This window comes from Moraxella nonliquefaciens (assembly GCF_001679005.1).
GTDB lineage: Bacteria > Pseudomonadota > Gammaproteobacteria > Pseudomonadales > Moraxellaceae > Moraxella > Moraxella nonliquefaciens.
This window is the reverse complement of the sequence record NZ_LXTW01000003.1, coordinates 120,601-235,943: the sequence shown is the minus strand read 5'-3', so window position 1 is coordinate 235,943 and position 115,343 is coordinate 120,601. Positions and strand designations below refer to the sequence as shown.

Here is a 115,343-nt window from a genome sequence, read left to right as displayed (position 1 = left end):
CAGCTTGGCAAACATATTGATAAAAAATTTCATGTGGTAGCCTATGATTTTGGCACAAAAACCAACATTCTACGCATGCTGGTGGATAGGGGTTGTCATGTGACGGTTGTCCCTGCCCAAACACCGATTAGCGAGGTTTTGGCAAAAAATCCTGATGGCATTTTTCTCTCCAACGGCCCTGCTGACCCTGCCGCCTGCACCTATGCCATTGACAATATCAGACACATCATTGAGCAAACGGACATTCCAACGTTTGGTATCTGCTTGGGGCATCAATTATTGGGTCTGGCCAGTGGGGCAAAAACCATCAAAATGAAATCAGGGCATCATGGGGCAAACCACCCTGTGCAAAATTTGGCAGATGGCACGGTGATGATTACATCACAAAATCATGGCTTTGCCATTGATGAAGCGACCTTACCTGCCAATGTTAAAGCCACGCATCGCTCACTGTTTGATGGCACAAATCAAGGCATTGAGTTGACCGATAAACCTGCATTTGGCTTTCAAGGACACCCAGAAGCCAGCCCCGGCCCGCATGATTGTTCAGCTTTGTTTGACAGATTTATTATGGAAATGCAAAAGGCGAAAGTGTGAATTTGGGCAGTGACATTTTGGACGGTAAATTGGGTGAATTTGCTTTATGAAACGCACCATCTAAAACAACTTGCTCTTTTGGAAAACTGTTATGAATTTTAATAATCGTGAATACCGTGATAAATGCCGTGCTTTAACATTAAAGCTGATGAGTGATAATAAAGTTCGTAAACGCCAAGAGATTTATCAAGGCGTCATTCAATTGGGGGAATTTTCTGATGAAATTTTAACTTTGCGTTTTGACAGTGGTCAGCCAAAAGTAGAAAACGCCATCGCTTGGTCAATCAGTTCTCTAACCAAAGCAGGTATCTTAAATCGCATCAGTAAAGCCACCTATCAAATCACACCCATTGGTTTAAAAATGGCACAGCTTTGGCAAGATAAAACAGAAATTAGCGAAAGACTGTATGATGAAGCTGATTTACCTGATTGGAAAAGTTATTTAAAAAGTAGAGCAGAGATTAAACATAAAGAAAAATCATCAGGCAAATCCGCCATTAAAACTGATGATAATGATGACATGGATTTTGAAACCCAAGCTAAAAATGCCATTAAAAATCTTGAAACAGAAATTTCGGTTGAACTGTTAAATAAATTGCAACAAGGCACGCCTTTATTTTTTGAAAAATCGGTATTAAAGTTATTGCTTGCCATGGGATATGGCGGTAAAGAAAACTTGTTTGAACATACTGGCAAATCACACGATGGTGGCATTGATGGGGTCATCAAACAAGACCCATTAGGCATTCAAAATATCTACATTCAAGCCAAAAGATATGCCAGTGATAACATGATTGGTTCAAAAGAATTACAATCCTTTTCAGGGGCATTACAGGGCAATGGCGTGGAACGGGGTGTATTTATCACCACATCATCATTTACCAAATCCGCCCAAGGATTTTCTCAAAAATTATTGGGCAGAATTGTCCTGATTGATGGGCAAGAGCTGGTTGGTTTGATGATTAAATATAAAGTGGGCATTCAAGTCAAAGAAGTGCTTGAAATTTGTGAAATTGATGAAGATTTTTTTGAATGAATATGCCCATCATGTTTGCTGATAAATTCAACCTAACCCTTGAACAAAATCGGTTTTTGGCGAAAAAAAACATCGTTGAAGTCATTCACAGCATGTCACGCTTGGAAAATGTCAATACCACTTTTCCCCAAACCAAAACCATTATTGATGGCATGAGTGTGAGCGGCATTTCAACCCATGACATGCAAGTGCTGTTAAATCTAAAAAATGCGTGGCAATTTATTTTATCATCGGACAGTCAATTTGACCTGGCATTTGCATGCAAAGTCAATGGCTTTGTGGCATACAATGAAAGTTTGGCGTGGGGTGAGCTAAGAACTGGCAATGTTGGCATTAGTGGCGTGAGTTTTGTGCCAGACATTCCGCTTAAAAATAAGGTTGAACAAGCGTTAAATGAATTAAATCACTTACCCATATCAAACACGCATCGTATTTTAAAAACCATGTATTATATGATGCGACATCAATTATTTTGGGACGGTAATAAACGCACGGCAATGATTTGTGCCAATTACGAACTTATCATGGTAGGTTGTGGCGTGTTAAATATCAATGAAAATCAGCTTGAAACATGGCACACATTATTATCAGCATTTTATGAAAGCAATGATGATAACAAGATTATGGCGTGGACTTATGAGAATTGTTTATATGGCATGACGGTCTAATTTAATTATATTTCGGAAAAAACATCAATGACAATGATTTTAAGCATTTTAATCCTATTTTTTATCATCAGACTGTTATTTTTAGCCGTCTCCATTAAACATGAAAAAGCCTTAATTGCCAAAGGGGCGACACAATACGGAAAAACCAATTCTACGGTGCTTGCGGTGGTTCATACGCTTTATTATTTGGCGTGTTTTATCTCGGTATGGATTTTTGACACTGCTTTTAATGGCGTATCCTTGGTTGGTACGCTGATGGTAAGTGCTTCATTTGTAATATTGGCGTTGATTATCAAGCAGTTGGGGGAGATTTGGACGGTTAAAATCTATATTTTACCAGAACATCAAATTAATCGTTCGTGGTTATTTAAAACATTTCGCCACCCCAATTATTTTTTAAACATCATACCTGAATTAATTGGCATCGCCTTATTGTGTCAAGCGTGGTATGTTTTATTGATTGGCTTGCCCATTTATTTGCTGGTCTTATTTAAGCGTATCCGCCAAGAAGAACAAGCGATGGCAACACTTTTTTAACCCATTTTATCAATCAAAAAAAATTTATCAATAATTTATCAACAAAGAGAGCCACCATGCCAAAGCGTACCGACATTAAATCCATTCTTATCATCGGGGCAGGTCTGTGCCAATTTAGGGGTGTATTTTATATGACAAAACCACCATCTGATCGCCAAAACCATTCATTAAGGCGATGATGTGGAACGAGAAAACCACCTAATACTGAAAGTTGATAATGAATAAACCATTTTTCTTTGTGGGTGACAAGGTGATTGAAATTGGGGTTAGTGAGTTTTATTTGCCACAACTGTTGGAGGATGTGATGCGATTGGTTGATGATATAAATAATTTTGATGATAAAATATCTGATGAAAATACGGCAGTAATTTTAGGAGACAGTTTAAAAATTTTAAAGCAACTACCAAGTAATAGTATTAGTTTAATTTTCGCTGACCCACCATATGGAATTGGTAAAGATTTTGGCAATAATAAAGATAGTTTTGCAAGTGCTGATGAATATTTGATATGGTGTAAACATTGGATTGATGAATGTATGCGTATTTTAAGCAGTAATGGCACAATGTATATCATGAGTTCTACACAGTATATGCCGATTCTTGATAGATATATAGATGATGAATACTTTATCATTAATCGTTTAATTTGGAGCTATGATTCATCTGGAACACAGCCAAAAAATAAGTTTAGCTCTTCTTATGAACCCATCTTGATGTTTACACATAATAAAAAAACAAATTATGTTTTTAACAAAGAAGATATTTTGATTGAAGCAAAAACAGGTAGCCAACGTAAATTAATTGATTACCGTAAAGTACCACCACAGCCATATAATACAAAAAAAATTCCAAGTAATGTGTGGGAATTTAATCGTGTTCGTTACAAAATGGCAGAATATGAAAACCACCCTACACAGAAACCTGAAAAGCTCTTAGAACGTATTATTTTGGCATCTAGCAATAAAAATGATATTGTGTTAGACCCATTTAGTGGATCTTTTACAACGTCAGCAGTTGCTGTTAGACTGGGTAGGAAGGCTATTGGAATTGAAATTAATCCTGAATTTTTTAAAATAGGCATTAGACGAACAGGTCTTGGTTGTGCTTATCAAGGAGAAATTTTAGTGCAAGATAAATCACGCAAAACCAATCATAAATCTAAAAAAGACCATATAAATCAAATGGGCTTAGGATTGTGATATGAAAGAATTTATCAAAGAAATTTTAATTGAAAATTTCAACGATGATTATGAAGCCATTTATCATCATAGCCCACTTTTGCAATATTTAGATGGTAAAATGGGGGCAATTTATGGCAACTCTAAAAGTAGAAGAAACTTAGCCAATATCTATGCAATTTATGCCATCTTATATTTTTATTGTGAAAATGACTATGGTAATAAAATTGATGAATATAAGAATTTTGAAGGTTTTGATTATATGTCATTATTTTCTTTTTATAGAAAATTATATGGCGGTCAAAAATTGCAAAACCATGCCCTAAATTCTCGAGTTAATGGTGAATTTAAAAATAAATATCAAGATGACCTGATTGTTATCAGTAATGGTAAATATGCCATTCATATCAATTATTTGTTAGTAAAAATTTCTAATGAATCTTATATAGATATAGCGAAAATTTGCATAAATATTATTGAAAAATATATTGAATTATTAAAACTAAAAGACAATCAGCTGATTAATGATATTGAAAATTTAATTTTAGCAGATTCTTTAAAATTAAAGAAAGAGAGGATTGAAGTTTTACTGGATGAAAAATCCGAAGCTAGAATTTTTGAAATCATTTCCTATGCAATTTTAAAAAATCACTATAAAAATATTGCAGTTTATATCGGTTTTTCATTAGAAGACATTCAAAAGCAATATTTAACACTATACAAGACAGGCAGAACCAATGCAAATGATGGTGGTATTGACTTTGTTATGCGTCCATTAGGTAGATTTTTTCAAGTTAGTGAAGTTAATCATTATGATAAATATCTATTGGACATAGATAAAGTATTACATTTTCCCATTACTTTTGTAATTAAGTCTAATAAATCAAAATTGGAGATAGAGCAAGAGCTAAATGATCATATTTTACAAAAATCAGGTGGTATGAAAACCATTATTGATAAATATCGTTTTGCCATCGAAGAAGTGATTACCATCAATGAGTTAAAAACCTATCTAAAAGATTTAACGCAACAAGATATAAATGAACTGTTAAGAGACATTGACATATATTATCGCCTAGAATTAAATCTTTTAGCTGATGACTGACTATTTTAAGTGAACCGTAAAGAGAGCCACCATGCCAAAGCGTACCGACATTAAATCCATTCTTATCATCGGGGCAGGCCCCATTGTCATCGGACAAGCCTGTGAATTTGACTATTCAGGCGCCCAAGCCTGCAAAGCCTTAAAAGAAGAAGGCTATCGGGTGATTTTGGTAAACTCAAATCCTGCCACCATCATGACCGACCCGTCCATGGCTGATGCCACTTATATTGAACCGATTACCTGGCAGACGGTAGAGCAAATCATTGCCAAAGAGCGTCCTGATGCCATTTTGCCAACCATGGGCGGACAGACGGCACTTAACTGTGCGCTTGACCTTGACAAACATGGCGTGCTTGCCAAATATGGCTGTGAGCTGATTGGGGCAACCAAAGAAGCCATTGAAAAAGCCGAAGACCGTGAACTGTTTGATAAAGCCATGAAAAAAATCGGTCTGGAATGCCCCAAAGCAGAAATTGCACAGAGCATGGACGATGCTTTTGCCATTCAAGCTAAGGTTGGTTTTCCATGCATTATCCGCCCATCATTCACCATGGGGGGTTCTGGAGGTGGCATTGCTTATAACCGTGAGGAGTTTATTGAGATTTGTGAGCGTGGGTTTGACTTATCACCCACCCATCAGCTGCTCATTGACGAGAGTTTAATCGGTTGGAAAGAGTATGAAATGGAGGTGGTGCGTGATAAAAACGACAACTGCATCATCGTCTGTTCCATTGAAAACTTTGACCCCATGGGCGTACATACAGGCGATTCCATCACCGTCGCCCCTGCCCAAACCTTAACCGACAAAGAATACCAAATCATGCGTAATGCGTCCATCGCTGTGTTGCGTGAGATTGGTGTGGAGACAGGTGGTTCAAATGTCCAATTTGGCATCAATCCAAAAACAGGGCGTATGGTGGTGATTGAGATGAACCCACGAGTGAGCCGTTCATCAGCATTGGCATCTAAGGCGACAGGCTTTCCCATTGCCAAAATCGCTGCCAAACTTGCCGTCGGCTATACCCTAGATGAGCTAAAAAATGACATCACAGGGGGCAAAACCCCAGCGAGTTTTGAGCCTGCCATTGACTATGTGGTTACCAAAATGCCACGCTTTAACTTTGAAAAATTCCCCCAAGCTGAGAGTGTGCTAACCACTCAAATGAAATCAGTTGGCGAGGTGATGGCAATTGGTCGTAATTTTCAAGAATCCATGCAAAAGGCACTACGTGGTCTGGAAATAGGGGCGACAGGCTTTGATGAGCAATTAGACTTTGAACAAAATGATGACAGCATCATCAGCACCTTAAAACTCAAACTCAAAACCCCCACCCCAGAACGCATTTTTTATATCGCTGATGCACTGCGTTTTGGCTTATCGGTTGATGATGTTTTTGCTGACACCAACATTGACCCATGGTTTTTGGTGCAAATTGAGGACATTGTTCATACAGAAAATCAGCTAAAAACCCTTGGCATGGGCGACTTAACCCCCAATTTGCTACGCCGTCTTAAACGAAAAGGTCTCTCCGATGCACGCATTGCCAAATTGATGGGCGTGTCTGAAAAACAATTTCGCAAAACCCGTTGGAACATGGGCATTTATCCTGTATACAAACGGGTGGATACTTGTGCCGCTGAATTTGAAACATCAACCGCTTATATGTACTCAACATATGATGAAGAGTGCGAGGCCAACCCATCAAATAAAGACAAAATCATGGTCATCGGTGGCGGCCCTAACCGTATCGGACAAGGCATTGAGTTTGATTACTGCTGTGTCCACGCCGCCCTTGCCATGCGTGAAGATGGCTATGAGACCATCATGGTTAACTGTAACCCTGAGACCGTTTCAACCGACTATGACACATCAGACCGTTTGTATTTTGAGCCAATTACCCTAGAAGATGTGCTTGAAATCGTACGCACCGAACAGCCTAAGGGCGTGATTGTGCAATATGGCGGACAAACGCCACTAAAACTTGCTCGTAGCCTAGAACAAGCAGGCGTTCCCATCATTGGCACAAGTCCTGATGCCATTGACCGAGCCGAAGACCGTGAACGCTTTTTACACATGATACAAAAATTGGGCTTGACACAACCCAATAACAGCATCGTTAAATCCTTTGAAGAGGGTATATCAGAAGCCACCAAAGTAGGCTACCCCTTAGTTGTCCGCCCATCGTATGTTTTGGGCGGTCGTGCCATGGAGATTGTCTATAACGAAGATGAACTTAAACGCTACTTGCGTGATGCGGTGCAAGCGTCTCATGAAGCGCCTGTCTTGCTTGACCATTTCTTAGATGATGCCATTGAGGTGGATGTGGACTGTGTATCGGACGGTAAAGAGGTGGTGATTGGTGGCATCATGCAACACATTGAACAAGCAGGCGTGCACTCGGGCGATTCTGCTTGCTCCATTCCGCCTTACTCATTAAGTGATGACATTCAAGATGACATGCGTCGCCAAACCGTCGCCATGGCAAAAGAGCTTGGTGTGGTCGGCTTGATGAATGTGCAATTTGCCATCAAAGGTGAAACAGTCTATGTCTTAGAGGTTAACCCAAGAGCGTCTCGCACCGTGCCATTTGTCTCCAAATGTATCGGCGTGTCTTTGGCAAAAGTCGCCGCCCGCTGTATGGCAGGACAGACTTTGGCAGAGCAAAACTTCACCCAAGAGATTGTGCCAAGTCATTATTCAGTCAAAGAAGCGGTGTTTCCTTTTGCCAAATTTCCAGGCGTTGACCCCATTCTTGGCCCTGAGATGAAATCCACAGGCGAGGTGATGGGTGTGGGGCAGACCTTTGGTGAGGCGTATTATAAGGCAATACTGGGCAGTGGCGATAGATTGACAGGTTTACCGCAAGAGGGTGAAACCAAAACGGTCTTTATCTCGGTGCGTGATAGCGACAAAGCGGGCGTGGTAGACGTGGCAAAACGCTTGGCAGGATTTGGCTTTAACATCGTTGCCACAGGAGGTACACATGATATACTGGCAGATGCTGGTGTGGCGTGTAAGCGTGTTAATAAAGTCAGCGAAGGTCGCCCTCACATCGTGGATATGATGAAAAATGGTCAGATTCACCTTGCCATTAACACCACCGAGGGCAAGCAGGCGTTAAAAGACTCGTTCCCAATTCGCCGTGAAGCCTTGCAAAATAAGGTACTGATTGCAACCACGCTCAACGCAGGGCGTGCGGTGTGTGAAGCCTATGAGACGACTTTACCGTTTAATGTCTACAAGTTACAAGATTTGCAATAAAACAATGAGATGATTAGCGTGCCTACCGTTGATGTTTGCTAAAAATAATTGTGTCATAAACAGTAGGTACGCTTTACCATCAAGACAAATAAGGTTTGTTAAAAACAATCCCATGCCCCAAATTTTCCAATATGACCAATCACACACCGATTACTTAGCCAGTCGTTGCCCCAATATGGCAATGGCGATTGATAAAATCGGACACATTAGCCGCCAAATAAATCCCGATACATTTAGCGAGCTAATACGTGCAATCATCGCTCAGCAAATATCTGGTATCGCCGCTCAAACCATTTGGCAACGCTTGACGGATTTGACCAGCATCACACCTACCGCCCTTACCCAGTTATCAGCTGATGATTTACAAGGCATTGGCGTATCATATCGCAAAGCGGGTTATATTCAAGCGATTGCTTGGGATATTTTGGATAATCAGCTGGATTTGGATGAGCTACACACCATGGGCGATGATGAGATAAAGCAGATACTTACCGCTTTTAAAGGCGTGGGCGAATGGACGGCACAAATGTTGATGATTTTTAGCCTAAATCGCATGAATGTACTAAGTCATCATGATTTAGCCATTCTGCGTGGGCTTAGAATGCTGTATCGTCATCGCAAAATCAGCCCCCAACTCTTCGCCAAATACCAAAGACGCTTCGCCCCATATAATTCAGTGGCAAGCCTGTATCTGTGGGAGATTGCAGGTGGGGCATTGGATTTGACCGACCCCAAACCTAAATCCAAATCCACGCCCAAACCTTTAAAAGCACAATAATCACAATACGTTAAAACAATATCAGCCCCATCTTAACCTAAAATATTAAATTGTCAAAATGGGGGTCTTTGCTTAATTTTATTTATGTGGCACAATCAACGTTTGATTAATTTTAAGCTGTGCATTTGTACTCAAATCATTCATCTTAGCAAGATCCGCCACACTGATGCCAAATTTTTTCGCCACAGAATTTAGACTATCGCCTGACTTGACTTTATAATTATCTGTCAATTTTGGTACTTTTAATGTCTGCCCACGTTGTAATTGAGCGTTGGCAGACAGCTTGTTGGTTGTCGCCAAATCCCTGACCGAAACGCCATATTTGCTTGCAAGCACTGTTAAATTATCGCCCGCTTTTACCGTATAGTTTTCGGTAGATTTGATGGTATTACCACGAGTGGCATTTGAGCTGTCATTACGACTGCTTTGGGCGGTATTTTTGCTTGTTTGGGCGGTATTTGCACTGCTCGTATTTACCGTACCTGATGCAGGAATGGTGATGGTTTTACCACGAATCAGCCCTGCTGTTCTTGATAAATTATTGGCAGTGGCAAGCTCATCAATACTGATGCCATATTTATTTGCAACCGATGTCAAACTATCACCTGATTGAACGGTGTATTTTACCGACTGATTGTTTAGTTTACGTTCTACCTGAGTGTCTGTGGCGGGCACTTTTATGGTCTGTCCTGCGATGAGTCTTGAATTGGCATTAAAGCGATTTAGGTTGGCAATGTCAGCACTGCTTATGCCCAGTTTTTTGGCAATGTCAATCAATGTATCACCTGATTGGACTTTATAAGTACTGGCAATGGCACTGTTTGATGAATCTGTACTACTGCCAGATTTGGCTGGTGTGCCTGATACTTTTAGTTTTTGATTAATCAAAATACCATCTGTAACAGACAGACCGTTTAATGCCGCCAAATCCTGAATGCTCATATTATAGCGTTTTGCCACAGATGTCAGACTCTCACCTGCCTGAACCGTGTGTGTACCAATCTTTGCAGTCGCTTTGGCGGTATCTTTGGCAACGGTACTGACCTTGCCGGGGATAAGCCACAAGCGTTGCCCTATTTTTACCATGGTATTATCAGGGATGCCATTATAGCTTGCCAACTGACTCACACTTAACCCGTGAGCCGTCGCAATGTCTGTCAAGGTATCCCCTGCCACAACTTTATAACGCTCTGCTCTGACAGTCGTTGGTGCTGGATTAATGGGTGTTGGTGCTGGATTAATGGGTGTTTGTGTACCAATAGATGGCGAGTATGTTGTATTTGGTAACAATGCCATCGCAGGCGTACCTGCACCTGTTGGGGCATTATAACTTAGGCTTTTTGTTTCGCCACGAGATTCAAGTACGGACTGCTGCGTTTGTACCACATTAAGTTCAATGTTGCCATCACGAGCAATCGGCTGAACATTTTCTGTTGTATTTGCTTGAATTTGAGCGGCGATAAAGTCACGCTCTTCTTGGGTCAGTGGTGGCTCTTGAATGATGCTGTTATTAGGCGTAATATCCGCCCCTGTGGCTGGTAGGACATTGGCAGAAGCCAGCTCTTGACGTGAATTGGGATTTTGTACGCTCATGTTTGGCTGTACATAACTGCTTGCTACATAGGTAGAGGCACCATAGCCCACACCTTGCAAGGTTTTAATTTGACTGTCAGCACTGTTTGGCACGCTATTGGGGATGATGATACGCCCAGGTCCGCTGGCATCTACACTAAAATTAATCAGCGAGGGATTAAGCAATCTTAACTCATCCACTGACACACCTGTCACGTTTGATACATCATACAAACTTACCCCGAAGTTGGCAGGCACCGCCCTAAAATGGCTGTGATTGGCGATGGCAGGCAGATACACGCCATGGTCTTGGGGGTTTTTGATGATTTGGGCAACCGCCATGAAACGTGGTACATAGTTCATGGTCTCAGTTGGCAGACGTAATGACCAATAATCGGTTGGCAAACCTGCATTACGATTGGCGTTGATGGCTTTTTGGATGCGTCCAGGGCCTGCATTATAAGCTGCCAGTGCAAGCTCCCACGAACCGAATTGGTTATATAGGCTGGTCAAAAAATCATATGCCGCTCGGGTAGATTCAATGATATCACGGCGTCCATCATAAGTGGTGCTTTGGTTTAGGCCATAAATACGCCCTGTGCTAGGAATGAACTGCCACAGACCTGCCGCCGCTGCATTGGATGTTGCTGATGGGTCATAAGAACTCTCAATAATGGGCAACAAGGCAAGTTCGGTGGGAATACCACGACGTTCTGCTTCGGTTACGGTATGATGTAGATAACGTGATGTGCGGGCAGTCAGACGATTGATGTAATCTTGACGACTACGAAACCATGATTTTTGAACTTCAATGCGTCCATTATTTATCTCATTCATGCGGTAGCCACGACGCACTCTGTTCCACAAATCACCATAACGCCGGACGGTCAGAGCATCACCTTCTACCATAGTCATGTCCGTGGCTTGAAGCAAATCTTCTAACTCATCTAAGGTTGCCTGATCAAGCACACCTGCATGGTCATTATCAGATACATTTGGTGCATGAGAGATGGTGGGGGTAGAGGTGGAGGTGCTGGGCGTGGTAGGCGTGCTTACAATTGGTGCGTTGCTTGTGTTGGTAACAACTGGGTGATTATTGGAGGCACAGGCAAATAACAAGGTGGATGATACAGCAATGGTCAAAGGCTTTAATAATCCAATATGACTTGCTAATCCTACTCTTTGAGAATATGACATGGAATAACTCAACAGTGATAAAATTTATCTGTATTATAATATATCAAGGCAATTGTATCAAACCCAAATATGTTAATGCCAAAAAGCATGTGCTTACCATGTCCGTCAAATCAGCTTTTTATGCCTTATTATTAATCACTGTTATTAATCACTCAACCGTCACATGAGATACTGCACGCAGCAACATGGCGTTGCCCCCCACATAAGACAACGTCGCACGAGACCGCGCTTTAAACGTAATGCGACGACCGTCTTTCATCCAGCTTTCAGTGGTGATGACATTGGCTCGAGCTTGGTTGCCTGTAATGACGATGTCTGTTATGTGAATGTCATAACGGTAATCACTCGCCCCTGCCCATGATTTTTGTAACAGTTGTAAATAACCATTTTTATCCAACGTGATGGTACTGCCCTTGCGAGTTAAACTAATGACAGCATTATCATCAATAACCCGTGAGACCATGCCAATATTTTGGGCGTTGGCGGCACTGTTTAAATGACTGGCAAAACGCTGCACCGCTGATTCACTCATGGCATACGCAGGAGCAGTCATGACCGTTGTGCCTAGCAACACCGAACCCACGATAAAACGCCATTTATGACCATAAGAAGCATGCTTTGTGGATATGGTAATATCGCTTTGTGGTCTGTCATGTCTTTTTTTGGTTCGCAAGATCATCGTCAATCCAGCAGCGGCGACAATTTTAAGAATTTTTTTCATAAAATAACGTTAAAAAGTAAATCTGACACAAGATAACAGCTCTGCCCTAAGCAAACATGGCTACTTTGTAATATTTTGTTGCAATTTTGGCAAAAGTTGTGGTCAATATCATGTTATTTTACCAAGCATCAAGTCCACGTTTTAAATCATTGATAATATCATGGACATTTTCAAGTCCAACCGATAAGCGGATGAGTCCATCATTTACGCCTGCCTGTGCTCGTTGCTCTGGTGTCATGCGAAAATGAGTGGTGCTTGCTGGATGAGTAATGGTGGATTTGGCATCACCTAGGTTATTGGTAATGCTGATGACTTGTGTGCTGTCAATAACATGCCACGCTTTATCCTTATCCGCCACTTCAAAACCGATAATCGCCCCAAAAGCCCCTGCTATCACCCCACTTTGTACATCTAAATGTGTGTGTTGCGATTTGGCAAGTTCATGGCTGGGATGAGTGGGCAGTCCTGAAAAATGCACTTTTTGAACATTAGGATGATTGTTTAAAAACTGTGCCACTTGATTGGCGTTATCACAATGGACTCTCATACGAATGGATAGGGTTTCAAGTCCTTTTAACAGCACCCACGCATTAAAAGGTGATAAGCTAATGCCTCCTGTGCGAATGACCGTAAAGGCTTTTTCCATAAGCTCATTTGAGCCAACGAGCGCCCCACCAAGCACTCGCCCCTGTCCATCAATGTACTTAGAAGCAGAGTGGATGACCACATCCGCCCCAAGCTCCAACGGCTTTTGAATGACAGGGGTAGCAAAACAGTTATCCACGATTAAAAGTGCTCCATTATCATGAGCCAAATTCGCCAAAAATTGTAAATCGGCAATTTGAGCCAATGGGTTGGAGGGGCTTTCACAGTACAACACTTTGGTATTAGCCTGTATGGCATTTTGCCATGCATCATTGTCAAAGCAGTCCACATAGCTTACTGATACACCAAATGAGCGAAAATAAGTATCAAACAACGCAATCGATGACCCAAATAACTGCTTGGCACACAATAGATGGTCGCCTGCGTTTAGATATGCCAAACACATGGTCAAAATCGCTCCCATACCACTGGCGGTAGCAACACAACGCTCACCCCCCTCTAACAGGGCAAGTCGTCGTTCAAAGGCTCGGACGGTAGGATTGGTATGGCGTGAGTACACATTACCCTTTTTTGTGCCATCAAAATGGTCAGCAGCATCCTTGGCGGATTTATAAACATAGCTGCTGGTGGTAAAAATCGCCTCACCATGTTCGCCCTCGTCTGTGCGATGGTAACCGCCACGAACCGCCAAAGTTTCTTCAAAAAATCCCAAAGCAGGGTTTAGGGCATCGGATTGCCAGTTGGGGTCTAGGGTAGTCATATGATTTTCCTACAAAATTTTAATGATAAGTACGCGCCTGCCCAACAAGCAATGGCACACCAGTTTAGTAATGTGTTGTGTAATGTGTTATTCTTTGACGTTGAAAACCTGCTTTAAATAAGCCAAATACGTATCATCATCAATCATCGTCTTACCGGGGCTGTCGGAGAGTTTGGCGACAGGCTGACCATTGCACTCTACCAGTTTTAGCACGATGTTAAGCTGGGTTAGTCCCATGTCGTTGGTAAGATTGGTGCCAATACCAAAGCCTGTTTTGATGCGAGTTTTAAAATATGTATGCAAGTCCCATGCCTTTTGAAGTGTCAAGCCGTCGCTAAACGTTAGGCTTTTGATTTTTGGGTCAATGCGTAGCTTTTCATAATGAGCAATCGCCTTATCGCCCCATTCATACGGATCGCCTGAATCATGGCGAAGTCCATCAAAGAGTTTGGCAAAGTACAAATCAAAATCACGCAAAAACGCATCCATGCCCACAACGTCCGTCAGAGCAATGCCCAAATCACCCCGATATTCACGTACCCACGCCTCTAAGGCCGCTTTTTGGCTCTCACGTAGACGGACATCCAAGGCTTGAAAGGCTTGCATGAACTCATGAGCCATGGTGCCTATCGGTGTTAGATTTAGCTCTTTTGCCAAATACACATTTGATGTGCCACGAAAAATACTGGGTGATTGCTTAGCAAGTGTTCGCACCACATGATGATGCCAATCACGGCTATAACGGCGACGAGTACCAAAATCTGCCACGGCAAAGGCAGGCGTGTGTGTGTCTAAACGTTCTAGCGTTTCATAATGCTTTAAAAGCTCTACTTTTTCATCAAGGCGTTTTTGTCCATCGGTCAAGGCATTAGGGTCATTTAGGCGTTCGTAATAGAGCTGATTGACAATGGATAGTACAAAAATCTCAAAAAACATCGCCTGAATCATCGCTCCTTCAATCTCAATATTTAAGCGTCCCTTATCATCCGTCCAAACTGTGATGAATCGGCGTTTTAATTGAAACAGTTCTAAATAATCCACAAAATCAGGCTTAATGAACCGCAAATTTCGCAAATAATCCAACTCATCTTGCTTAAATTTTAGGGTACAAAGCAGGTCAAGCTGATATTCTAACTCATCTTTAATCTCACCCAAAGCAAATGCCAATTCATCGTTATTACGACAGCGAAAACGATATACACCATGTGTTTGGGGGAACTGGTGAAGCATGGCTTGGAGCATGGTGAATTTATACAAATCATTGTCTAACAATGAGGTGATGATGGGCGCGCGTGTCATGATTTTTCCAAAAAGATATTTAGGATATGATAGCAAATTTTTGGGGGAAAGGGGAAAAATTTGTATACTTAACCAAAAATTTTGTGATTGTTATGTGGTTCTCCTAATACAACAACTACTCCCATCTTTTGCCCTCCCAAAACGCCCAATGATTGACCGCTCCATGCCCATGTCCGATATTGGGAGCGGTGCTAATGGCTTGGTCAATGAGACCTTTGGCGGTATGGATGGCCTCTGCCACACTCACCCCCTTGGCAAGCTCTGCTGTGATACATGCTGAGAATGTGCATCCTGTGCCATGCGTGTTTTTATTGTCGCTGCGAGGGCTTTGCACGTGCCAAACCTTACCCATTTCATCCATCACCCAATCGGTACATACGGCACTTTGAGAATTTTGGCTATGTCCGCCTTTGATGATGACTGTCTTTGCTCCCATCTCTTGCAAGGTGTGAAGTGCTTGTATGATGTCATCATCGCTAACCATCGTCAAGCCTGTCAGCACATGCGCCTCTGGTAGGTTGGGCGTGATGACATCGGTTAGAGGGATGAGTCGTCTTAGGCTGTTCTTTGCATTATCATCAAGCAAGGATTGCCCTCCTTTGGCAATCATCACAGGGTCAAGCACCACTTGCCCAAATGGACGATTTTGCAAAAATTGCCCCACCATATCAATGACATCAGAAGTACCCAACATGCCAATTTTACACGCCCCAATCTTAAAATCATCCCTAATGGCAACAAGCTGAGCATAGACATGGGCGGTTGGCAAATGATGAATGTCCCACACACCTTGGGTATTTTGGGCAGTTGTAGCGGTCAGTATACTTGTACCGAATACACCTCGCATGATAAACGTCTTTAAATCTGCCTGAATGCCCGCCCCACCACCAGAATCTGACCCTGCAATGGTAAGAGCTTGGGCGTGGTCATTGGTGCGTGAGTGCATGCAAACATGATTCATCTCTTTTCTCCTACAAATTTGACAGCTTATCTTCTTGGCGTTAATATTGTTCGATACATTCAAAAACTGACACTGATATGCTAATATACAAAGCACCCTAGCACGTCCGATTATAACAAAAGCCAAAAAGTAACACAAGACACTAAAATTTAGGCATACTTATATGTATTTGTTAATGTAAATTGTGTGATAAATCATGTAATAAAGCGTAGGCATATCTTGGGAAAAATGGTTTTTATTTTTGGTAAAATGGCATAAAATAACCTTTATTTAAATTTAATAAGCAAATAACCATGACTTTAAATCTTTGCCAACTAGACCTTAGCCCTTTGCAATGGGATAATTTACGCACAAGCATTCACCCCCATGCCCAATACAACGCCACTCATGATGAGATGCTTGCTCGGATTTTATCTTATATTGATGATAAAAAAAACGGACAAACCTGCCCCGATGAGTTGTGGATTGTAGAACATCAAGATGTTTATACACTGGGACAAGCAGGCAAAGAAGAGCACATTCTTTACAAAACAGACACCCCAATCATCAAAACTGACAGAGGCGGACAGGTAACATGGCATGGCATGGGACAACTTGTGGTATATTGGCTATGGGATTTAAACCGCTTAGCCATGGGGGTGCGAGACCTTGTCAGCCACGCTGAACAAGCCATAGAAGATGTGGTTGGTGAATACCTACCGTCTGATTTGACTGCTAAGGCTCGTCGTGATGCCCCTGGGGTGTATATCTACAATCAGTCAGGCGACATGCTCGGTAAAATTGCAAGTTTGGGCTTTAAAATCAAGCACGGACACAGCTACCATGGTGTTGCTATTAATCTTGTCAATGACTTGACCGCCTTTAATGCCATCAACCCTTGTGGTTATGCAGGCATGACCATGGTCAAACTCTCACAATTTGGCAGATTTGACGACAGCCAAACGCACGAATTTATTCATAAATTTGTCAACAATATTCAAAAAAGACACAAAGGTGAGATTGCACTTAGGGCGATTTAATATTACAATGGCATGCTTTTTATTTTTATCCCAATTAACCCCAATCGGAGAATTTTATGGTAGATTTTAACAAAGTCCTAGACGCAGGCGACGTGGACGCAGGCGAGATTAATGTGGTCGTGGAGATTCCTACTGGTTCAAACCACAAAATTGAATGGAATCGTAAGTTGGCATGTTTTGAGCTTGACCGTGTTGAGCCTATTACCTTTGCCAAGCCTTGTAATTATGGTTTTATCCCCCAAACCTTAGACGAGGATGGCGATGAGCTGGACGCACTCATCCTAACCGAACAGCCATTGACCACAGGCATTTTTCTAAAAGCCAAAGTCATTGGCGTGATGAAGTTTATTGATGACGGTGAGGTAGATGACAAGGTCATTGTCGTGCCTGCTGATGACCGCAACAACGGCAACGCCTATAACAGCCTTGATGACTTGCCACCACAGCTCATAAAACAATTAGAATTTCACTTCAACCACTACAAAGATTTGAAAAAAACTGGCACAACCAAAGTAGAGGGCTTTTTTGATGTTACAACTGCCAAAGAGGTGATTAAAGAGAGTCAAAAACGCTGGGCAGAGCAAGCGTGATTTAGCCAATTTATAAATCACCCTGCCATTTATCAATCATAAAAACCGCTCAAATGTCATCATGCTCTTTGGGCGGTTTTATCTTTTATGCTTTTTGCCTTTTATGGTTTTTCATCTGTTTTGAGATGTTTGGCAAACCAGTGTCAGTATGTACTGTTTTTGGTTAATTACTCTTAATCATCAAAGTTTAATTTCAAAGATTAAATCAAAACTCGGTCTCAAACTTGCCCATTTTTGCCAATTTTAAACCTTATAAAACTTTGACTTACCAAATGCAGCGACCCACCGTCCTTTATGCTCACTGCTCTCACTCACGCCTTGTCTGTCATCGGCTCTTTTTCTGCCACTTTTGCCTTTTTGGGTGCGTTGCTGACGAGTTTCACGAGCAGGTAGGGGCTTTTTGTGAATGCGAGCTTGTTTTTGTTTGGCGGATGTGCCCAGTCCTGTGCCTTGACGAGAACGCAATCCAACCGATAAGACCAGTGCATCAATGGCTTTGGCATCAAGCTCAATAAATCGCCCTGTTTTTAGTTCTTTGGGCAATGTCATGGTACCATAACGGGTGCGAATCAGACGTGAGACTTTGAGTTCTTGGGATTCAAACATACGGCGAACTTCACGCTTACGACCTTCTTTGATGCTAACATGATACCATTTGTTCACGCCCATACCCCCACCTTCTTTGATGTCATCAAAGCGTGCCATGCCATCATCAAGTTCAACGCCACAGGTTAGATTTTTGGCAATCTCTGGGGTAACCTCACCGAGCACACGCACGGCATATTCACGCACCACTTCACCAGATGGGTGCATAAGACGGTGAGCCAACTCACCATCATTGGTGAACAGCAAAAGACCAGATGAGTTAATGTCTAGCCTGCCAACCATGACCCATCTGTCACCTGTCAACTTAGGCAGACGGTCAAAAACCGTGGGGCGACCCTCAGGGTCAGACATGGAGCAAATCTCACCTTCGGGCTTGTAGTAGGCGATGATGCGGCGACGTTTCTCACGTTCGGCTCTAAGGCGTACCAATCGCCCATCAACACGAATCTCATCGCTTACATTGGCTCTATCGCCCAGTGTGGCGGTCTTTGTATTGATGGAGATTCGCCCTGCTTTGATGATTTGTTCTAACTGACGCCGTGAACCCAAACCCATGCGTGCTAGGAGCTTTTGTAGTTTTTCACCTTGGGGTTTGGTGGTGTCTGTATGAGTATCTACGGATTTGATATGTGGGGCATTCATGATGTGTTCCTGTATGGGGAGCTTAACATTTCACAATGTTGCAATTTCACAATAATTTCACAATGTTGCAAAGTGGCATAAAAGTCTATTATAACACACTCAGACCTGACATGGATGTTTTTATGTGGATTTATCATGGCAATTGCAGCTTACTAGGGCGTGCCTGCCCTTTATAACATTATTTATAATATAGAAATATTTTAGAAATAAACTAATCATTTTTGCATGAAAAATGGCTAAATTTTGTTTTTTTATCGTCAAAAACTTACCTGAAAGAATAACTATCAGCCTGCGTTTTTTCCTTGAAAAAACGTGCGATTTTTCGTGATTTTCATTGCAAATACAAAAGGCAGGCACGCCCTATATTTCATAGAAAATTTTGTGTTATCCTTGGCTGTTGTCATAAGTGGTAATGGCGTTTACAACCATAAAACGGTTATTTTGTCCATATTTTAATGATTTACTGTGGGTTTTTGCTTTTTATGATGTGATTGCCCTATATTTAGACCATTAAAGCTATCATTTTTTATCTAAATTCGCTATGATAAGCCAATTTGACTAAGATTTAGGCGATGATTAACGAATTTGATACCGCCCATTTATGGCACCCTTATACTTCTATGACGAACCCTTTGCCAGCTTTGCCTGTTGCTTGTGCCAAAGGCTGTCAAATTCATCTACAAGATGGCACGGTACTCATCGATGGCATGTCATCATGGTGGTGTGCCATTCATGGATATAACCATCCTGTTTTAAATGCCGCCATCACCGAACAGCTCACCAAAATGTCTCATATCATGTTTGGTGGACTGACACACGAACCTGCCATCAAACTTGGGCAATTATTGCTTAGCATTGTCCCAAAACCGCTTCAACACATTTTTTATGCCGATTCAGGGTCGGTTGCCGTTGAGGTGGCTTTGAAAATGGCGGTTCAATATCAGCATGCTTTGGGTGAGATCACCAAAAACAACATCATGACAACCCGCTCGGGCTATCATGGCGATACTTGGAATGCCATGAGTGTTTGCGACCCCATCACAGGCATGCACCAAATTTTTGGGGATGCTCTGCCCAGTCGCATTTTTGTGGATGCACCAACAATTAAGATTGATGACCCTTGGGGTGATGCGGCCATGGACGATATTCGCTTGGCATTTAAGAGACACCATAAAAACTTAGCGGCTTTTATCATTGAGCCCATTGTTCAGGGGGCAGGGGGCATGCGGTTTTATCACACAAATTATCTAAGGCAGCTGCGTAAATTATGTGATGAATATGGGGTGTTATTGATTTTTGATGAAATTGCCACAGGCTTTGGGCGGACAGGTCGTCTGTTTGCTTGCCAGCATGCCAAGGTAGTGCCTGACATCATGTGTTTGGGCAAGGCATTAACGGGCGGTTATATGACATTGTCAGCCGTACTCACCACAACCAAAGTGGCACACACCATCAGCCATGGTAAGGTGGGTGCGTTCATGCATGGGCCAACATTTATGGCAAATCCATTGGCATGTGCTGTGGCTTTGGCAAGTGTTCAGCTTTTATTACAAAGCCCTTGGCAATATCATGTTCGGCGTATTGCTCGGACATGTCGCATGACACTAACCCATCTTAAACAGTTGCCACATGTCGCTGATGTGCGTATTTTGGGGGCGATTGCGGTGGTTGAGATGACAGACCCCATAGATATGGCAATCATTCAACAAGAATGCGTCGCACGAGGGATATGGATTCGCCCCTTTGGACGGCTGGTTTATCTGATGCCACCATTTATCATCAGCGATGATGAGCTGACAACTTTATTGCATGAGTTCACCGATTTAATCTGCACAACCTTATCACCCAATTTTAAAAAATAGTCAATGGGCCAGCGATAAACGAAGATGAATGATGAATGACCAGTTATTAAATTTTTATGCCGAAGAGCTGTCCGCTTTAAAAGCATCGCACAATCACCGCCAATTACAACGCTTAAAACATCAAGGGCAACGAATTGGCGTCAATGACAGCAAGCCTTTGCTCAATTTAGCCAGCAATGATTATTTGGGCATTGCTAGCCAAGCATCACTTTATGAAGAATTCTTAGAGCTGCTGCATGAACAGCGTTGGCCGTTTAGTGCGTCTTCTTCTAGATTATTGACAGGGAATTTTGAAAATTTTGAGCGATTAGAGACCAAAATGGCCGCATTATTTGGTCGCCCTTGCTTATTATTTAATAGCGGTTATCATGCCAATATTGGCATCCTACCTGCCATTTGTGATGACAAAACGGTGATTTTGGCGGATAAATTGGTTCATGCCAGCATCATTGATGGGATGCAATTGGCTGCCAAACATGGCACCAAAACCATCCGCTATCAACATCAAAATCTCCCCCAGCTTGAAAGATTAATCCAAAAATATCAATCAGATAATGGCATTTGTCGTATCATTGTCGTTACCGAAAGTATTTTTAGCATGGATGGCGATATCACAAATTTATCCCATCTTAGCCATTTAAAGGCACAATACCCAAAGGTGATGCTTTATGTTGATGAAGCCCACGCCATCGGTGTTAGAGGTGGGCGTGGTTTGGGCTGTGTGGAAGAATATGGCGTCATCAATCAAGTTGATTTTATTGTCGGTGCATTTGGAAAAGCATTGGCATCGGTTGGCGGGTACTGTATTTGCCATCCCATTTTGCGTGATTATCTGATTAATAAAATGCGTCCTTTGATTTTTAGTACCGCTTTACCGCCCATTAACATTGCTTGGAGCTGTTTTATTTTAGAGCAAATACCTTTGATGAACCAAAGGCGTAAGCATCTGATGAAACTTAGTGATGATTTATCAAAAGTGGTTCGGCTGGCAAAGCTGCCATGCCCCTCTGCCAGTCAAATCATTCCCATCATATTGGGTGATAATGCTCGTACGCTAAATGCCGCCGCTGATTTGGGCAGACAAGGCTATCATGTGCTGGCTGTACGCCCACCAACCGTACCAAAAGGGCAATCACGGTTGCGAATTTGTTTAAATAGTACCATTAATGATGATACAATGACAAAGTTTACCCAAGTGCTTACTCAAATCGTCAGAGGTGAGAGTAAATGACAAAATCCGCTTTATCATCAAATCCCAATAAAATCGCCCAAAGGTTTTGCAAAGCCCATCAAAGCTATCGCACTCATGCAACCGTTCAGGCGAAGATGGCAAGACAGCTTATCGCCTCTTTAAAGATGGTTAAAGCAAAGATGGTTAAAGCTTGTAATACCAAAAATACTGACATGCAACCTTGTCAGGTCAAACAACATAAACACATATCAAGATTGCTTGAAATTGGCGTTGGCAGTGGTCTTTTAACCGATGCTTTATTTGAACATTTTAGCGTTGATACACTGTATTTAAATGATTTGTATGATAATATCCAAACCAATGCACTGCCAAAGGATATTGATGCCAATTATCTGATCGGTGATATTGGGATGATTGATTTGCCAAAAACCTTAGATGGTGTGATTTCATCTTCTGCACTGCAATGGATTTATCCGCCAGATGTGCTATTTAAGAGGGTTTTTCAGACTTTAACAGCTGGCGGATTTTTTGCTGCCAGTACTTTTGTTGAGGGTAATTTATCTGAAATACAAGCATTGACAGGGCGAGGGCTACCCTATGATACGCCAAAACAGCTGATGGTGCGTTTAAATCAAGCAGGTTTTATGATTGATGAGTTTAAGGCAGATGAGCAAGTGCTTTATTTTGACTCTCCGATGGCGGTGCTAAGACACCTAAAAGCAACAGGCGTGACAGCAGTTGGCACAGAGCAGGCATGTTGGAGCAAGCAAAGTTTGGCAAAGTTTTGTCAAAACTATCAACAATTTCATACCGATGCAGGTTATACCTTGACTTATCGGCCGCTACTTTTTGTTGCTCATAAACCAATGAAACCAATGAGTTTATCTTTATGACCACATTACCCAATCTTCACCAAATGCAAGGCAGTTATTTCATTAGCGGTATTGATACTAACATTGGTAAAACCATCGCAACAGGTCATATCGCCTGCCAGCTTTTAAAGAATGGGCGAACGGTTATCACCCAAAAACTTATCCAAACTGGCAATATCAAGCTAAGCGAAGACATTATTAAGCACCGACAGATGATGGGCGTGGGCATGTTGCCTGATGATGAGACGCACCTAACAATGCCTTTGATACTAAGCTACCCTGCATCGCCACATTTGGCAAGCAAGATGGATGGCGTATCGGTAGATGTTAGCCATCTTTTGGCATGCACCAAACAACTGGCAGAGGCTTATGAGATCGTGCTGATTGAAGGGGCGGGCGGTTTGATGGTGCCAATGACAGATGATGTTAAAGGTGGGCTGATGATTGATTATATCGCCAATCAAAATTATCCTGTGATTTTGGTAAGCTCTGGCAGGCTTGGCAGTATTAACCATACTCTGCTAAGCTTAAACGCCCTAAAAGCTTATGGCATACACCTGTACGCACTGGCGTATAATCAAGCCGATGATGGCGATGATGAAATGATTGCAAGCGATACCAAACAGTATTTGCAAGAGTATCTCAAAGCCCATCACAGTGATGCCCTTTGGTGGGAGATTCCTAAGTTAAACATATGATTTGGCTTAACGCTTGATGTTCAATCATACAAAATAACCCAAATAAACCACTAAGACCTCCCTTAGTGGTTTATGTGTCTTTATGTGTCAGAGCGGATTATTTTAACAACAATTTATTAACCCGCTTTAAATACCCTGCTGGGTCATCAGGCTGTCCGCCGTCTGCAATTAGGGCTTGGTCAAAGATAACTTGTGCCAAATCATCAAAATCGCCACCATCTTCTAAACGTGCAATCAGCGGATGCGTCGGATTAATTTCAAGCGTGGGTTTGATGTCAGGCACAGGTTGCCCCATCGCTTTTAGCATTTGAGCCATTTGTGGGGTCAGCTCACCATCACCCACAACAAGGCAGGCAGGAGAGTCCACCAGACGGCTCGTTACTCGCACGTCTTTGGCTCGCCCATCAAGCACGCCTTTTAGACGCTCTACCACAGGTTTAAAGACCTCTTCTTGCTTTTTAACCTCTTCTTTTTCAGCTTCATCAGTCAAATCCCCCAAATCCACCGCACCTTTTGCGATGTTTTGTAGTGGCGTGCCGTCAAATTTGCTCAAAAAGTTCATCGCCCATTCGTCCACTTTTGAGGTCATTAGGATAACCTCAATGCCTTTTTTGTTAAACAGTTCTAACTGTGGACTGTTTTTGGCAGAGACTAAGTTATCAGCGGTCAGATAATAAATTGCCTTTTGCCCATCTTTCATGCGTGCTTTATAATCGGCAAAACTTGTCTCAATGGCATCATTGGTACTTGTGGCATAACGGAGCAGTTTGGCAATACGCTCTTGGTTGGTCTGATCTTCGCCCAAACCCTCTTTGATGACATCGCCAAACTCTCGGTAGAAGTCGGCAAATTTGGCTTGTTTGGTCTCATCTTCACTATTAGCCAAGCTTGCCAATAAAGTCAGCACACGGCGGGCATTGCCCTCACGGATAGATTTGACATCACGAGACTCTTGCAAAATCTCACGGCTGACGTTCAGCGGTAAATCAGCACTGTCAATCACACCCTTGACAAAACGCAGGTACATGGGCAGCAGCTGCTCGGCATCATCCATGATAAACACACGCTTGACATAGAGTTTTAGTCCACGTTGTTGCTCGCGGGCATATAGGTCAAACGGAGCTTTTTTGGGGATATATAGGAGCTGAGTGTACTGCACACGCCCCTCTACTCGGTTGTGCGTCCAGGTGAGTGGTTCATCAAAATCATAACTCACTGTCTTATAAAATTCACTGTACTCATCATCATCAATCTCGCTTGGCGTGCGTGTCCATAGAGCAGATGCTTTATTGATGGTTTCCCATTCGTCCGTTACAATCATCTCGCCGTTTGGCACAGGAGCATTCTCGTCATTGTCATCTTGGTTGGCATCTTCTTGCCATACCTCTTTACGCATTTGAATGGGCAGGCTGATGTGGTCAGAATATTTACTTACCAAAGACTTGATTTTGTAGCGGTCAAGGTAGCTGTACTCGCCATCTTCACGCTCTACAAATTCATCTTTTAGGTGCAAGGTGATACAAGTGCCACGGGCAGGCTTATCAATGCTCTCGGTGGTAAAGGAGCCTGTACCATCCGATACCCAGCGTACGCCCTCACTGCTTGGCTCGCCAGCTTTACGAGTTTCTACCGTGATTTTTTCCGCCACGATAAAGCCAGAGTAAAAGCCCACGCCAAACTGTCCAATAAGATTGCCATCTTTTTTGTCAGCGTCTGATAATTTATCCAAAAAGGCTTTGGTGCCTGATTTGGCAATCGTACCCAGATGGTCAATCACCTCTGCTTCATTCATGCCAATGCCATTATCACTGATGGTCAAGGTCTTAGCATCTTTGTCAATCTCAATACGAATGGCAAGCTCGCCGTCATTTTCATACAACGCATCATCGCTTGTTGCCAAAAAGCGTAATTTATCACACGCATCAGAGGCATTGGATATCAATTCACGGATAAATATGTCAGGATTTGAGTAGAGTGAATGTGTTACAAGGTGTAGAAGCTGATTAACTTCGGTTTCAAAGGTGTGGTTTTTTACGGTCATAAAAATATCCTGTTAAGCTTAAAAAAATTAACAGGATAAAAATAGGGATGCAGACGGATTTTTCAAGGGGATTTTTTTACCCATGCATCAATCATGGCATTAATCATGTTATTAATCACATGACCAATCACACACGCCGAGCCAAATGGGTCTTGTCATGTCATTCTTGTTATATCATTTCTTGTTATATCATTATAGTTATCGCACCTGCCGATAGTTAGCTTCTGGCACATATGAATTTGCCGTCGCCTTGGGCATGACAATCCATAAGATAAAATAAATCAATACCCCTGGCACAGCAACACTAAACGTTGAGATGACGACAAATAAGATTCTTACCATCATGGGCGACCAACCCAAATATTCAGCGATGCCACCCATTACCCCTGCTATCATGCAGTGATGGCGAGAACGGTGTAATTTGTATAATTTTGCTTGTGTCATAATAAAACCTTACTTTGTAAAACCCCAGCTTGGTTAGTTTCATTTACCTTGCAAATTTGCGTATAATATACATTTGTATCATTGTATAATTTTGTATCATTGTATAATAAAGTATGATAAAAGCTCATTGGGACGTGCTTGTTTTTGGTTTTTGCAATCAAAAATATTTTATAAAAATGTCATCGGCGGTAGACATGCCCAACAAGGGTAATTAGAATAACAGCCAACGTCATGATTTTCAAGAGTTTTTACTCTATTTTACCATTTTCACCTAACATTACAAAAAGCAGACATAATGAAAACAGGCATTCTAATTGGATATTTTGAACCGCTACATTTGGGGCATTTAGCAGACATTAACCACGCCACAGGGCAGACAGATACTCTGCATGTCGTGATACTACCCAAAGATGGCGACAGTCTTTTTAAACCAACTCTACAAGACAAAGCCAGAGCTGTGCAGGTGGCATGTGGTTTTTTTGACTTTGTTAAAGTGCATACCGCTCAGAGTCTAAATTTGACCGATTTACATGGGCAAGCTTGGGCTTATGATGAACCAAATTCTGACACATCAGTCATCAGCCTTATCATCAACGCCCTACACATTTATGACAATCCCACATTATTTGTCAAACAGTCATTTGCCAATCATCTTCTCTCAAATACCCCTTTGACAATCCAAACCCAACAAATGACCCCATTGCCCAACAATGCTTATAACAGCATCGCCATTTATCAAAATCCCATCACTCATTTTCACGCCATCGCCCCATCCGCCAAACAAAACTACACCCAAACCGTCTGTATCGTCGGTGGCGAAAGTTCTGGAAAAACCACACTTGTGCATAAACTTGCCAATCATTATGGTGCACATTTTGTCCCAGAAATGGGACGGCTTTATAACCATAGTGATTTGGGTGGTACAGAAATTGGATTGCAATACAGCGATTACCCCATCATTGCCAATCAGCATTATCTGGCAATGCAAAACGCCCTAAAAAATGCCATTAGCCCCATCACCATCATTGATACTGACTTTATCACCACACAAGCCTTTTGTCAGACTTATGAAAATCGTACTCACCCTTTATTAACGGCATTTTGTGAAAACATCAAAATGGATCATACCATCATGCTAGATAACAACGTCAAATGGGTTGCAGATGGCATGCGTTCGTTAGGCTCAGATGATGAACGAAGTGCTTTTTCAAAGACGCTCATGATATTATTTGACAAACATCAAATTACCCCACATATTATTAACGATAAAGACTATCACGACAGATATTTATCGGCGGTCAGATTTATTGATGATGTTATTTTTAAAAAATGATTTAAAATCTTAGAACATGCCCACCATGTTAATTTGGCAGTAAAAATAAAAAATCGGAGAGATGCTCCGATTTTTAATGACAAATGACAGATATTTTAAAATGTTTTTAAAATTAGCATGCTTTTAAAACATTTTTAAAACAACCCTTTTATCCAATCAACCAAACTCTCCCACATACGACTGACAAAACCCGCCCTTTGTGCGTCTTCATCAGCAATGATGGGAGTGCTAGCAACCGTTCTGCCATCTAATATTGCCATCATCTGACCGATCTCTTGTCCTTTTTTGATGGGAGCGGTGATATTTTCATTAAGCCTAATGGCGGTGGTAAAATGACTCGTTTGATTTTTGGTGGTCAGTACTTTTAGGTCGCTTAGGGTGCTTGCGGTGATGGTTTTATTTTTGCCAAACTTGACAGGGATGTTGCCTGCATTTGTGCCACTGGTGGCAACCACGACATTAGTAAAATGCCCAAAGCCAAAGTTTAATAACTCACGAGCTTGGTCGGCTCTTGCCTGCATGCTTTTAGCACCAAGCACGATGGCAATCAGACGCATGCCATCCTTGTGGCTTGATGCCGCCAGTGAATACCCAGACTCAAAGGTGTGTCCTGTTTTTAGACCGTCCACGGTAGCATCTGTAAATAATAAGGCGTTACGATTGCCTTGTTTGATGTTATTATATGTGAAATCTTTTTCGCTATAAATGGAGTAATACTGTGCTGAGTTTTTGATGACAGTGCGTGCCAATATCGCCAAATCGTGGGCTGATGAATGATGCCCTTCGGCGGGCATGCCTGTGGCATTCACAAAATGAGTATTGGTCATGCCAATTTTGGCAGCTTCATCGTTCATCATCGCTGCAAAGGCAGATTCTGACCCTAAGATATGCTCTGCCACAGCGATTGAAGCGTCATTACCTGATTGTATGATGATGCCACGCAACATATCAATAGCATTGGCACTCTCGCCAAGTGGTACATACATGCACGACTGACTGCTTGACCCACGACACCATGCCGTCTCGCTCACTTTGATGGGTGTGGTCTCAGAGAGCTCACCTGAGAGCAGTTTTTGCTCCAAAATGTAACTGGTCATCATCTTGGTTAATGATGCTGGTGGTAGCGGCGTGTTGGCATTACTCTGAGCGAGAATCGTGCCTGTATCATATTCCATCAGCACATAGGCGGCGTTGTCCTGAGTGGGGGGATTGATACTGTCGTTGGCAAAGGCTATGACAGAGCCAGTCAAAAACGCCAAAGTCAGGAGGGTTTTCTTTAAAAAAATCATCATACTCATCATACCACAGATTCACTCAAATTTATGCATAAAAAAGTGCTAACTATACCAAACTTTGATAAAAATATGAAATTATTTTTGATGTTTAATACATACTTTTATAGGGCATCATTTTATCACGCCACCATTGACATGCTCGGCTAAAATGCTCGTCCTGCATTGGCAAAATCCACACAAAGCTCTCTGTTTTCGTTGACAGGAAAACTCTTTGTCCATGAACGTATGTTTTGAAGTATCACTTGATAATCTTGCTGTGTGGACAGATAAACAAGCAGCTCATCTGGGTCATTGACAGCAGGAATAAATGCCCGAAGCTGGCTGTTATAAGCATCATAAAATCTATCTTTTTGATGTCCAACTAACATATTTGGACACATCTCCGCCATCACTTGCACCAATGCCAGTTTATATTTAGTTACTCGAATATCGGTTAAGTCCTTGGTGCTTATGGTGTATGCTTTGACAGGTTTTAGCAATTTGGTTTCTTTGTGCTGGGCATTGGCAGGCAAAGCATTCATCACACAGGTACAAAAAATAATGACAAATGTCCTTAAAATCTTGGTGGTTTTGGCGGTGTTTGTTACAAAGGAGTTATCAAAACACATCAATCCATGACAGCTGATAACAATACTGGGTCTGATAAGATGGATAAGAGATACTGACATAAGCATGGTAATAACCGACTTATTGACTGGATAAATGGCACTATCATACCCACAAATATTTAAAAAAATGTCTCAAATTTACCCAAAAATGTAGAATAATTGTGTTTAAAAACCAAGTTTAGCAACGATACAGTAACAGTTGTGTGCGATGTATGGATGATTTGTGCTGTATGCTATTTTACAAACCATTGCATTTTTGCTTTTTAAAAAATAATCCACAAAATCATCACATTTTGGGCATTTTTCTTTATAATACCCTTTTGTTTTGACATCATCATCATGAATCACAATCGCCTAATAGACCCCAACACCAAAAAAGACGACAATCTTGACCGTGCCATTCGCCCCACCACTTTATCTGACTATATCGGACAGCCCAAAGTACGTGAGCAGATGGAGGTGTTCATCACCGCCGCCAGACAACGCAGCGAAGCGTTAGACCATACGCTAATTTTTGGTCCCCCTGGTTTGGGTAAGACCACGCTTGCCAACATCATCGCCCGTGAAATGGGCGGTAATCTACGTTCTACCAGCGGCCCTGTGTTGGAGCGAGCGGGAGATTTGGCGGCCATGCTCACCAATCTAGAAGAGGGGGATGTGCTGTTTATTGATGAGATTCACCGTCTATCACCTGTCATTGAGGAGATACTCTATCCTGCCATGGAGGATTTTCAGCTTGACATCATGATAGGCGAAGGTCCTGCTGCCCGCTCCATCAAACTTGACCTGCCTCCTTTTACACTCGTGGCAGCGACCACCCGAGCAGGGCTTTTAACGTCGCCACTGCGTGATAGATTTGGTATCGTCCAACGCCTTGAATTTTATGATGTGGCAGATTTGACCACCATTGTCAAACGCTCAGCAAATCTTTTGGGGATTGACATGGAGGAGATGGGAGCGATAGAAGTTGCCAGACGCTCTCGTGGCACACCTCGCATCGCCAACCGTCTTTTACGTCGTGTGCGTGATTATGCCGAGGTCAAAGGAGATGGTACAGTAACAGGACAGATGGCAAGTCTTGCCCTAGACATGCTTTTGGTAGACAAGCAGGGGCTTGACCACTTAGACAGGCGTTATCTGTCTATGCTAAAAGAGCGTTTTGATGGACGACCTGCGGGCGTGGAGGCCATTGCAGCGGCAATGGCAGAAGACCGTGGCACACTAGAAGATGTGATAGAGCCTTATCTCATTCAGCAAGGCTATATCCAACGGACACCAAAGGGGCGGATATTGCTAGATAAAGGCATGATGGTAGAAAATTAGACAAAAATTGTGTAAGTTATGTTTTATCATCATTTAAATCAAAACAGCCCGATTGCTTGGGTGTGTATCACGCATTAATCCATGATTTGATTTAATTAAAGGTGCGTATCATTGCCATCAACCGCAAATAATAGTAAAACATGGTATAATTATGAAAATTATACCATACTCTCATGAGATATAAAATATCTGAATATGCCAAATTAAAACGAGTGCAATACCGCACCGTATGGAATTGGGTAAAAGCAGGCAAAGTTAAATCAGAACGCACCGAAACAGGGGGTGCGATTATTATTGATGATGGCGATAATCTGATGCCAAAAACGCTTGTCGCTATTTACTGCCGTGTCTCATCTGGTGAAAACAAGATAAATCTCGATACCCAAGCTAAGCGACTAATAAGTTATGCCAACGCTTATGGTTACAAAGTTACCAAAGTCATTAAGGAAGTGGGTAGCGGTGTAAATGACCAACGTCCAAAATTAACCGCTTTACTTAAAGACCCCAGTTTAAACGTAATTATTGTAGAGCATAAAGACCGATTAACACGTTTTGGATTTAATTATTTAGAGACCTTACTCGCCCTACAAAACCGTAGAATTGAAGTGGTTAATAATACTGATAACCCCAAAGATGACTTAATGGCGGATTTTACCGCCATCATCACATCTTTTTGTGCAAGACTTTATGGATTAAGACAAACAAAACACAAAACTGAGCAACTGATTAAAGAACTAGAAAGACCATGTATAAAACCGCCACCATAGTCATCAAAAACACCAATCCATTATTTGCTGTGATTGATGACTATGCGTTTTTATGTAAAAACCTTAAAAACTCAGCCTTATATGTCTATCGCCAATTCTTTTTTAAAGAGAATAAGACCTTAAATAAATACAAACTCATCAAAGAGTTCACACAGGACAAACAAGCTGATTATGTCGCAATCCCTAGAAAGGTCAGCCAACAGATTATTTTTCAAGTCGCCCAAGAATTTCAATCTTTTTGGGGATTAGTTAAGTTAGGGGTTAAAGACAAGTCAAAACCACGTCCTAATATACCACGTTATTTAGACAAACAAAAAGGTCGTGCGAACATCATTTTTACCAAACAGGCTATTAGTAAAAAGGACTTACCCAAGGGCGTACTCACATTATCACCTTTTGACAAAACACGCCCCATCTCTATCCATTTAGGCAAACTTAACCAAATTATTGATTATAACAACATTCAAGAAGTTAAAATCGTTAAAGTGGCAAATGGCTATGACGTTAAAATTTGTTACAAGACACAAGATACAAAAACCGATACATCCGTAAACCCGACAAGGGTCTTATCCATTGATTTTGGCGTGAATAATCTAATGACTGTGGGTAACAATGTTAATCTAACGCCTTTAATCATTAAAGGGCAAGCCCAAAAATCCTTTAATCAATATTTTAATAAAAAGTTGGCGAAGTTAAAAAGCCGATTAGATACCGCCAAAGATTTTTTAAAGCCATCAATCCGAAAGAAACTAGATAGGCTTTACCAAAAACGCAAACATAAAGTTAATGACTTTTTACATAAAGCAAGCCATTACTTGATTAATCATGCCGTTGAAAACCACATTGATACCATTGTTATTGGTTACAATAAAGGTTGGAAACAAGAGATTGAGATTGGCAAAGTCAATAACCAAAAGTTTGTGAACATTCCTTTTGCCACGTTATTAAACATGATAACCTATAAGGCAAAAGAAAAAGGCATACAGGTCATTATCACAAATGAAAACCACACCAGTAAATGCAGTTTCCTAGATGATGAGCCAATACAAAAGCAATCCACTTACAAGGGTAAGCGGATTAAACGTGGGTTATTCAAGTCATCAAATGGTCGGCTCTAATGCCGATGTTAATGGTGCAATGAATATCTTAAAAAAAGTAATTGGGAACTTTAATTACAACCCAATACAGGTGTGTAGTACGCCAAAGATGATTAATATCTTAAAACCTTGAACAAGTGTAATTTTCTATATTTTACTGTTGTTTGGGTAACTATACATATCTTATGCATAAACCACAAAAGCAAAACCACGCCCTTTGACGTGGTTTTGGCAAATTAAGCCCTCTTGGTTTTTTTAAACCACTGCCCCACATCATCCATCAGCGTATAAACCACTGGTATCACCACAAGGCTTAAAAATGTGGACGTGATAAGTCCGCCTAACACCGCCACCGCCATCGGACGGCGAAAGGTTGAGTCCACCCCACCCCACCCAAACACCAACGGTAACATGCCCGCTCCCATTGCGATGGTTGTCATAATGATGGGGCGAACACGCTTACGACACGCATCTAGTATCGCATCTGGACGAGATTTGCCTTGTTGTGTGGCAATAATAGCATAATCCACCAGTAAGATAGAATTCTTTGTGGCAATACCCATAAGCATGATAAAGCCAATCATGGATGATATGGATAAACCAGACCCTGTTAGCACCAAACCAATCAACGCCCCACCGACAGATAAAGGTAACGCCATTAGGATGGTCAAGGGCTGTAATACTTTATGAAACAATAGCACCAGCACCCCAAAAATACAGAATACCCCCACGCCCATCGCAATGATAAAACCAGTAAATAGCTCCGCCATATTGTCTGCCTGCCCCTCATCTCTGACACTGACGCCATCTGGCAAGTTGGTCAAACTGGGCAAACCCTTGACAGCATTAACCACCTCTCCTAACTGCTGCTTGGATTGTACTGTGATTTTGATACTGCGTTCACGGTTGAGGCGACGAATCTGTGCTTCACCTGTGGTAAAGTTAATGTCTGCCACCTCAAAGATTTTGACTGCATCGCCTGTACTGCTTGGCACATACAAATCAGATAATGCCACAGAATCAGCACGCACACTGTCAGGCAGACGGACAACAATGGGAATTTGGCGTGTATCAAGATTAAGTTTTGGTAACGCCTGTTCATGGTCACCTTGTGTGGCGATACGCAAGGTATCAGCAAGCGACTGTGTGCTAACCCCTTTATCTGCCATACGCATGGGGTCGGCCATGACAGCAAGTTCAGGCTTGGGTAAGGGCTTATTACTGCTAACCGATGAGACATTGGGCAATCCACGAATCTCTGCCATGACCTTATCCGCTGTCTCTTCTAGCAGTTTAGGATTATCCGAACGCAACGAAAATCCATAACCTGTATCACCCCCTGCTGATATGCCCACTGTAAAGCGAGCAGACGGTATGTCCTTCACAATATCGGATATGGCATGTTCTATCTGTGTTTTGGTGGGACGCTCGCCACGTGAGGCAAGCACTATATTTAGTGTGGCTTTATTCTCCATTACTGCTGATGTACTGTGGTTGTCAGCCCCGCCACCTGCCGCTCCTACCGACATGAACACCGATTGCACCCCATCAATATGACGGATACGCTCAGCGGTCATATCAGCGATAACGGTTGTGTCTTTTAGAGTCGCATCAGGGCTTAGCTCCAAAGTCATCTGCGTCTGGTCGCTGTCATCTTTTGGCACAAATTCACCCGAAAGCAGTCCTGACATTAATAATGAAGCAACAAACAGCAAAATGGTCGCCCCAAGTGTGATAAAACGGTGCTTTAACGTCCATGACACCAGTTTAAGATATGTGGTCATGGTGCTACTTTGAGTGTTGGTTTTGGGTCGTTCAGGTTGTAGGATGTATGCTGCCATCATGGGTGTTACCAAACGTGCTACCAATAACGAGATAAAAACCGCAATCGCCGCCGTCCATCCAAACTGCTTAAAAAATTGCCCCACCACACCGCTCATAAAGGCAGTTGGCAAAAACACAGCGATGAGCGTGAATGTGGTTGCTACCACCGCAAGCCCAATCTCATCTGCCGCCTCCATCGCTGCTTCATACGGGGTCTTACCCATGTGCAGATGTCGCATGATATTCTCCACCTCCACAATGGCATCATCAACCAGCACACCGATGACGAGCGATAAAGCAAGCAGTGAGATGATATTTAAGCTAAAATCAAACACATACATCACCAAAAAAGTGGGGATGATAGACAAAGGTAAGGCAGCTGCCGCCACCAATGTCGCCCGCCAATTTTTCAAAAAAAGCCAAACAACCACCACCGCCAAAATACAGCCCTCAATGAGCATCTTCATGCTGGCATGATAATCTTCAAAAACTGGCTGGGCGTTGTCATAGATTTTTTGGATACGAATGTGTGGCATCTCTTGGGTAAGTTTGGCAAATTGTGCATCAATGCCTTTGACCATCTCCACCTCGCTTGCCCCACGTGAACGTGTAACATTAATCGCCACCACCGTCTGTCCGTCCAGTTTTGCCACGCCAACTCTGTCAGCATGGGCATCATCAATATTGGCAAATTGACCCAATGGCACGCCCCCTGCTGGTGTAACCACTTGCAAATGAGCCAGTTCCTGAACGCTGCGTGCCGCCCCAAGCACCCGAATGGTCTGCTTTCCCCCACCGATTGTGGCCATACCACCTGTGGCATCTGTTTGCAGTAGGCTGATTTGTTTGGATAAATCATCAATGGGCATTCTCCAACCATTGAGTTTTGTTACATCAGGGGTAATGATGATTTGGCGTTCAATACCACCCACACGACTCATCACTCCCACGCCTGCCACATTAGACAAACGCTTGTTTAATGTATCATCAACAAACCAAGACAGCTGTGCTTCGCTCATGTTATCTGCTGCCACCGAATAACCCACCACAGGAAAGCCTGCGGTAGAGACTTTGGTAATGATGGGCTCTTTGGCAGCAGCGGGCAAATCACCACCAATCTCATCTAAGGCAGAGCGTACCTCATCTACCGCCTCTGAGAGGTCTTTTTCCAAAGCAAATTCGGTATGCACTGTTGCCACACCCGTCTGTAAGGTTGAACGAATGTGTTTGACCCCTGAGATGGATGCGATTTTGTTTTCTATTTTTTTGGCAACATCTGTTTCTAACTGGGCAGGGCTTGCTCCTGAATATGCCACCGTAACAACAACAGCAGGTACGTCAATATCAGGAAACTGCTGAATTTTCATGTTGTCAAAAGCAAGTAAACCGCCAAGGCTAAACAAGGTAAATAATAAAATCGCCACTAAGGGATTTTTGATAGAATAGGCTGAAAAGTTCATGGGTGTTGTGCCTTATTCTCTGTTAAATCTTCGGTCATGGCGATATTGACCAGGTCATTTTCATTTAAAAAACTTACCCCACTTGCCACAATCAATGTACCAGATGGTAAATCGGTCGCCACTTTATCCTGCTTACGGGTCAAAATGGTGATTTTTTGGCGTTGGATTTGGTAGATGTCCGCCTTGTCAGTTTTGATAAGTTGCCACACATGGTCATAACCATCCGTACTCATCACCGCTGAGCTGGGTATGGCGTCATGGCTTTGACTGCCCAGCACGAACCGCCCACGCTGATACGTCCCTGCTTTTAGCATGGCATGGGCAGGCATGGCAACGTGAACGACGATTTCACGTCCGGTATTGGCAGTTGGCGACAAATGAGTTACTTGCCCCGCCACGATTCCATCACCTACCATGACCTGTGCTTGCTGTCCGAGATGAATACGCTTAGCATCGGTAGGTGAGAGTGTTGCTTGCCACTCTAAATGCCCATCTTTGATGATGCTAAATAGCGGTGTGCCACTGACCGCCATGCCCACTTGTGCGTTTTTGGCACTGATAATTCCTGCCACAGGGGCAGTAATTTGGGTGTTATTTAGGTTATTTTTGGCTCTGTTAAGGCGTGCCAAACTCGCTTTTTTTGTCGCTTGGGCTTGTTTTAGGGCGGTGCGATGACTGTCCACTTGCTGACGGCTTATCGCATCAATGGCAAGCAGTGGCTCAACTCGTGCCAAATCCGCCTGTGCCTGTTCATGGCTTGCCGTTGCCTGTTCATAATCCGCCTGTGCCTGTACCACATGCTCACTCATGGCATCTTTATCCAGCACAGCAAGCACCTGCCCCACCTTGACATCATCACCCACCTCGGCGAGTACCTGTTCAATGGTCGCTCCTGTGATTTTGGCACTGACCTCGGCGGTATTTTTAGCGTGCATGATACCACTTGCCATGATGTCATCATCAACCATCATGGGCTGCGGTGTGGTCGCTTGTACAGTCATAACAACCTTAGGGGCATCGCTTAGCTCATCTGGGGGTGTGTCAATGGCGTGTGTGGTCATTGATGATTTGGCGGTCAATCGCCCTACCAGCACACCAAATACCACAAGAGCGATGGCACACATCGCCCACAATAAGGGGTTTTTGGGGTTAGAAGTTGGCTTGTTCATGGTGATTTGATGAATGACAAAACAGCATTGTAACAAGGCTTGGGGGATTGTCAAGGGTATTTGTGCTACTTTGCGTCCGTGTTTTTTATCAGCTCTCTTAGCTTGTCTCGCTCCCTTATCAGCTCTATTTTTTGATTATCAAAATACTCTTGCCAATCATCAATACTGCTTACCACTTGATGGCTTTGGCTTGCCTTAATCTCATCAATGATAACTTTAAGATTATCCAGTTTTTGGGATAATTGGGTTTTGATGAGTTTTAATTTATCGTTTTGGCTGACGGTCTCCGAGCGAGCTTTAAATATCCCTTTTTGCAAATCATCAAGTATCCGCTCCACTGTTTTTAAATCGTTTTGTTCATACGCTTGTCGCAATTCATTAAACACCGCCATTGCCATGTCCTTTTGTTCATCATTGACACGGTCGGGGTGGCATATTTGACTGGCTTTGCGGTAGGCTTGTTTTAGGAGTTTTTGTTCATCGGCATTTAGTCTATAATGCGTTCTGGCTTTTTCTTTATCCAACTGCTCATTAAATGTTTGCTCGTCTTGTTTGGCTTCATCATAGGCATTTTGGTCGCCTTGCTGTTTGGCAAGCTGTTTTCGTAAAGATAAAATTTCACTGATTAAATCGCCCAAATTCATGCTGTGCTGATGATTAAAATCGGCAAGCAATTTTTCTAATTCCGCCTTTTCGCTGTCGTATAAATTAATTTCATGTTCTAATAGCCGAATTTCCAATTTTAACGCCATAATATCAGCATCAGCATAAACCGCAATCGTATGATATTTTTTGATAAAATCATCAATCAGTCCAATGGCATGGCTAAACTGCATTTTTTTAATGGCGTGATAAATCTCGCTAATGTCCTGCTCGCTGTCAAATTGTTGTAATTTTTGATTTTCACGGCTAATGTCGTCCAAATCCTCCAAGATGACATAATTTTTTAAAATCTCCATGCGTTTCATAATCTGAGCAATCGGCAATGGCTTTTCATCGCTTGGCATGGGCTTGCCAATAATCTTATAAAATTCTTGACAAAACGCCTTTGCCAACAGTTCATCTTGACTGATTGTGATGTTTTCATGATTGCTCGTTTCGGCTTTTTTGCTCCAATTAAATGACCCTGTAATCACTGTTTGATTGTCAATCACGCAGAATTTATGGTGCATTAACCGCTTATTGCCGTCCCCTATCCAGTGGGTATGGCGGTTGGCAACTGCTGACAGCTCATCATGGCGGATTGGAGCGGTGCGGTTGATACGGTCATTAGATAGGGCAAGCTGTACCGTAACGCCTGCTTTGGCTTTTTGTAATAACACTTCAAAAATATCCGTGCGTGTAAACCACGCCACCGCAATATAAATACTGTGCATGGCTTGGTTTAATTCATTGATGATATGGCTTGGGATGTTGTCAAAAAGGGCTTGGGTTTGCATTTTTTATTTCTCAAAATATAATTTTACAATTTGGAAGTTTTTGTTGTAGCCATTCTATATCTTGGGGATTGATTGGGTTTTCTGATAAATAAAGATGTTCTAATTTTATTAGGCTTGCCAAAACAGAAATATCTTGAATTTGGTTATTCCATAAAGCAAGACTGGTTAAATTGGTTAAATTCGCCAATGCCGAAATATCTTGAATTTTGTTACGATATAAATTAAGACTGGTTAAATTGGTTAAATTGGTTAAATTCGCCAATACCGAAATATCTTGAATTTGGTTATCCCATAAAACAAGACCAGTTAAATTGGTTAAATTCGCCAATGCCGAAATATCTTGAATTTTGTTATCCAATAAATAAAGCTTGGTTAAATTGGTTAAATTCGCCAATACCGAAATGTCTTTGATTTGGTTAAGATATAAATCAAGACTGGTTAAATTGGTTAAATTCGCCAATGCTGAAATGTCTTGGATTTGGGTATATTGTAAATAAAGACTGGTTAAATTGGTTAAATTCACCAAAACAGAAATATCTTGGATTTGGTTATTCCATAACTTAAGACTGGTTAAATTAGTTAAATTCACCAAAACAGAAATATCTTGGATTTGGTTATTTTGGTTATATGGTAAACCAAGACTAGTTAAATTAGTTAAATTCGCCAATGATGAAATATCTTGGATTTTGTTATCCCCTAAATTAAGACTGGTTAAATTGGTTAAATTCGCCAATACCGAAATATCTTGAATTTGGTTATCCCATAAATTAAGCTCGGTTAAATTGGTTAAATTCGCCAATACCGAAATATCTTGAATTTGGTTATCCCATAAATTAAGCTCGGTTAAATTGGTTAAATTCGCCAATACCGAAATATCTTGAATTTGGTTATGATGTAAATCAAGACTGGTTAAATTGGTTAAATTCGCCAATACCGAAATATCTTGGATTTCGTTATGATGTAAATCAAGACTGGTTAAATTGGTTAAATTTGCCAATACCGAAATGTCTTGGATTTGGTTTTCCCATAAATTAAGCTCGGTTAAATTAGTTAAATTCGCCAATACCGAAATGTCTTGGATTTGGTTTTCCAATAAATCAAGACGAGTTAAATTCTGTATTGCCTTAACATACACAAAAGTTAATTCTTTATCGAACCAATCAAAACCCACTTGATAATCAAAATTTTCATCAAAATACCAATCGTCATCTATCCATAACGCCAATTCCAGCCCTTGTCTTAAAAATAAAAACCGCCATTCATCATCAAGCGAAAGCCACCATTCCCACAGCTCATCATCGCTCATCTGGCTAATGCCTTTGATGCCTGTTTGGGCGAGCAGTTTATTGGTAATGTTTATCAGCGTGTCGGTACGGCGTAGGGTTAGCCCTGTTTGGGTAGGGATAAGTTCGTGGGTCATGGGATTGTCCTTAAAGTTAATATTGATATTTTAGCATATTTTTACAGTCATTCACCACTCACGCCCCCACAAACTCCCCACTCTCTTTAAGCCATAATCCCATCATCGCTTGTATTTGGGCGGTTTTGTTTGGCTGCCTGATGAGATGCTTGGCAAGATTTTGGGCGATGTAAAGTAGACTCTCATCTCGTACGATGTCCGCTAAATAGTAACCCATCTCCCCTGTTTGGCGTCTACCCAAAAGCTCGCCTGCCCCACGAAGCTCCAAATCCTTTTGAGCGATGACAAAACCATCTGTACTCTCTCGCAGAATGTTAAGCCGCTCTATGCCTGTGGGGGATAGGGGCAATTGGTAGAGCAGCACACAGAAGGATTTTTCTTGTCCACGTCCCACACGTCCACGCAGTTGGTGGAGCTGAGATAAGCCTAGCCGTTCGGCATTTTCTATGACCATAAGGGACGCATTTGGCACATCCACACCCACTTCTATCACAGTAGTGGCAACCAGCAGGTCAATATTGCCCTCTTTAAAGTCATTCATCACCGCTTGCTTATCACTGGCTTTCATTTTGCCATGTACCAGTCCTATCCGTATGTCCAACCGCTCGCACAACGCTTCATATAACAGCTCTGCCGACTGTGCGTCTAAAACGGTGGATTCTTCAACAAGCGGACACACCCAGTAGGCTTGTTTACCATTTTTGCAGTTGATGCGTATACGTTCAATCACCTCATCATGGCGGTCTCGGTTGATGGTAACGGTGGTGATGGGGGTGCGACCAGGTGGCAACTCATCTATCACCGACACGTCCATATCGCCGTACATGCTCATGGCAAGCGTGCGAGGAATGGGGGTGGCGGTCATGGTCAGCTGATGAGGAGTACTGTTTGCCACACCTTTATTGACGAGTTTTAGCCTCTGCTCCACACCAAAACGATGCTGTTCATCAATGATGACCAATCCCAATTTAGCAAATACCACACCATCTTGAAATAAGGCGTGCGTGCCAACCACGATTTGCACCTCGTTGTTGATGATGGCATCCAAACTGGCGTTTCGCTCTTTGGTGGTTTGTTTTCCAGCAAGCCAGCCCACGCCCACGCCCATAGGCTCAAACCATTTTTTAAAGTTCATCAAATGCTGCTCTGCCAAAATCTCAGTCGGTGCCATAATGGCTACCTGCCAACCGCTGTCAATGGCATGGCACGCCGCCAAGCCCGCCACAAGTGTCTTACCCGCCCCCACATCCCCTTGCACAAGGCGGAGCATGGGTCTACTGGTGGCAAGGTCGGCAACTATCTCGCTAACAACACGCTGTTGGGCGTTGGTCGGATGAAATGGCAAGCTCGCCACAAGCCTGCTTGCAAGTGGACTGACACGCTCACACAAAGGGGCTTTGTGGGTGTGTAGGTTTTGTTTGCGGTAGAAAAATACAAGCTGATGAGCGGTAAGCTCTTCGATGATAAGTCTTTGGCAAGCAGGATGGGTACGCTCTTTTAGCCCTGTCAAAAGAGCGGTTTGGCTAAAAATGTCCGCCTGTGGGTCGGGCAGATGTATGGCCATCAAGGCGGATAATAGGTCGCCCTGCACAGTCACGCCCACGCTGTCAAAATCATCATCAGATAGGCAGGTCAAAGGTGTTTGATGAACAGCATTGATGGCAAGGCGAACAAGCTGACGCAGTTTGTTTTGATGAAGCCCCTTGACGGTCGGATAAATGGGCAAAAGCCCACTTTCAAAGGTCTTTGTCCCTGTGATGTGGTACTCTGGATGAGCCATCTGCACGCCATAGCGACTGATTTTTATTTCACCAAATGCTGTGATATTTGCACCCACTGTCATGGTCTGCATCAAAGCTGGATAGATTTTAAAAAATTGCAAAACAACCATGCCCCCATGACTGTCATCTTCTAAATACACCGACAATCGTCCTTTGTTGTTTAGTACGTTCGTGATGACCCCTGCAATCAGACATGCCTGCCCATTTTCTACCATATTCATCGGCACGGTACGGCTATGGTCTTCATAGTCTCGTGGTAGGTGCATAAGCAAATCAAAAATACGATGAATGTCAAGTTCGGCAAGTTTTTTTGCCAATGGCTGACCCACGCCTGCAAGGGCAGTGATGGGATATTGGATGGGGGTGAGTGTGCTTGTCATGAGTGTATTGGTTGGCTGTTTTTAATCATTGTTTTTTCATCATTGTAAAACCAATGATTAAAATTGACAAGAATTTATCTTTTGATATGATAAATTTTTATCAAAACCATATTATCATCTGTGGTTATTTATCATACAATGTTTGTTTATTATTTAAATCATTTAACCAAAAAATATACCGTTTATTTTTAAATGGCATGAACGGCAGGATATGCCCACCAAACACCATGAATGTTGTGTAAGTTTTGTGATATATTATTTACAATTTGATGGCTTTTAGTGTAAAATGTCATCAGCATTGCCCTATGTTGCCCCATAACCCATAAGTTGGGCTATGTTGGGTTAATTTACAAATACAATATGGCACATTGACAATACCGTCAGCACTGACAAAGCATGAAGAGATACACATGGCAAAAGCAGCAACCGAACAATTACTTGATTTTAAATACTCTGGCACTAATAGACGTGGTCAGAATGTCAAAGGCGAACTCACTGCTAAAAGTCTTGAACTTGCTCGTGCTCAGCTTAGAAAGCAGGGCATCATCGTCCAAGATGTCAGACAAAAGCCCAAACCTCTCTTTGAGATGAAAAAATCCATCAAAGCATTAGACATTGCCATCTTTGTGCGTCAGCTTGCCACGATGATGAAAGCGGGTGTGCCACTCACCCAATCTTTTGAGATTGTCGCCGACTCCCTTGAAAATCCCAGCATGAAGGAGCTGGTCTTAAAAATCAAGGCAGACATTGAAGCGGGCAGTAACTTTGCCACAGCTTTACGTAAGCACCCCAAATATTTTGATGACCTGTTTTGTTCATTGGTTGAGTCAGGTGAACAATCAGGTGCCTTAGAGACCATGCTTGAACGTGTTGCCACCTATAAAGAAAAAAGTGAGCTATTAAAAGCAAAAATCAAAAAAGCCATGAAATATCCGATTGCGGTCATCATCGTTGCCATCATTGTAACCGCCATTTTGCTCATCAAAGTTGTGCCTGTTTTTGCTGATATGTTTGCTGGTTTTGGTGCAGAATTGCCTGCCTTTACCCAATTTGTTGTCAATATGTCCAACTGGATGGTTAAGTATTATTTGTTGTTTTTTATTGTTTTGGCGATACTTGCGGTGTCTTTTACACAAGCTAAGTTACGCAGCCAAAAATTTAGGAATTTTCTGGACAGATTGGCTCTTAAAGCGCCAATTTTTGGTGATATTGTCTACAAGTCAATCATTGCTCGTTTTTGTCGCACCCTATCCACGACCTTTGCCGCTGGCGTGCCTTTGATTGATGCCTTAGACTCTACCGCAGGGGCTACCAATAATATTGTATTTTACGAAGCCACTCAGCGTATTAAAGAAGACGTTGCCACCGGTCAGCAAATGCAATTTGCCATTCGTAGCACCAACTTATTTCCCAGCATGGTCATCCAGATGGTGGGCATTGGCGAAGAAGCAGGCAGTTTAGAGGAGATGCTAGATAAAGCCGCCACCTACTATGAAAACGAAGTGGATAATGCCGTTGATGGTCTGACCAGTCTCATGGAACCCATGATCATGGCATTTTTAGGTATCGTCATTGGGGGTTTGGTCATCGCCATGTATCTACCCATATTCCAAATGGGCTCTGTGGTAAGCTAATGAACATTTTCCAATTTTTAGCAGAAAATTTATATATAGTGCTTGCCCTGACTGGAATATTGGGGCTTTGCGTTGGTTCATTTTTAAACGTGGTCATTCATCGCACGCCACTCATCATGAACCGAGAGTGGCGTAAAGATACGGCGTGGTTTTTGGATACCCAATCTGACCTTGACCCCACTCACGTGAAGCCTATTGGCAAGGTGATTGCCAGCGATGCACCCATTAGTTTATCATTTCCGCCGTCTCGTTGCCCTAAGTGCAATCACCAAATCCGTGCTTATGAAAACATTCCCATCATCAGCTGGCTCATTCTTTTGCATGGTAAATGTTCAGATTGTGGCAACCCCATCAGTATACGCTACCCACTGGTAGAGTTAATAACCGCTCTACTGTCCATCTTGGTCATCTATATACTAGGAGCAAATTTGGCAGGCGTGTTAGGACTGATTTATCTGTGGATACTCATCGCCCTAACTGGTATTGATTTTGACACTCAATTACTTCCTGACCGTTTGGTGTTTCCGCTTGGCATGATGGGCTTAATGGCAAATACCCAAAATATTTTCACCTCACTAAGCTCTGCGGTATGGGGTGGACTGCTTGGATTTTTATCTCTTTGGTCGGTTGCCAAACTCTATGCACTCATCACCAAAAAGGACGGTATGGGAGCAGGCGATTTTAAACTACTAGGAGCGATTGGGGCGTGGCTAGGTGTGAGCATGTTGCCCTTTTTAGTCTTAACATCAGCCGTCTTGGGCTCTATTGTAGGCATGGTTTTGATGAAAATGCGTGGTGAAAGCCGTGCCTTTGCTTTTGGTCCTTATATTGCCATCGCTGGCATCATCGCCCTACTGTGGGGGCATGATATCATGAATTGGTATTTGGGTATGTATAAAATTTAAAAAAGTGCTTGCCATCTAAAATTTATCTGTTATAATAGCACCACTTTTAGGCGTATAGCTCAGTTGGTTAGAGCACCACCTTGACATGGTGGGGGTCGATGGTTCGAATCCGTTTACGCCTACCATATCCAAACCCCTTGAAATGATTATGTTTCAAGGGGTTTTGCTTATTTTGACAAAATTGCTTACAAAAATAAATGTGTTTATTTTGTGCATTTTGGACGAAAAATGCGTAAAATAACGATAAATTTACGCCAAAATTACGCCAAGTAGTTAAACTCCGATTATCATGACCCAATTTAACCTACCCACCTTACCCCCCTACTCCTGTACTGCTTATAAAACTTATCTGACCGAGCTAAATGCCAGTATTGACCACAAGATTTGCAAACAGGGCATGGATGCCACAGACACGATAGAGCTCCACATTGCTCTGCGAGTGCAGGCGGTAGATGGCATGCTCATTAGTATGTTTAAGGAATTATTTGGAGCAGACAGCGGACTTGCTTTATTTGCCATTGGGGGTTATGGACGAGGTGAGCTATTTCCAGCGTCTGATATAGACATTCTGATATTGGGTGATGATACAAGCAATCATCAAGCTAAGATAGAAGCATTCGTGGCAAGCCTATGGGATATTGGCATAGAGCCGGCCATCTCAGTGCGGACGGTGAGAGACACGATGACCGCTGTTACTGACCATACTGTGGCAACTGCCCTACTAGAGGCTCGTTTTTTGGTTGGTAATGACACACTGACAAAGATACCAATCCTTGCTGTCAAAGGAGCGTGGACCGCCAAAGCCTTTTTTGATGTCAAAATGAGTGAATCTAGGATTCGCTATCTTGCCCATAACGCCACCGAATACAACTTAGAGCCGAACATTAAGACCGCCCCTGGTGCACTTCGAGATTTACACACAGTTTTATGGTTGGGTAAATTTTATTTTGATACAATACACAGTTTTTACGATTTGGTTGAAGTTGGTTTTTTAAGCCCTGATGAATACACCACCTTAGAGTCTGCCAAACGCTTCTTATGGTGCTTACGTCATCATCTACACACACATGTTGCACGTCATGATGACCGCCTGCTCTTTGAACGTCAGCGTGCCATCGCTATTAGCATGGGGCTGGCATACGCCCATGATGACAATCACCAAATCACGCATGCCTTAGAACAACTCATGCGAATCTACTACCGCCATGCCATGACCATCGCCAGTCTTTGTGAGCTGTTGTGCGCTTATTTTAATGAAAACTATCTAAATCCTCATCTCATCACCACACCCATCAATGAGGAATTTTATGTCATCACCGAACAAGCAAATCCCATTGATTCATCGCTACACCAAGATGGGCTGGCAAGAGATGTGCTCATCAGACAAGGCAAATTGCCAACATGCGACCCCAAAATCGCTGTGTATGAGCCAGATGCCTTTGACAAAAACCCTGCTCTACTGCTTCATATTTTTTTAATCATGGGGCAACAAGGCATTAAAAAAATCAGTGCCAATACCTTGCGTGCCATCTACCTTGCCACACCACTCATTGATGACAACTATCGCCAACATCCTACTCACCAAGCCTTATTTTTGGCAAACCTACAAGAACCCAATCACCTATTTCACCGCCTACGTCTGATGAAACGCTTTGGCGTATTAGGCTCATATCTGCCTGCTTTTGGTAAAATCATGGGGCTGATGCAATACGATCTGTTTCATCGCTATACAGTAGATGCACACACCTTACTTCTCATTCGTATTTTGCACCGATTTGGTGAACTAAGCAATGACATTTACCAACAAAAATTTGATTTGGTCAGTCAGATTTATCAGCAAATTCACCGCAAAGACATACTGGTCATCGCCGCCTTGTTTCATGACATTGCCAAAGGGCGTGGGGGCAACCACAGCCAACTTGGAGCGGTAGATGTGTATGAATTTTGTAAATCACACGCCATGACCGAAAGCGACAGCCAGTTTGCATCATGGCTCGTGCGTGAACATTTGACCATGTCGCTTACCGCCCAAAAACAAGACATCTTAGACCCCAATGTCATCGCTGATTTTGCCCGTTTTGTTGGCAGTGTCAGCAGATTAAACCATCTATATGTGCTGACCGTTGCTGATATGAATGCCACCAACAGCGAGTTGTGGAATTCATGGCGTGCCAGTCTGCTAAAACAGCTTTATATCAGCACAAGACGAGTACTAAACCTTGGCATGGGTATCGTGGATAAAGACGTCTATATCACAGCTCGCAAAAGTAGAGCACAAGCCCTACTGAGCGACATTGAACCTACCACCCTGCACGCTCTTTGGAATGAACTCGGTGATGAATATTTTTTAAAACACAAAAAACTTGACATCGCGTGGCAAAGTCGTATTATCTTAGAACAAAAATCTGCCATCAAAGATGCCCGCCCCATCATCGCCATTCGCCCCCACACAGATTTGGCATTAGATGCCATTTGGCTATTTATCTGCACCCCTGACCGTGATGATTTGTTCGCCATCAGTGTGGGTGTGCTTGACCGCTTTGGCTTATCGGTGCTAGATGCCACCATTGTCAGTGCCACCATTGACGGCGTACCCTCTGCCCTAGATAGTTATGTACTCATTGACCGATTTGCCACGCGAGATGAACATGGCACACTCATGAGTGATTTTCTACATCCTAGCAACAGACGAGATGAACTGATGAGTGAACTTCATCAAGCACTCACAAATAACACCCCTTCGTGTCAGATGGTTGGTGCTAATTTTGGCTTTAACCCAACCTTAAAGCATTTTAATGTACCCACTCAAATACACATTGAACACGCCACATCCCTTGCCCATCTGGGACATCACGCCCTATCACTCATTACCAAAGACCGTCCTGCCCTACTTGCCAAAATAGGGCAAGTATTCTCAAAACTTGGTATGGTGGTGCATGGGGCAAGAATTACCACCTTGGGCGAGCGTGCCGAAGACATTTTTTATTTGTCTGATAAAGATGGCGGTTTGCTTGACGATGATACAATTCAATCACTCAAAGTGGCCTTGATTGAAATTTTACAATAAGTTAAGTAAAATACATCTGTCTTTTGCACCATTTGGAACATTCATGCATTCTTTTATGCACTATTTTTGTTTTTTTACTCCATCTACCCCTCACCCAAAGTTTGCCCTATGCCTTGTCCCATTCGTTTTTGCTATAACAGACGTCAACGCACAAAACGGCGTCGATTCAGACGTCAACGCACAAAACGGCGTCGATTCAGACGCCTACGCATCCATCAATCTCTTAGAAGATACCGACGTCTGCGAAGATAACACCAATTTGCCCACAGGTTTTAGTTATGCTAAATACACCAGCGACTGCCAATATAATGAAAATCTAACCGTCATCACCGATGGCATGGCTTTTGGTTTTGCCGATACCAGTGGCAAAGTTGTCATCGCTCCCATTTTTGATGAAGCCAATCATTTTGATGATGGGTTTGCTTTGGTCAAACAACAAGGCAAATACGGCTACATCAATCCCAAAGGCGACTTTGTCATTGCCCCCACCTTTGAAAATGCGTGGGGCTTTTGGGAGGGGCGTGCCAAAATCGCCAAAAATGGTAAATACGGCTTTATTGACAAACAAGGCAACATCGTCATCAATCCAAATTTTGACGAAATGGGTAACTGGTTTGAGTATGGTCTAGTCTCAGTTAAAATCAATGACAAATGGGGATTTATGGACAAAAATGGTCAAATCAAAATCGCCCCCATCTATGACCACGTTGAAGATTTTAGCGAACAGTTGGCATTGGTTGCCAAAGATACAGGCAATACTGATGCCAATGGTAACCCCATTATCCGCTACGGCTACATTAATCCCAAAGGTAAAATCACCTTGCCCTTAAAATACGATTTTGCCACCAGCTTTATCAATGATTCTGCCATGGTAATAAGCGATGATAACATTTATTTTATCAATAAAAAGGGCGAACGTGTCAAACCCATATGGCAAGACTGACCATAAAAATAAACAAAATCAATGCTTATTTGAGTGGTTTTGATTTAATAAACCCTCTCTGATTAATGCTGAATATTGTTGTGATGAAATATTGCTGTGATTACCCAAATGAGCCACCTTAGGATTGGCAAAAGCAGCCTTTTTCCAATCCATCAAATCATAATTATCATCAATTGCTCCTTTATCATATAAATAATCAGCCAATTTCCCCGAAACAATAATACGATAATCCAGTGGTATATCATCAATTTGACTGACCATTTTATAGATGACTGTGGTACAGTTGCTAAATAGCGAATGGTAAAATTTAGGTTCATCATTTAAGAGATGACCATAATCTAAATAAGCCAAAAACAAATTCTTTATTTTTTGTTTATCATATAAAATGGGATAAACAGATACTTTTTCATTTCTAATATTGGTACGAGTATAAATCAAATCACGCTCATCCCCTGCAATGATGGATAAATCATACATTCTAAAAAATCCACCAATGGTTGAGAACTCTTCACCAATCTCTTTGCGTGCTTCCACCGAAAAAACAAGCCTATCGGTATTACCCATACCATCATCAAAACCAAACGATACCATAATATGTGCAATGCTGTCCATGCCCCATGTCGTGCTAATCATATCAAGGCTTGACAGATGATTCATATCATAAGTACGAACATCCCAACGCTTAACATAAGTATCTTTATACCAATAAAAATCACGCACATTGTTTATGGTAATGATGTTATTATTTTTGGTATAGGTAAATTGATGTTTAAATTCATCTTGCCATGCTCTGTCATTACTTGGGGTCATCACAAAAAACCAAACAAAAACCACACCAATAATCAATCCAAAAACACCTAATAACTGATGAAGTAATGAATAATGATTCAATTCACCAAAGATAAAATAATTAAATAATTTATCAAAATAATTAGGAAAAATTATCATGATTGATAATAATAAAATAAAACCAATAACAACATAAGTTAATCCATCAAAAGGCATATGTACCCACAACGTCAAACACGCCCACATACTCAATAGCATAATAACACAAGCATATAAAATAAAACATTTGGTCATGGGTCATCCTTAATGGCTGATATGAAATTACCCAACAGCAAGCACAATAATCAGCAACATTTTTAACTGATGAGAAAATAACTGATGATAAAAAGAATAAATATTGCTATCATACCCCAAATTTGCTAAACTTGCATTTATTTTTGACGGAGAATCCGATGATAAAGACCCAAGCCATCGCCAAATTTAACCCCAATGAAACCCTGACCATTTGGGACGTGCGAGACGCTGATAGTTACCAAGCAGGGCATATCGCTCACGCCATCAACGTGCCAATTGAACATATCAACGCCCAGACACTTGCCCAAAGCACGGGGGATATCTACATTCTTTGTGGCGGTGGCACAAAGGCAGGGCGTGCGTGTGAGCTGTTAGAGACACTTGACCCAAATCGCACTTATGTTCATCTAATAGGCGGCACTCGTGAAGCCGAAGCATTAGGCTGGACACTCACAAAAAGTTAACAACATAAAAATAACATAAAATCAATGATTTATAAAAATTTTATAAAAATTTTATAAAAATTTTAAAATAAATCATTGACACCATCCAAATTTACGCTATAATACGCACCACTAACAGCGATGATGTATCGCATATTGGTAAATCGGGGCGTAGCGCAGCTTGGTAGCGCATCTGCTTTGGGAGCAGAGGGTCGGGGGTTCAAATCCCTCCGCCCCGACCACTTAAAGCCTGATTAGGCTTTTTTTGTTAGTCATGTGTTAGTCATGTAAGTTGAGCGCCTGTAGCTCAGTTGGATAGAGCATCCGCCTTCTAAGCGGGTGGTCGCAGGTTCGAATCCTGCCAGGCGTGCCATTTGCCTGACTATGAATGGAAAATCTCATTATGGTGGGTATAGCTCAGTTGGTAGAGCCCCGGATTGTGATTCCGGTTGTCGTGGGTTCAAGTCCCATTACTCACCCCATATTCAAAACCACCCTTTTGGGTGGTTTTTTATGTTTGGTCTATTTTTATCCATTTGGGCTATTGCACTTTTTGCTCTTAAATAACTCACCTCATCAGCTCATCAAGCAGTGCATCAAAAATATCATCGCCTGATAACTGCTCCTGCTCCTGTGATTTGTAGGGTTTTTGTGGCATTTGGGTTTTTGACTGCTTAGCATTTTTGCCAGTATTGTTACTTATGCCCTCTTGGGTGATATGACTGGTACCATCCATGTCAGTCATGTCATGATTGTTGGTGCTTGCCTGTACTGCTTGTTGTGATTTTTCTTGCAAATCTTGCTTTGGTAATGACCCATGTTCATGTTGCACATACTCATTATTAACACTTTTGGCATGCCAAAAACCATAGCGATTGACCTCCCACCATGCCAAAAATTTATTGGCACTGATGCCGTGCAATTTATCAGGCAGTTTTACCACTTCCAAACCAATTTGCCCCAACACCAATTCATCAAACTCATCTTGTCCACACGATTGCTTCGCCACAAAAATCTCATCAAGCGGGCCATCATACACCATCCGCCTATCCCACGCCTGCTTTGACAATCTCATGCGTGTGAGTTGATAAAAAATACCGCCATGCCAAATCACATAAGCACGGTGTTTTGGGTGAACAAAAATCACGTCTGTGTTTTTGTAAGTGGTGTGATTGATTGGATTTTTCATGGTAGGGGCATCAAAAGCACTTTTGTTTATTTTAACAAATTTTTTCATCATTTTAGAAAAATTATCCAAAATTAACCAATAAATACCCCTTGCATTCATGGGGGATTTTGCTATACTGTTGTAGCAATGTCCTTTTACACCTTTTAGGGAGCTTGCCATGTATCAGCACGTATTACTTGTTACCGATTTAAATGACGATACCGACATTGTCGCCAGTAAAGCCAAATGGATTTTGGACTCATCGCCGTCTGCTCAATTGTCTGTATTACACATCGTTGAAGAGACCATGTTGGGCTTTGGCTATGAACTCATTCCAGCATCTGCCTTGCACGAAGAGATAGATGATGAACGCTGTCAAGTGGCTCGTACTCGCCTTGCCAAAGTATTGGCACGTAACAATCTACACGCCCATAATGCCAAAATCAAGACCGCCATTTCAGGGCGTAAAGGCATCGTGGACTATTGTAATACTCATGCCATTGACCTGGTGGTCATCGGTCGCCACAAACGCACAGGGCTGTCGGCATGGCTGGCAGGAGCAACCGCTGACAGCATTTTACCTGATGTTGATGCTGATTTGCTTGTGGTACAGTTGGATTTGGTTGATTAAATCACCCATCAACACGGTAGGCATTTGTTAAGACATTTATCAATAAGGGTGTATCTGACCCTTATTTTATTTTGTGTCATTTGATATTGATTTGAACATGATTTTATAAATATTAATTTAAATATTAATTCATTCAACAAAATCCATCAATCCATCCAAATCAAATCATTTAAAAACTGTTTAGATTTATTGTTTGGCTTTCGCCCATAAAACTTGACAAAATGCCCCCAATCCTTAAAATAACAGCTTCATCATAATACAGCCATTGCCATGACCGACACCATCCAAACCCTAACCATCACCCAACCTGACGACTGGCATATTCACCTGCGTGATAATGAGGCACTTGCCACAACCGTACCTCATGCCTGCATGAGTTTTAACCGTGTCATCTGCATGCCAAATCTTGTACCGCCTGTCAAGACAACCAAGCAGGCGATGAATTACCGTGAACGGATTTTGACCGCCCTAGACAAGTCAGACATACCAAGCGAGCGTAAAAATAAGTTTGACCCACGCATGGTCTTATACTTAACCGATCACACAACCGCCGATGAGATTGCCCATGCCAAAGCATCGGGTATCGTGCAAGCAGTCAAACTCTACCCTGCCGGAGCAACCACCAATTCAGCGGACGGTGTTACCGACATTTTAGGGCGAGCTTGTGTGTTTGAGAGCATGCAAAAACATGGCATACCCCTACTTGTGCATGGCGAAGTTACTCACAATGATGTGGATATTTTTGACCGTGAAAAGCAGTTTTTAGATGAGGTTTTATCCGTCATCATCAAAAATTTTCCCAATCTCTACATTGTCATGGAACACATCACCACAAAAGATGCCGCCGATTTTTGTCTTGCCCAAGCAAGCAACGTGGGAGCGACCATCACCCCACAGCACTTACTATTTAACCGTAACCACATGCTTGTTGGTGGCATTAAACCACACTTTTATTGTCTGCCCATCCTAAAACGTGCCGATCACCAAAAACGCCTGCTGGAAGTGGCGACATCTGGCAATCCTAAGTTTTTCTTGGGTACAGATTCTGCCCCACACGCCACTTATACCAAAGAAAACGCTTGTGGCTGTGCAGGGTGCTACTCTGCCCCACACGCCTTACCGCTTTATGCCACTGCTTTTGAGCGTATGGGGGCACTTGATAAATTAGAAAATTTTACAAGCCGTTTTGGGGCAGAGTTCTATGGTTTGCCTGTCAATACCAGCACCATCACCCTTGTCAAATCCAACATGGACGTACCCAAAAGTTATCCTTATCTTGATGACAAAACCCTAACTCCCTTACTGGCAGGGCAAAGCTTAGCATGGTCGGTAAAACAATGAACAAGACAACAAACCCAACCACACTCAAAGACAACAAAAGCCCCCTTGCCAAACGCTTTCGGGGTTTTATGCCTGTTGTGGTGGATGTGGAGACAGCAGGATTTAACGCCCAAACCGATGCCCTATTAGAAATCGCCTGTATTCCCATCTTGATGAATGATGACGGCAAACTCCATCAAGCTAAGCCGTTACATGCTCACATTGAACCCTTTGTTGGGGCAAATTTAGAACCATCTGCCCTAGAATTTACAGGCATTAACCCTGACAGCCCTTTTCGCAAAGCCATCGCCCAAGACGAAAAAAAGGCAATTCGCCAAATTTTTAAATCCCTAAAAGAAACCAAAAACGCTCACGGCTGTCGTCAGTGTATTTTGGTGGGGCATAACGCTCATTTTGATTTGGGGTTTTTAAACGCTGTCATCGCTCGCACCAATTCAAAAAATCAGTCGCCTTTTCATGCGTTTAGTGTGCTAGACACAGCAAGCCTGTCCGCTTTGGCCTATGGACATACGGTGCTTGCCAAAACATGTTCTATGGCAGGGATTGAATTTGACAACCAATACGCCCATTCAGCACTGTATGACACCCAAAAAACCGCCGAGCTGTTTTGTCAGATTTTTAATAACATGAACATGCTTGACATCAAAAACAAGTGATATGTAGAATGTGCCTGTCATCTGTATTCTTAACTTTATTTTATAAGGAAAAACCATGCCATCATTTGATATCGTCTCAGAACTGAACATCCAAGAGGTGCGTAACGCCATTGGCAACACCGATAAAGAGATTGCCACTCGTTTTGATTTCAAAGGCAGCGACATCACGGTTGAGTTAAACGAAAAAGCCAAAACCGTTACCATCACCTGCGATAACGAGCTACAAACCGACAACGTCTATGCCATTTTTGAAAAACAGCTCATCAAGCGTGGTGTAGATTTACAAAGCCTAGACCCACAGGACAAAGTAGGTTCAGGCAAACACACCAAACAAATCATCAACCTAAAAGATGGGCTAGACTCAGACACCGCCAAAAAAATCAGCAAGACCATCAAAGAGAGCGATTTGAAAGTCTCAGCAAGCATTCAAGGTGATAAAATCCGTGTGTCCGATAAGAAAAAGGACAATCTACAAGCATGTATGGCATTGTTAAAAGAAAAATCGTTTGGCGTACCATTACAATTTAACAATTTTAAGGATTGATTTTAAAAATTTTTAAAATTCATGCACTTAAAAAATTTCTTGAAATTTTTAAAAAATTTGCTTGACGGATAAACATAATTTGCTATAATAACGCCACTTTTGATAGACACGGTGAAAGCGTTCAGAAGTTGGTAAAGCGATTGACTTGCAGTAAAGCAGCAAAATCAGTTTTACATCCTTGTGCTCCATTCGTCTAGAGGCCTAGGACATCGCCCTTTCACGGCGGTAACAGGGGTTCGAATCCCCTATGGAGTGCCATATTCTAAATCCCCAAGTCATCACTTGGGGATTTTATTTTTTACCCCAATATTTAGGGCATACCTACCATTGATAGCATTTTTATAAAATAAGATGAAAATTTTAATGCTTTGATCCATTTTTGCATGAAAAATGGCTAAATTTTGTTTTTATCGTCAAAAACTTACCTGATAGAATAACTATCAGCCTGCGTTTTTTCCTTGAAAAACGTGCGATTTTTCGTGATTTTCATTGCAAATACCAAAGGCAGGCACGCCCTACTAAAAGCACTCTTTTAAGATTGCAAAATTACAACAACATTATATCTTATAAATTTGCTATAATTTGGCATTTCTATTTAGTCCTCTTTTTCTATCTTTTCATGCCAAAACAAAAGCTCAAAAACTGGCTTCCCACCCCCGAAAAGTTGCGTGAAAACCGCATGATAAGCCTGTTCGCCCCGTTTTTGGCTGATCCACGCCTATGGCACCTAAACCGAAGCGCGCTAACCCGAGCGGTTTATGTGGGTGTGCTGTGTGCCTTTTTTCCCCTACCCGGTCAGATGCCTCTTGCACTGATTGGGGCGTTAATTTTTCGTGCCAATGTTCCGATGAGTATCGCCTTGACATGGATTACCAACCCTTTAACAACCATTCCAATTTTTTGGGTGTGCTACTTAGTAGGGGCGATACTACTCGGTGAACCTGTCATTGGTATTCGTGGTATGGGGCTGATGATTTCAGATTTGACACTGTGGGCAACAGGTAACGGTGGCAACCCTTTTAAGATAAATGCCATCTTTTCCTTTAAGGCATTTGCATGGGGGCTTCTTGTGTGTGGTATGATGACCAGTGTCATTTTAGGCATTGCTTTTCGTATTTTTTGGCAATATCGCATCGCCAATGATTGGCAAAAACGACAAGGTTATAACGCCACTGCCCCCAAATTTCGTACCCAAAAAGGACACAAAGCCAGAGAACAGGCAAAAAATATCGATTCTGATGATTTTTCTATTTAGGGCATGCCCACTCTTTTGATGTGATTGTTTTTGATGTGATTATTATTGTAGCAACATAACTACACCCAACGCCCAAGCACAGCATTGACCGCACTTTCGGTACGTAAAATCCGCTCACCCATATTTACCGATTGTACGCCCACACTTGCCAGCAAATCAATCTCATAAGGCACAAACCCTCCCTCCGCTCCGATGATGATAATCTTAGGCAAGGGATTTTTGCTGACAAAACTTGTAAAACTTGTATTGGCATAAGGATGAAATACAAGGGCAGATTTGCCTGTTATCAGATGTGGTAACTCGTCCTGCACAAAGGGCTTAAAGCGTTTGGCTAGGGTGATGGTTGGTGGTATGCTGTCCACGCCCTGTTGCAGACCTTCTAGGATGAACTCATCAAGGCGGTTAAGTAGGGGTGATGCCCAATAGCTTTTATCGGTGCGAACGCTGTTTATTAGGATGATATGATGCACCCCAAAAGATGTCATGTCCATGATAAGCCGTCTTAGCACTTTGGGGCGTGGCAAGGCAAGCACAACCGTAACGCCAAGTTTGGGCGGGGGGTCGGCATCTAGGCGAACATTATGCAAAATACAACCATTATCATCAATATGGACAATCTGCCCCACGCCCATTTTATCGCCCAATTTGCCAATTTTTAGGGTATCGCCAACGTCTGCTTTTAATACCGTTTTGATATGGGTAAGCTGACCCACTTCATCAATGATGGCGGTGGTGTCATCAAAGGCAGATGATGGTAAAATCATGACATTCATAATAACGCCTTTATCATGGCAAATTGGACTATATCGGCATCTGCTCGCTCTTGCACAAGCCTCTGCCCGCTCTTGCCTGCGTGCTTGGCAAGATCTGGATTGGCAAGCCATGTCTTTAACGCCCCATATAACCTACCGTCATCACTTTGCACCAATGCACCCACATGAACAAAATCATACACTATTTGGGCACAGTTTTTGACATACTGCCCCATGATGACAGGTCTGGCAAGACTGATAGGCTCAATGGGATTATGACCACCCTTATCCACAAACGAACCCCCCACAACCGCCACATCACAAAGCTCGTACCACGCCAAAAGCTCGCCCATGCTATCTGCTAAATACACCTGCGTATCATCGGTTATGAACTCGCCCAAACTGCGTCTGTGATACACAAAGTCCGTGCAAAGGCTTGCCACGTCATCAAATCGCTCAGGATGGCGGGGTACTAAGATTAAGAGTAAATCAGGAAAATCTTTCAATAATTTTTTATGCGTCGCTAAGGCCAATCGCTCCTCGCCCTCATGCGTGCTTGCCATGACCCAAATGGGGCGGTCTTTGACAAAGCCATGAAAGTCGGTGGGGGTTTGGGGGCTGCCAATTTGACCGCTCCATTTTAAAGAATAAGCCTGCTTAACCTTATCATGGCTTGCCCCCAGTGCGATAAAGTTGTGATAACTTTGCTCATCTTGGGTGATGATGAGTGATAAGTTTGTCATCATGCTTTGGCTAAGGCGAGTAAATTTGGCATAACTGTCAAAGGACTTTTGGGTCAAGCGAGCATTTACCATCACACGAGGTATGCCCTGTTCTGATAATACCGATAAGGTATTTGCCCAAAGTTCGGTCTCCACAAAAAGTGCCATCACAGGGCAAACATGTGCCAAAAATCGCTTCAATACCATAACATCATCAACAGGCACAAAACTGTGTTGCACCGACTTGCCCAGCTTCCCCTTAAACAATACGCCAACACGGTCAAAGCCTGTCTGCGTAGTGCTTGTTATCCACAAATGACAACCATCATCTAATATAAGATTAAGCAGTGGATGGACGGTGTTTAGTTCTCCCAAAGACACAGCATGACACCAAATGACGGGCTTATCATGGGCGATGGGCAGATAGTTTTGTCCAAAACGTTCGGCAATCTGTCGCCCATCATGGGGTAATTTGTCTTTTTTGTACGTCAAAAACAAGCGATAAAGCGGTCTTAGAACGATGATGGCAAGGCGATAATACAAGGGTGGACGCATGTTAGAATATCACACCCAGCAGAATAAATAGCAGTACTGTCCCCACACCTAGGGCGATGAATAACATGCCATAACGCTTGTCCGATATCATCTCGGTGCGGTGGTCATTTTTTAAAAGCTCCACTTGATTCATATAAGCACACACCTTTTTGGCCTCAGGATGCCCCCCATCTGCCGCCTTGCGAAGCCAATGTTCGCCCATGCTCACGTCCATCGCCATACCGCCATCACTCGGAGCAAAGCCTTGATAATACAGACGGCTAAGTAGTTTTTGGGCTCGGACATCACCCATTTGGGCAGAACGCTTGGTAAGCATGATGGCCTTATGAATGTCCACATTCACCCCACGCCCCTCAAAATAACACAAAGCAAGGCGTAACATGGCAGATGGATTATTCTGCTTGATGAGCTTTACCAGCAGAGCAAGTGCCTGTTTGCGTGCCTGCAACTGATTATCATTAAATACAATCTCATCCATCTGCTTGCCTTGGGCGATTTTATTACTAATGAATGTATCAAATTTGGTTAATATTGCCGCTGCCTTTTGATACTCACTGACAGCATCGCTTGGGGTGTTGATATTTAGCAAATCTTGGTATGCCTCATCAAAGAGCTTGGGCGTGTGTGAGGCTCTTGCTCTTTTTTTATAAGCAGATGGGGGCAGGGTTGTGGCATTGGATTGGTGCGGACTTTTGGCTTGATGTGGTGTGTTTGGGCTTGCAACATGAGCTTGACTGGCAGACTGGGCAGATTGCAAGGTTTGCATATCTTGCACAACTGGGGCTGGGCTATGGCTGATTGGTTGTCCATCCACCATGGTTTGATTATGCAAACTTGTTAAATCATTTTGCCCATCGTTTGTCAAAGGGTTTATTGAATGATTTTGCAGGTCGTTATTTAAATTATTTTGCTCATTATCTTGCCCGTCACGTGGCAAGTGGTTTTGTAAACCATATTGCAAACCATTTTGTAAAATAGCTTGCTCATTCCGCTCATCTTGCTCATCAACCGCTTGCACTGACTTATCTACTTGCGTTAAAAATAGCGGTTGTTCGCTAAATAACTGCTTGGCTTTATCATCAGCATTTGCACTGTACTGCAATCGCTTAAAACCCTCAATAAAATCATACACCGCCCAATACAAACTATCCTCTGCCACACCCACACCTTGACCGTCATCATCAAGACCTGCCACAAAGGTGCGGTCAATCGTACCAAACAGCCTTGCTCCGATGACAGGCAGGATAAAAAACCTATCCGCCACCGCCTGCCCTGCTTGCCCCACGCCTTGACATAATACACCCATGCCATAATAAAAGCCCTGCAACTGTTCAGCTGTCATCTGACTTTGGGGGTCTGCCCCCATCTGCGAGAACAGGCGAGTATAGACACGGCTAAACCCTTGGGCGGTATAGATATCCACGGTAGGCTTAACCACCGCCTGTCTAAGTTCCTGTTTTATCACTTGGATAACATGATACGCCAAAATGATGATGAGCCGAGCAAAGTCGTCATGAGCCATCGCATAAGATTCACTTACATGTTTATTTGCCAAATCTGACTTGACCGCTGATAAGAATACGTCTAACAGTTTAAGGCTGTCCAAATCCGCCTTGAATGCTGTCTGCTTAGCCATGAGTACAGACAGACGTTCATGATAGGCAAAACGCTTGCCCATCACGCTCATACTCTGCCACAACTCATGTACCTCTTTGTCAAATTCAAACCAGACAAATGGGGCGATATTCATGCTCTGCCCTCAAGCATGTTATTTAAAAATTCAAGCACATTTTTAGAGCTTACCTTTTGTTGTAAGGCGAGAAGCTCTGTCTTAACCATCTCTTTATCATCATCTGCTAGCGTATACCAACGTGCCAGAGCCGATAAGGCACGAGAAGCCAGTACAGGATTTATCACATCCAAACGTGCCAAAGCCGACAGATACAGTAAGATGCCGTCTTTTGTCCATAGCTGAGTGGGTTTATTTGCCAATGCTCCAAGTGTGGTACGCACACGATTTGGTGTCTGCCAATCATAATCCGTTCGCTCCATTAGGGTCTTGATAAATGCCACATCACGACTGTCCGCCCCTGCTTGCACACTAAACCACTGGTCAATGACCAAATCATCATCATGATATTCTTCATAAAACTGAGTGGTATAATCGTCTGCATTTGGCAAGCCAAACTCAATCATCGCCTCCAATGCACCCAGTTGCTCACTCATACAAGAAGCGTTGGCGTATTGATACTGGGCACGTTCGGTCATGTCAAGTTTGGCGGTCAATGCCAGATTTAGCAGTACATTTCTAAGCAGTCGCACTCCACGAGCGTCAGGGGTGTCCTCATAAGGCACGATGGGCAGGGCGTCATACCACGCTTGCACATGGTCAGCTAAGGCGTGAGCAATTTGCTCTTTTAAGGCGGTGCGTGTCGCTTTGACCTCTTGTGGTTTATAATTCTCATCATACGCCACGGCAAGCTCACTTTCGCTTGGCACGTCAAATAGGCGGGCACTAAGCATGGGGTCTTTGTGCATAAGTGTTGGTACGATACGTTTTAGAGTATCGGTCAGCAAAGTGATATTATCCGATTTGCCAAATAACAATCTACCCACCAATGCTTGTACTGCCTGCCATTGGTTAAAGCCTTCATTTTCAAATTCCACAATTTTCATCAAATCTTCATCAGTATGATCAAATACCAGCTTGACAGGGGCAGAAAAGTTACGAAGTACCGACACCACAGGACGTACACCACCCAAATCCAGACCATCAAAACTAAATGATTGGCTGTTTTCGGTTAAAAGTAGCAAGTCTTGGGCAAGTAGTTGTCCATTTTCTCCATGAAAAATCGCCACATCTATCGGAATGGGCAAGGCTTTTGGTTCATCAAATCCTGCCACATGACGAGTTTCTTGACTAAATGTCAGCTCAACGCCATCAGCCACCACCTCAAATCCACCTGACAGTACAGGCGTACCTGGTTGGGTATACCATGCCAAAAAGTCCAGCACACGTTCATCGCCTACGCTCATTGCTGATAAAAAATCTTCAATGGTAACGGCTTGACCATCATAGCGAGCAAAATACTCATCCGTGCCTTGGCGAAATTTATCTTGCCCCAGCAATGTTGCTATCATACGTACGATTTCTGCCCCTTTTTCATAGATGGTAACGGTGTAAAAATTATTAATCTCCACAAAACTGTCAGGACGTACAGGGTGAGCCAACACGCCTGCATCTTCTTTGAATTGGTGAGCCTTTAAAAAACTCACATCATCAATGCGTTGCACCGCAGGCGAGCGATGGGAGGCTGAGAAACTTTGGTCTCTAAATACGGTAAAGCCCTCTTTTAGGCACAGCTGAAACCAATCACGGCAGGTAACACGATTGCCTGTCCAGTTGTGAAAATATTCATGAGCGATGACCGCCTTGACATGAAAACTGCGTTCATCGGTTGTGGTCTTTGGGCTAGATAGCACACAAGAGGTGTTAAAAATATTCAAGCCCTTATTTTCCATCGCACCCATGTTAAATTGCCCTGTGGCGACAATCATATAACGGTCAAGGTCATACGCCCGCCCATAACGCTCCTCATCCCATGCCATCGCATCTTTTAGGGCGGTCATGGCAACGTGGCATTTGTCAATATCAGCAGGCGAGGCGTAGATTTCTAGGAGCACATCACGCCCCTCGCTTGTGGTGTAATGGTCGCTTGTAACTGCCAAATCCGCCACCACACAGGCAAACAGATAGCTTGGTTTTTTGGTTGGGTCATGCCAAATGGCAAAATGTCTGTCATCACCCACATCTCCTTGTTGTATGAGATTGCCATTGGCAAGCAGTACCGAAAAACGCTTGTCTGCTTCTACTCGGGTTGTGTATTCGGTCAGAACATCAGGACGGTCAGGGAAAAAGATAATCTTGCGAAAACCCTCAGGCTCGCACTGGGTAACAAACATCAACTCATCGCCTGCACCTGATTGGTACAAGCCTTCTAGGGCGGTGTTGGTTTGGGGTGTGATTTTTACCTCAATGGCAACTTTGGCGGTATCAGGTGCCTGATGAATGGTTAGACTCTCACCATCTAAACTGTATTCATCGGCGGTCAATGCCTTGTCATTGACACTAATGCCAAGCAGTTCAAGCTCACGCCCAAATAAAACAAGCGCTCCGTCATGCTCACGCTTCATGTTTAGCACACCAGACACTGTGGCGTGGTCATCAAATATCCTAATGTCCAAATAAATGTCGTCCACACGATAAGTTGGAGGTGTGTAGTCTTTTAGGTAGATTTTTTGGGGTTCTTTGGTGCTGTTTGTCATGGTCTAATCCTATATTAAAGATGTTTGGGTGCTGACTTCATTTTTAAATTTAATCAACATGAGATGGATAAATGAACACGCCATACTATCAAATTTTTGTCATGAAAAAAAGACCATCTCACCCCAAAAATTGCCAATATGGTCATTATTTTGACACAACTGCCCACAAAATCTCAAAAAAGACCAATTTTTTGTCCAAATACCCAAAAACAACCTTAAAATGACATGCAAATGACTTGCTAAACCCAGTGAATTTTGTCATTATAATGTATGGTTTTCTCACATGATTTTGCAAATTGTCATTAAACAGCAAACTGTGGTAAAATGGTAAAAATAGTATAATCACCAAAATGGTTTTAACCAGTTCTTTCATCAAAGGAGCATTTATGCTTACATCTAAAATTTCAACAACCTTAGTATTGGCTTTGACCGCCAGCACGTTGATGGTTGCAGGCTGTGCCAGCCAAAAACCAAAATCACAGGTCGTGGTTGCCCCATTGGGTGGACATGGTGTCAATGCTGGTCATACTGGCTATACTGGCGGTGCTTTGGTAGATAATTCGGTCGCCATCCAAAATGCCGCTCAAAACATGCAAGGCGTGGTACATTTTGACTTTGACTCAGACGCCATTCGTCCTGATGCTGCTGCCATATTGGACCGTCAAGCCCAATTTTTAAACGCCAATCAAACCGCCAGAGTACAAATTGCAGGACACACCGACGAGCGTGGTTCTCGTGAATATAACATGTCATTGGGCGAACGTCGTGCGGCGTCTGTGCGTAGCTATCTTGCCAGCAAAGGCGTAAACAGTGCCAATATTGAGATTTTAAGTTTTGGCGAAGAACAACCCATCGCCACAGGTTCTAACGAAGCCTCTTGGGCTCAAAATCGCCGTGCTGAACTAAGCTACTAAGCGAACCTAAAACTGCCAGACCCAAATCTTGTGATTTTTGTCATCATGTGATTTGGGTTTTTATTGGCTATTAATGACTGGGTTTTATCATCAATATCATCAATATCAAGCCAATTTTAAAAACCTCTCAAAATTCATGGTATGATTTTCTTATAAAATTGTTGCATAATTGTTGTTTTTTAAATGATTTGTAAACCCACCATCGCTTTTGTCATGATTTTAACGTAGAATAGAATACTGTATGATTAGGTTTAATATTGATGTCAATATTATTGAAAATACCAAAAATTAAAATTTTTTATTTTTATTCATGATTAGGATGTGCCTGCCGTGCCTGCCTTTGGTATTTTATGATTATTTTATGATGATGGATTTATATTTCATTCATATTTTATATTAATGTTTTATAAATATTATAAATGGCAGGCAACTCCTAATCAGTAAGGAGCTTTTATGAATCTGATTAATCATTTACAAACGGTTGTTAGCCCCAAAGTCTTAGCCCTAATTGGCGAACATGATGGCAATGACACCGCCAAGACAAATGCACTAACAGGATTGTATGGACTGTTTGGTGCAAATCTTAGCAACCCTGATATTGCCACCAAAGTGCAAGCACTCACCCCTACACAACTTGAAGATGGCAATCATGTGCTAAGTACTCTCATCCAAGATGCCCAAGGCGTCAGTCAAGTTGCCACCTTAAATAATGAGCTTGCCTTTGAACATGGACTGCCAAACACCACCACAGAAGCTCTAACTGCCAATGCCGCACCGCTCATCGTACGTGAACTGAACACACTGGCAGGGTCAAGTCCACTGCACACTTTCCTACAAGAAAAAACAGATGATTTTGCAGAGTTTTTACCCAACTGGGCAGAAAAATTACTGCCAGCGGGTCTGTTGGCAGGAGCTGCCACATTGGGCGTGTCATCATCGGTAAATGCTGCCACCAACGCCACTACCAACACATCAAGCACAAGTACCTTAGAGCAGCCAACTACTAAGGACAAAAATCCTGACGTTACCCATGTTAATGGTCAACTAAAACCCATCAAAAAAGCAGAAGGCAGTTTTATGAAGGCCTTATTGCCCATCATTGGCGTGGTGATTTTTGCAGGGTTGGCATGGTTGCTGTTGCGTGGTTGTCAAGAAAAACCCACGCCCGTGGCAACACCCATCACACCTGCTCAAACTACTCCTACTGTTGGCACTACTGCCATGAGTGTTGCTCCTGCCACGCTTAGTCTTGCCACCGATGAGACAGGTCAAGGCATTTACTCCTGCCGTGGTGAAGCTGGTGGCCAGAGCGTCTTTACCGATGTTGGTACTGCCCTATCAGATACGTTTGGCGTAACAAAAGACAAATGTCAGCTAAATGTCAGCTCTGATGTGGCAGATACTTTGCCAGCTGGTGAGTATTTAACTGGCATCTTTAATCTCATCAAAGGCGTGCCTAATGCCAGCGTGAGCATCATTGACAAAACCATTCTCTTTAATGCTGCCAATGCCGATGATATCACCAAACTCATCGATGCTACCAAAGCCTTAGTTCCTGCTGACTTTGTGGTAGAAGCAGAGCCACAGCTTGACATTAATGTCGCTGTCGCCCAAAGCATTGATACCGCCAAAGTTGCCATTGTAGGTCTAAGTGAGATGCCTGCCCCATCTGTCGCTGATGATTTGGTGCGTGCCTTGAATAGACAAATCATCAACTTTGCCAATGATTCAAGCGAGATTCCTGAACCAAACAAAGAAATCCTTGACCTGGCAGCTGCCAAACTCATCAAACTGCCCGATGCCAAACTAAAAATCACAGGTCATACCGACACCAATGCTTCTTATGAGTACAACAAAGAGCTGTCCGAACAACGTGCCAGTGCCGTTCATGATTATCTGGTCTCTAAGGGTGTGCCCGATGAGCGTTTGGATACCTTTGGAGCAAGTTTTGACCATCCTGTGGCAACCAATGCCACCGAGCAAGGTCGCTTCCAAAACCGTCGCATTGAGTTCACGCTAATCAAAGATGGTGAGCAAATCGCTGCTGTTGGTAATGCGCCAACCAGCCCTGCAACCACCCTCCAAGACACCCATGAACATGCTGAACATGATACGCCTGTAACCGACGTGGTCATCGACGCACCTGTTGAAGTTGCTCCCAAGCAAAACAACTGATCAGCTTTGATAAACCTATTGATAAAATATGTTACAATAAAAGCCCAGTCAAATCATGCTGGGTTTTTATTTGATTGGTTTTATTTAACAATGAATTTTAAGAATGACAAACCATGCCCATCGTTGTCCTATTTAATAAACCTTATAATGTTCACAGTCAATTTAGAAAAGACCACGACCAAATGATGACACTTGCTGATTATTTTGATGATAAAAGCCTGCGTGTAGCAGGGCGTTTGGACAAGGACAGTGAAGGACTGCTTATTCTTACAAATAGCGGCATGCTCAACCATTTTATCACCACCCCATCCACACACAGCCAAACCAAGCCATGGGGAAAAACCTATTTGGTACAAGTAGAACACATCCCCACTTACGAGCAACTTCATGCTCTGCGTACAGGTGTTACCCTAAAAGACGGTAACACCCTACCTGCTCATGTCTTACACCTAAGTGATGACAATCTGCCCATTAACGTATGGCAAAGACATCCGCCCATTCGTGAACGTAAACATATCCCCACCGCATGGCTGATGATGACCATCTTTGAAGGCAAAAACCGCCAAATCCGTCGTATGACCGCTCATGTCGGTCTGCCTTGCCTTAGACTTATTCGTCTACAAATTGGTGATGATAAACTTTGTTGGCATGTTGGCAGCTTAGCTGTCGGACAAAGCAGACGCATTCATGTCAGTCATGATGAACTGACACAAATGCTTTTGGACTGACGATACTGTAAGACATCTCATCATCATAGCCATTTATCAAAAACAAGCCACCCTTTTTCTTGATAATCTGTCGTACGCACTGATACACATTTATGTAGCGTTGGCAAGCCACGATGGACTGTAAAGGTACGAAGTTCATCACGGCGAAAAGCATGCACCACCACACTGCTTGCATGAGTTAGTGCTGATTTTATGCCCGCACCACTGGCACGAATGCCATCTATTGCCACGATGACATCACCCACCGACAGCCCTGCACCACTGGCGATACTGCCACGGTGTAGGTGCTTGATTTTAAGACCATCATCACCCTCATCTACGCTCACACCCCATGCTGTCTCTGTCTTTTGACTGTCTAGCACCACCCCAAACTCGCTCATCAATGCAATAAGGGGCAACTCATCCACACCCACAACATACCTACGATAAAAGTCTTGCCATTCATCCACCCCCATCATCGCCCCAATGACATCGTCAAGGTCATCATCGCTCATACCAAAACGTTTATCATCGGTCATTTTGGATTTGTCATAAAAGACTTTAACCACATCAAACAGGCGGTATTTGCCCCCTGAATGTTTTAACAAGCTCAAATCAAGACACAACGCCACCAATGCCCCCTTATTATAATAGCTTACACTCTGATTGGTGGTATTTTCATCAGGGCGATACAGCTTTATCCATGTATCAAAGCTAGACTCTGCCACACTTTGGTGTATACGGCCGTCTGTCTTATAGTAACGGTTAATTTGAGCGGTGATGAGTTTAAAATAACTTGCTCTATCAATCACACCTGAGACAAGTAACATCAAATCATCCAAATAACTGGTAAAGCCCTCAAATACCCATAATAGAGACGTGTAGGCCTCTGCTTGTAAATCACAACTTATCATCACATCAGGACACACCGATTTGACCCACCAAGCGTGAAAATACTCATGACTACACAGCCCCAAAAACCGCTGATAAGACTCACTGGGTACATGAGACTCATTCACAGGCAAATCAGTGCGAGAAGTGATAAGAGCGGTTGAATTAATGTGTTCTAATCCGCCATAATCACCGCCTGTTACCATCGTCATAAAGGTATAATCAGCAAAAGGCACATCGCCCAGCAGATGGGCATAGCTTTGACAAATTTTTTGCACATCTGCTGACAGCCGTGTCAGATCAGTGCGGTGTCGCCCTGCGATAAAAAAGCGATGACCAATTGACCTGCCTGATGCTTGTACTGTAAAATCAAACAGCGACTGCACACCAAATTCAAAGGGGTAATCATAATATGCAAAGGCCTGTTTTGGGGCAAGCAAATATTCCACTCCCCACTCATACTCACGCACGATGTGGGGCAGACCACAAGCGAGCGATGAGCCTTCATTTTTTGCCAAAAAGTCCTGTGGTACGTGCAAATGCACACAAGCAGATGCCCACTCATTGCCTGATAACATAAAAAGAAGCGATGTAAAATTACCAAAAAGTCGGCTATCATCCACAAATGCCGTTCGTACTGACAAATCATGACAGTACACCTCATAATGCACCGTTATCCTGCCTGTCTGATGGATACCAGTAAACTCATAATGGTTTTTGGCACTTTTATACGCCCGATACGCCCGCCCCATCTCATCATAGGCGATGACTTTGGTGATATTTTTGCTAAACTCACGCACCAAATAACTGCCCGCTATCCATGTCGGTAACCACAAACCAAATCCCTCATCGGGGTGTATCATCTCTGTCATATCAAAACTCATGACGACATTAACCAAATGTTCACGATGCCTATTAAAATCAAGCACATAATGAATGGCAACGTCCTGCTTAGCATTGACATTTAACAAATTGGGGGCTAATAACAAATTGGGGGCTAAGTGTGATGGTGTCATTATATTACCTTATAAAATGGGTGTATCATTTAAATAATTGCAATGATGGCAAAATTGCAAATGATGACTGTACTGCCAAAAAGATATTGCTAAATTTGCGTTATTATATCAAAATTGATTTGGGTCTGTATTCATCCGCTTTTAAAAAATTTTTGTAAACAAGTCCCAATATTTATCAAAACTTTGCTATAATAGCTCTTGATTGTCAGTCATAACACCCCATGTACTGATAAACATTTTTCACTTTTATAGGAAAATTTCATGTCAATCATTGCAAATGACACCGTTGTACAATTCAACTACACCCTAACCAACAGCGACGGCGACGTGCTGGATAAGTCAAATGGTGAACCACTTGCTTACTTGCACGGTCATCATAACATCATTTCTGGTCTTGAATCTAAAATGGAGGGCAAAAGTGTGGGCGATAAGTTTACCGTAACTGTTGCCCCAGAAGATGCTTATGGCGAGTACCTTAGCGAGGCTGTCCAAGAAGTGCCACGTGCAAACTTTCAAGGTGTTGAAAACATTGAAGCTGGCATGCAATTTCAATCACAAACCGATGATGGTCATGTCATGCTTGTTACCGTCAAAGATGTTAATGATGATATTGTCGTCGTAGACGGTAACCATCCCTTAGCTGGTGTTACCCTGACATTTGACGTTGAGGTCGTTGATGTACGCAAAGCCACCGCCGATGAGATTGCACATGGTCATGCACACGGAGCAGGCGGTCATCATCACTGATTGATTGATTAAAAACCCAAATATTTGAACTTACCCCAAAGTCCAAAGTCCAAAGTCCAAAGTCCCAAAGAAAGTTAAACACAACCAATCTTTGGGATAAGCTTATCTGCTTTGAGTTTTTACTTTTTAAACATGATGGACGTGCCTGTCTCTCTTTTTTTATTGACATTTCTTTTTTTCACAAAATCTCTTTTCATAAAATATCTCAATGACAGACATGCTCTCATGTTTTAATCTCCATCCAAACTCTCGCCAAAGGCATTTTTATGAAAACCCAAGCTCTCTTAGTGATTATCACCACCCTATTGACTGCCTGCTCTGCCACACCTTTGACGCCCCCAATAAAAAATACTCATAATAGCGAACCAACCCCAACTATGACAGATTTGCCTTTGAGACCGTCGCAATCTGACACCACCCACCACCTGACCCATCTTCGCCAAAAATGGCAACTTACCGCCGTGCAAGGGATAGATTATCAAGGCAAAATCAAAGGTGAGTTTGATTTGACAGACCCTACCAATGCCAGTGGTCATGCAGGGTGCAACACATTCATGTTTGGCATGAGCGACATCGGCGATGACACCTTACACATCGGTGCTGTGGCCTCCACTCGCATGGCATGTTCTGAGATGGCATTAGAGCAAATATTAGAACGGCTCTTGCCCACACTTAGCCATTATAAAGTCAGTGCCACCAACCTTACACTCTTTAATGACCAAGGTCAAGCATTGTATTTTAAGGCGATAAAATAACCCACACCACAAGATGACCACTGGGTCATTTTACCATCAAAATCCCACGCTTTGGTCGCCCTTATGCTACAATATATCAAGCCATCGCTTGTATCAATAGCACAAGGACAGCCATGAATACATTTTTTAAAGGCAAATTCTCAAAAAGCAAACCCACCCCCATCCACGCCGATGACACCCCCTATCCGCATATTTTTCGTCCGCTCGATTTGGGTTTTACCACACTAAAAAATCGCATGGTCATGGGTTCTATGCACACAGGGCTTGAAGACAGGTTTTATAATTACGGTAAACTTGCTCGCTACTTTGAGGAGCGTGCCAAAGGCGGTGTCGCCCTTATCATCACAGGTGGCATCTCACCCAACCGTGAGGGGTGGCTTACCCCATTTGGTGGCACATTAAACCGAACCGCTGACATCATCCATCATGCCCGAGTTGTCCGTGCAGTACACAAATACGACACCAAAATTCTCTTACAAATCCTACACAGTGGACGTTATGGTTATCACCCTTTTGTGGTTGCTCCAAGCCCCATCAAATCACCCATCTCACCCTTTAAACCCCGCCAAATGTCCACCAAAAATATCAAGGCAACCATAAACGATTATGTCCATACTGCCAAACTTGCCAAAAAAGCAGGCTATGACGGCGTGGAAATCATGGGCTCTGAGGGATACTTGATTAACCAATTTTTATCAGCTCGCACCAACCAACGCACCGATGATTATGGTGGCAGTTTGGATAACCGAGCCAGATTTGCCCTAGACATCGTTAAAGCGATTCGTCGGGCAGTTGGCAGCGATTTTATCATCAGTTTTCGCTTATCCATGTTAGAACTGGTTGAAAATGGTGCGGTCATGACAGAGGTTATCACTCTTGCCACGTGGTTGGAATTGGCAGGGGTAACACTCATCAACACAGGCATCGGCTGGCATGAAGCACGCATTCCAACCATTGTTACAGGTGTACCACGAGCCAGTTTTGTGCGATTTAGTCAAGCGGTCAAAGAGGTCATTAATATTCCCATCATCGGTGCTAACCGCATTAACATGCCTGATACAGCAGAGGCGATTTTGGCAGATGGGCAAGTGGATTTGGTGCAGATGGCACGCCCCTTTTTAGCAGACAGTGCGTGGGTACAAAAAGCCCAAATGGGTAACGCTCATCTGATTAACACCTGTATCGGCTGTAATCAAGCCTGCCTTGATCACACCTTTGCAGGGCAGAGAGCGACTTGTTTGGTCAATCCACGAGCGTGTTTTGAGAGCGAATACGACATTCGTCCCACCAAAAAAGCTAAAAAAATCGCCGTCATCGGAGGCGGTGTCGCTGGTATGACAGTTGCCGTTACCGCAAGCGAGCGTGGACATGACGTGACCATTTTTGAACGTAACAGCACGCTTGGGGGTCAGTTTAATTTTGCCAAAGTCATTGCTGGTAAAGAGGAGTTCTTTGAGACCATTCGCTACTATCGTAACATGATAGAAAAATGTGGCATCAGCGTTCATCTAAACCATGAAATAAGCGATGAATTTTTAAAAAACAGCGACTTTGATGATATTGTCATCGCCACAGGGGTTACGCCACGCAAAGTACGATTTGATGGCACCGACTTGCCACAGGTCATGACCTATGCCGAACTGCTCTCAGGACAAAAAGTTGCAGGCAAGGCAGTGGCAATACTAGGAGCGGGCGGTATTGGCTTTGATGTGGCAGAATTTTTGGCACATGGGGGTGTGATTGCCAGCGACGTGCATGACCGTGCTTATCGCCCCACCGCTCAAAGCCCTGATGAATTTTTTGCCCAATGGGGCATAAACCCCAAGCCAAACTATGACAGCAAAGGCGGACTTGCCAAATCTGCCCCCACACCAAACCATCGCCAAATTTACCTATTACAACGCAGTCATGGCAAACTTGGCAAAGGACTTAACAAAACCACAGGCTGGGTACACAAAGCCATCATCAAGCAAGCAGGTGTCATTCAAATCTCGGGGGCAACTTATGACAAAATCACCGATGAGGGTTTGTGGATAACGGTAAATACACAAGCTCAACTGCTCCGTGTGGACAGCGTGGTACTCTGTGTAGGACAAGAGCCCGTCAATCATCTCATGCCAAAACTGGGCGACACCCCCAAAGCCCACTACCACATCATTGGTGGGGCAAAAAATGCCGAGTGTTTAGATGCCAAACGAGCCATTAGAGAGGGCTTTTTATTGGGACTTCAATTATAGAGCATACCCACTCTTGACCTGTTGATAAATATGATAATGACTTGATGGCTCATCCCTTTACATGCACCTTTATATGAAAATGATTATCCGCCCACTTATCCACAAAAAGGTGTATAATGAACACATCATACTTCCCATTTTCATATCTTTATCAAATTCATCAAGGTCAATATATGTCAAATTATACTTTTAATCGCACCTTTCCTGCCACTCGCCTGCGTCGTCTGCGTGTGCTAGATGGCATGCGTGATATGGTCAGCGAAACCCATCTACAACCTTGTCATCTCATCGCTCCTGTATTTGTCATCGAAGGACAAAACCAACGCCAAGCCATCAAAAGCATGCCAAACATTGAACGATTGTCCATTGATTTGCTTGTCAAGCATTGCAAAGAACTCTACAAGATAGGTGTAAGAATGGTGGACATATTCCCTGTGATTGACCCCACTCTAAAATCACCCAATGGCGAAAATGCCTATGACCCCAATACCCTTGCTGTACGTGCCATTTCTGCCATCAAAGATGCCTTGCCCGAACTTATTGTCATGACCGATGTTGCTCTTGACCCCTATACCACGCACGGACAAGATGGCATTATTGATGATAGTGGTTATGTGGTCAATGACATCACCATTCAGGCGTTGGTTAAACAAACACTTGCCCACGCTCGTGCAGGGGCGGATGTCATCTCACCATCGGACATGATGGACGGTCGCATTCGTGCCATGCGTGATGCCCTAGAAGCAGAGGGCTTTGTCAATACCGCCATCATGGCATACTCTGCCAAATACGCCTCCGCCTACTATGGGCCTTTTCGTGATGCAGTTGGCTCATCAAACAATCTAAAAGGGCATAAAAAACAATACCAAATGAACCCTGCCAACCGAAATGAAGCACTACATGAGGTGGCACTAGATATCAAGGAGGGGGCGGATATGGTCATGGTAAAACCCGGTCAGCCCTATTTAGATGTGGTGCGTGAAGTTAAAGATAACTTTGGTGTGCCAACCTTTGCCTATCAAGTCTCAGGTGAGTATGCCATGCACATGGCAGCCATCCAAAACGGTTGGCTTAGCGAAGCGGTCATATTAGAGAGTTTGGTTGGATTTAGGCGAGCAGGTTGTGATGGGATATTAAGTTATTTTGCCCTAACTGCTGGGCGAATGCTTGCTGACATGTAAGATTTGACAGCATAAACCCAACAACATCAAACAAAAAAGAGCATTCATTTGCTCTTTTTTAACACTCTTACATTAATGATGAGTCAAAGCATCCACAGGGTTTAGCTTTGATGCGTTGCGAGCGGGTAAAAAGCCAAACACGATACCGATGAGTGTTGAACAAACAAAGGCGACGACGACAGACAATGGTGAATAAATCACCCCCACGCTATCACTGCCAAATTTATTGATAAGACTGCCCACACCAAAAGCAAGCAGTATCCCCAGCACACCACCCAAAACACACACAAGCACCGCCTCTATCAAAAACTGCCCCAAAATGTCCGACTCTCTTGCACCAACTGCCATACGTACACCTATCTCACTTGTGCGTTCGGTAACAGACACCAGCATGATATTCATGACACCAATACCACCCACGATGAGCGAGATGATGGCAATGGATGAGATGAGCATGGTCATGGCAGCGGTGGTTGATTGTACCGTTTCTTTGATGCTGTCGGTGTTCATGATATTAAAATCATCCGTACCGTGTCGTGATTGAATGAGTTTGGAGATGGCAGTCTCAGCAATGGCCGATGGTGTATCATCATCAATCAAGACAACAAAGCGGTCAAGGGTGTTTTTACCAAGCATGCGATACATAACAGTGGTATAAGGCAGATAGACAGTGGGTGAATTATTCATGCGGGCAAAGGGCGATGGATTTTCTGATAATACCCCCACGATACGAGCAGGGACATTACCGATAAGCAAGGTTTGCCCAATGGGATTACCTTTGCTGTTAAAATAAATTTCATAAGCACTTTGGTCAATGATGGCATCCTGTGCGGATGTGGCAATGCTGGTTTCATCAAACATTTGTCCCATGAACAGCTTTTCACCCGTAACGGATAAATAATCTTTACCCACACCTGTTACCGTACCTGTTGCATCTTGACTTTGATGGCGGATATTAACCGATTTGTTGACCATGGGGCTTACCGACAGGGCATAAGGTTGGTCAGCAACGGCTTTGGCATCTGCCACGGTCAGATTATCTTGTCCAAACCGCCGTCTGGGGTCGCCAAAGGGATAACCGTCTATCACGGTGATGGTATTTGTGCCCAGTGCATTGATGTCAGCTAAGATTTTAGCTTGTGAACCCTGCCCAAGTCCCACGATAGACACAACAGAGGCGATGCCAATGATAATCCCAAGCATGGTCAAAAGTGTACGCATTTTATGTGCCATCATGGCATACATGGACATTTTAAAGGCTTCTTTTAAACGGTCCATCACACCCAATAAGGTATTTTTTGAGGTGGGAATGCTTTTATTTGTGGCGGTGTTTTGGATGTTTGCATCATTGTTTAGGGGTTTTTGATTTTTGGCATTATCATTATAATAATCTATGATGATATGACCATCTTTTAGCTCAATCACTCGCTCGGCTTGACTTGCCAAATTTGCATCATGCGTTACCATGATGATGGTGTGTCCATCATCTTTTAAACGGTGCAAGATGTTCATCACCTGCTCACCTGAAACACTGTCTAACGCCCCTGTTGGTTCATCTGCCAAAATGATATCGCCCCCATTCATCAAGGCTCTGGCGATAGAGACACGTTGCTGTTGTCCGCCTGAAAGCTGGCTTGGGCGATTGGTGATTTTATCGCCCAAACCCAGCTGAGTAAGTAGCTTGGTGGCTCTCTTACGCCTTTTGGTAGCATTCATGCCTGCATAAACGGCAGGTACGGTAACATTATCAAGAGCATTGATATCGCCCAAAAGATGATAACGCTGAAAGATAAAGCCAAAATGCTCACGCCTAAGTTCGGCAAGCTCCTCACCTCTCATCTCATCCACAGATTTACCAAAAATGGTATAACTGCCACCGGTGGCCTTGTCAAGACAACCCAAAATGTTCATGAGTGTGGATTTTCCCGAACCTGACTGACCGATAATGGCAACCATCTCGCCTTGATACAAAGTCAAATCAAGTCCATGCAAAACACGGACAGTCGTATCGCCAGCAGAAAACTCATGCACCAGATTTTTTATTTGTATGAGTGGGATTTTCATTATGCCCCCTAACGCATGGACGGACTGTATTGGTATTGTTCGTCTTGACCTTGGCTATTTGAATCACCAATGACGACTTTATCACCGACGTTTAACCCTGATTTAATCTCGGCATCAATACGATTATTTAGCCCCACTTGCACCTCCACGGGTTTGGCGATGCCATCATTTGTTAGTACTTGTACACTATATTTACCCTCCTTGCCATCTCCTTTTAAAGCAGATGACGGTATGGTCAGCACGTTTTTGACCGAATCGGTAATAATGCTGACCTGTGCGGTCATGTCAATACGAAATTTGCGTTCAGTATTATCCACATCAAGATAACCGATATAATACACCGCAGAATCGGTATTACTGTTGGTGCTGATTTTCTCAGGAGCAGGTTCTACTCCTGTGAGTGTGGCATCAAACTGCTTTTGAGTGTTACCAATAATGTTAAAACGAGCGGGCATATTGGCACTTACATTTACCACGTCTGCCTCTGATATTTGGGCGTTAATACGAACACGGCTTAGGTCGGCAAGCGTAACGATGGTTGGAGCGGATTGCATGGCATTTACCGTTGTACCCTCTTTTTGGGTGATGGCGATGACCGTGCCATCCATCGGAGCAACGATTGTAGTATAACTCAAATCCTCAGTAGCAGTAGATAGATTGTTTTGGGCTTTGTTAATGTTTGCTTGTTGGCTTTGGATATTCGCCCGGGCAGAGACAACGTCATTTTTGGCATTGTGAACATTTGCTCTTGCCACTTGCACATTGGCTGTGGCAATCTCTACCGCACTTTTGGCATCGTCATAATCTTGGCGACTGATTGCATCAATGTTTAAAAGCTCCTCCAAACGAGCAAAGGTTTGTTTGGCTTTTTGTAGTTCAGCAAGGCGTGCTTGCAACATGGCCTGTGAACTTGCCACACTGCCTTCGCCAGATGCCAAATTGGCCTTAGCCTGAGCAAGATTTGCCTGTGCTTGCCTCAAATTAGCACCTGCATTGGAGACGGCGTTCTTTTGTTCTATTTGATTAATTTGGGCGATTATGTCGCCTTTTTTGACCTCATCGCCGACCTTTACATACAGCTTAACAATCCGCCCAGATACCTGAGCTCCCACATCCACGCTGTAAATGGGCTTGACCTTGCCCGATGCCATGACCGTATTTTCAATGTCGCCCATGACCGCATCAGCGGTAAGATAAGACGGCGGGGTGGGTTTGGGATTTAAAAGTTGATAAATGACAAACCCAATTAGCCCCACAATCAAGGCGGTGATGAACCATTTTGGGGAGAATTTGGATTTTTTGACAGTGGCGGGCATGATTTTTTCCAAATGATGACTGGCAGGATGGTAATGGGTGTTTAAAATCAGCAATTTTAAAAAACCAATGACCATTATAAAATTTTTGTTTTAAACAACAATTAAATCCTAAGTATTTTTATAAATTTTTGTGCAAAAATGGTAACATTTTGTCATTAATCATACGCCATTTATTTTTACCCCACATACCGACAATATCAAATCCATCAACAGTTGCCACGCATTTTTATCACTCACGCCCTTGATTGTTTTATCAATGGCATAGACAGCAGATAACCACGCATTATTCTGTCCATGCAATCGCCGTGCCGCCTGTTCATAGACATGTGCCTTACTCTGCCAGATGCCCAGCTCGCTTGATGGTTTACCCGCCTGTATCTGTAAAATCAGCCGTATGTCTTTGGCAACTGCCCACAGTACAATGCTTGGGGCGGTATCGGTGCGTTTTAAATGTTCCAAAATAGCAAGACTCTTTTGGGTATTGCCCATCAGCATATTGTCCGACAAATGAAATACAGTAAAATCCGCCCCATCCACAAGCGACTGTTCCAGCTCATCCACACCAATCATTTGTCCACGTGTATATAAAAAAGACGTCCGCCATAAACACTGATATGCTGACAACAGATGATGTTCTGTGTGTGATAACAGCATTTGCCACGCATCAAAGCTGAGTATCAACCCAAGCTCTTGGGCTTTGGCGGTCAAAATGTCGGTACGTATTTTCTCATTATAAACATTGCCATCAATGATAAGTCCTTGATTATCAAAGAGTTTTAATGATTTGGTGGTCGGTGATTTTTTATCCTGTTTGGGCAGGCACCAAATGAGATGATGATGACTGTGTCCACCCATCACATCATCGGCAAAAGCACTAAGGCGGGCAATTGCTTTTGTGTCAGGTTTGTAATTACCTGTAACAATCAAGGCGGTACTGTCGCCAAAAAGCGATAAATCATTAAGTTTGGCAATCACATCAAACCACGATTTGACAGATGACAGTTCCACACGTTCAATAAGCTGATTATTTTTAGACCATATAGGGCGACAGGCATCAATGAGCCATTGATGCAAAAGCGGTTCATCACTGTGCATGACCCACAGTCCCTTTGTGGGGGTGGTATTGTCGTTTTTAAGGTGATGAAAAAGGGGTAAAAATCGTTGTTGCACAATCTGCTCGCTTAGCGTGCCATGACCCGATAACGCTCAGCAATACGTTCGCCCAGCTGATCATATAACCAACCCTTACTCTCTTCGCCCTGCTGATCAAGGGTTATCACACTCGCTTCGTTATATTGATAGCTTTGCTCCACTTGCATCACAGTGGTTGTGGTTTTATCGCCAACCATGATTTTAACAGTTGCACTTAACACCAAACGAATCTCGGTCAAAGTACCAACCAATTCATAACGGCGAAAATGTAAATTATCCACACGGATTTGATTGGTACTAAGTCCTGTACTTAGGTGCATCAGCTTCAAATGTTTGGTTATGGCTTGTTTTAGGTGTAGGTTTTCTTGACTGTCATCCAGATTAAGCTGTACCGTCTGATGGTCAGGGTCAATCTGCAAATCCTCGCTCATTCCACGCAAAGCAAATCCACACCCTGACAAAGTTAGGGCGGATAAGACAGCTAAGATTAAAAATGGGGCGGTTAAAAATTTTGGCATGGCTGTCCTTGTTACATTAAAAGTTGTATTTAGATGGGGCATTTAGCCTTATCATGGGCAAATCATCTCCAAAAGCCATTTAAAAATCACCCCACAAAATACGCCACGCCATAACCGACCCAATAAATCAGTACTGCCAAAATCACCGCCGTGATGACACTTGCAATATGACGCACAACAGGTGGAGCGATGCTGGTTTGTGTGGTGTTTTTATCACGCACCATTTGCTCGCTTTGTGCCTTGATATAGCTCAGTCGCAACATGGCATGAACGGCGATAAAAACAACAATCACCGCCCAATGCACCTGCAAAAATCCCACAATCAAATTGGCTAAAATGGCAATGTTAGATAACAGACTAAACAGTTTGGTTTTTGGCATAATACAGACGATTTATGAGTGAATTTAAATTTAAAAATAAAATCAGCATGTCGTTTGGGGCATAAATAGCACATCCTACCTAACTGTCAAATAACCACACTCACAAGCTTATTTGGCACAACAATGACCTTTTTGGGTTCGCCTGTGATGAATTTGGCGACACTTTCATGTTGTACTGCCATCTGTTTGATGGTGTCATTGTCTGTGCCTGTTGGTACTTCAATCTCACCACGTACTTTACCGTTTACTTGTACTGCCATGACCACACTATCGCTGGTTAATGCTGATTTGTCAAGCGTTGGGAACATCAAGGAGCGACTGTCAAAACCAAATGTCTCCAACAAATGTTCGCCGACGTGCGGGGCATACAGCGACAATATGGTCAAAAGCGTTACCATCGCTTCATGACGCACCGCCAAATCACCATCATCAGCGACACCAAACGCCCCAATGTCATTGGCAAGCTCCATCAAGGATGATACAGGTGTATTTAGAGCCAAATGCTCCCCCAAGGCAGCATCAATTTTGGCAATGGTCTCGTGTGTCTTACGGCGTAGAGCTTTGGCAGACTTTGACAGACCATGACCCGATGTCTTTAAAATCGCTTCATCCACATCACCGATGGCGGTCAAATGCTCATCAGCCAGTCGCCACACTTTTTTGATAAAATTATAAGGGCCTTTTAGGGCAGAATCCGACCATTCTAGCGTTTGATCGGCAGGGGCGGTAAACATGGTATACAAGCGTACTGTATCTGCACCATACTCACCCATGATGGTCTGTGGGTCCACGCCATTATTCTTGGATTTAGACATTTTTTCAATTTTGCCAATACTGACAGGTTCGCCATCTGCCATGAGTATCGCTTCGTTGCCACGTACTTCTACTTCATAAGGGAAATAGTATGTTTTTGAGCCGTCCGCCTTTTCACGATAAAACGTCCCTGCCAGCACCATACCCTGAGCCAGTAGATTCTCAAAGGGTTCATCTGCTTGAACCAATCCCTCATCACGCATGACCTTATGAAAAAAGCGAGCGTACAGTAAATGCAAAATGGCATGCTCAATACCGCCCACATATTGGTTGACAGGCAGCCATTTACTCACTCCTTGATGCCCAACCATTTGGGTGTCATCGTGGGGCGTGGTAAAACGCTGGGCGTACCAACTGCTCTCCACAAAGGTATCAAAAGTATCGGTCTCACGCTCGGCGGGTTGCCCACATTTTGGGCAGGTGCAGTTCACAAATTCGGGCAGTGATTTTAAAGGATTACCACGACCATCAGGCACGACATCGGTAGGTAGCACCACAGGCAAATCTTGCTCAGGCACAGGCACCGTTCCACAGTATTCACAGTTAATCATCGGAATCGGACAGCCCCAATAACGTTGGCGAGACACCCCCCAATCACGCAGACGGTATTGAACGGTAGCATTTGCCTTATCGCCTGCAATTTCTAGGATTTTGGCACTTGCAGCATCTTTGCCCATGCCATCTAGCACCCCAGAATTTATGCACACGCCATTTTTATCGCCATACCAGTCTTGCCATGTGTCTGTGCTGTATTCTTTACCTTTAAATTCAATGACTTGCTTGATGGGCAAACCATACTTTTTGGCAAATTCAAAATCACGCTCATCATGAGCAGGTACGCCCATGACCGCACCAGAGCCATAGCTCATCAGCACATAGTTAGCAACCCAAATCGCCACATCATCGCCCGTTATGGGGTGCTTGGCAAACAGCCCTGTATCCATACCCATTTTTTCAGCTTTGGCAAGCTCACTTTCAGCAACCGAGCCTTGTTTGCACAGTTTGCAAAATTCGGCGATTTTTTCGTTTTGGCGAGACGCATACTGGGCAAGTGGATGCTCTGCTGACACAGCAAGATAGCTGACACCCATGACGGTATCAGGGCGGGTGGTAAAGACGGTGAGTTTGTCCGCTTGTCCGTCTACTTTATAACTAAAATCAAGCTCCATGCCATGACTTTTGCCAATCCAGTTTTGTTGCATGCTAAGCACTTGTTTTGGCCATTTGTTTTCTAGCAATTTTAAATCATCAAGCAACTCATCTGCATAGTCTGTGATTTTAAAATAATACATCGGAATGTCCCGTTTTTCAACAGGTGCACCTGAACGCCAGCCACAACCGTCCACAACCTGCTCATTGGCAAGAACGGTATTATCCACAGGGTCCCAGTTTACGGTAGACAGCTTTTTATAGACCAACCCTTTTTTATAAAGTTGCAAAAATAGCCATTGCTCCCATTTGTAATACTCAGGCGAGCAGGTGGCAAATTCACGAGACCAATCAATAGACAAGCCAAGCGATTTTAACTGACCACGCATATGCTCAATGTTGGACATTGTCCAGACATGGGGGGCAACTTTGTTGTCAATGGCGGCATTTTCAGCAGGCAAACCAAAAGCATCCCAACCCATGGGTTGCATGACATCATAGCCTTTTTGACGGTAGTAGCGAGATAATACGTCCGTAATGGCATAATTGCGAACGTGTCCCATGTGGAGCTTACCGCTTGGATAGGGGAACATGGAGAGCATATAGCGGGTGGGTTTGCCGTGGTCATTATTATCTGTGTGGTAACGGTTATCGGCTTGCCATTTGGCTTGCTGGGCTTGTTCAATGGCTTTAAAATCGTAATCGTTTAGGCTCATGGTTGGCTAACTCAAAATAAAAAATTTTAACATGCTATTATAGCCGATTTTTGTTATAATTTGCCAATATTTTGTAAAGCGAGACACCCCCATGACGACCATTTATGGCATCAATAACTGCAACACCATGAAAAAAGCGTTTGATTTTTTCAATCAAAACGGCATAACGTATGAATTTTTTGATTATAAAAAGTCGGTACTAAGCCAAGATGACTTTGCCAACTTTGTGGCAACCTTTGGCGAAAAAGTCATCAACAAACAAGGCACAACCTACCGCAAATTTGACGATGAAACTAAGGCAATTTTGGCAAGTGATGATTTGCCCGCCATGTATGAGATGGTCAAGAACAACCTTAGCGTACTAAAACGTCCGATTGTCATGGGAGATGATGTGGCACTTATCGGCTTTGATGAGCATGAATGGGGTGGGGTGTTTGGGGTGTAGTGGTTTAAATTTGGTTTATTAATCAATCACGCCTTTGGGTAGATTATAGAGGTAGATCACATTTGCCCTGTAATAAAGTGTTGATTTTTGGGCGAATGTAATTCGCCCCTATAATCTAAAAAATAACCACCCAACAATCATAAATTACCACTTTAAATTAAGATTGGGCGTTATGTATTTTTAGATAACACTTTATAGATAGCCGTCTATGCACAATAGGATTAATCATTTCTTTTAACGCATGAATACCATCAAAAAATCCTTGTTTGACATACGTTAATTCCCATACATCATTACTTATAAAATTAAATTTGATTGTATCATTCTCAATGGTTATACCAGTGAAAAAATCTGTATGATACGCCAATCCCAACCACAAACCATCCATAATCAATGAATTTTTAATGTCAATCAAATAAACACTCAACGTTTCTTCAAAGGGACAATCATGGGTTGCAAACAAAATAAACTTATCCACATCTACTTGTACAACATCTCTTAGGTGGCATTCATCAATAAATATACCAATGGGTTGGTCATTGACCAAGATTTGTGATTTAGATTCTTTATGATTATCACCGTCATTTATTAATTGAGCGGTAATGTGATACACAATTTTCATAACCCATAAATCTCTTACAGTCAATAAATGGTAGTTTTCCCAAGCCAATCTTGATAATCAGACGAATAAACTGCCTTTATGTATTTTAATTTTAAAACTATTTTAATTTTATAAAAAGTATTTTTAATAAAATCAGAAAAATTTAAAATCACTTTAACCCAACCTTATCATTTATCATCTCTCTCTTTATTTCCCACTTCCTTCGGCTTTACCGTCCCATTAGTTGCCTTTTTTCTAAACGGTCGATTATAAAACGGCTTAAACACCTTTTTATAAAATAGAGTAGCGACAATAAGCCCAAAAGCAAACGCCCACAGACTTGTCAGCCACAAGATAAATTCTAAGAAATACAGCCAACCTGTGCCAATACTTTGGACAAAGCGATGACCAAAATTCGCCCGCTCGTCTTTGGCGATGTATGCCTGTGTGTCGGGCATGACCGATTCAAAAATTTGCGGATTTTGATAAAAGGCAAGTGTTATCGTGCTAAACGCCACTTGCTCGGCAAGAGCCTTGCGGTCAAGCTCGGCAAGGGTTTGGCGGTATTTTGAATCTGTCATCTCGCCCATATGAGCCGATTTGTCCGCCAAATCATCTGTTTTGGTGGCGTTAAGCTCGCCCAGTTTGGCTTGGCGTTCGGCTTCTATTTGGGCGTGTAGGGCGTTACGCTGTAAGTCTAGGGCAACATCGGTGGCGTTAAATTCTTGACCGTCCAAAAACACCACTTGTCCTTGTACCCCCTTCAAAAACTCGCCCATATTTGCCTTGGGGATACGCACCGTCATCATGCCATGACGCACAAAATGGGTCAGCACCTTTAACTGCTCACCCCCAATCGGATAGCGGTGCGTGTCGGTGATGTTGTTATAAATCTTGGACGTTTGGATATATCCGCCCGTTTGTAGGGTTAGGCTCTCCAATTGGTCTTTGGTGGCAACCACGTCTTTGACGGCAAAATTTACATCCGCCTTGATGATAAAGGCTTTGTTTGCCAAATGAACCTGCTCGCCTTGGGTGGTGGTTTGGCTGTCAAGGGTAGGATTATCAGGGTTTGGGCTATTGGGGTTTGAGTTGTCAAGATTTGAATCGCTTACGTCCGCATTGGTAACGTCTGCCATATCCACACTTGCCACATCAGAGCTTGCCGATTGATGAGACATCTCGCCGCCATGGGGCTGTGGGGAGCAGGCGGACAATAAAGCGATAAAGACGATAAGGGCAAGGGATTTTTGCATGGGGATTTCCAAACGGGTTTGGGTTAATATAAATGATTATTCTTTTTAAAGCAAGTTTTACGCATAAAAAAGACGGTGCTAGACCGCCTTTAAAATTTAACCATTAGTTTCTCGCAAAATCTGCGTACCCACACCCTCTTCGGTAAATATTTCAAGCAAACAAGCGTGTGGTACTCGCCCGTCCACAATGGTTGCACTTCTAAGACCTGCTTTGACCGCATCCAACGCCCCTGCAATTTTGGGTATCATGCCCCCACTTATCGTACCATCAGCGATGAGATTGTCCACGTCTGTGGGTGATAGGCTTGTTAGTACGTTACCATCTTTGTCTAGCACGCCCTTGATGTTGGTCAATAAAAGCAGACGTTCAGCACTTAAACACTCTGCCACACGGCTCGCCACTAGGTCGGCATTAATGTTATAGGTCTCACCATGTTCATCAACACCCAATGGAGCGATGACAGGAATAAAATCGCTTTGGATGAGCATGTTAATGACCCCTGTATTAACATGGGCAACTTGACCGACAAAACCCAAATCAATGGGCGTGCCGTCTTTATCATTTATGATAAGTTTGGTCGCTTTGATGAGGTTAGCATCTTTGCCTGTCAAGCCAATCGCTTGCCCACCGTGCTTATTGATGAGATTGACAATGGATTTATTCACGCTGCCGCCCAGTACCATCTCCACCACATCCATCGTGGCTTTGTCCGTAACACGCATGCCATCTATACGGTCAGACTCACGCCCAAGCTCACTCATCAGATTGTCCACCTGCGGCCCTCCACCATGCACCACCACAGGGTGAATGCCAACGGTTTTTAGCAGGACAATATCACGAGCAAAAGAACTCTCTAACACAGGGTCAGTCATGGCATTACCGCCGTATTTGACCACGATGAGTTTGTCTTTGTAACGCTGAATATAGGGCAAGGCGGTTGTAATGACCTCACTTGTGTGTTTGGCCTCATTTAAGGTTAGGGATTGATGAGTTGATGATTTGGACTGCATAAATTTTTCCTTTTAACATAAGTTCATGACAAATAAAACACGCATGGTCAGCGGCGACATTCATGAAACATTTGACATATTACACTCATAATGATCTACCCATAATAATCTACCCAAAAATCATTGAATTCCAGAGCTGCCAAATCCCCCTGCCCCACGTTCACTGTCATCACTAAACTCATCTACAATGTCAAAAACAGGACGTACCACAGGCACAACCACATACTGAGCCATGCGTTCGGCAGGATTTAGCGTAAAATCTGTATCGCTTCTGTTCCATACCGATACCATCAACTCACCTTGATAATCAGCATCAATAAGCCCCACCAAATTGCCCAATACAATACCATGCTTATGCCCAAGCCCAGAACGTGGTAAAATAATCCCTGCAAAATTAGGGTTCTTGATATAAATTGCAAGCCCTGTTCCGATGAGTTTGGTCTGACCTGCCCCAATAACAACAGGCTCATCAATACACGCTCGCAAATCAATCCCCGCTGAGCCATCTGTGGCACGAGTGGGCAAAGGAAAATTAGGGTCGGAGCCGATTTTTGGGTTTAGGAGTTTGACTTGGACGGATTGCATAAGATTACCTTTTTAAATAACTCAATTTCATCAATGATTGGCTAATTTTAAGCAACTGCCCCCAAAAAAGCAACGCAAAAGCCCAAAAAAGACTTTATTTTGCTAAATTATGAAAATTTCATAAAAAATGCTTGACGTATCAAAATTTACCTGTATAATACGCACCACGTTTAGTGATAAGGGTCGTTAGCTCAGTTGGTAGAGCAGTTGACTTTTAATCAATTGGTCGCAGGTTCGAATCCTGCACGACCCACCATTATCACAAACTGACCAAATAAGCCTTGTGCTTAGTGGGTCGTTAGCTCAGTTGGTAGAGCAGTTGACTTTTAATCAATTGGTCGCAGGTTCGAATCCTGCACGACCCACCATTCCCCAATAGCTCAGTTGGTAGAGCATCGGACTGTTAATCCGTGTGTCCCTGGTTCGAGCCCAGGTTGGGGAGCCATATTTTAAAACCCTTTTCTATTTTGGAAAAGGGTTTTTGTTTTTACATTCACTTGATTTTTTGTTTTTTGAAAGCATATAAGTCCTGTTTTTTATTTTCTATTCAAAAAGGAAACCCTCATTTGAGCCTAACTCGAACTCTTAATTTCAAGCTGACCTCTCATGAACTTCGTACCCTGCTTGGCGAATACAACACGCACCTAAAATACCTACAAAACCGCCTTGATATTACCATCATCAATCGTGGTAATGACTTTATATTAACAGGCGATTTGCCTCAGATAACACGTGGTGAATATGTGCTGGGTGAACTTTATGAACTTGCCAAACAATCAGATGACATTAGCCCAGAGGATTTACATCTACTGATACAAGCAAGCCTCGCCAAAGAACCACAAGCAGATAACAATGAGACTCACACACCTGTCAGCCTATCTACTCGTAAGGGCAAAATCACACCAAAGGGGCATAACCAAACCCAGTATGTGCGTCGTATCCTGCTCTCTGACATCTCCTTTGGCGTGGGACCAGCTGGTACAGGTAAGACCTATCTTGCTGTGGCGGTGGCGGTAGATATGTTGGAGCGTGGTGAGATTGAACGGATTTTGCTTGTCCGTCCTGCGGTAGAGGCGGGCGAGAAATTGGGTTTTTTGCCTGGGGATTTGACCCAAAAAATTGACCCCTATCTACGCCCCTTGTATGACGCATTATACCAGATGCTTGGCTTTGAGAAAGTGGGTAAACTTTTAGAACGCCAAATCATTGAAATCGCCCCACTTGCCTACATGCGTGGACGCACGTTAAACAACTCATTTGTGATACTTGACGAAGCCCAAAACACCACACCTGAGCAGATGAAAATGTTCCTTACTCGCTTGGGTTTTGGTTCTCGGGCGGTCATCACAGGCGACACCTCTCAGGTGGATTTGCCTCGTGGACATGAATCAGGACTGACGCAGGCTCTAAAAATTTTGGCAAATATTGATGACATTCATATCACCGAGTTTAACAGTCGTGATGTGGTGCGTCATCATTTGGTGCAAAAAATCATCGACGCCTATGATGCCCATGACTTAATAGAAAGTCAAGCCGAAAGTGAGCGAGCCAATATTCGCAAAAAACAACGTCAAGAACAAGAACTAAATCGCACACTAACCGCCCTATCCTTTTTAAATAGCATAAAAGACGACAAACCACAAGGCAATGACAATAAAGATGTGCAGGACAAACAGGACAACAGTGATGAATAAGATGGCAATCAGCTTTGCCGACAATATGGCAGAGCTTGCTGATTTGCCCATTTATGATGAACAAAAAATGATGGTGATTTTTATACATGCACTGGCAGTCATGAACGAAAAAATCACACACGGCTTGGTGTTGCCTTATTTTCAATTTGACAATTTGACCGCCCAAAATTGGATGAATTTGCCAAAATCACTGGACATTTATGTCTGTGGCGCAGGTGAGGGGCGAGAGTTAAACCTTGACGCTCGTGGCAAGGATTATGCAACCAATATCCTATCTTACCCTAGCGGATTATCCGATGAGATGTGTGTAATGATGAATGCGGTGCCACTTGGGGAGCTTGTGATTTGTCATGATGTGGTGGTGCGTGAGGCAAGCGAACAAGGCAAAAAGACAGATGAACATTTGGCACACCTTATTACACATGGCATTTTACACCTGCTGGGTTTTGACCATGAACTCGGGCAAGACGAACAAGATGAGATGGAGGGTTTTGAGATTGAAATTTTAAACACACTTGGTATTCACAATCCTTATGAATAATCTTATGAATAATCTTATGAATAATAATGTGGTATTTATCCCAAAATAAAATAATGATTATCATTTAACTGCCAATACAAAATCAAATACACCTAGCATGACCCCCAAAATCATGCTAAAATAAGGCAATTTTATTTAATCATCACAGGAAAACTACCATGGCTCATCAAGATGTTCCTGCACAGGACAAAACCCACGATACTGCCTTTTTATCCGAAGCCGATGCTCAGCGTTTACAATTTGAACAAAACGCCCTGCACTATCATGAACATCCCAGACCTGGTAAAATCTGTGTTACTCCAACCAAACAAATCGCCAACCAACGAGATTTAGCTCTTGCCTACTCACCTGGCGTTGCTGTGCCTTGCCTTGAAATAGAAAAAAACCCCAAACTTGCCGCCAAATACACCGCTCGCTCCAATTTGGTTGGTGTCATCACCAATGGCACTGCCGTACTTGGACTGGGTAATATCGGTGCGTTAGCCTCCAAACCTGTCATGGAGGGCAAGGGTGTATTATTTAAGAAATTTGCTGGCATTGATGTTTTTGACATTGAGATTGACCAGACTGACCCTGATAAGTTCATTGAGACAGTGGCAAGCCTAGAACCCACTTTCGGTGGCATTAACCTAGAAGATATTAAAGCCCCAGAGTGTTTTAAAATTGAACGTGAATTGCGTGAACGCATGAACATTCCTGTGTTTCATGATGACCAGCACGGAACTGCCATCATCTCTGCTGCCGCCCTACTAAACGCTTTGCAACTAAATGGCAAAGACATCAGTGAGATTACCCTTGTGTGTTCAGGGGCGGGGGCTGCGGCGATTTCTTGTCTTGACCTTGTCGTGGCACTGGGTGCACGCAAAGAGAACATTTATGTACTTGACTCAAAAGGCGTCATCAGCACCACTCGTAAAAACTTAGATGAATCCAAAGCTCGCTTTGCTCGTGATACTGATAAGACAACACTTGCCGAGGTAATGAACGGTGCGGATGTGTTCTTAGGTCTGTCAGGGCCAGGTGTGGTAAGTCAAGACATGGTACGCTCAATGGCAAAAGACCCCATCATCTTTGCCCTAGCCAACCCAACCCCTGAGATTATGCCAGAGCTTGCCCATGCGGTGCGTTCGGACGTCATCATGGCAACAGGTCGCTCGGATTATCCCAATCAGGTAAACAACGCCCTATGTTTTCCTTATATCTTCCGTGGGGCGTTAGATGTTGGGGCAACGGTCGTCAATGAAGAAATGAAACTTGCCTGTGTACACGCCATCGCTGCCATGGCACACACCGAAGCCACACCATCGGTAGATACCCAAAAAAGCGAGGTCAGTAAGAGTTTTGGACGTGATTATCTCATTCCTGGCCCCTTAGAACCAAATCTTATCTTAGAGATTGCCCCTGCTGTTGCCAAAGCGGCGATGGATACAGGTGTGGCAACCTTACCCATTACTGATTTTGATGCGTATCGCCAAAAACTCTCTGAGTTTATCTACAACAGTGCGCTTGCCATGAAACCCATCTTTAACAAGGCAAAAACCAACCCCAAACGTATTGCCTATGCCGAAGGTGAGGATATTAATGTTTTGCGTGCCGTGCAAGTGGTGGTGGATGAGCAAATCGCCAAACCCATTCTCATCGGTCGCCCTGAGGTCATCAATCAAGAAATCAACAATTTAGGTTTACGCTTGGTTGATGGTCAAAACATTACCATCATCAACCCCAATAACAATCCCCACTATGACAGATATGCCGAGCATCATTACAAAACCAATCAACGTGGTGGCATAAGCTTAGAGTTGGCTCGCCGTGATGTCCGTCGCAAAACCACACTCATCGGTTCGCTCATGGTTGAACTTGGTGATGCTGACGGCTTGATTTGTGGTACTTTTGGTTTTTATCACTTACACCTAAAATACCTAAATCAAGTCATTGGTAAAAAAGAGGGCATATCCAACTTCTATGCCATGAATGCTGTACTCATGCAAAACCGCAACTTATTCATCGCCGACACCTACATTAACGAAGACCCAACCGCCGAAGAGCTTGCCGAGATGACCATTTTGGCAGCCCAAGCGATACGTCGTTTTGGCATCACACCAAAAGTTGCTCTACTGTCGCACTCAAACTTTGGGGCATCTGATCGTGCCTCTGCCCTTAAAATGCGTCAAGTACATGACATTTTAACACAGATGAACGTAGATTTTGAATTTGATGGCGAAATGCACGGTGATACTGCACTGGATGAACGTTTACGTAGCCAAACCTACCCATTTAGCACACTAAAAGGCTCAGCAAATCTGCTCATCATGCCAACGCTTGACAGTGCCAACATTGCCTTTAATCTACTAAAAACTGCCACAGGTTCAGCCGTTTTGGGGCCTATTTTGCTCGGTGCTGATAAGCCTGTACACATCCTAACGCCAAGTGCAACCGCTCGCCGTATCGTCAATATGACCGCCTTATCGGTATCAGATGCTCAGGATGTGGAAAAATAACTCTGCCCAACCCCATAAAAAGCACTCAACTGGGGTGCTTTTTATTCATTCACACTACAATGACCTAAATTTATCGGAAAAAAAATACCATGCAAGTATATTTGGTTGGTGGGGCGGTGCGTGATAAGTTGCTATCTTGCCCCATCAAAGACAAAGATTTTATGGTGGTCGGAGCGACACCTGCCGACCTGCTCGCTCATGGCTTCATCCAAATTGGGGCGGACTTTCCTGTCTTTTTGCACCCACACACCCATGCCGAATACGCTCTTGCACGTACCGAACGCAAAAATGGCAAAGGTCATCAAGGTTTTGTTGTGCAGACAGAGGGGGTAAGCCTACAAGATGACCTAGCACGCCGAGATTTGACGATAAACGCCCTTGCCATAGAAGTCATCGGGCTATTTGACGACACACCACGCACAGGGCAAGTGGTGGACTTTTATGGCGGACAAAATGACCTACGCCACAAGCTCTTACGCCATGTATCCTCTGCATTTAGCGAAGACCCGCTTCGTGTGTTGCGAGTCGCTCGCTTTTATGCCCGCTTTTATGAGCTGGGGTTTACGGTCGCCCCTGACACCGCCTACCTTATGCAAGCCATTGCCAGTCGGGGGGAGCTTTTGCACCTTAGCCGTGAGCGGATTTGGACGGAATGCGTGAAGGCTTTTGATGAGACGTGTGCGTTTGCGTTTTTTGAGTTGTTATTTGATTTAGATATTTTAAAACAAATTCTACCCGAGCTAAACACCATTTGGCAAGATAACACCATTCGCCAAATCACATTTGATAAATTAAAAACCGCCCACGATAAGCCATTGCATATCAAATTTGCCATATTAACCTATGGATTTTTGGACAATAAAGCGGATTTATCAAAACTGTGCGAGCGGTTATTAACGCCCAAAGCCATTACGCAATTTGCCCAATTATTCATCACGCATTTTAATGACTTAACCCATTATCAAGACATTTCTGCTGATAAATTATTAATGTTAATAGAAAATACCAAAGCCCAAAAAGACAGTACGGTATTATTTGATTTGATTGATGCGGTAGAAATAGTAAATAATAAAACAATCAATCGTGAATTTTTTCATCACGCCATTAGCCTTTATCAATCGGTAACGATTAACGATATTGATAAAACATTAAAAGGCAAACAAATTGGCGATGAGCTGACACGGTTACGCTTATTAACATTAAGCGAATTTTTAAAAAAGGCAATTTTATGAAAAAAGTCGCCCTAATCACAGGCGGAGCAAAACGCATTGGCAAGGCAATCGTCCGAGCCTTTCACAACAACAGCTTTAATGTCATTATCCATTATCATCATAGCCAAACAGATGCTCAAAATTTGGCAGATGAATTAAATGCCATTTGTGATAATAGTGCCAAAATCATCAAGGCGGATTTGGCTATCGTCAATGATAAAAATACATTGGCAGATTTTAAAAATCAGGTCATGGCGTTATTTGGGCGGATTGATATTTTGGTGCATAATGCTTCTAGTTTTTATCCGAGCGATATTAATGATGAGGTGGATAAATGGCAAAACGATTGGGATGATTTATTTTTGACCAACGCCAAAGCTCCGTTATTTTTAAGTCATGTTTTTAAGGATGAACTGGTTAAAAACCACGGAACAATCATCAGCCTGCTTGACATTCACGCCAAGGATAAACCCTTTATCGGTTATCCCATCTATAACATGGCAAAATCAGCTCATCATGGCATGGTGCTTTCATTAGCGTTAGAGCTTGCCCCAACTGTGCGTGTCAATGGCGTCTCTCCTGGGGTAAATATTTTTCCAGAATGTAACAAAAATCACGAACTCAATGACAGCACCAAGGATGAACTCATAAAATCCGTCCCCTTGCAAAGCATCGGCACACCTGATGATATCGCCCAAGCGGTGCTATTTTTGGTTAATGCCCCCTACATTACAGGGCAAATCATAGCGGTAGATGGTGGGCGAAGTTTGACATTAAAGGGTGGCTAGGGACATGAGACGAACAAATAAAGCAAAAACCCACATAGGTGGGTTTTTGTGGAGTGTGATACAAACAGTACAACTTAGAATCTGTATTCTAGACCTGCACCGACACCAAAGCCTGTGTTTTTAGAGCTGTCGTATTTGATGTCTCTGATGACAGGGTTTTTACGTTCGCTGTTGACATAGCCAGCATAGAGATGACCTGTGGCGACTTTATTAAAGGCATATTTACCGCCAACACCGACACCCATTGATTTATCATCCTTACCAGCAACATTTTTAATCAAAGCCACTTGACCGTAGGCTGTCCATGGGGTGGCGGTTTTCATCTCGCCACTGACGATAAGGGTATTTTCTTTTTTGCTGTTTACTTCGTCAAATTTAGAAATTTGATATAAAGCACCCGCCGTTAATGTTGGCGAGACAGCATAGTTACCAGATAGGCGTAAGTGGTTGTTTTTGCCATAAGCAATGTAAGAGGCACCTGCATTGATGGGGCCTGTGCTATAAGTAGCACCGATGCCATATTGGTCTTTATTAGCAAGACTGCCTTCATCAGTATCTGAATCAAAAGCATACATGGCCAAGAACTGAGCACCGTTACGTTCAGGTGATACATAGGCAAAGGCGTTATTAGCACGTGGGGCACTAAACGTAGGACCGATATCACCCACGTTGTTAGCTTCCAACACGCTGGCAAAATCAACATTATTATCAATGGTGGTTAAGCGACCCGCCAACAATGTGCCGTATTCTTTATGAGCAAGACCCAAATAAGTATCACGAGCATAGAACTGATCTTTTTTGATTTTTTCCTCTTTAAAATCAGGTTCGTATTGCACTTGACCTTTATCTACTACAACATTACCAGACTCATTTAATTTAGGTTTGACACCAACCACTTTTTTTACAGTGTCATCGCCATTATCAATATTAATGCCATATTCAAGCTGATAAACCACATCGATATCGGCGGTCAATGCTTCTGAGCCTTTTAGACCAATGCGTGAGCTGTTTGAGTTAAGACCGCTTGTATTGATGTCTTCTTTGGTCTGTATAATGCCTGACTTATAAGTATCCTTAGCATTGCTGGCATCAACGGTCAAAAAGGCTTTACCATAGACGGTGGGTGCTGCATGGGCAGCAGATACGGACAGAGCAGCAACAGCTGACGCTAAAAGTAGTTTTTTCATGGGTTTCTCCACTGACATTTTTAGTGATGGGGCTGCTGTACGCTTGCACCCAATGCGATAAGTTGTGCGATAAGTTGTCAATACCTAAACTTTACAACTTACTCACGGTTTAGTAATTACCAATATGGACATTTTGATTCTGACGCATTCATGTCAACTTTTGAGATTTTTGATAATCATGTATCAAATATTACATCAGTTTAACACAATGGATAAAAATGGTCATTAATCCCATACTGTGGGTATAGGATACCAATTCTGTTATATTTTGCAACACCTTTTATCACAAAAATTCACAGTTTATCTATAATTTTTTAAAAAATTTATATTTATCAATGAGTTAAAATGTTTCAGATTTCCAAAAATTTTGTAAATATTGAGAGTGATTTTTGATTATCATAATAAATTTATCAAATCTTGTCAAATCATTGTGATTTTGGGCACAAATCCCATCCCATATTATCGCCAGTTTGATAAAACCATGATAAAATAATCAGCATTTTTTGACATTGATTAAAACACCATGACCGACATATCATCTGAGCATAACCTACACACCATCACAAACGGCGTCAAAGCCAAAACGGACATCAGCCACATTCATGCCTTTTTGAGTGCCAAAACTGGCGATAAATGGCTTGCTGCTGCCAAAGACAACTTGCCCCTACTCATGCAAGACCACGCCAATTGCGAAAAAAAAGCAGCAGGGACAGCGATGAATTTGATTTTTCGTTATGAATTTCACAGAGATTTGCAAGAAAAACTGGCACAGCTCGTGCGTGAAGAGATGCTCCACTATGAACAAGTGCTAGAACTTATGAGAGAACGTAATATCGCATGGTCGCACCTGCCTGCTGGGCGATATGCCAAGGGACTGCTAAAATACAAACGCACCTGGGAGCCAGCTGGCATGATAGACGTGCTTATCATTGGGGCATTCATCGAGGCTCGCTCATGTGAACGATTCTCAGCATTGGCGGATGTGATTGATGATGAAAAGTTATCAAAGTATTATAAATACTTACTCAAATCTGAAAGCCGTCATTATGAAGATTATCTGGCTCTTGCTCGCTCGGTATCTGATGAGCCAATAGATGAACGAGTGGCATTTTTTCGGGCGGTGGAAGCACAGCTAATAGACAGCCCTGATGGGGAGCTACGTTTTCATAGTGGCGTGCCCAACTTTACCTAGCCTGCCTAGCCATCTTTACCCAAACAATCGCCATCAAATCATCCAATCATTGTATTTATCAATCATGGCGGTTAAAATTTTAGCGTGTGCATCTCTTGTAATTTGAGCATATAAAGCATATTATGACCGTCAATCACCATCTTTTTGGTATCTTATTGACATCTTTAACTGACATTTGGGGGTATTATGACCATTCATCACAAACTCATCATTTTAGGTTCAGGGCCAGCAGGTTATTCGTCTGCCGTGTACGCTGCTCGTGCCAACCTTCACCCTGTCATCATCACAGGGCTACAAGTGGGTGGACAGCTTACCACCACCACCGAGATTGACAACTGGACAGGCGGAAAAGAAGGCTTAACGGGGGGTGAACTCATGGATAACATGAAAGAGCACGCCGAGCGTTTTGGGACACAGCTCATCTATGACCATATCCACACCGCCGACCTACAAAACCGCCCTTTTACCCTAACAGGCGACAACGGCACCTATACCTGTGATGCTCTCATCATCGCCACAGGGGCGACCGCCCAATATCTGGGTCTTGACAGTGAGACGGTATTTATGGGGCGTGGGGTGTCAGCGTGTGCCACCTGCGATGGTTTTTTTTATAAAAACCAAAAAGTCGTCGTCATCGGTGGAGGCAACACCGCTGTTGAAGAAGCCTTGTATCTATCCAACATCGCAAGCCATGTTACCCTAATCCACCGCCGTGATAGCCTTAGAGCCGAAAAAATCATGCAAGACCAACTCTTTGAAAAGGTCAAAAATGGCAATATCACGATTGAATGGAACAGCAGTGTTACAGAGGTTGTAGGCGATGAGATGGGCGTAACAGGCGTTATCATCCAAAACACCAACGGTACAACCAAACAAATAGACGCCATGGGCATGTTTGTCGCCATCGGACATAAACCCAACACCGCCTTATTTGATGGTCAGCTTGCCATGAAAGACGGTTATATCACTGTCAAAAGCGGACTGGACGGTAACGCCACCGCCACCAGTGTGGATGGGGTGTTTGCTTGTGGAGACGTGGCAGACCACATCTATCGTCAAGCCATCACATCAGCAGGCACAGGCTGCATGGCGGCACTGGATGCTGAAAAATATTTAGATGGGTTGTAACAGAATCAAACAGTCTATCGGTACAAACAGCCTGTTTGATATTGTCCAAACAGGCTTTGTCATCTGACACGCCAAATGACCCATGATTTTCATCATCACAACCATTTGGCACGTCTCATCATATCTTATCATAATAGGTAAAAAAGACAAACCGCCAACGGGGTTTGTCTTTTTTAAAATAAATGCTCATCTCATCGTAACAAACTCTTCGCTGCCTGTGGGATGAATGGCAATGGTGTTGTCAAAATCACGCTTGGTTGCCCCCATTTTTATGGCAACTGCAAAGCCCTGAATCATCTCATCCACACCAAAGCCCACACCATGCAAGCCAACCACTTTTTCATCATCGCCCACACACACAAGTTTCATGCGACATGGTTCACGATGCGTGGTTACAGCAGAGTACATGGGTGTAAAGTTAGACTTGTAGACCTTGACATTGTCCGCCCCAAATTCGCGGATAGCAACTTTTTCACTGATGCCCACCGTACCAATGGGTGGATGGCTAAACACCACTGTGGCGATGTTTGAATAATCCAAATGCTCATCGGACTTATTGTTAAACAGTCGCTCGGAGAGTCTGCGACCTGCTGCCACCGCCACAGGAGTCAGCTCTATGCCGCTTTCAATGATGTCACCCACCGCATAAATGCCGTCTACCGTGGTGTTTTGGAATTTGTCCACGATGATTTGACCTTTGTTGTTGGTCGCCACACCTATCTCATCAAGACCAATGGCATCAGTTGCTGGCACTCGCCCTGTCGCCCAAATCAAGCACTCTACATTTAGGGTCTCACCATTGTCAAAATAAACGTTCAGACCGTCATTTTTCTCAATCTTAGTGGGATTTACGCCTGTGTGGAATGTAATGCCATCTTTGACCATGACATCGGTTAAGACCTCCACAATGTCTTCATCAAAATTTTTTAAAATACCACTACGTACACACAAATGTGTCTCCACGCCAAGTGCATTTAATACCCCTGCAATCTCAACACCAATATAGCCACCACCAACAATTGCCACCGATTTTGGCAACTCAGTCAAAGCAAAAATGCCATCTGAATCAATACCAAACTCCGCCCCTTCTATGTTTGGACGATATGGGCGACCGCCTGTGGCAATCAAAATATGGTCGGCGGTAATGATTTGGGTATCGCCATTGTCATGGCTGATTTCCACCGAATTTTTATCAAGAAATTTGGCAAAACCATTGATTAAGGTTACACCATTTTTCTTAAAGGTGTTTTTATAAGATTCATGAATGCGATTAATGTAGGCGGTGCGGTTTTTTACCAGTTTGGTAAAATCAAAGTCGTTTGCATCCAAATCAAAACCATAATCAGGGGCATAGTGATGAATGGTGTTTGCTATGTTCGCTGCGTACCACATCACTTTTTTTGGCACACAACCTGCATTGACGCACGTTCCACCAACGTGCTTAGCTTCAATCACCGCAACTTTTTTACCATACATGGCAGCACGGTTGGCAGAACCGATACCGCCACTACCGCCACCGATGGTAATATAATCAAAATGTCTGGTCATAAGTTTTCTCCAAAAAATGTTGAGTAATGTATCAATATAATGGGGACGATTTATGGGTTTTGGGAAAATGTTTGATAAAATTTTAAAATTTTAAAATTTTAATGTTAGCAGATTAGGGCAAATCATTGTAACACACTCCAAACACAAAGACCAATCTAAACAAGACAGCCTAGCCACGCCCCAAAAGACGTCTAACAAGCGTCATCATCTGGGCTGCCACCGCTTTATTTGCCTGCCCATCTCGCCCATAGCGGTGCTGACGGTAAAGAGTTTTTAGCTCATCAATGGCTTCATGGATGCCATCTGTGTTATCATCATCGGTAGGCAGGTTGATTTTTAGTCTGTCCAAATAAGCCAAATAAGGCTCGCTTGCACTTTTATTCCACGCTTTATTCTGTTTGGCAAGTGTTGCTGAGAGCTTTATGAGTGGTGCATCCAATCTGTGATACTGCCGTCTGCGTCTGTATATTATCACACTCACAAACACAATGACAAGCACACCCACACCTCCAATCAACACCCAAAACTGCTGGGTAAAACTTTTGATATTAAACCATTTAAAAAGTCGGCTTTTTTGCTCATCTTGGTCATAGTTAATCACATTTTTTTGCCAATAATAACCCATCTGGTCAGAGTAGCGTCTGAGTGTTTGTAGTGCCTTAAACTGCTGGTAATTCCACTGCCCTGCCACACCACTGCCAAACATGGATGCACCGCCAGCATCGGTAAGTGCATTCATGCCCTGCTCCACACGATTGGGTGCAACAAAGGCGGTCGGGTCAATTCGCACCCACCCCTGACCATCAAGCCACACCTCCGTCCACGCATGAGCATCCATCTGACGCACCTCCCAGCTTTGCCCATCTCGCCCAAGCTCACCCCCTTGATAACCTGCCACTACTCTGGCAGGAATGCCTGCTGAACGCATCAAAAACGTAAAACCAGACGCATAATGTTCACAAAACCCCGCCTTTGTCCCGAACAAAAACTCATCAATGCGGTCATTTTGCAACGTGGGGGGTGAGAGCGTATAACTAAATCCACCTTTGGTGATAAAGTCTTGTACCGCTTGAATATAATGAATGGGGTCGCCTGTTTTGGCATAGAGTTCATTGGCAAAAACACGGGCTTGCTCATTACCACTCTTAGGTAGACGCAGATTGATGCGTTTTTGGGTGTCACTTAGATTGGTATCTATTTTGGACTGGCTAAAATAACTGACGTGATAGCGTTTTTGACTGCTGATGGGATAATCATGACGCAAGGTAAAATTACCTGTCATGCCCACACCACGCTTAGGATGTAAGCGTGGATAGTCAAGAGCAAACAGCCAGTTTTGTTCGGTTGGCTCTAAGATGACCTGATAATGATGCTCCATGCCCTGATAAGCACTCATTGCCCATGTTGGGGGTTTACTGCCATCTTGTGATGACCAAAAATGGGGTGAAAAATCACTTTGTCGCCACGTTACCCCATCAAAATCACCAAACACAAGCCCACGCCAATACATCTCATGACGACCTGGTATTTGCCCATCAAACTCCACCCGAAAGGCAAGCTCGGTAGATTGACTCAGATTAGCAAAATCCCCCGGTGACATGCTCTCTGAAACTCCTGTTGTCGCTGATTTACCCGCCATTGGCAATGTCCATATTGGGGGCAGACGGGGGAAAAACAAAAACAGCACAACAAGCAGGGGAATGGCAGGCAGTGTTATCATACCTAACGCACGCAGTCGCCCAGAACCATCGGCACCCTCATCACTGATGGCGATAAAACCCATCAATATCATCATGAGTGTCGGCAGTCCCATCATGACCACGCTCAAATCTTGATGCATCAAAAACGCCGATGCCAGTGTAAATAACCCAAGATTTAACGCCACATAAGCATCACGTTTGTTATACAGCTCCCACGCCTTTGCTGCAAAGCACAGCATCAAAAAGCTAACCGCCACATCCACGCCAAATGTCTGCCCAAAACTCACCCAAATCAGTGCTGCACCCCCAAAAAATAGCAACATTTGCATCACTTGATAAATATGGCGTAGTCGCCCTCCACTGATGTGGCTAAGATGTGCTTTAATGCCAGGTTTTTGCATGATGACGCTGATGATGAGTACAACTAACAACCATGTGGGGGTATACATGACATGGGGCAATATCAGCGATACCATGGCAAGTAGTAGCCAATGATAAGCAGGCAAGGCAAGAATTTTTTGCCAAAATTTTTGGGGGGTTTTGGTTAGGGTTTTTCTGCCTTGACCAAAGTCATAAAAGGTGCTGTTCATGGTGTTTAATTTTGTGTGATTTTGATTGATAAATTGGATAAATGCCAAAAATTTTTATCAATGGGGTGATTTGAATATTAATAACGATGTTAAACCAAGCGATAGAAATTTATCAATATTACCAAAAATCCATCAAAGCTCATCAAGGATTATCAAGGTTCTTTGGCAAGTCTTAATAAACATTGACGGACAAATTCATCGCCTACGCCTATCTTGCCTGCCCCACTCGGTAGCACAAGCATAAAGGGCATGCCCTGTGTGGCGATGGCTTGCACTGCATGGGTCAGCTCACTAAGACGCATCTCATGCGAGCCTGATGGCATGTCATCATAATCTAAGCACCACTCACGCCCAAGCGAGTCGCCAAAGTGTTTGGTAAGCATGCCCGCCCCTCGTGCCACATGTGACCATGACACTCGTGCCAGACCTTCACCTTCTTGATATTTATCTAACATCTCAAAGTCGCTTTGTCCTGCCACACTGATGGCACTTCGCTCGTCATTTTCACCTGCCAGTGCTCGCTTGTCATTTTGCCAATCAAAAGAGATGGGTTTGGGATGCACAAAAATTGGACTTGCCAAATACACATAGCCCCACGCACGCATAATCCCAAGCGGATAACGACTACTAATCACCAAACGTGGTAAGGGCATGACCCCCCGAGTGGGTGTGTAAAGAGGCAGCCTAACCAACACCGATTTGCCCAGCATTGGGGTGATGATGGTATGAGTATTCATAAAATCTTCACGTGTCTGATTTGTCAGCATTTTTTGGGCAATCTCATGCTTATCATCAAACATCACTTTGATTTGTCGTGATGGCTTGCCACTTCTATTTGTCAGCTCCAAGCTAACATAAGCGATTGACCCTGCTTCGGACATACCAGACTCAACCAATCGCACATCAATGCTTGCTACCTGCACAAAAGTATAAAACACCGACACCAGCCAAATGCCAAACAGATAAAAGCACAGCCCCAACACCAAGTTATTAGCATAATTGACCCCCATCACAAAAGTGGCGATGAGTAGTAGAGCAAACAGAAGTCCTTGACGGCTAAAAAAAATGTAGACATTACGAAGTCCAAGCGACGCCATGTCTTTGCGTGGTGAACGTTTGGCAAAGAACTCATTGAGTTTATTTTTGATGAGGTTGGTTGGTGTGGAAGTTGGATGATGAGTAGATGATTTCATGGGCATACAGATGGGTTGATTGAGCTTATAACAAATGGCAATCCCAACTTAAAATCACAAATGTTTTATTATTCGGTGGTTATTTTTAAGCTTTGGGGCTAAAATTTAAAAGGGCATATCACAAATGACAAATCAACCATCAATCAATCGCCACTTCATTTAAAATACCTTTGGCAATGGTTGTTTCAGTAAGACCGCCCAAATGATGAAATGGCACAAAACGTTGCCCCAATCTGTGGTCAGCGACTGCTAAGAACACCGCTTGTACGTCATCTATCGCCACATTATCCTGACCTGATACATAAGCATGAGCCTGACAAGCCCGCTTTAACGCCAGTACGCCACGGGGGGACAAGCCGTGATATTCTTGACTCAAACGGGTCTTGGCAACCAGCTTTTGTAGATAGTCTAGCACCACAGGAGCGATGTAGATGTTTTTGACTTCTCTTTGGGCTTGCATCACCTCTTGTTTTGTCAAAACAGGGCTAAGTTCACTTAGCATCGCTCGGCGGTCTTGCCCCTCTAAGAGCTCACGTTCTGCTTTGGGTGATGGATAGCCCAGTGAAAGACACATTAAAAAGCGGTCAAGTTGTGATTCAGGCAGTGGATATACGCCCGATTGTTGGGCGGGGTTTTGAGTTGCGATGACAAAAAATGGCTTGGGCAGAGCGTATGTCTGTCCATCTTGGGTTACTTGCCCCTCCTCCATCGCCTCCAAAAGTGCTGACTGTGTTTTGGGACTGGAACGATTAATCTCATCAGCAAGCAGTAACTGAGTGAACACTGCCCCTTTTCTAAAATTAAAAATCTGCTCGTTTTGGTTGTAAATCATCATACCTAAAATATCAGCAGGCAACATGTCATTGGTAAATTGCACACGATTAAAATCAAGCCCCAATAATATGGCAAGGCTGTGTGCCAATGTGGTCTTACCCATGCCGGGCAAGTCTTGAAGTAGCAAATGCCCATCCGCTAAAATACAGGACACAGCTAAGGTTATGACTTCTTGCTTGTCAAGGACGATTTGGTTTAGTTTGTTTAGCAGAATTTGGATTTTAGATTGGATGGGTAACATGAAAAACTCAAATAAAAATATTTTGATAAATGAAATGGTAAAAAACAGTAAAACAGAAATCTCAATCTCAACTTAACATGGCAACTTATTGATGATTTGATGGCTGTCTTTAAAATTGTGGAAGTACTACAATTTGACCTTAATAAATCAAGCACTTATGTAAAGTTAAGAACAAGGTCATTATACCAATTTTTAAAACATTGTTTGTATGACAAGCGTTATTGTGGTGAGATTTTTATACAAAAAACACCCAAGTATCTGTTGGGTGTTTGCTACGATGGCGGTTACTCTTCGGCAGGGGGTGGTAGGGTAATCTCGGTATTGGCAGGTTGCAGATAGTCGCCTTGTAAGTATCTGACCCCCACTGACCACGCCATGGACATGGTGGCCGCCTCTTCGATGTATGGCATGAGTGTACTTGCTCCTTTCTCGGTTGCCATACCAATAAGCCCTTGTAAGGCTGTCATATTTGACTCTCGGTCTAGGTCTTTGGTATAGCTACGAGCCAAACGCACCATATTAGGCGACAGATAGTCTAACACCTCGGCGGATTTAGCAGTTACCCCAAAGCCATTCATGCCCACAGGACAATCGATGTTGGCTAGGGCGATAAACTGACGTTTGGCGACCGCCATATAATCCACCAAATCCTGTTCACTAAACTGCAATGTCAGTGTGTCACTGCCCCCACCGATGGCTCGGGTCAGCTGCGTGATGATGTCTGCCAGATTGGTATCTGCCAATGATGCTGATGATAATCCCACTAACAAGCGTGCACTGGGCTCTTTTTGGCGAACACTTGCCAAATGTTTGCTGGCATTGACAAGCATCCAGCGGTCAATTTTTTCAAGTAAATCATGCTTTTTGGCAACAGGAGCGAGTTTATCATAGGTCATCTGTGTGCCATCAGCTTGGGGCAAGGTGATGAACACCTCAAATAAATTGCTACTGTCCGTCTCAATGTCGTATATGGGCTGATATTTTAGTATAAATTTATTTTGTGTTAAGGCAGTTTGGATATACTCTGCCATCATTGCATCATCTTGACCTGCGATGGCACTGATGTCAAAGGCTTTGATTTTCATGCCCTCATCATCAGGATTAATCTCCTGCACCGTATTCATGGCACGGCTTAGCACCACACTTGCCTCGGGGGTGTTGGCGTCCATCATCACCACACCAACAGACAGCGTGGCACCCACCGTGCGATTGCCTACCTCAATGAGCATGTCCGCCACACGCTTGGCAAGTTGTTCTGCCAAGCTCATCGCCTGTTCTTTGTTTGTCTCATCAAGTATCAACGCAAAACTGGTATCGCTAAACCTGCTCACACTGGCATCATATGCTTTTTTGATGGTTTCATCAAGCACCCACGCCACTTGTTTGACCGCAGTATCCACCCCCACAAGACCCGTGCTTGAATGAATCTTACCCACGCCATCCATACGAATATACAACAAAGCGGCGGATTTGATGTCGCCACGTGTAATCTCTTGTTGGGTATTTTGCAATGACTCGGTAAAGGCAAGACGGTTTGGCAGTTTGGTCAAATTATCCTGACGTTCTGCTTTGGCAAGTTTTTTGGCAAGTTCAGCGCTGTTATTTTCATTTTGTTGGATAATCATCTGTGTAACAGGCTCACCATCTAAGGTTGCCGATGCCAGTTGTAATTTAGATGCAAAGGTTGAGCCATCGGTACGCTTACTTTCAAAAGCAAATTCCACCTGTGAACGGTCGCCCTTAGCAAAACGACTTAGAAACCGCTTAAAGCCCTTAACATTATCACCACCTGCAATCAAATCCACCACTGGCACACCAATAATCTCCTCCATCGTCCGATAGCCAAACATTTGTAAATAAGGGTCATTGGCAAAGATATGCACCCCCTGATCAATGTACGCCACAGCAGATTTTGAATTTTTAATCAAGATATTGGCACGTTGTTCCGCTTCTTTTAAGATGGATTTTAGATGAATGGTCTGGCGTTTGGCTCGTGCATACTCTGTCTGCAAACAAATGGCTAAGATGATGAGTTTATCATCATTCTTTGTCAATGATTTTATCATGTCGCCATGTATCATCTCAGGGTTGCCATCATCGTTTAAATTTGCCTGTTCATCGCTTTGCACCAAATGAATGATGGGCATACTGATTTGATTTTCTTGTAAAATGCCCACAACATCTGTAAAACTCATGTCATAGGCACGATGAAAAACAAGCACATCCCACTCTTGACGCAAGGACTTAACGAACCCCTCCTTTTCATCCCAAAAGCCTAAATTTATCTCATCAAAATATGCCGATAAGTGGCTAATAAGATTTTCAACGTACAACTGTTCTTCATCAATAAATAGCAGGTTTAAGATATTTTTTTTCATAGACGTACAGTATATTAAAAGCGATGTAAACGGGCAGGATTAAATCAACCAAAAGACATGGGCTTGATTTCATGGGATTTGGTCATTTAGTTATGTGGCAATTGACATATCAAAAATGCCGTATTATAACAGACATTTGACCAATTAGCCATTTAAACGTACGATTTGGTATTGTTCAATCTCATCTGTGGTCAAAAGGTTACGCTCCAACCTAAGCTCCATCTCTTTGGTATCAATCCGAAGAACGACATAATCTCCCACTTTAAAATGATAACGGGGCATAATCAGCGTACTTTGCTCATTGAGTTCATCTCCATCCACCAACAGTGCATGAATAAATTCTTGACTTCTGCCGTCTTGTTTACGCAGACGAATACCAACCACCATCAACACCCTACCCAAAAATCGCCCATCTACTGCCACCGAATTATTCGTTTTTTCCACCCAATGTGCCATGCCAAGACGCCACGGATTTTTATTGGTAGAGATTGCTGATTTTAAGGCAAAAAGCCCATAAAGATGGATGAGTGGACGAGATGACAAAATCTCATCTTTTTCATCCATCCCCTGTGCACCAAAACGAAAACGAGCCACTGCTTCATTTTTGTAGCTTACCTTAACCATCTCTTTGGGTGCAACCATACCAATAGCAGAGGCACTGATTTTGACATGAAAATCAGCAGGCAACCCACGTTCTCGGATGACGGTAGATAGGTTTTGACCGCCAGAGATTTCATTAAAAATGGAAGCAAATCCAACAAGCAGCTCTGCCTTTCTCTCATGCCTATCATCTTGTCTGTCATGCGATGATCGCTGTTCAAAAGCAAGCAGTACCATCTTGGCAAATCGCATTTCAAATAACGACTGTGCTGTACCATCTATATACTCGCCTGCCGATACTTGTTCTATGTATCGTGTAAAATCTGCTAAGTCAAAAAACAGACAACGATGCTCATCACTGTATGGATTAACCGACACATATGGTGTGATAATTTCAGGAGGCTCAAAACCTTGTAGGTTGACAAATACCCGAAATTCAGAGCTGGCATCAAAGGTGGTCTTAAAGTATTTTGTCCACAAGGGCAACACTTTAAAGGCATTTAGAATGTCCTGACGGCGGTAGGCAAAAAAGTTACCAAAACTTGCCCCACACGCCTGCATGTATCTGTCATGAATGGAGGTTTTGGGGTAATTTTTATTAAGATTGTGCATATGTTCATGGCACAGCTGCAAATTAAGCGCATTTAGATACCAACCATTAACCTCCTGCCAGATGACTTTGGGGGCTTTTTGATAAGTCAAGGCATATTCCATCAACAGCTTCACATAGAGCACCATCAATTGATGCACGGCATAAATAAAGATATCACGCCCAGCAATCAGCACGTCCGATTTTTTGGTAGGTATGATTTTATTAAGCCACTTTTTACCACTGCCATTTTCTGTAACAACACTGTTTTGATGGCGTACGGCAATATTGCGATATATCAAAATCATCAAAAAATACAAGCTACGCACCTCATGAACCGATGACAACTGTTCATCGGAGAGACTTTGATGCTCATAAATATAATCAGCACGCATCCGTCCGATGATGCGTTCAATCACCATCATCAACTCATCCATAAGTAACAGCTTTTGACCATCGTGCATGTTACAGACCAACACCTCACTAAGAGCCGTTCTAATATTATTGTACTGTTCACATTTGGGTCTGGTAGAAAGTGTGGTTGCCCATGTGCTAATATCGGAACCTGTCTGGTCAAAATGGGTCAGGGTGATGGGCTTTTGTGCCAGCGGTGCACGAATTAGATGCTCAAATTTTTGCAGGGTAATCATAACATATCTCTCATTTAACTTAGTCCAGATTGGGAATTTTTGTCTTTTTACCAATGATTTTAACTGTCATTTATCTCGTTTTTAGTCCCTTTTTACAAAATGATGGGCATTTGGATTGTCCTTTATCAGCAAATATGGGCAAAACGCACCACACCGCAAGCTTTGCTAAGATATTTGCTAAGATAAAAGATGAGTGGCTTATTTGTTGTTGGGGTTAGGTTCAACCATTAAAGATAGATATATCCCAATAAGATAAAGTTCTATATTATAACAAACCATCAACACCTGTCCACAACGATAATCCCCTAAAAACAGCATTTGGGGCATTTTTGTTCATTTTGGTTTGATGGTCATTTTTTGGTTTGATGGTCATTTTGTAAAAAAGCACAACCATCATCAGTTGTGCTTGGGTTTATTTGGTGTGCCAGGCAAGCTAACCCAAATAAGCCAACAAGTTCGCTCATGTTTGGGTTACTCTTTTGGGTTTTGGGTTTTGGGTTACTCTTTTGGGTCATTCCTCTGGCTCATCATCATCCCATTTGGCGTAGGTTTTAGATAGATCAATGCCTTGGGATTTAAGATAAGCAACCTGCTCTTCTAAGGTGCGACTTTTTTCGGCGTCATGCATGGTATCAGCCAGCTCATCAAAATGCTCGGTCAGTTGTTGGGTGGTTTTTGACATAATATCATCCTTATGATAACTACATTGTTGACTTCCTCCCCTCCCTATCGTTCGGGGATTCCTGCTCCCAGACGGTCAAGCCCGACCGCAAGCCTAAGATAGTGGCAACCGCCCGTACGACACACCGTACATCTTAGGTTCTTATTTTAAGCTAATCCTACTGTTAGGATTGTCATAGACACGAATTAGCTTAAGTGTGTGTTTGGAAACGTCTTACCAGTTAAGTTACTGCGTACTCGCAATTTAGTCTTAACTTAACTGTGGAATGTAAGACATTGAATATAGTGAGATGAGTATAGCAAAACTTATCGCATTTAACAATTGCCTTATATCCACCGCCCAAAGTCGCAGGTTTACGGCAACGGAGGATAAACGATAATTAAACTGCAATTAAAAATTCACATTCACATTCAATAGGCAAATAAGCAATATCGCCTAAATTAAGACCCAACCGTCTCATCTTAACAAAATTTTGGCACTAATATCATCTGTTTTGTGTTGGGTTTTGTATGTTTGGCATTGATTGGGCATGCCAAGCTAATGTTATTTTGTGTTGGATATTTTGTCAGTGGTTTGCCACATGGCACCTTGACCCACAGACTCAATCCATCCTGCCAATTCCAACTCATCTAATATCCAAAGCACATCCGCTTTGACCACCTGCACCCGACTGACGGCGTGGACATTAGGATGCTCTTTTGCCACGATTTGACTGGCAAGATTTTTATCAATATGTTCATTTAAAGCACGTCCTAAGCCTTGTTCAGAAAATGGCATGACTGCACTGGCAAGCATGATGATGATATTTCGCCAACGTAATGGGATGACAAATGACACATCAATGAGTGTGCCACCTTGAAACGCATGGGCGGTACAACTGACCAAAAACTCACTGTCTAACATTAACGCAGGTTTTAAAGCATGTAGGTTGTCATCTGTTTTTGTATAAGATGATGATACAGATTCGGTCAAATGCGACCAGGTAGGGGCAATCTTCGTATATTGGGGATTGTCAAGTGTGGAGGCTTGCTTTTGGGTGGTGGCGTTGGTTTGTCTTTTGGGCGGGGATAACAACGCATGTTTTATGCCCACATTCACCATCTGCCAACCCTGAGATTTATCCAAATCCAACGCATTAAAAGCAGTTTCAAGCAGACTGGATATATTGGTAGTGTCATCAAAATAATGTACCGTTTGTCCAGATCGTAACGTCAATACCCCCACAAAGTCAGTTAATTTTTGGTTGGCAGGTTTACTTAGCACATCGGCATGCACAAAAATGAGCATGGGTTTATTTTTGGCTTTGGCATTGGTGTAGCTTACATGAAGCTGGCTTGCCCCTGATGCGTTGGTATCGCCATAGTGATTGCCTACAAGCAGAAGCACCACATCAGCGACATTAACACAACGCCAGCTATAACTGGCAGATTCTGGGCGGATAATCACCAAATCTTTGGTCAAAAAAGCCCGATTTTCAAAAAATATCGCCACATCATCTTGAACTTTAACCAACAATGGGTCATTGGCGACACAAGCGACATGAACATGGTAACGATGATTTGACACAAAAACCCCAAGGTGAATAGATCGGTATCAGAACGTTGTTTTTATAAACTAAACTAAACAAATGATAAGATAATCCGCCTATTATAAAGAATTTTCATCAAAATAAAAATATCCACATCCTAAAAACACATTAAAATCTCAAAAAAATAACATAAAAACATAACATACGTTAAAATAGAGGTGTTTTTTGATGATATTTTGTTAAAATTTTAATGTCAAGTTTTGTGATGACCGATAATTTCAATAAATGATTCACCGCTTAACTTTTTGGCAGTGGCAATCAGGTCATCATCCAAATGTGTGGCATACAACTGCATGGGTGTGGTATTTGGTGTGGAACTTGCCATATGAAACAAATCAAGCAAAGATTTGACCCTTTGGGCAACCGCCAACCCTGAATCAATCAAATGCACCGCCAAATTTTCTTTTTGTAGATAAGAGCTTAAAAACCCCTTAAAAAACGGATAGTGCGTACAGCCCAGCACAATCACATCCACACCCATATCTGCCCATTGTTTGGTTTGTTTTATGAGCAGATGCACCACTTGACTGTCTATTGGCATGCCATTTTCTACCCAAGGCACAAGCATTGGCTCAAAATGTTTATACACAACAATCCCTTGTGGCGTGGCAACGTCATCGATGACATCATTTAACAGCTCTGCATTTAGGGTTGCCTGCGTGGCAAGTACGGCAATTTTTTGGGTATGGGTTAGATGGCAGGCAGGTTTGACCGCAGGGACAAGCCCCACAATCGGCACGCTACACCGCTCACGCACCGCATTTAGTGCATAGGCAGAGGCACTATTACAGGCGATGACGATGAGTTTACACCCCCGTTGACACAGTTGCGATACCGCCTTTAAAGTCAAAAACAAAATCTCATCGCCCAATTTGTCTCCATATGGCACATTGGCGGTATCAGCATGATATATAAAATGCTCGTTTGGCATGAGTGCTTTTAGGTGCAAATACACCGACAACCCCCCCACCCCCGAATCAAATACGCCAATCGGGGCGGTAGGGTCATCTTTAAAATCAGGGTGCTGGTTTATCATATCGTGTGGTTTTTGTGAATCAAAGGGCGTTATCGTCTTTGCTGTTGATTTATCCAACAGCACTTGTACTTATTGGCAAAACTTGTTAGCAAAGTTCGTCAGCAAAGGTATGATGATTTAAGATGCTGTTTTTGTTGGTATTTTTATCGGTATTACTTATCATCATTTTTCTTTTGGGATAAAAAACTGCTTAATTTTGCCTAAATTTTTATAAAAAAGCAAATAAATTTTAGGGATTTGACAACGGTAACCAACATTTGTCAAGATTTCCCAAAGAGTAAATAAGCGTACACATTTAAAGTCTTATAGATTTTGGCAAGTGCCTTAAACGCCTTGAACATAGCCCAACACATTTAACCAAAATAAATCCCCCATCACAGTCAAATCGCCAACCACTTTTTATAACCGCACCAGTCATGATTTTTGTAAAAATAAGGACATAATTAAGCATAATTAACTTGCCTAATCTGATAAGGTTGGTAAAATATGCCATTTATGATGATTTGATAAGATGATTTGACAATCAACAAAACCATCTGACCCCTTACCAAAAAACTCAATATCCAAGCATTCATCTCATTTAAGTGGTCAAATAGCCATTATAAGGTTTCACCTTAGTAGCCAAAAAGGAAAATATCATGCAAAACATACAACGTGAGTCAATGCAATTTGATGTGGTCGTGGTCGGTGGCGGTGTGTCGGGTCTGTCCTGTGCCATTCGCCTAAAACAGCTTGCCACAGAAGCAGGGCTTCATGAATTTATGGTTTGCGTCATAGAAAAAGGTTCAGAATTTGGTGCCCATATTTTATCAGGGGCGGTCATGGAAACCCGTGCGTTAGATGAACTTCTCCCCGATTGGCAAAACATGGATGCTCCCATCACGCTACAAGCCAAAGAAGACCGTGTGTATATGCTCCCAAATGCCAAAAAATCCATCAAACTGCCAGATGCCATCGTCCCTGCTAGCATGCACAACAAGGGCAATTATATCGTCTCACTGGGCAATGTGGTACGCTGGCTTGCCAAACAAGCAGAAAGCATGGACATCATGTTATTTGCCAATTTTAGTGCCAACGAAATTCTATACAATGCTGATGGCTCGGTGCGTGGCATTCAAACAGGAGACATGGGGGTTGATGCCAAGGGTAAGCCCAAGCCATCTTTTGAGGCAGGGTATGAACTTGTTGCCAAATATACCGTATTTGCCGAGGGCTGTCGTGGGCATTTGGGCAAACGCCTAATCAGTCGCTTTCATTTGGACAAAGGCAAAGACCCCCAACATTATGGCATTGGTCTAAAAGAGCTTTGGGAGATTGACCCTGATAAGCACGAAGAGGGGGTGATTTTGCACGGTTCAGGTTATCCACTTAACGACACAGGCACCAGTGGCGGTTGGTGGTTGTATTTTGCTCAGGATAATCAGGTCAGTTTTGGGTTGGTGGTGGATCTGTCCTATTCAAATCCACATCTTTCACCCTTTGACGAACTACAACGCCTAAAACTCCATCCCCTTATCCGCCCCATTTTAGAGGGGGGTAAACGCTTATCCTATGGTGCAAGAGCATTGACAAAAGGCGGTCTAAACAGTCTGCCTAAACTTAGCTTTGCAGGAGGGGTACTTGTAGGCGATGATGCTGGCTTTTTAAACCCCGCCAAAATCAAAGGCACGCACACGGCGATGAAATCGGGCATGCTTGCAGCTGAGGCGATTTTTAAAGCGATTCAAGATGGGCGAGAACATGACGAGGTCAGTGAATACCAAACCAATTTTGAAAACTCATGGCTGTTTGATGATGCCAAATTAGCCCAAAACTTCTCGCCTGCCATGCACCGTATGGGAACATGGCTCGGTGGTGCGTTTATCTTCGTTGAACAAAACTTATTAAGCGGTAAAATGCCACTCATCATCCATGACAACAGTCATGATTTTGCAAGTCTTGATAAAGCTGACCACGCTTATCAGCCTGATTATCCAAAACCTGATGGCAAACTCACCTTTGATAAATTATCCAGTGTGTTCATCTCAAATACCAACCATGCCGAGAACCAACCTTGTCATCTAAAACTGACCGACCAGAGTGTACCCATCAGTAAAAACTTACCGCTGTATGGCGAACCTGCTCGTCTGTACTGCCCAGCAGGGGTCTATGAGGTGGTGGCAGATGATGATGACCCAACTGGTGCAAGATTTGTCATCAACAGCCAAAACTGCGTGCATTGCAAAACTTGCGACATCAAAGACCCTGCCCAAAACATCACATGGGTAACCCCAGAGGGTGGTGGCGGCCCCAATTATCCAAACATGTAGGACGTGGATGGCTTTATTAAGACATTAATTAGCACTTGGCTTACCTACCATTTGCATCAACTGCTCAAAGTTACTGACCACGGCATAAGTGATGGGCATGGGCTGTTTATCCACTGTCTCATCTGTTTGACTTTGCCCCAGTTTATCAAAAAACACCCCAGCACTGGCAATCTTTTGTTTTTCACGCTCTCGCAAATCAATGGCATGGGCCGAGCCTTTGGTTTCAGCGACAAAATACACATGATGAACGCTGTCTTGGTTAAAAGCGATTGCCCAGTCAGGATTATAGCCCCCAAATGGGGTTGGTATGGTGAAGTTTTTGGGCAATTTGGCATACACCACCACGTCATTAACCGCTTGTTCTAACTCTGCAACAAATTCACGTTCAATTTGTGAATCGGTTTCTACATATTGCCAAACATGGCGAGTGGCAAAAGTGGCGTTGTCTGATAACAAAACATTACTCATAAAAATTTCATGGCTGTCATATCGTTCTTGGGTCAGCTCATAGGTGATGTTTTGTACAATCAGCTTGGCACTTTGTTCGCAAATAAGGCGACTGACCTCAGCGATAAAGGCCTCGGGGTGATGGTTGAATTGGGCAAAAACCGACGGCTCTATCTGGGCTAATATCGCTGCCACCGTACGGCGGGTTAGGTTGGTTTGGTCTGCCACTTGCCCAATAAGGTCATATTTGATGGGCGTTTGCACATGGGTGCTGTACTGCTCATGGTCAGTTTGCACTTTTTTAAAGCCCTCGCCTTGTTTGAGTGTGTTTTGGTCAATGTGGTCTTGTTGTTTGGCGGTTTTGATGACATAGGTCAATGGCAAAACAAAATGATTGTTACGCTCATGGCTGGTTTGGTTGATGGCGGTGATGCTGTCTTTTATCAATTTATCACTGTCTAGTTGGATTTGATAAATGGATTTTTGGTTAATCTGTCGCCATAGGGCTTGAAATTCCTTGCGGTTTAGGTTGTCTTGATTGATGATGTTTTTGGGTTTATTGGCATTGCCAAACATGGCATCAATGGCATTTGGATTGACCACGTTGCTGATGAGTTTATGGATTGAATGGGCAAAGGGTTGCAACTGGCTTGGCAAGGCAGGCAAGTTGTCATTGTCTTTGTCATCATGATATTTGCTTAGCAAATGTTCATCGTCATCTAAGTAGCCATGGGTAATGAGATAGCGATAAATCTGGTTGGCGGTGTTGGCATCTACCGCCATCTGCGTGCCCAATACACTGACCAGCGTTTTGCCTGTGAAATATTGGGGGTTGGCTTTATTGGGGCGATGTGCCAACCCATCAAACATCTCTTTTTGTAAATTGCCCACAAAGTCAGCATAACTTTCGTTGGTGATGAGTGTCAGATGATTCAGCTGCTGCACCTGACCTAAGGGCAAATGGTTGCTGTCCATGCGTGTGCCATGTTTGTCCACCGCCAAACGCAAGCCACGCCCCACTTCTTGACGACGAGAGATGACATTGTCCGAATGTTTTAGTGTGCAGATGGTAAAGACATTGGGATTGTCCCAGCCCTCACGCAAGGCAGAATGGGAGAAGATAAAGCGGACATTTTTGCGTGCACGCTGTTCATCGCTGTCGGTTGGCTCTGGAAACGCCAACAACGATTCTTTGTCCTTTAAAATCAAGTCATAGGCATCAATGTCATCAGCAACCAGCACGCTCTTGCCCAACTCTTCATCTTTGACGTTTTTGACCTTGGGGTCTACCATGTGGCGGTTTTTATCCACACTAAAATAGCCGTTATGGGTGTTTTGGGCCCTGATTGATGTTAGGTATTGATGATAAGGGTCATCTGCTGGCATCTTAGCCATACGCAAACTGACCTCTTCTTGATATGCCTTTTCAAAAATATCGGCATAGTCTCCGTTCATGGCATTGCCATCGTTGTCATATTGGCGGTATTTGGCAACCTCATCAATAAAAAACAGGCTTAATACCTTAATGCCCTTATAAAATAAGCGTTGTTCTGTGTCCAGATGGGAGCGTATGGTTTCTTTGATTTGGATACGGCGTAAATTGGCATCGTCCACATTGCCCTGCCCAACTTGCAACACAAGCCCATTGGCAAGCTCAACACTGCCAGCGGTGATGTCGGTGATGACATGGCGGTCTTTATACTGCTCGGCTTGGTTTGATACGGCGTATAAGTCATCGCCTTTTTTGAGTTGGCGAATGGCACGGCGAAAGTTACCTTGGGCGGTTTTAATTTCAAGCTCTAAGCGTGCGATGGGGGCTTTATTTGAGATGATGACATCTTGTAAATACAGATGACCTTGCGTGCCTGTTAAGCCTTTGATTTCAATGCTTTTGACGGTGATTTTTTTGACCAATTTTTGGTTATAGGCATCTAGGGCATCTAAGCGATAGATGAGGTTATAATCACGCTTATGGGTGGCAGAATAACGCAAGATAAACAGCGGATTAAAATTTGCCAATGATTGCAAGGTTTTATCCGCCCCCATTTTTTGCGGTTCATCAAGAATGACAATCGGACGGTTATGGCGTATGACATCAATGGGACGGCGAGAGCCAAACTCGTCCAATCTGGCGTAAATTTTGCGTGCTGTCTCGTTTTTTGCACCCTCTTTGATGGTATTAAAGGCCTGCACATTGATAATCATGATGTTAATGCCACCATCTAAGCTAAAACTCTCCAAATGGTGCAACGCCTTAGAGTCATAAATAAACGCACGTGGCTTTTTACCATATTCTGCCAATAAGTCATCTGCCATCATGGCGATGCTTTTGTTCACGCCCTCACGAATGGCGATGCTTGGCACAACGATGATGAATTTTGACCAGCCGTATTGTTTGTTCAGCTCAAAGATGGTGCGTAAATAAGTGTAAGTTTTGCCTGTGCCTGTCTCCATCTCAATGTTTAGGTTCAGCACGCTTTGGGTGAGATTGTCGCCTTTTTTGTTGTCAGCGGTGATAAGGCTGTCAGATTTTGGCAAGCCTTGATGGGTCTGAACGCTTTGAATGTTGGTTAAAATCTGATTTAAATCAAATAACGGAGCATTGGCAAATCCGATGGGTTCATCAATGTCTATTTGGGCGTTGTGGTTTTGCCCATCTGGGTTAAAGCCCAAATCCATTTGTTTGGCAAAACCGCTTGGCGGTGTCATCTTTTGTGTCATGTCTGAAACATGGTAAGCATGGTGGGCAAACCGCTCTTGTCCACCAAAGACATCAATCACCGCTTGCACGGCGTCTTTTTGATAAGCCAAAGGTTTAAAGGTGATTTTCATGTGTCAGCTCCTTAGATAATCAAATAAAACGCACGTCCGTATGGGGGCTAAGCTGTTTAAACCGCTCTTTGATGTTGGTTTTGTCATGGTCGGTGGCGATGGCACGTTCGCTGGTGATGAATTTTTGCGGATTTAAGGTGGCAATGTGGCTTATCATGTCTGAGTCTATATAACTTAGGCTTGCGATGAGTGCGTTATCGCCCACTTGGTAGATGGGGTTTTTGCCCAATTTACCAGAAATGTCGGTGCGTTTGATGGGTAGAGATAAGGGTATGCCTGTGTCTAGCTTGACCTCCTCCCCTTGCTAAAACAAGGGGATTCCCAATATCGCTACTGGGTGTTTCCTAATTCAACGAGATTGGCTTATGCAGACTAACTACACAAGACTGACATTCTCTCCAAAGGCAAGCCCCGCAAGCCCTGCGGTTAATATGTTTTTGGCAGCATTGACATCACGGTCATGGGTAATCTTGCATTCAGGGCAATCCCAATGGCGAGTATCAAGGCTTAAAAAAGGCAAAGTGTATCCACAATTACAGCAGCGTTTAGAGCTTGGGAAAAACTGGTCTATTTTGACTAAGCTTCTATCTGCCCAATCAGCTTTGTATTCTAATTGTTGGATAAGACCACCCCAACTTGCGTCCATAATATGCTTGGCAAGCTTGGGATTTTTAATCATGTTTTTTACACGCAGCGTTTCAACACAAATCACTTGGTTATCGTTGATTAATTTGCGAGATAACTTGTGCAAGTTATCTAATCGACAATCTAAGATTTTAGCATGAATACGAGCTACTTTCATTCTTGCTTTGGTGCGATTAGCCGAACCGAGTTTTTTGCGATTCAGGGCTTTTTGAGCCTTAGCAAGTTTGGTAGCGTATTTGGCTGTCAGACGAGGATTGTCAATTTTAAGACCACTGTCGGTAACAAACATATGTTTAATGCCAACATCAATACCAACGGCGGTATCAGATTTTGGCAAAATTTGATTATCAAATTCACACAGGCACGACACAAAATATCGTCCTGCACAGTCTTTGGTGATTGTGATGGTACTTGGCTTGCTTGGCAGATGCCTAGACCAACGAACATTAA

At 43.1% G+C, this 115,343-nt stretch carries 89 protein-coding genes, 8 tRNA genes and 1 pseudogene (2 of these 98 only partly in view); 53 read left to right on the top strand and 45 right to left on the bottom strand.

Annotation, left to right across the window (positions count from 1 at the left end):
* The 9 genes from carA to A7456_RS02200 form a co-directional block, all read left to right on the top strand.
* A protein-coding gene (gene carA, locus A7456_RS02235; protein WP_067007143.1) for a glutamine-hydrolyzing carbamoyl-phosphate synthase small subunit crosses the window boundary here: on the top strand, positions 1-597 show its 3' end. It extends 624 nt beyond the left edge of the window; the window shows 597 of its 1,221 coding nt (coding positions 625-1,221); its start codon lies off the left edge, out of view; the stop codon is at positions 595-597.
* A gap of 91 nt (positions 598-688) precedes the next feature.
* A complete protein-coding gene (locus A7456_RS02230) occupies positions 689-1,633 on the top strand; it encodes a restriction endonuclease (RefSeq protein ID WP_067007140.1) in 945 nt (314 codons plus the stop codon).
* Positions 1,630-2,301 carry a Fic family protein gene (locus tag A7456_RS02225; protein WP_197940244.1) on the top strand — a complete coding sequence of 224 codons (672 nt, stop codon included), beginning with the start codon at positions 1,630-1,632 and terminating at the stop codon, positions 2,299-2,301. Before A7456_RS02230 ends, A7456_RS02225 begins: the two co-directional genes overlap by 4 nt.
* Positions 2,302-2,328: 27 nt before the next feature.
* On the top strand, positions 2,329-2,838 hold the full coding sequence (locus A7456_RS02220; protein WP_082995393.1) for an isoprenylcysteine carboxyl methyltransferase family protein: 510 nt from the start codon (positions 2,329-2,331) through the stop codon (positions 2,836-2,838).
* A 56-nt stretch (positions 2,839-2,894) separates the two neighbouring features.
* The gene (locus A7456_RS11855) at positions 2,895-3,017 is read left to right on the top strand and encodes a hypothetical protein (RefSeq protein WP_265091065.1); all 123 of its coding nucleotides are present in this window, start codon (positions 2,895-2,897) and stop codon (positions 3,015-3,017) included.
* Positions 3,018-3,055: 38 nt separating this feature from the next.
* A complete protein-coding gene (gene yhdJ / locus A7456_RS02215; protein WP_198455347.1) occupies positions 3,056-4,036 on the top strand; it encodes an adenine-specific DNA-methyltransferase in 981 nt (326 codons plus the stop codon).
* 1 nt (position 4,037) lies between these two features.
* Entirely contained in the window at positions 4,038-5,120 is a 1,083-nt protein-coding gene (locus tag A7456_RS02210) for a restriction endonuclease (protein WP_067007137.1), read from the top strand.
* Positions 5,121-5,151: 31 nt separating this feature from the next.
* Positions 5,152-8,382, top strand: a complete 3,231-nt coding sequence (carB, locus tag A7456_RS02205) for a carbamoyl-phosphate synthase large subunit (protein WP_067007134.1) — start codon at positions 5,152-5,154, stop codon at positions 8,380-8,382.
* Positions 8,383-8,494: 112 nt separating this feature from the next.
* A complete protein-coding gene (locus A7456_RS02200) occupies positions 8,495-9,160 on the top strand; it encodes a DNA-3-methyladenine glycosylase family protein (protein ID WP_066893299.1) in 666 nt (221 codons plus the stop codon).
* 78 nt (positions 9,161-9,238) lie between these two features.
* On the opposite strand, the gene A7456_RS02195 is transcribed toward A7456_RS02200, so the two are convergent.
* The 5 genes from A7456_RS02195 to thiD all read right to left on the bottom strand — a co-directional run bounded on the left by A7456_RS02195 (position 9,239) and on the right by thiD (position 16,276).
* Entirely contained in the window at positions 9,239-11,929 is a 2,691-nt protein-coding gene (locus A7456_RS02195; RefSeq protein WP_067007131.1) for a LysM peptidoglycan-binding domain-containing protein, read from the bottom strand.
* A 148-nt stretch (positions 11,930-12,077) separates the two neighbouring features.
* Positions 12,078-12,650, bottom strand: coding sequence for a hypothetical protein (locus A7456_RS02190; protein WP_067007128.1), 573 nt, complete (start codon positions 12,648-12,650; stop codon positions 12,078-12,080).
* Between the two features lie 118 nt (positions 12,651-12,768).
* Positions 12,769-14,016 (bottom strand): O-succinylhomoserine sulfhydrylase, encoded by a 1,248-nt coding sequence (locus A7456_RS02185; RefSeq protein ID WP_066893306.1) that lies wholly within the window; start codon positions 14,014-14,016, stop codon positions 12,769-12,771.
* Positions 14,017-14,103: 87 nt separating this feature from the next.
* Entirely contained in the window at positions 14,104-15,315 is a 1,212-nt protein-coding gene (gene pncB, locus A7456_RS02180; protein ID WP_066885717.1) for a nicotinate phosphoribosyltransferase, read from the bottom strand.
* A 115-nt stretch (positions 15,316-15,430) separates the two neighbouring features.
* On the bottom strand, positions 15,431-16,276 hold the full coding sequence (gene thiD / locus A7456_RS02175) for a bifunctional hydroxymethylpyrimidine kinase/phosphomethylpyrimidine kinase (RefSeq protein WP_197940245.1): 846 nt from the start codon (positions 16,274-16,276) through the stop codon (positions 15,431-15,433).
* 293 nt (positions 16,277-16,569) lie between these two features.
* Here thiD and lipB point away from each other — a divergent pair, with 293 nt between their 5' ends.
* Together lipB and A7456_RS02165 are read left to right on the top strand one after the other, a co-directional pair.
* The gene (gene lipB / locus A7456_RS02170) at positions 16,570-17,295 is read left to right on the top strand and encodes a lipoyl(octanoyl) transferase LipB (RefSeq protein WP_066893307.1); all 726 of its coding nucleotides are present in this window, start codon (positions 16,570-16,572) and stop codon (positions 17,293-17,295) included.
* A 56-nt stretch (positions 17,296-17,351) separates the two neighbouring features.
* A complete protein-coding gene (locus A7456_RS02165; protein ID WP_067007125.1) occupies positions 17,352-17,885 on the top strand; it encodes an inorganic diphosphatase in 534 nt (177 codons plus the stop codon).
* 243 nt (positions 17,886-18,128) lie between these two features.
* Here A7456_RS02165 and rluB read toward each other — a convergent pair whose 3' ends face one another.
* Positions 18,129-19,133, bottom strand: coding sequence for a 23S rRNA pseudouridine(2605) synthase RluB (rluB, locus tag A7456_RS02160; protein WP_067007122.1), 1,005 nt, complete (start codon positions 19,131-19,133; stop codon positions 18,129-18,131).
* Between the two features lie 572 nt (positions 19,134-19,705).
* Here rluB and bioA point away from each other — a divergent pair.
* The 4 genes from bioA to bioD are packed head-to-tail and all read left to right on the top strand — an operon-like array spanning position 19,706 to position 23,757.
* A complete protein-coding gene (gene bioA / locus A7456_RS02155; RefSeq protein ID WP_067007119.1) occupies positions 19,706-20,995 on the top strand; it encodes an adenosylmethionine--8-amino-7-oxononanoate transaminase in 1,290 nt (429 codons plus the stop codon).
* A gap of 31 nt (positions 20,996-21,026) precedes the next feature.
* Positions 21,027-22,226 (top strand): aminotransferase class I/II-fold pyridoxal phosphate-dependent enzyme, encoded by a 1,200-nt coding sequence (locus A7456_RS02150; RefSeq protein WP_067007116.1) that lies wholly within the window; start codon positions 21,027-21,029, stop codon positions 22,224-22,226.
* The gene (locus tag A7456_RS02145; RefSeq protein WP_067007113.1) at positions 22,223-23,080 is read left to right on the top strand and encodes a methyltransferase domain-containing protein; all 858 of its coding nucleotides are present in this window, start codon (positions 22,223-22,225) and stop codon (positions 23,078-23,080) included. The genes A7456_RS02150 and A7456_RS02145 overlap by 4 nt, the downstream gene beginning before the upstream one ends.
* The gene (gene bioD, locus A7456_RS02140) at positions 23,077-23,757 is read left to right on the top strand and encodes a dethiobiotin synthase (RefSeq protein WP_082995392.1); all 681 of its coding nucleotides are present in this window, start codon (positions 23,077-23,079) and stop codon (positions 23,755-23,757) included. The genes A7456_RS02145 and bioD overlap by 4 nt, the downstream gene beginning before the upstream one ends.
* Before the next feature lie 97 nt (positions 23,758-23,854).
* Here bioD and htpG read toward each other — a convergent pair whose 3' ends face one another.
* Positions 23,855-25,798 (bottom strand): molecular chaperone HtpG, encoded by a 1,944-nt coding sequence (gene htpG, locus A7456_RS02135; RefSeq protein WP_067007110.1) that lies wholly within the window; start codon positions 25,796-25,798, stop codon positions 23,855-23,857.
* Positions 25,799-25,996: 198 nt separating this feature from the next.
* Positions 25,997-26,242 (bottom strand): PspC domain-containing protein, encoded by a 246-nt coding sequence (locus A7456_RS02130; protein ID WP_067007107.1) that lies wholly within the window; start codon positions 26,240-26,242, stop codon positions 25,997-25,999.
* Between the two features lie 277 nt (positions 26,243-26,519).
* On the opposite strand from A7456_RS02130, the pseudogene nadR reads away from it, so the two are divergent.
* Positions 26,520-27,575: pseudogene (gene nadR / locus A7456_RS02125) on the top strand (multifunctional transcriptional regulator/nicotinamide-nucleotide adenylyltransferase/ribosylnicotinamide kinase NadR); the annotation flags it as partial.
* Positions 27,576-27,709: 134 nt separating this feature from the next.
* Here the strand turns inward: nadR and A7456_RS02120 are convergent.
* Positions 27,710-28,867, bottom strand: a complete 1,158-nt coding sequence (locus tag A7456_RS02120; protein ID WP_227713249.1) for a D-alanyl-D-alanine carboxypeptidase family protein — start codon at positions 28,865-28,867, stop codon at positions 27,710-27,712.
* A gap of 146 nt (positions 28,868-29,013) precedes the next feature.
* Positions 29,014-29,544, bottom strand: coding sequence for an MCR_0457 family protein (locus A7456_RS02115; protein ID WP_145916041.1), 531 nt, complete (start codon positions 29,542-29,544; stop codon positions 29,014-29,016).
* 273 nt (positions 29,545-29,817) lie between these two features.
* Between A7456_RS02115 and ruvB the strand changes: the two genes are divergently transcribed.
* The 3 genes from ruvB to A7456_RS02095 all read left to right on the top strand — a co-directional run bounded on the left by ruvB (position 29,818) and on the right by A7456_RS02095 (position 32,686).
* Positions 29,818-30,801 carry a Holliday junction branch migration DNA helicase RuvB gene (ruvB, locus tag A7456_RS02105; protein WP_067007092.1) on the top strand — a complete coding sequence of 328 codons (984 nt, stop codon included), beginning with the start codon at positions 29,818-29,820 and terminating at the stop codon, positions 30,799-30,801.
* 173 nt (positions 30,802-30,974) lie between these two features.
* Positions 30,975-31,568 carry an IS607 family transposase gene (locus A7456_RS02100; protein ID WP_067007089.1) on the top strand — a complete coding sequence of 198 codons (594 nt, stop codon included), beginning with the start codon at positions 30,975-30,977 and terminating at the stop codon, positions 31,566-31,568.
* A complete protein-coding gene (locus A7456_RS02095) occupies positions 31,547-32,686 on the top strand; it encodes an RNA-guided endonuclease InsQ/TnpB family protein (RefSeq protein ID WP_067007087.1) in 1,140 nt (379 codons plus the stop codon). Before A7456_RS02100 ends, A7456_RS02095 begins: the two co-directional genes overlap by 22 nt.
* A 215-nt stretch (positions 32,687-32,901) precedes the next feature.
* Here the strand turns inward: A7456_RS02095 and A7456_RS02090 are convergent, their stop codons facing one another.
* The 5 genes from A7456_RS02090 to recG are packed head-to-tail and all read right to left on the bottom strand — an operon-like array spanning position 32,902 to position 42,138.
* Positions 32,902-35,949 carry an efflux RND transporter permease subunit gene (locus tag A7456_RS02090; protein ID WP_067007084.1) on the bottom strand — a complete coding sequence of 1,016 codons (3,048 nt, stop codon included), beginning with the start codon at positions 35,947-35,949 and terminating at the stop codon, positions 32,902-32,904.
* Positions 35,946-37,172: an efflux RND transporter periplasmic adaptor subunit gene (locus tag A7456_RS02085; protein WP_145916040.1), complete on the bottom strand. Its 1,227-nt coding sequence runs from the start codon at positions 37,170-37,172 to the stop codon at positions 35,946-35,948. The genes A7456_RS02090 and A7456_RS02085 overlap by 4 nt, the downstream gene beginning before the upstream one ends.
* An 11-nt stretch (positions 37,173-37,183) precedes the next feature.
* A complete protein-coding gene (locus A7456_RS02080; RefSeq protein ID WP_067007079.1) occupies positions 37,184-38,557 on the bottom strand; it encodes a phospholipase D-like domain-containing protein in 1,374 nt (457 codons plus the stop codon).
* 10 nt (positions 38,558-38,567) lie between these two features.
* On the bottom strand, positions 38,568-39,977 hold the full coding sequence (locus A7456_RS02075; protein WP_067007076.1) for a leucine-rich repeat domain-containing protein: 1,410 nt from the start codon (positions 39,975-39,977) through the stop codon (positions 38,568-38,570).
* A gap of 58 nt (positions 39,978-40,035) precedes the next feature.
* Positions 40,036-42,138: an ATP-dependent DNA helicase RecG gene (gene recG / locus A7456_RS02070; protein ID WP_067007073.1), complete on the bottom strand. Its 2,103-nt coding sequence runs from the start codon at positions 42,136-42,138 to the stop codon at positions 40,036-40,038.
* 410 nt (positions 42,139-42,548) lie between these two features.
* On the opposite strand from recG, the gene A7456_RS02060 reads away from it, so the two are divergent.
* The 5 genes from A7456_RS02060 to A7456_RS02040 all read left to right on the top strand — a co-directional run bounded on the left by A7456_RS02060 (position 42,549) and on the right by A7456_RS02040 (position 48,687).
* Complete coding sequence (locus A7456_RS02060; protein WP_067007067.1) at positions 42,549-43,772, top strand: type II secretion system F family protein; 1,224 nt, start codon at positions 42,549-42,551, stop codon at positions 43,770-43,772.
* Positions 43,772-44,677: a prepilin peptidase gene (locus A7456_RS02055; protein ID WP_067007064.1), complete on the top strand. Its 906-nt coding sequence runs from the start codon at positions 43,772-43,774 to the stop codon at positions 44,675-44,677. The genes A7456_RS02060 and A7456_RS02055 overlap by 1 nt, the downstream gene beginning before the upstream one ends.
* A gap of 48 nt (positions 44,678-44,725) precedes the next feature.
* Positions 44,726-44,802, top strand: a tRNA-Val gene (locus A7456_RS02050).
* Between the two features lie 164 nt (positions 44,803-44,966).
* Positions 44,967-47,744, top strand: a complete 2,778-nt coding sequence (gene glnD / locus A7456_RS02045; protein WP_067007054.1) for a [protein-PII] uridylyltransferase — start codon at positions 44,967-44,969, stop codon at positions 47,742-47,744.
* Between the two features lie 55 nt (positions 47,745-47,799).
* Complete coding sequence (locus A7456_RS02040) at positions 47,800-48,687, top strand: WG repeat-containing protein (RefSeq protein ID WP_158512461.1); 888 nt, start codon at positions 47,800-47,802, stop codon at positions 48,685-48,687.
* 18 nt (positions 48,688-48,705) lie between these two features.
* Here A7456_RS02040 and A7456_RS02035 read toward each other — a convergent pair whose 3' ends face one another.
* Complete coding sequence (locus tag A7456_RS02035) at positions 48,706-49,497, bottom strand: Lnb N-terminal periplasmic domain-containing protein (protein WP_158512460.1); 792 nt, start codon at positions 49,495-49,497, stop codon at positions 48,706-48,708.
* A 431-nt stretch (positions 49,498-49,928) separates the two neighbouring features.
* Between A7456_RS02035 and A7456_RS02030 the strand changes: the two genes are divergently transcribed.
* The 4 genes from A7456_RS02030 (at position 49,929) to A7456_RS02015 (ending at position 50,695) form a co-directional block, all read left to right on the top strand.
* Complete coding sequence (locus A7456_RS02030; protein ID WP_067007046.1) at positions 49,929-50,234, top strand: rhodanese-like domain-containing protein; 306 nt, start codon at positions 49,929-49,931, stop codon at positions 50,232-50,234.
* 144 nt (positions 50,235-50,378) lie between these two features.
* Positions 50,379-50,455: transfer RNA gene (locus tag A7456_RS02025), tRNA-Pro, on the top strand.
* Positions 50,456-50,509: 54 nt separating this feature from the next.
* Positions 50,510-50,586 (top strand) — tRNA-Arg (locus tag A7456_RS02020).
* A gap of 33 nt (positions 50,587-50,619) precedes the next feature.
* Positions 50,620-50,695, top strand: a tRNA-His gene (locus A7456_RS02015).
* An 86-nt stretch (positions 50,696-50,781) separates the two neighbouring features.
* Here the strand turns inward: A7456_RS02015 and A7456_RS02010 are convergent.
* A complete protein-coding gene (locus A7456_RS02010) occupies positions 50,782-51,402 on the bottom strand; it encodes a hypothetical protein (protein ID WP_145916039.1) in 621 nt (206 codons plus the stop codon).
* Positions 51,403-51,559: 157 nt separating this feature from the next.
* On the opposite strand from A7456_RS02010, the gene A7456_RS02005 reads away from it, so the two are divergent.
* The 6 genes from A7456_RS02005 (at position 51,560) to A7456_RS01980 (ending at position 55,808) form a co-directional block, all read left to right on the top strand.
* The gene (locus A7456_RS02005) at positions 51,560-52,012 is read left to right on the top strand and encodes a universal stress protein (protein ID WP_067007040.1); all 453 of its coding nucleotides are present in this window, start codon (positions 51,560-51,562) and stop codon (positions 52,010-52,012) included.
* 270 nt (positions 52,013-52,282) lie between these two features.
* Positions 52,283-53,353, top strand: a complete 1,071-nt coding sequence (gene pyrC, locus A7456_RS02000; protein ID WP_067007038.1) for a dihydroorotase — start codon at positions 52,283-52,285, stop codon at positions 53,351-53,353.
* Positions 53,350-54,009, top strand: a complete 660-nt coding sequence (rnt, locus tag A7456_RS01995) for a ribonuclease T (protein ID WP_067007035.1) — start codon at positions 53,350-53,352, stop codon at positions 54,007-54,009. The genes pyrC and rnt overlap by 4 nt, the downstream gene beginning before the upstream one ends.
* Before the next feature lie 55 nt (positions 54,010-54,064).
* Positions 54,065-54,553 carry a YajQ family cyclic di-GMP-binding protein gene (locus A7456_RS01990; protein WP_066885640.1) on the top strand — a complete coding sequence of 163 codons (489 nt, stop codon included), beginning with the start codon at positions 54,065-54,067 and terminating at the stop codon, positions 54,551-54,553.
* A gap of 182 nt (positions 54,554-54,735) precedes the next feature.
* A tRNA-Glu gene (locus A7456_RS01985) sits at positions 54,736-54,811 on the top strand.
* Between the two features lie 361 nt (positions 54,812-55,172).
* Positions 55,173-55,808, top strand: a complete 636-nt coding sequence (locus A7456_RS01980) for a DUF2062 domain-containing protein (protein ID WP_067007031.1) — start codon at positions 55,173-55,175, stop codon at positions 55,806-55,808.
* A 59-nt stretch (positions 55,809-55,867) separates the two neighbouring features.
* Here A7456_RS01980 and A7456_RS01975 read toward each other — a convergent pair whose 3' ends face one another.
* From A7456_RS01975 to pepN, 4 genes are read right to left on the bottom strand one after another with little or no spacing between them, the layout of a single operon-like run.
* A complete protein-coding gene (locus tag A7456_RS01975; protein ID WP_067007029.1) occupies positions 55,868-56,581 on the bottom strand; it encodes a 16S rRNA (uracil(1498)-N(3))-methyltransferase in 714 nt (237 codons plus the stop codon).
* A complete protein-coding gene (locus tag A7456_RS01970; RefSeq protein WP_067007026.1) occupies positions 56,578-57,837 on the bottom strand; it encodes a 3-deoxy-D-manno-octulosonic acid transferase in 1,260 nt (419 codons plus the stop codon). Before A7456_RS01970 ends, A7456_RS01975 begins: the two co-directional genes overlap by 4 nt.
* 1 nt (position 57,838) lies before the next feature.
* Positions 57,839-59,587, bottom strand: a complete 1,749-nt coding sequence (locus A7456_RS01965; RefSeq protein ID WP_067007024.1) for a tetratricopeptide repeat protein — start codon at positions 59,585-59,587, stop codon at positions 57,839-57,841.
* Positions 59,584-62,163: an aminopeptidase N gene (gene pepN, locus A7456_RS01960; RefSeq protein ID WP_067007020.1), complete on the bottom strand. Its 2,580-nt coding sequence runs from the start codon at positions 62,161-62,163 to the stop codon at positions 59,584-59,586. The genes A7456_RS01965 and pepN overlap by 4 nt, the downstream gene beginning before the upstream one ends.
* Before the next feature lie 386 nt (positions 62,164-62,549).
* Between pepN and pal the strand changes: the two genes are divergently transcribed.
* The 3 genes from pal (at position 62,550) to A7456_RS01940 (ending at position 65,980) form a co-directional block, all read left to right on the top strand.
* A complete protein-coding gene (gene pal, locus A7456_RS01950; protein ID WP_066885620.1) occupies positions 62,550-63,077 on the top strand; it encodes a peptidoglycan-associated lipoprotein Pal in 528 nt (175 codons plus the stop codon).
* Between the two features lie 453 nt (positions 63,078-63,530).
* Positions 63,531-65,252, top strand: coding sequence for an OmpA family protein (locus A7456_RS01945; protein WP_067007015.1), 1,722 nt, complete (start codon positions 63,531-63,533; stop codon positions 65,250-65,252).
* A gap of 113 nt (positions 65,253-65,365) precedes the next feature.
* Positions 65,366-65,980: a pseudouridine synthase gene (locus A7456_RS01940; RefSeq protein ID WP_066892577.1), complete on the top strand. Its 615-nt coding sequence runs from the start codon at positions 65,366-65,368 to the stop codon at positions 65,978-65,980.
* Between the two features lie 23 nt (positions 65,981-66,003).
* Here the strand turns inward: A7456_RS01940 and A7456_RS01935 are convergent, their stop codons facing one another.
* Positions 66,004-67,866: a M61 family metallopeptidase gene (locus A7456_RS01935; protein ID WP_082995391.1), complete on the bottom strand. Its 1,863-nt coding sequence runs from the start codon at positions 67,864-67,866 to the stop codon at positions 66,004-66,006.
* Between the two features lie 261 nt (positions 67,867-68,127).
* Here A7456_RS01935 and A7456_RS01930 point away from each other — a divergent pair, with 261 nt between their 5' ends.
* The 4 genes from A7456_RS01930 to hemB all read left to right on the top strand — a co-directional run bounded on the left by A7456_RS01930 (position 68,128) and on the right by hemB (position 72,786).
* On the top strand, positions 68,128-68,613 hold the full coding sequence (locus A7456_RS01930) for an FKBP-type peptidyl-prolyl cis-trans isomerase (protein WP_066885610.1): 486 nt from the start codon (positions 68,128-68,130) through the stop codon (positions 68,611-68,613).
* 266 nt (positions 68,614-68,879) lie between these two features.
* The gene (locus tag A7456_RS01925) at positions 68,880-69,368 is read left to right on the top strand and encodes an META domain-containing protein (protein ID WP_067007012.1); all 489 of its coding nucleotides are present in this window, start codon (positions 68,880-68,882) and stop codon (positions 69,366-69,368) included.
* A 113-nt stretch (positions 69,369-69,481) separates the two neighbouring features.
* Complete coding sequence (locus A7456_RS01920) at positions 69,482-71,605, top strand: NADPH-dependent 2,4-dienoyl-CoA reductase (protein ID WP_082995390.1); 2,124 nt, start codon at positions 69,482-69,484, stop codon at positions 71,603-71,605.
* A 173-nt stretch (positions 71,606-71,778) separates the two neighbouring features.
* Positions 71,779-72,786, top strand: a complete 1,008-nt coding sequence (gene hemB, locus A7456_RS01915; RefSeq protein WP_066892570.1) for a porphobilinogen synthase — start codon at positions 71,779-71,781, stop codon at positions 72,784-72,786.
* A gap of 72 nt (positions 72,787-72,858) precedes the next feature.
* Here the strand turns inward: hemB and A7456_RS01910 are convergent, their stop codons facing one another.
* From A7456_RS01910 to leuS, 6 genes are all read right to left on the bottom strand, one after another.
* Positions 72,859-74,850, bottom strand: coding sequence for a MacB family efflux pump subunit (locus A7456_RS01910; RefSeq protein WP_067007009.1), 1,992 nt, complete (start codon positions 74,848-74,850; stop codon positions 72,859-72,861).
* A gap of 8 nt (positions 74,851-74,858) precedes the next feature.
* The gene (locus tag A7456_RS01905) at positions 74,859-76,166 is read right to left on the bottom strand and encodes an efflux RND transporter periplasmic adaptor subunit (protein ID WP_067007365.1); all 1,308 of its coding nucleotides are present in this window, start codon (positions 76,164-76,166) and stop codon (positions 74,859-74,861) included.
* Between the two features lie 159 nt (positions 76,167-76,325).
* Entirely contained in the window at positions 76,326-77,336 is a 1,011-nt protein-coding gene (gene holA / locus A7456_RS01900; RefSeq protein ID WP_067007006.1) for a DNA polymerase III subunit delta, read from the bottom strand.
* 11 nt (positions 77,337-77,347) lie between these two features.
* On the bottom strand, positions 77,348-77,836 hold the full coding sequence (locus tag A7456_RS01895; RefSeq protein ID WP_067007003.1) for an LPS-assembly lipoprotein LptE: 489 nt from the start codon (positions 77,834-77,836) through the stop codon (positions 77,348-77,350).
* An 86-nt stretch (positions 77,837-77,922) separates the two neighbouring features.
* Entirely contained in the window at positions 77,923-78,216 is a 294-nt protein-coding gene (locus A7456_RS01890; protein WP_065256063.1) for a hypothetical protein, read from the bottom strand.
* 86 nt (positions 78,217-78,302) lie between these two features.
* Positions 78,303-80,894, bottom strand: coding sequence for a leucine--tRNA ligase (gene leuS / locus A7456_RS01885; protein ID WP_067007000.1), 2,592 nt, complete (start codon positions 80,892-80,894; stop codon positions 78,303-78,305).
* 91 nt (positions 80,895-80,985) lie between these two features.
* Between leuS and A7456_RS01880 the strand changes: the two genes are divergently transcribed.
* Positions 80,986-81,339, top strand: coding sequence for an arsenate reductase family protein (locus A7456_RS01880; RefSeq protein WP_067006997.1), 354 nt, complete (start codon positions 80,986-80,988; stop codon positions 81,337-81,339).
* A gap of 157 nt (positions 81,340-81,496) precedes the next feature.
* Here the strand turns inward: A7456_RS01880 and A7456_RS01875 are convergent, their stop codons facing one another.
* From A7456_RS01875 to dut, 4 genes are all read right to left on the bottom strand, one after another.
* Complete coding sequence (locus A7456_RS01875; RefSeq protein WP_158512459.1) at positions 81,497-81,952, bottom strand: hypothetical protein; 456 nt, start codon at positions 81,950-81,952, stop codon at positions 81,497-81,499.
* A gap of 176 nt (positions 81,953-82,128) precedes the next feature.
* Positions 82,129-83,196 (bottom strand): DUF4349 domain-containing protein, encoded by a 1,068-nt coding sequence (locus A7456_RS01870; RefSeq protein WP_067006994.1) that lies wholly within the window; start codon positions 83,194-83,196, stop codon positions 82,129-82,131.
* 96 nt (positions 83,197-83,292) lie between these two features.
* Positions 83,293-84,207, bottom strand: a complete 915-nt coding sequence (gene argB / locus A7456_RS01865; RefSeq protein ID WP_067006991.1) for an acetylglutamate kinase — start codon at positions 84,205-84,207, stop codon at positions 83,293-83,295.
* Between the two features lie 120 nt (positions 84,208-84,327).
* Positions 84,328-84,792, bottom strand: a complete 465-nt coding sequence (dut, locus tag A7456_RS01860) for a dUTP diphosphatase (RefSeq protein WP_067006989.1) — start codon at positions 84,790-84,792, stop codon at positions 84,328-84,330.
* Between the two features lie 180 nt (positions 84,793-84,972).
* On the opposite strand from dut, the gene A7456_RS01855 reads away from it, so the two are divergent.
* The 8 genes from A7456_RS01855 (at position 84,973) to A7456_RS01820 (ending at position 91,524) form a co-directional block, all read left to right on the top strand.
* Positions 84,973-85,048: transfer RNA gene (locus tag A7456_RS01855), tRNA-Lys, on the top strand.
* Positions 85,049-85,084: 36 nt separating this feature from the next.
* Positions 85,085-85,160, top strand: a tRNA-Lys gene (locus A7456_RS01850).
* A 1-nt stretch (position 85,161) separates the two neighbouring features.
* Positions 85,162-85,237 (top strand) — tRNA-Asn (locus A7456_RS01845).
* 121 nt (positions 85,238-85,358) lie between these two features.
* A complete protein-coding gene (locus tag A7456_RS01840; RefSeq protein ID WP_067006986.1) occupies positions 85,359-86,486 on the top strand; it encodes a PhoH family protein in 1,128 nt (375 codons plus the stop codon).
* Entirely contained in the window at positions 86,479-87,027 is a 549-nt protein-coding gene (ybeY, locus tag A7456_RS01835; RefSeq protein ID WP_145916037.1) for an rRNA maturation RNase YbeY, read from the top strand. The genes A7456_RS01840 and ybeY overlap by 8 nt, the downstream gene beginning before the upstream one ends.
* A gap of 158 nt (positions 87,028-87,185) precedes the next feature.
* Entirely contained in the window at positions 87,186-89,525 is a 2,340-nt protein-coding gene (locus A7456_RS01830) for an NADP-dependent malic enzyme (protein ID WP_067006979.1), read from the top strand.
* A gap of 89 nt (positions 89,526-89,614) precedes the next feature.
* On the top strand, positions 89,615-90,757 hold the full coding sequence (locus A7456_RS01825; protein ID WP_067006977.1) for a hypothetical protein: 1,143 nt from the start codon (positions 89,615-89,617) through the stop codon (positions 90,755-90,757).
* Positions 90,754-91,524 carry a pteridine reductase gene (locus A7456_RS01820; protein WP_067006974.1) on the top strand — a complete coding sequence of 257 codons (771 nt, stop codon included), beginning with the start codon at positions 90,754-90,756 and terminating at the stop codon, positions 91,522-91,524. The genes A7456_RS01825 and A7456_RS01820 overlap by 4 nt, the downstream gene beginning before the upstream one ends.
* Positions 91,525-91,598: 74 nt before the next feature.
* Here the strand turns inward: A7456_RS01820 and A7456_RS01815 are convergent, their stop codons facing one another.
* The gene (locus A7456_RS01815; RefSeq protein ID WP_067006971.1) at positions 91,599-92,711 is read right to left on the bottom strand and encodes a porin; all 1,113 of its coding nucleotides are present in this window, start codon (positions 92,709-92,711) and stop codon (positions 91,599-91,601) included.
* 523 nt (positions 92,712-93,234) lie between these two features.
* On the opposite strand from A7456_RS01815, the gene miaE reads away from it, so the two are divergent.
* Positions 93,235-93,903, top strand: coding sequence for a tRNA-(ms[2]io[6]A)-hydroxylase (gene miaE / locus A7456_RS01810; protein ID WP_067006968.1), 669 nt, complete (start codon positions 93,235-93,237; stop codon positions 93,901-93,903).
* 186 nt (positions 93,904-94,089) lie between these two features.
* Positions 94,090-95,031, top strand: coding sequence for a thioredoxin-disulfide reductase (trxB, locus tag A7456_RS01805; protein WP_067006965.1), 942 nt, complete (start codon positions 94,090-94,092; stop codon positions 95,029-95,031).
* Between the two features lie 186 nt (positions 95,032-95,217).
* On the opposite strand, the gene gorA is transcribed toward trxB, so the two are convergent.
* The 9 genes from gorA to murI form a co-directional block, all read right to left on the bottom strand.
* Positions 95,218-96,579, bottom strand: a complete 1,362-nt coding sequence (gorA, locus tag A7456_RS01800; protein ID WP_067006962.1) for a glutathione-disulfide reductase — start codon at positions 96,577-96,579, stop codon at positions 95,218-95,220.
* Positions 96,580-96,748: 169 nt separating this feature from the next.
* Positions 96,749-98,869, bottom strand: a complete 2,121-nt coding sequence (locus A7456_RS01795) for a transglutaminase family protein (RefSeq protein WP_082995409.1) — start codon at positions 98,867-98,869, stop codon at positions 96,749-96,751.
* A 152-nt stretch (positions 98,870-99,021) separates the two neighbouring features.
* Positions 99,022-100,062 (bottom strand): DUF58 domain-containing protein, encoded by a 1,041-nt coding sequence (locus A7456_RS01790; RefSeq protein ID WP_066887199.1) that lies wholly within the window; start codon positions 100,060-100,062, stop codon positions 99,022-99,024.
* Positions 100,063-100,201: 139 nt separating this feature from the next.
* Positions 100,202-101,137: an AAA family ATPase gene (locus A7456_RS01785; RefSeq protein ID WP_082995387.1), complete on the bottom strand. Its 936-nt coding sequence runs from the start codon at positions 101,135-101,137 to the stop codon at positions 100,202-100,204.
* A 284-nt stretch (positions 101,138-101,421) separates the two neighbouring features.
* On the bottom strand, positions 101,422-103,515 hold the full coding sequence (locus tag A7456_RS01780; protein ID WP_067006957.1) for an EAL domain-containing protein: 2,094 nt from the start codon (positions 103,513-103,515) through the stop codon (positions 101,422-101,424).
* Between the two features lie 144 nt (positions 103,516-103,659).
* Positions 103,660-105,354 carry a hypothetical protein gene (locus A7456_RS01775; protein WP_067006948.1) on the bottom strand — a complete coding sequence of 565 codons (1,695 nt, stop codon included), beginning with the start codon at positions 105,352-105,354 and terminating at the stop codon, positions 103,660-103,662.
* A gap of 511 nt (positions 105,355-105,865) precedes the next feature.
* Positions 105,866-106,036 (bottom strand): hypothetical protein, encoded by a 171-nt coding sequence (locus tag A7456_RS11520; RefSeq protein ID WP_169816053.1) that lies wholly within the window; start codon positions 106,034-106,036, stop codon positions 105,866-105,868.
* A 543-nt stretch (positions 106,037-106,579) separates the two neighbouring features.
* Entirely contained in the window at positions 106,580-107,602 is a 1,023-nt protein-coding gene (locus A7456_RS01770; protein WP_067006945.1) for a hypothetical protein, read from the bottom strand.
* A 215-nt stretch (positions 107,603-107,817) separates the two neighbouring features.
* Positions 107,818-108,660, bottom strand: coding sequence for a glutamate racemase (gene murI / locus A7456_RS01765; RefSeq protein WP_067006942.1), 843 nt, complete (start codon positions 108,658-108,660; stop codon positions 107,818-107,820).
* A gap of 638 nt (positions 108,661-109,298) precedes the next feature.
* Between murI and A7456_RS01760 the strand changes: the two genes are divergently transcribed.
* Positions 109,299-110,969 carry an electron transfer flavoprotein-ubiquinone oxidoreductase gene (locus tag A7456_RS01760; protein WP_067006938.1) on the top strand — a complete coding sequence of 557 codons (1,671 nt, stop codon included), beginning with the start codon at positions 109,299-109,301 and terminating at the stop codon, positions 110,967-110,969.
* A gap of 24 nt (positions 110,970-110,993) precedes the next feature.
* Here the strand turns inward: A7456_RS01760 and A7456_RS01755 are convergent, their stop codons facing one another.
* From A7456_RS01755 to A7456_RS01745, 3 genes are all read right to left on the bottom strand, one after another.
* Positions 110,994-114,248 (bottom strand): restriction endonuclease, encoded by a 3,255-nt coding sequence (locus tag A7456_RS01755; RefSeq protein WP_067006935.1) that lies wholly within the window; start codon positions 114,246-114,248, stop codon positions 110,994-110,996.
* Between the two features lie 19 nt (positions 114,249-114,267).
* Positions 114,268-114,477 (bottom strand): hypothetical protein, encoded by a 210-nt coding sequence (locus tag A7456_RS01750; RefSeq protein WP_067006933.1) that lies wholly within the window; start codon positions 114,475-114,477, stop codon positions 114,268-114,270.
* A 147-nt stretch (positions 114,478-114,624) separates the two neighbouring features.
* A protein-coding gene (locus tag A7456_RS01745) for an RNA-guided endonuclease InsQ/TnpB family protein (RefSeq protein WP_067006931.1) crosses the window boundary here: on the bottom strand, positions 114,625-115,343 show its 3' portion. Its footprint extends 400 nt past the window's final position; only the last 719 of its 1,119 coding nucleotides appear in the window; its start codon lies beyond the right edge, outside the window; it ends in the stop codon at positions 114,625-114,627.

Bases quoted from the DNA above. Each gene is read 5' to 3' on its own strand.
- A7456_RS02230 (WP_067007140.1), top strand. From the start codon at position 689: ATGAATTTTAATAATCGTGAATACCGTGATAAATGCCGTGCTTTAACA.
- A7456_RS02225 (WP_197940244.1), top strand. From the start codon at position 1,630: ATGAATATGCCCATCATGTTTGCTGATAAATTCAACCTAACCCTTGAA.
- A7456_RS02220 (WP_082995393.1), top strand. From the start codon at position 2,329: ATGACAATGATTTTAAGCATTTTAATCCTATTTTTTATCATCAGACTG.
- A7456_RS11855 (WP_265091065.1), top strand. From the start codon at position 2,895: ATGCCAAAGCGTACCGACATTAAATCCATTCTTATCATCGGGGCAGGT.
- yhdJ (WP_198455347.1), top strand. From the start codon at position 3,056: ATGAATAAACCATTTTTCTTTGTGGGTGACAAGGTGATTGAAATTGGG.
- A7456_RS02210 (WP_067007137.1), top strand. From the start codon at position 4,038: ATGAAAGAATTTATCAAAGAAATTTTAATTGAAAATTTCAACGATGAT.
- carB (WP_067007134.1), top strand. From the start codon at position 5,152: ATGCCAAAGCGTACCGACATTAAATCCATTCTTATCATCGGGGCAGGC.
- A7456_RS02200 (WP_066893299.1), top strand. From the start codon at position 8,495: ATGCCCCAAATTTTCCAATATGACCAATCACACACCGATTACTTAGCC.
- A7456_RS02195 (WP_067007131.1), bottom strand. From the start codon at position 11,929: ATGTCATATTCTCAAAGAGTAGGATTAGCAAGTCATATTGGATTATTA.
- A7456_RS02190 (WP_067007128.1), bottom strand. From the start codon at position 12,650: ATGAAAAAAATTCTTAAAATTGTCGCCGCTGCTGGATTGACGATGATC.
- A7456_RS02185 (WP_066893306.1), bottom strand. From the start codon at position 14,016: ATGACTACCCTAGACCCCAACTGGCAATCCGATGCCCTAAACCCTGCT.
- pncB (WP_066885717.1), bottom strand. From the start codon at position 15,315: ATGACACGCGCGCCCATCATCACCTCATTGTTAGACAATGATTTGTAT.
- thiD (WP_197940245.1), bottom strand. From the start codon at position 16,276: ATGAATCATGTTTGCATGCACTCACGCACCAATGACCACGCCCAAGCT.
- lipB (WP_066893307.1), top strand. From the start codon at position 16,570: ATGACTTTAAATCTTTGCCAACTAGACCTTAGCCCTTTGCAATGGGAT.
- A7456_RS02165 (WP_067007125.1), top strand. From the start codon at position 17,352: ATGGTAGATTTTAACAAAGTCCTAGACGCAGGCGACGTGGACGCAGGC.
- rluB (WP_067007122.1), bottom strand. From the start codon at position 19,133: ATGAATGCCCCACATATCAAATCCGTAGATACTCATACAGACACCACC.
- bioA (WP_067007119.1), top strand. From the start codon at position 19,706: ATGATTAACGAATTTGATACCGCCCATTTATGGCACCCTTATACTTCT.
- A7456_RS02150 (WP_067007116.1), top strand. From the start codon at position 21,027: ATGAATGACCAGTTATTAAATTTTTATGCCGAAGAGCTGTCCGCTTTA.
- A7456_RS02145 (WP_067007113.1), top strand. From the start codon at position 22,223: ATGACAAAATCCGCTTTATCATCAAATCCCAATAAAATCGCCCAAAGG.
- bioD (WP_082995392.1), top strand. From the start codon at position 23,077: ATGACCACATTACCCAATCTTCACCAAATGCAAGGCAGTTATTTCATT.
- htpG (WP_067007110.1), bottom strand. From the start codon at position 25,798: ATGACCGTAAAAAACCACACCTTTGAAACCGAAGTTAATCAGCTTCTA.
- A7456_RS02130 (WP_067007107.1), bottom strand. From the start codon at position 26,242: ATGACACAAGCAAAATTATACAAATTACACCGTTCTCGCCATCACTGC.
- A7456_RS02120 (WP_227713249.1), bottom strand. From the start codon at position 28,867: ATGATGATTTTTTTAAAGAAAACCCTCCTGACTTTGGCGTTTTTGACT.
- A7456_RS02115 (WP_145916041.1), bottom strand. From the start codon at position 29,544: ATGCTTATGTCAGTATCTCTTATCCATCTTATCAGACCCAGTATTGTT.
- ruvB (WP_067007092.1), top strand. From the start codon at position 29,818: ATGAATCACAATCGCCTAATAGACCCCAACACCAAAAAAGACGACAAT.
- A7456_RS02100 (WP_067007089.1), top strand. From the start codon at position 30,975: ATGAGATATAAAATATCTGAATATGCCAAATTAAAACGAGTGCAATAC.
- A7456_RS02095 (WP_067007087.1), top strand. From the start codon at position 31,547: ATGTATAAAACCGCCACCATAGTCATCAAAAACACCAATCCATTATTT.
- A7456_RS02090 (WP_067007084.1), bottom strand. From the start codon at position 35,949: ATGAACTTTTCAGCCTATTCTATCAAAAATCCCTTAGTGGCGATTTTA.
- A7456_RS02080 (WP_067007079.1), bottom strand. From the start codon at position 38,557: ATGCAAACCCAAGCCCTTTTTGACAACATCCCAAGCCATATCATCAAT.
- A7456_RS02075 (WP_067007076.1), bottom strand. From the start codon at position 39,977: ATGACCCACGAACTTATCCCTACCCAAACAGGGCTAACCCTACGCCGT.
- recG (WP_067007073.1), bottom strand. From the start codon at position 42,138: ATGACAAGCACACTCACCCCCATCCAATATCCCATCACTGCCCTTGCA.
- A7456_RS02060 (WP_067007067.1), top strand. From the start codon at position 42,549: ATGGCAAAAGCAGCAACCGAACAATTACTTGATTTTAAATACTCTGGC.
- A7456_RS02055 (WP_067007064.1), top strand. From the start codon at position 43,772: ATGAACATTTTCCAATTTTTAGCAGAAAATTTATATATAGTGCTTGCC.
- glnD (WP_067007054.1), top strand. From the start codon at position 44,967: ATGACCCAATTTAACCTACCCACCTTACCCCCCTACTCCTGTACTGCT.
- A7456_RS02040 (WP_158512461.1), top strand. From the start codon at position 47,800: ATGCACTATTTTTGTTTTTTTACTCCATCTACCCCTCACCCAAAGTTT.
- A7456_RS02035 (WP_158512460.1), bottom strand. From the start codon at position 49,497: ATGACCCCAAGTAATGACAGAGCATGGCAAGATGAATTTAAACATCAA.
- A7456_RS02030 (WP_067007046.1), top strand. From the start codon at position 49,929: ATGATAAAGACCCAAGCCATCGCCAAATTTAACCCCAATGAAACCCTG.
- A7456_RS02010 (WP_145916039.1), bottom strand. From the start codon at position 51,402: ATGAAAAATCCAATCAATCACACCACTTACAAAAACACAGACGTGATT.
- A7456_RS02005 (WP_067007040.1), top strand. From the start codon at position 51,560: ATGTATCAGCACGTATTACTTGTTACCGATTTAAATGACGATACCGAC.
- pyrC (WP_067007038.1), top strand. From the start codon at position 52,283: ATGACCGACACCATCCAAACCCTAACCATCACCCAACCTGACGACTGG.
- rnt (WP_067007035.1), top strand. From the start codon at position 53,350: ATGAACAAGACAACAAACCCAACCACACTCAAAGACAACAAAAGCCCC.
- A7456_RS01990 (WP_066885640.1), top strand. From the start codon at position 54,065: ATGCCATCATTTGATATCGTCTCAGAACTGAACATCCAAGAGGTGCGT.
- A7456_RS01980 (WP_067007031.1), top strand. From the start codon at position 55,173: ATGCCAAAACAAAAGCTCAAAAACTGGCTTCCCACCCCCGAAAAGTTG.
- A7456_RS01975 (WP_067007029.1), bottom strand. From the start codon at position 56,581: ATGAATGTCATGATTTTACCATCATCTGCCTTTGATGACACCACCGCC.
- A7456_RS01970 (WP_067007026.1), bottom strand. From the start codon at position 57,837: ATGCGTCCACCCTTGTATTATCGCCTTGCCATCATCGTTCTAAGACCG.
- A7456_RS01965 (WP_067007024.1), bottom strand. From the start codon at position 59,587: ATGAATATCGCCCCATTTGTCTGGTTTGAATTTGACAAAGAGGTACAT.
- pepN (WP_067007020.1), bottom strand. From the start codon at position 62,163: ATGACAAACAGCACCAAAGAACCCCAAAAAATCTACCTAAAAGACTAC.
- pal (WP_066885620.1), top strand. From the start codon at position 62,550: ATGCTTACATCTAAAATTTCAACAACCTTAGTATTGGCTTTGACCGCC.
- A7456_RS01945 (WP_067007015.1), top strand. From the start codon at position 63,531: ATGAATCTGATTAATCATTTACAAACGGTTGTTAGCCCCAAAGTCTTA.
- A7456_RS01940 (WP_066892577.1), top strand. From the start codon at position 65,366: ATGCCCATCGTTGTCCTATTTAATAAACCTTATAATGTTCACAGTCAA.
- A7456_RS01935 (WP_082995391.1), bottom strand. From the start codon at position 67,866: ATGACACCATCACACTTAGCCCCCAATTTGTTATTAGCCCCCAATTTG.
- A7456_RS01930 (WP_066885610.1), top strand. From the start codon at position 68,128: ATGTCAATCATTGCAAATGACACCGTTGTACAATTCAACTACACCCTA.
- A7456_RS01925 (WP_067007012.1), top strand. From the start codon at position 68,880: ATGAAAACCCAAGCTCTCTTAGTGATTATCACCACCCTATTGACTGCC.
- A7456_RS01920 (WP_082995390.1), top strand. From the start codon at position 69,482: ATGAATACATTTTTTAAAGGCAAATTCTCAAAAAGCAAACCCACCCCC.
- hemB (WP_066892570.1), top strand. From the start codon at position 71,779: ATGTCAAATTATACTTTTAATCGCACCTTTCCTGCCACTCGCCTGCGT.
- A7456_RS01910 (WP_067007009.1), bottom strand. From the start codon at position 74,850: ATGAAAATCCCACTCATACAAATAAAAAATCTGGTGCATGAGTTTTCT.
- A7456_RS01905 (WP_067007365.1), bottom strand. From the start codon at position 76,166: ATGCCCGCCACTGTCAAAAAATCCAAATTCTCCCCAAAATGGTTCATC.
- A7456_RS01895 (WP_067007003.1), bottom strand. From the start codon at position 77,836: ATGCCAAAATTTTTAACCGCCCCATTTTTAATCTTAGCTGTCTTATCC.
- A7456_RS01890 (WP_065256063.1), bottom strand. From the start codon at position 78,216: ATGCCAAAAACCAAACTGTTTAGTCTGTTATCTAACATTGCCATTTTA.
- leuS (WP_067007000.1), bottom strand. From the start codon at position 80,894: ATGAGCCTAAACGATTACGATTTTAAAGCCATTGAACAAGCCCAGCAA.
- A7456_RS01880 (WP_067006997.1), top strand. From the start codon at position 80,986: ATGACGACCATTTATGGCATCAATAACTGCAACACCATGAAAAAAGCG.
- A7456_RS01870 (WP_067006994.1), bottom strand. From the start codon at position 83,196: ATGCAAAAATCCCTTGCCCTTATCGTCTTTATCGCTTTATTGTCCGCC.
- argB (WP_067006991.1), bottom strand. From the start codon at position 84,207: ATGCAGTCCAAATCATCAACTCATCAATCCCTAACCTTAAATGAGGCC.
- dut (WP_067006989.1), bottom strand. From the start codon at position 84,792: ATGCAATCCGTCCAAGTCAAACTCCTAAACCCAAAAATCGGCTCCGAC.
- ybeY (WP_145916037.1), top strand. From the start codon at position 86,479: ATGAATAAGATGGCAATCAGCTTTGCCGACAATATGGCAGAGCTTGCT.
- A7456_RS01830 (WP_067006979.1), top strand. From the start codon at position 87,186: ATGGCTCATCAAGATGTTCCTGCACAGGACAAAACCCACGATACTGCC.
- A7456_RS01825 (WP_067006977.1), top strand. From the start codon at position 89,615: ATGCAAGTATATTTGGTTGGTGGGGCGGTGCGTGATAAGTTGCTATCT.
- A7456_RS01820 (WP_067006974.1), top strand. From the start codon at position 90,754: ATGAAAAAAGTCGCCCTAATCACAGGCGGAGCAAAACGCATTGGCAAG.
- A7456_RS01815 (WP_067006971.1), bottom strand. From the start codon at position 92,711: ATGAAAAAACTACTTTTAGCGTCAGCTGTTGCTGCTCTGTCCGTATCT.
- miaE (WP_067006968.1), top strand. From the start codon at position 93,235: ATGACCGACATATCATCTGAGCATAACCTACACACCATCACAAACGGC.
- trxB (WP_067006965.1), top strand. From the start codon at position 94,090: ATGACCATTCATCACAAACTCATCATTTTAGGTTCAGGGCCAGCAGGT.
- gorA (WP_067006962.1), bottom strand. From the start codon at position 96,579: ATGACCAGACATTTTGATTATATTACCATCGGTGGCGGTAGTGGCGGT.
- A7456_RS01795 (WP_082995409.1), bottom strand. From the start codon at position 98,869: ATGAACAGCACCTTTTATGACTTTGGTCAAGGCAGAAAAACCCTAACC.
- A7456_RS01790 (WP_066887199.1), bottom strand. From the start codon at position 100,062: ATGAAATCATCTACTCATCATCCAACTTCCACACCAACCAACCTCATC.
- A7456_RS01785 (WP_082995387.1), bottom strand. From the start codon at position 101,137: ATGTTACCCATCCAATCTAAAATCCAAATTCTGCTAAACAAACTAAAC.
- A7456_RS01780 (WP_067006957.1), bottom strand. From the start codon at position 103,515: ATGAAAAAAAATATCTTAAACCTGCTATTTATTGATGAAGAACAGTTG.
- A7456_RS01775 (WP_067006948.1), bottom strand. From the start codon at position 105,354: ATGATTACCCTGCAAAAATTTGAGCATCTAATTCGTGCACCGCTGGCA.
- A7456_RS11520 (WP_169816053.1), bottom strand. From the start codon at position 106,036: ATGTCAAAAACCACCCAACAACTGACCGAGCATTTTGATGAGCTGGCT.
- murI (WP_067006942.1), bottom strand. From the start codon at position 108,660: ATGATAAACCAGCACCCTGATTTTAAAGATGACCCTACCGCCCCGATT.
- A7456_RS01760 (WP_067006938.1), top strand. From the start codon at position 109,299: ATGCAAAACATACAACGTGAGTCAATGCAATTTGATGTGGTCGTGGTC.
- A7456_RS01755 (WP_067006935.1), bottom strand. From the start codon at position 114,248: ATGAAAATCACCTTTAAACCTTTGGCTTATCAAAAAGACGCCGTGCAA.